The sequence below is a fragment of the Campylobacter blaseri genome, from assembly GCF_013201895.1.
Lineage (GTDB): Bacteria > Campylobacterota > Campylobacteria > Campylobacterales > Campylobacteraceae > Campylobacter_B > Campylobacter_B blaseri.
In genome coordinates this window covers 1730146-1843328 of sequence record NZ_CP053841.1, presented here as the reverse complement: position 1 = coordinate 1843328, position 113183 = coordinate 1730146, and the positions used below count along the sequence as shown (strand labels likewise).

127 protein-coding genes, 6 tRNA genes and 2 pseudogenes (2 of these 135 only partly in view) are annotated in these 113183 nt (G+C 30.0%); 83 read left to right on the top strand and 52 right to left on the bottom strand.

Annotation, left to right across the window (positions count from 1 at the left end; all coding sequences use genetic code 11):
* A protein-coding gene (locus tag CBLAS_RS09130; RefSeq protein ID WP_106869567.1) for an SLC13 family permease crosses the window boundary here: on the top strand, positions 1-1021 show its 3' portion. The gene continues 389 nt to the left of window position 1, outside the view; 1021 of the gene's 1410 nt are visible here — the last part of the coding sequence; its start codon lies beyond the left edge, outside the window; the stop codon is at positions 1019-1021.
* A gap of 338 nt (positions 1022-1359) precedes the next feature.
* Here CBLAS_RS09130 and CBLAS_RS09125 read toward each other — a convergent pair whose 3' ends face one another.
* Positions 1360-3225 (bottom strand): aryl-sulfate sulfotransferase, encoded by a 1866-nt coding sequence (locus CBLAS_RS09125; RefSeq protein ID WP_106869569.1) that lies wholly within the window; start codon positions 3223-3225, stop codon positions 1360-1362.
* Positions 3226-3439: 214 nt separating this feature from the next.
* On the opposite strand from CBLAS_RS09125, the gene CBLAS_RS09120 reads away from it, so the two are divergent.
* From CBLAS_RS09120 to CBLAS_RS09105, 4 genes are read left to right on the top strand one after another with little or no spacing between them, the layout of a single operon-like run.
* Positions 3440-4099 carry a thiol:disulfide interchange protein DsbA/DsbL gene (locus tag CBLAS_RS09120; protein ID WP_106869571.1) on the top strand — a complete coding sequence of 220 codons (660 nt, stop codon included), beginning with the start codon at positions 3440-3442 and terminating at the stop codon, positions 4097-4099.
* Positions 4100-4108: 9 nt separating this feature from the next.
* Entirely contained in the window at positions 4109-4735 is a 627-nt protein-coding gene (dsbI, locus tag CBLAS_RS09115) for a protein-disulfide oxidoreductase DsbI (RefSeq protein ID WP_106869573.1), read from the top strand.
* Positions 4736-4794: 59 nt separating this feature from the next.
* Entirely contained in the window at positions 4795-6447 is a 1653-nt protein-coding gene (locus CBLAS_RS09110; RefSeq protein ID WP_106869575.1) for a sensor histidine kinase, read from the top strand.
* Positions 6440-7126, top strand: a complete 687-nt coding sequence (locus CBLAS_RS09105) for a response regulator transcription factor (protein WP_106869577.1) — start codon at positions 6440-6442, stop codon at positions 7124-7126. The genes CBLAS_RS09110 and CBLAS_RS09105 overlap by 8 nt, the downstream gene beginning before the upstream one ends.
* Positions 7127-7411: 285 nt before the next feature.
* On the opposite strand, the gene pepT is transcribed toward CBLAS_RS09105, so the two are convergent.
* Genes pepT through CBLAS_RS09080 form a run of 5 tightly spaced genes read right to left on the bottom strand, consistent with a single transcriptional unit; the run spans position 7412 to position 13247 of the window.
* Positions 7412-8641: a peptidase T gene (pepT, locus tag CBLAS_RS09100; protein ID WP_106869579.1), complete on the bottom strand. Its 1230-nt coding sequence runs from the start codon at positions 8639-8641 to the stop codon at positions 7412-7414.
* Between the two features lie 12 nt (positions 8642-8653).
* Entirely contained in the window at positions 8654-9961 is a 1308-nt protein-coding gene (gene dcuC / locus CBLAS_RS09095) for a C4-dicarboxylate transporter DcuC (RefSeq protein WP_106869581.1), read from the bottom strand.
* Positions 9962-9970: 9 nt separating this feature from the next.
* The gene (gene pepE / locus CBLAS_RS09090; protein WP_106869583.1) at positions 9971-10669 is read right to left on the bottom strand and encodes a dipeptidase PepE; all 699 of its coding nucleotides are present in this window, start codon (positions 10667-10669) and stop codon (positions 9971-9973) included.
* A gap of 9 nt (positions 10670-10678) precedes the next feature.
* Positions 10679-11998, bottom strand: a complete 1320-nt coding sequence (locus tag CBLAS_RS09085; protein WP_106869585.1) for an amidohydrolase — start codon at positions 11996-11998, stop codon at positions 10679-10681.
* A 13-nt stretch (positions 11999-12011) separates the two neighbouring features.
* Positions 12012-13247 (bottom strand): M20 family metallo-hydrolase, encoded by a 1236-nt coding sequence (locus CBLAS_RS09080; protein ID WP_106869587.1) that lies wholly within the window; start codon positions 13245-13247, stop codon positions 12012-12014.
* 213 nt (positions 13248-13460) lie between these two features.
* Between CBLAS_RS09080 and CBLAS_RS09075 the strand changes: the two genes are divergently transcribed.
* Positions 13461-14606 (top strand): iron-containing alcohol dehydrogenase, encoded by a 1146-nt coding sequence (locus CBLAS_RS09075; RefSeq protein WP_106869589.1) that lies wholly within the window; start codon positions 13461-13463, stop codon positions 14604-14606.
* A 230-nt stretch (positions 14607-14836) separates the two neighbouring features.
* Here the strand turns inward: CBLAS_RS09075 and CBLAS_RS09720 are convergent, their stop codons facing one another.
* Positions 14837-14965 (bottom strand): hypothetical protein, encoded by a 129-nt coding sequence (locus CBLAS_RS09720; RefSeq protein WP_277620685.1) that lies wholly within the window; start codon positions 14963-14965, stop codon positions 14837-14839.
* Between the two features lie 295 nt (positions 14966-15260).
* On the opposite strand from CBLAS_RS09720, the gene CBLAS_RS09070 reads away from it, so the two are divergent.
* Entirely contained in the window at positions 15261-15710 is a 450-nt protein-coding gene (locus CBLAS_RS09070; RefSeq protein WP_106869591.1) for a hypothetical protein, read from the top strand.
* A 21-nt stretch (positions 15711-15731) separates the two neighbouring features.
* On the opposite strand, the pseudogene CBLAS_RS09065 reads toward CBLAS_RS09070, so the two are convergent.
* The 11 genes and pseudogenes from CBLAS_RS09065 to CBLAS_RS09020 all read right to left on the bottom strand — a co-directional run bounded on the left by CBLAS_RS09065 (position 15732) and on the right by CBLAS_RS09020 (position 24967).
* Positions 15732-16256: pseudogene (locus CBLAS_RS09065) on the bottom strand (DUF4197 family protein).
* 35 nt (positions 16257-16291) lie between these two features.
* Positions 16292-16477: a hypothetical protein gene (locus CBLAS_RS09635; protein WP_106869598.1), complete on the bottom strand. Its 186-nt coding sequence runs from the start codon at positions 16475-16477 to the stop codon at positions 16292-16294.
* 92 nt (positions 16478-16569) lie between these two features.
* Positions 16570-17871, bottom strand: coding sequence for a sensor histidine kinase (locus CBLAS_RS09060; RefSeq protein WP_162296611.1), 1302 nt, complete (start codon positions 17869-17871; stop codon positions 16570-16572).
* Between the two features lie 83 nt (positions 17872-17954).
* Positions 17955-18638 carry a response regulator transcription factor gene (locus CBLAS_RS09055; protein WP_106869602.1) on the bottom strand — a complete coding sequence of 228 codons (684 nt, stop codon included), beginning with the start codon at positions 18636-18638 and terminating at the stop codon, positions 17955-17957.
* Between the two features lies 1 nt (position 18639).
* The gene (locus CBLAS_RS09050; protein WP_106869604.1) at positions 18640-19308 is read right to left on the bottom strand and encodes a PhoU domain-containing protein; all 669 of its coding nucleotides are present in this window, start codon (positions 19306-19308) and stop codon (positions 18640-18642) included.
* A gap of 72 nt (positions 19309-19380) precedes the next feature.
* The gene (gene pstB / locus CBLAS_RS09045) at positions 19381-20142 is read right to left on the bottom strand and encodes a phosphate ABC transporter ATP-binding protein PstB (protein WP_206603277.1); all 762 of its coding nucleotides are present in this window, start codon (positions 20140-20142) and stop codon (positions 19381-19383) included.
* Between the two features lie 4 nt (positions 20143-20146).
* Positions 20147-21310 carry a phosphate ABC transporter permease PstA gene (gene pstA / locus CBLAS_RS09040; protein ID WP_241517557.1) on the bottom strand — a complete coding sequence of 388 codons (1164 nt, stop codon included), beginning with the start codon at positions 21308-21310 and terminating at the stop codon, positions 20147-20149.
* 11 nt (positions 21311-21321) lie between these two features.
* On the bottom strand, positions 21322-22248 hold the full coding sequence (gene pstC, locus CBLAS_RS09035) for a phosphate ABC transporter permease subunit PstC (RefSeq protein WP_206603280.1): 927 nt from the start codon (positions 22246-22248) through the stop codon (positions 21322-21324).
* Positions 22249-22510: 262 nt separating this feature from the next.
* Positions 22511-23011, bottom strand: a complete 501-nt coding sequence (locus tag CBLAS_RS09030; protein WP_106869612.1) for a tetratricopeptide repeat protein — start codon at positions 23009-23011, stop codon at positions 22511-22513.
* Between the two features lie 11 nt (positions 23012-23022).
* Positions 23023-23769, bottom strand: a complete 747-nt coding sequence (locus CBLAS_RS09025) for a DUF4197 domain-containing protein (RefSeq protein WP_106869614.1) — start codon at positions 23767-23769, stop codon at positions 23023-23025.
* Between the two features lie 148 nt (positions 23770-23917).
* A complete protein-coding gene (locus tag CBLAS_RS09020; protein WP_106869617.1) occupies positions 23918-24967 on the bottom strand; it encodes a PstS family phosphate ABC transporter substrate-binding protein in 1050 nt (349 codons plus the stop codon).
* A gap of 122 nt (positions 24968-25089) precedes the next feature.
* Between CBLAS_RS09020 and CBLAS_RS09015 the strand changes: the two genes are divergently transcribed.
* Positions 25090-25761, top strand: a complete 672-nt coding sequence (locus CBLAS_RS09015) for a DNA alkylation repair protein (RefSeq protein ID WP_106869619.1) — start codon at positions 25090-25092, stop codon at positions 25759-25761.
* Positions 25762-25806: 45 nt separating this feature from the next.
* On the opposite strand, the gene CBLAS_RS09010 is transcribed toward CBLAS_RS09015, so the two are convergent.
* The 3 genes from CBLAS_RS09010 to CBLAS_RS09000 form a co-directional block, all read right to left on the bottom strand.
* Positions 25807-26109, bottom strand: a complete 303-nt coding sequence (locus tag CBLAS_RS09010; RefSeq protein ID WP_106869621.1) for a hypothetical protein — start codon at positions 26107-26109, stop codon at positions 25807-25809.
* Between the two features lie 518 nt (positions 26110-26627).
* Entirely contained in the window at positions 26628-26774 is a 147-nt protein-coding gene (locus CBLAS_RS09005) for a hypothetical protein (RefSeq protein WP_157940002.1), read from the bottom strand.
* A 641-nt stretch (positions 26775-27415) separates the two neighbouring features.
* A complete protein-coding gene (locus CBLAS_RS09000; RefSeq protein ID WP_106869623.1) occupies positions 27416-28363 on the bottom strand; it encodes a helix-turn-helix transcriptional regulator in 948 nt (315 codons plus the stop codon).
* 111 nt (positions 28364-28474) lie between these two features.
* On the opposite strand from CBLAS_RS09000, the gene CBLAS_RS08995 reads away from it, so the two are divergent.
* The 7 genes from CBLAS_RS08995 to CBLAS_RS08970 all read left to right on the top strand — a co-directional run bounded on the left by CBLAS_RS08995 (position 28475) and on the right by CBLAS_RS08970 (position 38776).
* Complete coding sequence (locus CBLAS_RS08995; protein WP_106869625.1) at positions 28475-30553, top strand: TonB-dependent receptor; 2079 nt, start codon at positions 28475-28477, stop codon at positions 30551-30553.
* Between the two features lie 35 nt (positions 30554-30588).
* Positions 30589-32352, top strand: coding sequence for an ABC transporter ATP-binding protein (locus tag CBLAS_RS08990; protein ID WP_106869627.1), 1764 nt, complete (start codon positions 30589-30591; stop codon positions 32350-32352).
* Positions 32336-34108, top strand: coding sequence for an ABC transporter ATP-binding protein (locus tag CBLAS_RS08985; RefSeq protein WP_106869629.1), 1773 nt, complete (start codon positions 32336-32338; stop codon positions 34106-34108). The genes CBLAS_RS08990 and CBLAS_RS08985 overlap by 17 nt, the downstream gene beginning before the upstream one ends.
* Before the next feature lie 363 nt (positions 34109-34471).
* Positions 34472-34813, top strand: a complete 342-nt coding sequence (locus CBLAS_RS09780; RefSeq protein WP_420913012.1) for a hypothetical protein — start codon at positions 34472-34474, stop codon at positions 34811-34813.
* A 456-nt stretch (positions 34814-35269) separates the two neighbouring features.
* Positions 35270-36610: an adenosylmethionine--8-amino-7-oxononanoate transaminase gene (gene bioA, locus CBLAS_RS08980; RefSeq protein ID WP_106869633.1), complete on the top strand. Its 1341-nt coding sequence runs from the start codon at positions 35270-35272 to the stop codon at positions 36608-36610.
* Positions 36610-38184 (top strand): peptide MFS transporter, encoded by a 1575-nt coding sequence (locus CBLAS_RS08975; protein ID WP_106869636.1) that lies wholly within the window; start codon positions 36610-36612, stop codon positions 38182-38184. The genes bioA and CBLAS_RS08975 overlap by 1 nt, the downstream gene beginning before the upstream one ends.
* A 298-nt stretch (positions 38185-38482) precedes the next feature.
* Complete coding sequence (locus CBLAS_RS08970; protein WP_133169604.1) at positions 38483-38776, top strand: hypothetical protein; 294 nt, start codon at positions 38483-38485, stop codon at positions 38774-38776.
* 124 nt (positions 38777-38900) lie between these two features.
* Here the strand turns inward: CBLAS_RS08970 and bioD are convergent, their stop codons facing one another.
* Positions 38901-39557: a dethiobiotin synthase gene (gene bioD / locus CBLAS_RS08965; RefSeq protein WP_106869640.1), complete on the bottom strand. Its 657-nt coding sequence runs from the start codon at positions 39555-39557 to the stop codon at positions 38901-38903.
* A 224-nt stretch (positions 39558-39781) separates the two neighbouring features.
* Here bioD and nfsB point away from each other — a divergent pair, with 224 nt between their 5' ends.
* Complete coding sequence (gene nfsB, locus CBLAS_RS08960; protein ID WP_106869642.1) at positions 39782-40441, top strand: oxygen-insensitive NAD(P)H nitroreductase; 660 nt, start codon at positions 39782-39784, stop codon at positions 40439-40441.
* A gap of 105 nt (positions 40442-40546) precedes the next feature.
* Here nfsB and CBLAS_RS08955 read toward each other — a convergent pair whose 3' ends face one another.
* The 5 genes from CBLAS_RS08955 to CBLAS_RS08940 all read right to left on the bottom strand — a co-directional run bounded on the left by CBLAS_RS08955 (position 40547) and on the right by CBLAS_RS08940 (position 43325).
* On the bottom strand, positions 40547-41137 hold the full coding sequence (locus CBLAS_RS08955; protein ID WP_241517558.1) for a PAS domain-containing protein: 591 nt from the start codon (positions 41135-41137) through the stop codon (positions 40547-40549).
* Between the two features lie 149 nt (positions 41138-41286).
* On the bottom strand, positions 41287-42330 hold the full coding sequence (locus tag CBLAS_RS08950; protein WP_106869644.1) for a cytochrome-c peroxidase: 1044 nt from the start codon (positions 42328-42330) through the stop codon (positions 41287-41289).
* A gap of 192 nt (positions 42331-42522) precedes the next feature.
* The gene (locus CBLAS_RS08945; RefSeq protein ID WP_157940003.1) at positions 42523-43203 is read right to left on the bottom strand and encodes an MOSC domain-containing protein; all 681 of its coding nucleotides are present in this window, start codon (positions 43201-43203) and stop codon (positions 42523-42525) included.
* Positions 43157-43282 (bottom strand): hypothetical protein, encoded by a 126-nt coding sequence (locus CBLAS_RS09715; RefSeq protein WP_277620686.1) that lies wholly within the window; start codon positions 43280-43282, stop codon positions 43157-43159. The genes CBLAS_RS08945 and CBLAS_RS09715 overlap by 47 nt, the downstream gene beginning before the upstream one ends.
* Positions 43250-43325, bottom strand: a tRNA-Ala gene (locus CBLAS_RS08940). The genes CBLAS_RS09715 and CBLAS_RS08940 overlap by 33 nt, the downstream gene beginning before the upstream one ends.
* A 135-nt stretch (positions 43326-43460) precedes the next feature.
* Between CBLAS_RS08940 and CBLAS_RS08935 the strand changes: the two genes are divergently transcribed.
* From CBLAS_RS08935 to CBLAS_RS08915, 5 genes are all read left to right on the top strand, one after another.
* Positions 43461-43535: transfer RNA gene (locus CBLAS_RS08935), tRNA-Gly, on the top strand.
* Positions 43536-43543: 8 nt separating this feature from the next.
* Positions 43544-43631 (top strand) — tRNA-Leu (locus CBLAS_RS08930).
* Between the two features lie 13 nt (positions 43632-43644).
* Positions 43645-43719 (top strand) — tRNA-Cys (locus CBLAS_RS08925).
* A 21-nt stretch (positions 43720-43740) separates the two neighbouring features.
* Complete coding sequence (locus CBLAS_RS08920; RefSeq protein WP_172658220.1) at positions 43741-43899, top strand: hypothetical protein; 159 nt, start codon at positions 43741-43743, stop codon at positions 43897-43899.
* A gap of 19 nt (positions 43900-43918) precedes the next feature.
* Positions 43919-44006 (top strand) — tRNA-Ser (locus CBLAS_RS08915).
* A gap of 22 nt (positions 44007-44028) precedes the next feature.
* Here the strand turns inward: CBLAS_RS08915 and CBLAS_RS08910 are convergent.
* On the bottom strand, positions 44029-44190 hold the full coding sequence (locus CBLAS_RS08910; RefSeq protein ID WP_157940004.1) for a hypothetical protein: 162 nt from the start codon (positions 44188-44190) through the stop codon (positions 44029-44031).
* A gap of 288 nt (positions 44191-44478) precedes the next feature.
* Between CBLAS_RS08910 and CBLAS_RS08905 the strand changes: the two genes are divergently transcribed.
* Both CBLAS_RS08905 and CBLAS_RS08900 read left to right on the top strand, forming a co-directional pair.
* The gene (locus tag CBLAS_RS08905; protein WP_106869648.1) at positions 44479-45084 is read left to right on the top strand and encodes a hypothetical protein; all 606 of its coding nucleotides are present in this window, start codon (positions 44479-44481) and stop codon (positions 45082-45084) included.
* Positions 45085-45093: 9 nt separating this feature from the next.
* Entirely contained in the window at positions 45094-47550 is a 2457-nt protein-coding gene (locus CBLAS_RS08900; protein ID WP_106869650.1) for a molybdopterin-dependent oxidoreductase, read from the top strand.
* Positions 47551-47589: 39 nt separating this feature from the next.
* Here CBLAS_RS08900 and msrB read toward each other — a convergent pair whose 3' ends face one another.
* A complete protein-coding gene (gene msrB / locus CBLAS_RS08895) occupies positions 47590-48609 on the bottom strand; it encodes a peptide-methionine (R)-S-oxide reductase MsrB (protein ID WP_106869652.1) in 1020 nt (339 codons plus the stop codon).
* Positions 48610-48722: 113 nt separating this feature from the next.
* Between msrB and CBLAS_RS08890 the strand changes: the two genes are divergently transcribed.
* Positions 48723-49697 (top strand): DUF475 domain-containing protein, encoded by a 975-nt coding sequence (locus tag CBLAS_RS08890; protein WP_106869654.1) that lies wholly within the window; start codon positions 48723-48725, stop codon positions 49695-49697.
* Between the two features lie 245 nt (positions 49698-49942).
* The gene (locus tag CBLAS_RS08885; protein ID WP_172658219.1) at positions 49943-52462 is read left to right on the top strand and encodes a TonB-dependent receptor domain-containing protein; all 2520 of its coding nucleotides are present in this window, start codon (positions 49943-49945) and stop codon (positions 52460-52462) included.
* Positions 52463-52751: 289 nt separating this feature from the next.
* Here the strand turns inward: CBLAS_RS08885 and CBLAS_RS08880 are convergent, their stop codons facing one another.
* From CBLAS_RS08880 to CBLAS_RS08860, 5 genes are all read right to left on the bottom strand, one after another.
* Positions 52752-52904, bottom strand: coding sequence for a hypothetical protein (locus CBLAS_RS08880; protein ID WP_157940005.1), 153 nt, complete (start codon positions 52902-52904; stop codon positions 52752-52754).
* The gene (locus CBLAS_RS08875) at positions 52894-53214 is read right to left on the bottom strand and encodes a hypothetical protein (protein ID WP_106869656.1); all 321 of its coding nucleotides are present in this window, start codon (positions 53212-53214) and stop codon (positions 52894-52896) included. The genes CBLAS_RS08880 and CBLAS_RS08875 overlap by 11 nt, the downstream gene beginning before the upstream one ends.
* A gap of 298 nt (positions 53215-53512) precedes the next feature.
* On the bottom strand, positions 53513-54049 hold the full coding sequence (locus CBLAS_RS08870) for a GNAT family N-acetyltransferase (protein WP_106869658.1): 537 nt from the start codon (positions 54047-54049) through the stop codon (positions 53513-53515).
* A 14-nt stretch (positions 54050-54063) separates the two neighbouring features.
* Complete coding sequence (locus tag CBLAS_RS08865; protein WP_106869659.1) at positions 54064-54630, bottom strand: ribonuclease HII; 567 nt, start codon at positions 54628-54630, stop codon at positions 54064-54066.
* A gap of 1 nt (position 54631) precedes the next feature.
* Positions 54632-55717: an ATP-binding protein gene (locus tag CBLAS_RS08860; protein WP_106869661.1), complete on the bottom strand. Its 1086-nt coding sequence runs from the start codon at positions 55715-55717 to the stop codon at positions 54632-54634.
* Positions 55718-55949: 232 nt separating this feature from the next.
* Between CBLAS_RS08860 and rpsJ the strand changes: the two genes are divergently transcribed.
* From rpsJ to CBLAS_RS08635, 45 genes are all read left to right on the top strand, one after another.
* Entirely contained in the window at positions 55950-56261 is a 312-nt protein-coding gene (rpsJ, locus tag CBLAS_RS08855; RefSeq protein ID WP_106869663.1) for a 30S ribosomal protein S10, read from the top strand.
* 11 nt (positions 56262-56272) lie between these two features.
* Positions 56273-56851: a 50S ribosomal protein L3 gene (gene rplC, locus CBLAS_RS08850; RefSeq protein WP_106869665.1), complete on the top strand. Its 579-nt coding sequence runs from the start codon at positions 56273-56275 to the stop codon at positions 56849-56851.
* Positions 56848-57462: a 50S ribosomal protein L4 gene (gene rplD / locus CBLAS_RS08845; protein ID WP_106869667.1), complete on the top strand. Its 615-nt coding sequence runs from the start codon at positions 56848-56850 to the stop codon at positions 57460-57462. The genes rplC and rplD overlap by 4 nt, the downstream gene beginning before the upstream one ends.
* A gap of 1 nt (position 57463) precedes the next feature.
* On the top strand, positions 57464-57745 hold the full coding sequence (locus CBLAS_RS08840; protein WP_106869669.1) for a 50S ribosomal protein L23: 282 nt from the start codon (positions 57464-57466) through the stop codon (positions 57743-57745).
* Position 57746: 1 nt separating this feature from the next.
* Positions 57747-58577 carry a 50S ribosomal protein L2 gene (gene rplB / locus CBLAS_RS08835; RefSeq protein WP_106869671.1) on the top strand — a complete coding sequence of 277 codons (831 nt, stop codon included), beginning with the start codon at positions 57747-57749 and terminating at the stop codon, positions 58575-58577.
* 2 nt (positions 58578-58579) lie between these two features.
* Positions 58580-58861, top strand: a complete 282-nt coding sequence (rpsS, locus tag CBLAS_RS08830; protein ID WP_106869673.1) for a 30S ribosomal protein S19 — start codon at positions 58580-58582, stop codon at positions 58859-58861.
* A gap of 10 nt (positions 58862-58871) precedes the next feature.
* Positions 58872-59204, top strand: coding sequence for a 50S ribosomal protein L22 (rplV, locus tag CBLAS_RS08825; protein ID WP_106869675.1), 333 nt, complete (start codon positions 58872-58874; stop codon positions 59202-59204).
* Between the two features lies 1 nt (position 59205).
* Complete coding sequence (rpsC, locus tag CBLAS_RS08820; RefSeq protein ID WP_106869677.1) at positions 59206-59901, top strand: 30S ribosomal protein S3; 696 nt, start codon at positions 59206-59208, stop codon at positions 59899-59901.
* 2 nt (positions 59902-59903) lie between these two features.
* Positions 59904-60329 (top strand): 50S ribosomal protein L16, encoded by a 426-nt coding sequence (gene rplP, locus CBLAS_RS08815; RefSeq protein ID WP_106869679.1) that lies wholly within the window; start codon positions 59904-59906, stop codon positions 60327-60329.
* Positions 60316-60501, top strand: a complete 186-nt coding sequence (gene rpmC / locus CBLAS_RS08810; protein ID WP_106869681.1) for a 50S ribosomal protein L29 — start codon at positions 60316-60318, stop codon at positions 60499-60501. The genes rplP and rpmC overlap by 14 nt, the downstream gene beginning before the upstream one ends.
* Positions 60502-60511: 10 nt before the next feature.
* Positions 60512-60763: a 30S ribosomal protein S17 gene (rpsQ, locus tag CBLAS_RS08805; RefSeq protein WP_106869683.1), complete on the top strand. Its 252-nt coding sequence runs from the start codon at positions 60512-60514 to the stop codon at positions 60761-60763.
* Positions 60763-61131 carry a 50S ribosomal protein L14 gene (gene rplN, locus CBLAS_RS08800; RefSeq protein ID WP_106869685.1) on the top strand — a complete coding sequence of 123 codons (369 nt, stop codon included), beginning with the start codon at positions 60763-60765 and terminating at the stop codon, positions 61129-61131. Before rpsQ ends, rplN begins: the two co-directional genes overlap by 1 nt.
* Positions 61131-61364 carry a 50S ribosomal protein L24 gene (gene rplX / locus CBLAS_RS08795; RefSeq protein WP_106869688.1) on the top strand — a complete coding sequence of 78 codons (234 nt, stop codon included), beginning with the start codon at positions 61131-61133 and terminating at the stop codon, positions 61362-61364. The genes rplN and rplX overlap by 1 nt, the downstream gene beginning before the upstream one ends.
* Positions 61365-61367: 3 nt before the next feature.
* The gene (gene rplE, locus CBLAS_RS08790) at positions 61368-61913 is read left to right on the top strand and encodes a 50S ribosomal protein L5 (RefSeq protein ID WP_106869690.1); all 546 of its coding nucleotides are present in this window, start codon (positions 61368-61370) and stop codon (positions 61911-61913) included.
* A gap of 1 nt (position 61914) precedes the next feature.
* The gene (locus CBLAS_RS08785; protein WP_106869692.1) at positions 61915-62100 is read left to right on the top strand and encodes a type Z 30S ribosomal protein S14; all 186 of its coding nucleotides are present in this window, start codon (positions 61915-61917) and stop codon (positions 62098-62100) included.
* Positions 62101-62109: 9 nt separating this feature from the next.
* The gene (gene rpsH, locus CBLAS_RS08780) at positions 62110-62505 is read left to right on the top strand and encodes a 30S ribosomal protein S8 (protein WP_106869694.1); all 396 of its coding nucleotides are present in this window, start codon (positions 62110-62112) and stop codon (positions 62503-62505) included.
* 86 nt (positions 62506-62591) lie between these two features.
* Positions 62592-63128: a 50S ribosomal protein L6 gene (gene rplF / locus CBLAS_RS08775; RefSeq protein ID WP_106869696.1), complete on the top strand. Its 537-nt coding sequence runs from the start codon at positions 62592-62594 to the stop codon at positions 63126-63128.
* Between the two features lie 9 nt (positions 63129-63137).
* Positions 63138-63494, top strand: a complete 357-nt coding sequence (gene rplR / locus CBLAS_RS08770; RefSeq protein ID WP_106869698.1) for a 50S ribosomal protein L18 — start codon at positions 63138-63140, stop codon at positions 63492-63494.
* 15 nt (positions 63495-63509) lie between these two features.
* A complete protein-coding gene (rpsE, locus tag CBLAS_RS08765) occupies positions 63510-63953 on the top strand; it encodes a 30S ribosomal protein S5 (protein WP_106869700.1) in 444 nt (147 codons plus the stop codon).
* 3 nt (positions 63954-63956) lie between these two features.
* Positions 63957-64358, top strand: a complete 402-nt coding sequence (gene rplO, locus CBLAS_RS08760; RefSeq protein WP_106869702.1) for a 50S ribosomal protein L15 — start codon at positions 63957-63959, stop codon at positions 64356-64358.
* The gene (gene secY, locus CBLAS_RS08755) at positions 64358-65620 is read left to right on the top strand and encodes a preprotein translocase subunit SecY (protein WP_106869704.1); all 1263 of its coding nucleotides are present in this window, start codon (positions 64358-64360) and stop codon (positions 65618-65620) included. The genes rplO and secY overlap by 1 nt, the downstream gene beginning before the upstream one ends.
* A gap of 1 nt (position 65621) precedes the next feature.
* The gene (gene map, locus CBLAS_RS08750) at positions 65622-66380 is read left to right on the top strand and encodes a type I methionyl aminopeptidase (RefSeq protein WP_106869706.1); all 759 of its coding nucleotides are present in this window, start codon (positions 65622-65624) and stop codon (positions 66378-66380) included.
* A gap of 77 nt (positions 66381-66457) precedes the next feature.
* Positions 66458-67363, top strand: coding sequence for an EexN family lipoprotein (locus CBLAS_RS08745; protein ID WP_106869708.1), 906 nt, complete (start codon positions 66458-66460; stop codon positions 67361-67363).
* Positions 67364-67390: 27 nt separating this feature from the next.
* Positions 67391-67609, top strand: coding sequence for a translation initiation factor IF-1 (gene infA, locus CBLAS_RS08740; protein ID WP_106869710.1), 219 nt, complete (start codon positions 67391-67393; stop codon positions 67607-67609).
* Between the two features lie 167 nt (positions 67610-67776).
* Complete coding sequence (gene rpmJ / locus CBLAS_RS08735) at positions 67777-67890, top strand: 50S ribosomal protein L36 (protein WP_106869712.1); 114 nt, start codon at positions 67777-67779, stop codon at positions 67888-67890.
* A 3-nt stretch (positions 67891-67893) separates the two neighbouring features.
* On the top strand, positions 67894-68262 hold the full coding sequence (rpsM, locus tag CBLAS_RS08730) for a 30S ribosomal protein S13 (RefSeq protein WP_106869714.1): 369 nt from the start codon (positions 67894-67896) through the stop codon (positions 68260-68262).
* Between the two features lie 9 nt (positions 68263-68271).
* Positions 68272-68664, top strand: a complete 393-nt coding sequence (gene rpsK, locus CBLAS_RS08725) for a 30S ribosomal protein S11 (protein ID WP_106869716.1) — start codon at positions 68272-68274, stop codon at positions 68662-68664.
* A gap of 20 nt (positions 68665-68684) precedes the next feature.
* Positions 68685-69311 carry a 30S ribosomal protein S4 gene (rpsD, locus tag CBLAS_RS08720; RefSeq protein WP_106869718.1) on the top strand — a complete coding sequence of 209 codons (627 nt, stop codon included), beginning with the start codon at positions 68685-68687 and terminating at the stop codon, positions 69309-69311.
* Between the two features lie 12 nt (positions 69312-69323).
* On the top strand, positions 69324-70337 hold the full coding sequence (locus CBLAS_RS08715) for a DNA-directed RNA polymerase subunit alpha (protein WP_106869720.1): 1014 nt from the start codon (positions 69324-69326) through the stop codon (positions 70335-70337).
* A gap of 3 nt (positions 70338-70340) precedes the next feature.
* Positions 70341-70697, top strand: a complete 357-nt coding sequence (rplQ, locus tag CBLAS_RS08710) for a 50S ribosomal protein L17 (protein ID WP_106869722.1) — start codon at positions 70341-70343, stop codon at positions 70695-70697.
* A gap of 109 nt (positions 70698-70806) precedes the next feature.
* Entirely contained in the window at positions 70807-71082 is a 276-nt protein-coding gene (locus CBLAS_RS08705; RefSeq protein ID WP_106869724.1) for a NifU family protein, read from the top strand.
* Positions 71069-71638, top strand: a complete 570-nt coding sequence (locus CBLAS_RS08700) for a hypothetical protein (RefSeq protein WP_106869726.1) — start codon at positions 71069-71071, stop codon at positions 71636-71638. The genes CBLAS_RS08705 and CBLAS_RS08700 overlap by 14 nt, the downstream gene beginning before the upstream one ends.
* The gene (locus CBLAS_RS08695) at positions 71616-72905 is read left to right on the top strand and encodes a UDP-N-acetylmuramoyl-L-alanyl-D-glutamate--2,6-diaminopimelate ligase (protein WP_106869728.1); all 1290 of its coding nucleotides are present in this window, start codon (positions 71616-71618) and stop codon (positions 72903-72905) included. Before CBLAS_RS08700 ends, CBLAS_RS08695 begins: the two co-directional genes overlap by 23 nt.
* Before the next feature lie 2 nt (positions 72906-72907).
* Entirely contained in the window at positions 72908-73252 is a 345-nt protein-coding gene (gene panD, locus CBLAS_RS08690; RefSeq protein ID WP_106869730.1) for an aspartate 1-decarboxylase, read from the top strand.
* A gap of 8 nt (positions 73253-73260) precedes the next feature.
* Positions 73261-73569 carry a YbaB/EbfC family nucleoid-associated protein gene (locus CBLAS_RS08685; protein WP_106869732.1) on the top strand — a complete coding sequence of 103 codons (309 nt, stop codon included), beginning with the start codon at positions 73261-73263 and terminating at the stop codon, positions 73567-73569.
* Positions 73569-74420 carry a polyprenyl synthetase family protein gene (locus tag CBLAS_RS08680; protein WP_106869735.1) on the top strand — a complete coding sequence of 284 codons (852 nt, stop codon included), beginning with the start codon at positions 73569-73571 and terminating at the stop codon, positions 74418-74420. The genes CBLAS_RS08685 and CBLAS_RS08680 overlap by 1 nt, the downstream gene beginning before the upstream one ends.
* 2 nt (positions 74421-74422) lie before the next feature.
* On the top strand, positions 74423-76336 hold the full coding sequence (gene tkt / locus CBLAS_RS08675) for a transketolase (protein ID WP_106869737.1): 1914 nt from the start codon (positions 74423-74425) through the stop codon (positions 76334-76336).
* Between the two features lie 50 nt (positions 76337-76386).
* Positions 76387-76474 (top strand) — tRNA-Ser (locus CBLAS_RS08670).
* Positions 76475-76795: 321 nt separating this feature from the next.
* Positions 76796-77164: a YegP family protein gene (locus tag CBLAS_RS08665; RefSeq protein ID WP_106869739.1), complete on the top strand. Its 369-nt coding sequence runs from the start codon at positions 76796-76798 to the stop codon at positions 77162-77164.
* 200 nt (positions 77165-77364) lie between these two features.
* Positions 77365-77838: a cyclic pyranopterin monophosphate synthase MoaC gene (moaC, locus tag CBLAS_RS08660; RefSeq protein WP_106869740.1), complete on the top strand. Its 474-nt coding sequence runs from the start codon at positions 77365-77367 to the stop codon at positions 77836-77838.
* Entirely contained in the window at positions 77816-78079 is a 264-nt protein-coding gene (locus tag CBLAS_RS08655) for an HP0495 family protein (RefSeq protein WP_106869742.1), read from the top strand. Before moaC ends, CBLAS_RS08655 begins: the two co-directional genes overlap by 23 nt.
* 11 nt (positions 78080-78090) lie before the next feature.
* On the top strand, positions 78091-79341 hold the full coding sequence (locus CBLAS_RS08650) for a hypothetical protein (protein WP_106869744.1): 1251 nt from the start codon (positions 78091-78093) through the stop codon (positions 79339-79341).
* 25 nt (positions 79342-79366) lie between these two features.
* Positions 79367-80335 (top strand): putative transporter, encoded by a 969-nt coding sequence (locus CBLAS_RS08645; RefSeq protein WP_106869746.1) that lies wholly within the window; start codon positions 79367-79369, stop codon positions 80333-80335.
* Between the two features lie 18 nt (positions 80336-80353).
* Positions 80354-81154, top strand: a complete 801-nt coding sequence (locus CBLAS_RS08640) for a M48 family metallopeptidase (protein ID WP_106869748.1) — start codon at positions 80354-80356, stop codon at positions 81152-81154.
* Between the two features lie 102 nt (positions 81155-81256).
* Positions 81257-82564, top strand: coding sequence for a hemolysin family protein (locus CBLAS_RS08635; protein WP_106869750.1), 1308 nt, complete (start codon positions 81257-81259; stop codon positions 82562-82564).
* Between the two features lie 27 nt (positions 82565-82591).
* On the opposite strand, the gene CBLAS_RS08630 is transcribed toward CBLAS_RS08635, so the two are convergent.
* Genes CBLAS_RS08630 through leuC form a run of 3 tightly spaced genes read right to left on the bottom strand, consistent with a single transcriptional unit; the run spans position 82592 to position 85382 of the window.
* Complete coding sequence (locus CBLAS_RS08630; RefSeq protein ID WP_106869752.1) at positions 82592-83572, bottom strand: phospholipase A; 981 nt, start codon at positions 83570-83572, stop codon at positions 82592-82594.
* Positions 83569-84117: a molybdenum cofactor guanylyltransferase gene (gene mobA, locus CBLAS_RS08625; RefSeq protein ID WP_106869754.1), complete on the bottom strand. Its 549-nt coding sequence runs from the start codon at positions 84115-84117 to the stop codon at positions 83569-83571. Before mobA ends, CBLAS_RS08630 begins: the two co-directional genes overlap by 4 nt.
* A complete protein-coding gene (gene leuC / locus CBLAS_RS08620) occupies positions 84117-85382 on the bottom strand; it encodes a 3-isopropylmalate dehydratase large subunit (RefSeq protein ID WP_106869757.1) in 1266 nt (421 codons plus the stop codon). Before leuC ends, mobA begins: the two co-directional genes overlap by 1 nt.
* Before the next feature lie 70 nt (positions 85383-85452).
* Here leuC and CBLAS_RS08615 point away from each other — a divergent pair, with 70 nt between their 5' ends.
* The 7 genes from CBLAS_RS08615 (at position 85453) to tsaD (ending at position 92883) form a co-directional block, all read left to right on the top strand.
* Positions 85453-86769 (top strand): NFACT RNA binding domain-containing protein, encoded by a 1317-nt coding sequence (locus CBLAS_RS08615; protein ID WP_106869759.1) that lies wholly within the window; start codon positions 85453-85455, stop codon positions 86767-86769.
* An 11-nt stretch (positions 86770-86780) separates the two neighbouring features.
* Positions 86781-87527, top strand: a complete 747-nt coding sequence (locus tag CBLAS_RS08610; RefSeq protein ID WP_106869761.1) for a phosphatidate cytidylyltransferase — start codon at positions 86781-86783, stop codon at positions 87525-87527.
* Positions 87521-88594, top strand: coding sequence for a 1-deoxy-D-xylulose-5-phosphate reductoisomerase (gene dxr / locus CBLAS_RS08605; RefSeq protein ID WP_106869763.1), 1074 nt, complete (start codon positions 87521-87523; stop codon positions 88592-88594). The genes CBLAS_RS08610 and dxr overlap by 7 nt, the downstream gene beginning before the upstream one ends.
* Positions 88595-88662: 68 nt before the next feature.
* On the top strand, positions 88663-89544 hold the full coding sequence (locus CBLAS_RS08600; protein WP_106869765.1) for a restriction endonuclease: 882 nt from the start codon (positions 88663-88665) through the stop codon (positions 89542-89544).
* Between the two features lie 222 nt (positions 89545-89766).
* On the top strand, positions 89767-91008 hold the full coding sequence (locus tag CBLAS_RS08595; RefSeq protein WP_106869767.1) for a uracil-xanthine permease family protein: 1242 nt from the start codon (positions 89767-89769) through the stop codon (positions 91006-91008).
* A complete protein-coding gene (locus CBLAS_RS08590) occupies positions 90986-91891 on the top strand; it encodes an alpha/beta hydrolase fold domain-containing protein (RefSeq protein ID WP_106869769.1) in 906 nt (301 codons plus the stop codon). The genes CBLAS_RS08595 and CBLAS_RS08590 overlap by 23 nt, the downstream gene beginning before the upstream one ends.
* Positions 91888-92883 carry a tRNA (adenosine(37)-N6)-threonylcarbamoyltransferase complex transferase subunit TsaD gene (tsaD, locus tag CBLAS_RS08585; RefSeq protein WP_106869771.1) on the top strand — a complete coding sequence of 332 codons (996 nt, stop codon included), beginning with the start codon at positions 91888-91890 and terminating at the stop codon, positions 92881-92883. Before CBLAS_RS08590 ends, tsaD begins: the two co-directional genes overlap by 4 nt.
* Before the next feature lie 40 nt (positions 92884-92923).
* On the opposite strand, the gene CBLAS_RS08580 is transcribed toward tsaD, so the two are convergent.
* From CBLAS_RS08580 to CBLAS_RS09630, 4 genes are all read right to left on the bottom strand, one after another.
* Positions 92924-93376, bottom strand: coding sequence for an ecotin family protein (locus CBLAS_RS08580; RefSeq protein WP_106869773.1), 453 nt, complete (start codon positions 93374-93376; stop codon positions 92924-92926).
* Between the two features lie 59 nt (positions 93377-93435).
* Positions 93436-94284: a universal stress protein gene (locus CBLAS_RS08575; protein ID WP_106869775.1), complete on the bottom strand. Its 849-nt coding sequence runs from the start codon at positions 94282-94284 to the stop codon at positions 93436-93438.
* Positions 94285-94539: 255 nt separating this feature from the next.
* Positions 94540-95268, bottom strand: a complete 729-nt coding sequence (locus tag CBLAS_RS08570; RefSeq protein WP_106869777.1) for a c-type cytochrome — start codon at positions 95266-95268, stop codon at positions 94540-94542.
* A gap of 135 nt (positions 95269-95403) precedes the next feature.
* Positions 95404-96159, bottom strand: coding sequence for an OmpA family protein (locus tag CBLAS_RS09630; protein WP_106869779.1), 756 nt, complete (start codon positions 96157-96159; stop codon positions 95404-95406).
* A 403-nt stretch (positions 96160-96562) separates the two neighbouring features.
* Here CBLAS_RS09630 and CBLAS_RS08560 point away from each other — a divergent pair, with 403 nt between their 5' ends.
* Complete coding sequence (locus CBLAS_RS08560) at positions 96563-97381, top strand: tetratricopeptide repeat protein (RefSeq protein WP_106869781.1); 819 nt, start codon at positions 96563-96565, stop codon at positions 97379-97381.
* A gap of 416 nt (positions 97382-97797) precedes the next feature.
* On the opposite strand, the gene CBLAS_RS09775 is transcribed toward CBLAS_RS08560, so the two are convergent.
* Positions 97798-98460 (bottom strand): type II secretion system protein, encoded by a 663-nt coding sequence (locus CBLAS_RS09775; protein ID WP_425321097.1) that lies wholly within the window; start codon positions 98458-98460, stop codon positions 97798-97800.
* Positions 98461-98728: 268 nt separating this feature from the next.
* Here CBLAS_RS09775 and CBLAS_RS08550 point away from each other — a divergent pair, with 268 nt between their 5' ends.
* Positions 98729-99802, top strand: a complete 1074-nt coding sequence (locus tag CBLAS_RS08550) for a tyrosine-type recombinase/integrase (RefSeq protein WP_106869783.1) — start codon at positions 98729-98731, stop codon at positions 99800-99802.
* Positions 99803-99865: 63 nt separating this feature from the next.
* Positions 99866-100021, top strand: a pseudogene (locus CBLAS_RS09800) (type II secretion system protein); the annotation flags it as partial.
* 1166 nt (positions 100022-101187) lie between these two features.
* Here CBLAS_RS09800 and CBLAS_RS08540 read toward each other — a convergent pair.
* On the bottom strand, positions 101188-101874 hold the full coding sequence (locus CBLAS_RS08540; RefSeq protein ID WP_106869785.1) for a RipA family octameric membrane protein: 687 nt from the start codon (positions 101872-101874) through the stop codon (positions 101188-101190).
* 157 nt (positions 101875-102031) lie between these two features.
* The gene (locus tag CBLAS_RS09620) at positions 102032-102691 is read right to left on the bottom strand and encodes a type II secretion system protein (protein ID WP_244948129.1); all 660 of its coding nucleotides are present in this window, start codon (positions 102689-102691) and stop codon (positions 102032-102034) included.
* Positions 102692-102997: 306 nt separating this feature from the next.
* Between CBLAS_RS09620 and CBLAS_RS08530 the strand changes: the two genes are divergently transcribed.
* Entirely contained in the window at positions 102998-103540 is a 543-nt protein-coding gene (locus CBLAS_RS08530) for a cysteine hydrolase family protein (RefSeq protein WP_106869788.1), read from the top strand.
* Positions 103541-103844: 304 nt separating this feature from the next.
* On the opposite strand, the gene thiD is transcribed toward CBLAS_RS08530, so the two are convergent.
* The 4 genes from thiD to recA are packed head-to-tail and all read right to left on the bottom strand — an operon-like array spanning position 103845 to position 107134.
* Positions 103845-104585: a bifunctional hydroxymethylpyrimidine kinase/phosphomethylpyrimidine kinase gene (gene thiD / locus CBLAS_RS08525; RefSeq protein ID WP_106869790.1), complete on the bottom strand. Its 741-nt coding sequence runs from the start codon at positions 104583-104585 to the stop codon at positions 103845-103847.
* A gap of 8 nt (positions 104586-104593) precedes the next feature.
* Entirely contained in the window at positions 104594-104866 is a 273-nt protein-coding gene (locus tag CBLAS_RS08520; protein ID WP_241517561.1) for a hypothetical protein, read from the bottom strand.
* Positions 104863-106113: a phosphopyruvate hydratase gene (gene eno / locus CBLAS_RS08515; protein WP_106869792.1), complete on the bottom strand. Its 1251-nt coding sequence runs from the start codon at positions 106111-106113 to the stop codon at positions 104863-104865. Before eno ends, CBLAS_RS08520 begins: the two co-directional genes overlap by 4 nt.
* Positions 106106-107134, bottom strand: coding sequence for a recombinase RecA (gene recA / locus CBLAS_RS08510; RefSeq protein ID WP_106869794.1), 1029 nt, complete (start codon positions 107132-107134; stop codon positions 106106-106108). The genes eno and recA overlap by 8 nt, the downstream gene beginning before the upstream one ends.
* Before the next feature lie 98 nt (positions 107135-107232).
* Between recA and CBLAS_RS08505 the strand changes: the two genes are divergently transcribed.
* Both CBLAS_RS08505 and CBLAS_RS08500 read left to right on the top strand, forming a co-directional pair.
* Complete coding sequence (locus tag CBLAS_RS08505; protein WP_106869796.1) at positions 107233-107955, top strand: MqnA/MqnD/SBP family protein; 723 nt, start codon at positions 107233-107235, stop codon at positions 107953-107955.
* Entirely contained in the window at positions 107955-108722 is a 768-nt protein-coding gene (locus CBLAS_RS08500) for a UDP-N-acetylmuramate dehydrogenase (protein WP_106869798.1), read from the top strand. The genes CBLAS_RS08505 and CBLAS_RS08500 overlap by 1 nt, the downstream gene beginning before the upstream one ends.
* Positions 108723-108773: 51 nt before the next feature.
* Here the strand turns inward: CBLAS_RS08500 and CBLAS_RS08495 are convergent, their stop codons facing one another.
* From CBLAS_RS08495 to CBLAS_RS08480, 4 genes are all read right to left on the bottom strand, one after another.
* On the bottom strand, positions 108774-110738 hold the full coding sequence (locus tag CBLAS_RS08495; RefSeq protein ID WP_106869800.1) for an LTA synthase family protein: 1965 nt from the start codon (positions 110736-110738) through the stop codon (positions 108774-108776).
* 268 nt (positions 110739-111006) lie between these two features.
* Entirely contained in the window at positions 111007-111795 is a 789-nt protein-coding gene (locus tag CBLAS_RS08490) for a 3'(2'),5'-bisphosphate nucleotidase CysQ family protein (protein WP_241517562.1), read from the bottom strand.
* Entirely contained in the window at positions 111779-113062 is a 1284-nt protein-coding gene (locus tag CBLAS_RS08485) for a citrate synthase (RefSeq protein WP_106869802.1), read from the bottom strand. The genes CBLAS_RS08490 and CBLAS_RS08485 overlap by 17 nt, the downstream gene beginning before the upstream one ends.
* 66 nt (positions 113063-113128) lie before the next feature.
* A protein-coding gene (locus tag CBLAS_RS08480) for a cation:proton antiporter (RefSeq protein WP_106869804.1) crosses the window boundary here: on the bottom strand, positions 113129-113183 show its end. Its footprint extends 1103 nt past the window's final position; only the last 55 of its 1158 coding nucleotides appear in the window; the start codon falls outside the window, past its right edge; its stop codon occupies positions 113129-113131.

Below are 113183 nucleotides of genomic sequence, written 5' to 3'. Positions count from 1 at the left end.
TCCTAAACATATTTTAACAGCAATTCTTTTTATTACTTTTATTTTTTCTATGTTTATGTCAAATACAGCAACTACTGCTATGATGTTTACAGCTGTTATGCCTATTATTCACTCACTTAAAAAAGATGATAAGTTTGCAAAAGGTCTTTTGCTTTCTATCGCAGTTGGTGCTAATATAGGTGGAATGGGAACTATCATTGGAACACCACCAAATGCAATAGCAGTTGGCCTTTTAGGTGAAACCGCACCAAATTTCCTAGAGTGGATGCTTTATGGAGCTATTCCAGCTTTAATAATCACATTTTTACTCAGATTTTATCTAATCAAATTTTATCCTACTTCACAAAAACATATAGATATTTCCTGCATAGCAGATATCGCACAATTTGACGACTCTATAGCAAAGATAAAACATAGCAAAATTATACCAACTTGGAAAAAAATTATGACGGTTGTAACTTTTTTCATTACTGTTTTGCTTTGGCTTACTGGAAGTATACATAATATCCCAACATCAGTTGTGGCCTTTGTTCCTGTTATTGTATTTACAATTTTTGGAATTATAGATATGGATGATATAAGACTTGTTAGATGGGATGTTATTATACTCATAGTTGGAGGACTTTCACTAGGTATAGCAGTATCAAAAAGTGGTCTTGCTTTATGGTTTGCTAATCTTTTTAACTTTAAGGATTTAAGCGTCATAATTTTTATGCTAATTTTTTCATATATAATCATCTTAATTTCAAATTTCATGAGCAATACAGCTGCTGCAAATATTATTTTACCATTAGTATTAGCGTTTAGTATTACTTTTGAACAATTTGACTTTATAATAATAGCAGTTGCACTTAGTGCATCTTTAGCTATGGTTTTACCAATATCAACCCCACCAAATGCCATAATATTTTCTACAGGAATAGTAAAAACTAAAGACTTTATAAAGCTTGGAGTTATAGTTGCTTTATTTGCACCTATTATAGTTATTTTGTGGGTTTATTTCTTAAATACTCTTATTTAATATTAAAAATTAAACTATTTCAATATTGCAAATAAAGATATTTTACACATTAAAATTCTTTAAGCTTAACCGTGATATTTAACTGTTGTTCTATGTTTTTAATGAAATTTAATGCCTAAGTTGCTATTAAAATAAAAGACTTAATTGGCTATTTTTGCTTCTATGGCACCTAAGTTATTTAAATACTTTATATATTTAATAATTTCTTATTTTTATAAAAGTCATTTTATGTATATATAATTGAGCTTTAGTAAAAAATAAAAGAAAGTTTTGTAAATAAATAGAAATTAAAATAAGATATAACCCCCCCCCGATTAAAGAGGGGGGTTAATTATGGTTTATTTTTTATGGTTAAAAGCTTTTTCAAGGCTAATTGGCATTGCTTGATAGCCTATACCTGTTCCTTCAAATCTTATTTGAAGGGATGGTTCTTTTGCACCCCATTTAAACTCTAAAAGTTCAGGAGCTGGATCTCCAACAGGAACACCTTTTGCAATGTCAAATTGCATTCCAGCTGTGGCTGAGTATACAACAACTGAATCTTTGTCATCATGGTATTCTGTTAGGCTTGTAACAGCACTAAACCAATCTGAACCTCTTTGTTTTCCATATTCCCAAACTTGTTCTATTGTCATTTTGTTTTGATCAATTTTATAAATAACTGCACGTGAGTATTTCATATCAGCTAATGCTGGTTGTTCTACACCTCTTGCATCGCCGTTGTCAAATGCTGCTAAGTAAAGAATATCTTTATTTGTTTTAGAATCAATTATGAATGCTGTATGTTGTGTCCATGTCCAGTCAAATCCACCTTCATCATTTAAGTATCCAGGACATTTTGAATACTCATCATCACAAACTATTTTATTACCTTTGCTATCAACTGGTTGAAGTAGCTTATCTTTGAATTTTTCTCCCCAACCTTTGTGAGCTCCTGCTATCCATTTAACTTGTTTATCTCTACCAATTTTTATCATAGCACTTTGGTGACGGCTTGATATAACAATAGAGTCATCATTTGGATCATAGTCAACACTATTTACGTGAGCCCAGTTTCTACCAGGTCCAGTGCTAGCTATATCTCCAAATTGATCATTCTTATCCATTTCTGCTAGCTCGGCTTCGCTTAGAGTATGTCCTGCTGCACTTGCGTCAATGTTTAGACAAACTGCACCTTGGTCAAGTGTCATTATGATATCTTTTCTATATGGATCTAAAATTTCAAATAGTCTCCAATCATCTACAACATATCCATTTTCATCAACTTCAACTATAACATCACGAACAGTTCTTACATTTTTACCATCTGGTCTTTTTGTATTAGATGAAGCTGCTCTCAATAGATAGTGTCCATTTTGCATATTATCTAATGAGTGTGAGAAGTCATTGTATGCAAGTGGTAATTGGCGGTTAAATATCTCTCTGCCCATTAAGTCATATTTAACATATCTTTGACCATAACCCCAAGTTAAAGCACCATCTTTGTTTTGTCTAAAGCCCATTTGAATACCTGTTTTATAAATATTGCCTGGATCTAAAAGTTTATCTTTGTCAAAATACCATCTAACTTCACCTTGAGTATCAACTATAAAAGCAAAAGAATCATCATTCCATTCTAAAGCACCACCTGACGGGTTATTCCATGTAGCTTGTGAGCTTCTTCCTGGCATTTTACCTGGAAGGTTATTTACAAGATATAGCCTATCTGCAAATTCCTTATCTACCTTTTTAACTGTAACCTTGCCAAAAGGAACGCCTTCTTGGAATAATAGCCCAGATGGAGTAAGGCCAACACCACTTGTTGTAATTGTATATTTTTCTGTTACAGTTTCATCCTTAAAGCCTACTGCACTTTTAGTATAACTTACCTCTACTGTATTTTTATAAGCTGGATACAACCCAAATACAGGTATACCAGCATAAGTTTTAGCCATTTGATCATCTACTGCATAGCTTATAGTTTGACCACCTTCTTTTGGAACTATTGTAACCTTAATGTCTTTTAAAACATAACCACCATTCATAATAATGGCTGTTAAAGGAGAAAATCCGTAAGGATTTAATTTTACTGCACCTATTTTACCTTGTGTTTGATAATCAACTTTTGGACCACTTGGACCACCCATTGCAAGAGCTGAAGTTGCTCCTATCCCAACTAATAAAGAAGCTGAAAGAACAGCTGAGAGAAGTGTTTTTTTCTTCATAGAAATCTCCTTAAGTATTTTAAAATCAAAATTTTATATATTTATGATTTGTTAGAATAGTATTAAGAATTACTGCTATAAAACTATCACAAAAATAAAAATAATATTAATTTATTTAATAATTATAAATATTAATTTTATTTTTATTTTCGTGTGATTGATAAGGAGTTTATCTTTCATAGAATTAAAATATAAATTTTAAAAAGGAGTTTAAATGAAATCTTTAATGATTAAAACGACTAAGATGCTATCTGCTATCTTACTTTTTGGTGCTTTAAATGCAAATGCTTTTACAGAGGGAAAAGACTACATGGTGTTAGAAAAACCACTTTCTGTAGAAAACAATACACTAACTAAGGTATTTAGCTATGCTTGCCCATTTTGCTACAAATATGATAAAGCAGTTACACCAAAAGTAGTTGCTGAAATTGATGGATTAAAATATGTTCCATTTCACTTAAAAACAAAAGGCGATTATGGTGAGCCAGCAAGTAAATTGCTTGCAGTTCTTGTTATAAAAGATATGGAAAATGGTGTTGATTTATTAGATGAAAAATCAATGTTCAAAAAAGCAAAATTTGCTTACTATAAAGCATATCATGACAAAAAAGAGAGATGGTCTGATGGTAAGGATGAAGTAGCATTTTTAAAAACTGGACTTGATGCTGTTGGTATGAGTATGGATGAATATCAAAAAGAACTTGAAAATCCAAAAGTTACTGAACTACTTAAAAAATGGGATGAATCTTATGACGTAGCTAAAATTCAAGGTGTTCCAGCTTTTGTTGTTAATGGTAAATATCTAGTATATACAGCTTCTATAAAATCAGTTAATGGTTTTAAAGATCTTATAGAAGAACTACTTAAAAAATAGGTTTTAAAAATGGGTATCGTAAATAAAATATCATCTTTTCAAGATAGTAGATTCCCATGGATTTTAATGATTATAGTAAGCGCAGGACTTGTCCTTCTTGCTCACTCATTTTTCCAACACTATCTTTATATGCCACCTTGCGAACAATGTGTTTACATAAGATTTGCATTTTTATGCATGACACTTGGTGGTTTGATAGCTGTTATAAATCCTAAGAATTTAGTATTAGCATTTATAGGTTATGTATTAGCATTTTGGGGGGCTATACAAGGTATTTTATATAGTGTAAAGCTTGCTAAAATACATGCTGCAGTTCATAGCGATGACCCTTTTGGAGTTCAAGGATGCTCAACGGAGCCTACTTATCCTTTTGGATTACCGCTGGATAAATGGGCACCTGATTGGTTTTTACCAACTGGCGATTGTGGTTATGATAATCCTATGGTTCCTGACGGAGTTGAACTAAGTAGCATACAAAGCTTTTTTATAAATATGTATCAAGATGGTTGGTATCTAATACCTTCAAAACAATTTATGTCAATGGCTGATGGTACTCTTATAGGTTTTGGAGTATGTTTCTTAGTATTACTAGCAATGTTTGTTTGTAAAGTTATCACATTAGTTAAAAAATCTTAAATAAAAAGGTCTGATTTACAGACCTTTTACACTATAATCTAAAACAAAAAAGGTTTGTTATGAAGATTATTAGCGAATATAACTTCAAATTTTATATAGCAATAGTCTTATTTAGTATATTCATTATCGCTTTTGGCATAAATATATATTCAAATGCAAAAAATCAAATAGTAAATATCTTAGATAAAGATAAAATCACGACTAGCCAAAATATAGTTGAGATGTTTCAATTTTGGATTGATGAGAAGATATTATCTTTAATTTCAGCGTCAAAATTGATAGAAAATGAAGACATATTAGAAGATGATGGGAAAATAAAAAAGTTTATGCGCACTTTTTTGGATGCTTCAACTAATTTTGATTTAGTCCAGCTTTTAACAGAAGATGGCAAGGTATATATAAATGGGAACCCATATCATGATAAGTCTCCAGAAGCAAATTTTAATTTAATATGGTATTTAGATACAAAAGCTACTAAAAAGCCAACTGTAAATTTTATGCCAAATCATAAAATTTTAAAAGAGGAAACATTAAATTTATGTGTTCCAAGCTATAGAAATAAAGAGTTTGTTGCAGTTTTTTGTGGTGTTGTTAAGGTTAAAAGTATTTTTGATAAAGTAAGTGACTTCAAACTGCTTCCAAACTCTTATTCGTTTATAGTGACTCATAGTGGCGAAGTTTTAACTCAAATGAAAGATGAGAAGTTAAAAAATAAAATTCAAAAGAAATTCAAAGAGATATTTTTAATTGATGAAGATATAACTAGCATGACAATAGGTTCAAACTATATTTCCATAGCTGAAATACCATCACTTAGCTGGTTTATAGGGGCAGGAACTGATGATACAAAAGAATTGGATAAATTTTTTAAAAATGTTGCCAAAGATGGGTTTATATTACTTTTTTTATTTATATTATTAGCCTTTATGGCAAATTTAATGCATAATTTAATGTATAAAAGAGTGAAAAAAAGAAAAGACGAGTATGAGATTCTTCTTACTCATAGAACAAAAATGGCAGAAGCAGGAGAGCTTATAAGTGGAATAAATCACCAATTTATCCAACCTGTAAACTCTTTAAATTTAATGATATCTACTCTTTTAATGTTAAAAAAGGAAAACAGACTAAGTGAAGATATGTTAGAGAATATGCTAGAGAAAGGGGAAAAATCAATCTCTTTATTAAGTAGTACTATTGAAATTTTTAGAAATTTTTATAAAACTAGCGAAAATATTCAAGATTTTAGCATAAGAGAATGTATACTAAACTTAATAACATTGATGCATACAGAGTTAAGTGGAGTAAATGTTCAGGTTGTTTTGAGTGATTTTGAAGATAAAAATGTTTATCAGATAGAAAATATAGTTCAGCAAATTTTACTAATTTTAATACATAATTCAAAAGACGCATTAGTAGAAAAATTTAAAGATGATATTCAAAAAAGAAAGATAACTATATTTGTAAGATTTGATGATGAAAAGTGCTATATTCAGATTAGTGAGTTTGGAGTTGGTATTAGCGATGCCATGAGCAGAAAAATTTTTTCTCAGCCAAAAACCACTAAGGAATTTGGAAATGGTATAGGGCTTTATTTTGGAAAAAGATTAGCAAATTCAAAGATAAGTGGTGATATTAGACTTTTAAATAGCGTCAATCCAACCATATTTGAACTAAGTTTTGATAGAAAATTAAAGGATAAAAAAGATGAGTGAATCTATAAATTCATTAAAAAAACTTTCAATTTTAATAGTAGAAGATGATGAAATTTCAAGAGATCTTTTAGTAGAAGGGTTAAAGCCATATTGCAATAGCATCTATGGGGCAAAAAACGGACTTGATGGATTAGAAAAATTTAATAAATATAAAATTGATATTATCATAACAGATATTCACATGCCTAATATGAATGGCTTTGAGATGATGAAGGAAATTTCTAATATAAAACCACATCAGAAATTTATAGTATTAACATCGTATGATAGTGATTTAAATTTGATGAAAAGCATAGAGCAAGGGGCTATTTTGTTTTTAAAAAAACCCATTGATATAAAAGAGCTTAGATCCATGCTCATTACTCTAACTTATGAAAAAGATGAAAAACTAACAAAAATTTCAGATTCTATAAGCATCAACATCAAAAAAGAAAAAATCTACAAAGATGGAGAAGAAATTTATTTAACATACCTTCAAAATAAAATTTTTTGGCTCTTTGCTTATAACTTAAATCAATTAGTTAGTTATGATATGATTGAAGAATTTGTTTATGAAAACGAGTATGCTAGTAAAGGTGCCATACAAAATGTAATACTTAGATTAAGGAGAGAACTTGGTATTCAGATTAAAAATATTCCTGAACTAGGATATATTTTAGCTGCTAAAAAAATGGAGTAAATTTAGAAGTTTATGGTTTAATTATTTGCTAAAATAGAAATTTTATAGTGCTAAAAGTATTGCTATTTAACAATTTAATTTTTGTTTATCACTTTAATGTTTTAATATAAGAACTTATATTAACACCAAAAGCGTTTTAAAGTAACATAAAGCCAAAAATTTAGTTAACTGTAGAAATTAAGATTGTTAGTAGAAAATTAAATTAACCAAGAAAGACTTAAAAATTTAAGTGAATATTTGAAATAAATGTAATTATAATCTAAGTGTTGGGAAAATCCCAACACCTTAATCTTTGGCAACTAGCTTTACTATCTCTTTAGTAACTTCACTTGCCGCTCTTAATGATTTTACAGGTAGGTATTCATAGATTGAATGAAAGTTATGAGCTCCTGTAAATATATTTGGACAAGGAATGCCTTTTGCTGAGATTACAGCACCATCATATCCACCACGCATAGGTTTGATTATAGGTTTTATGCCTAAATTTTTAAATGCTGTTTTTGCATAAACTATAGCAGGTGCATTGTCATTTTTTAGGTAGTTATAGACATTTTCATATCTATCGTTTAATTTTATATCAACTTTACCATTCCAAACTTTATTAAGCCCATCAGCTAAATCTTGCAAGAACTGCATTCTCTTTTTATATTTTTGATCATCAAATTCTCTAACATCAATCTTTAAAACAGTTTTTGCACTATTTCCACTTAACTCTTTTACCCAAAAGTAACCCTCTTTATTTTCTGTATATTCAGGTGCTTCACCATTTGGAAGAAGAGAGATGAATTTGTGAGCCATTAAAAGTGAGTTTATAAGTTTTCCTTTTGCATTCATAGGATGAGCCGAAGCCCCTGTAAAAGTAACTACACAATCCCCAGCATTCCAGTTTTCATATATAAACTCACCAATTCCGCAACAATCCAAACAATATCCAAAATCAGTTCCAACTTTACTAGCATCTAAAGCCTTAGCACCTCTTAGCCCTTGCTCTTCATCAGGAACAAAGCAAGCTACTATTTCACCATGTTTCACATCTGTATTTTCAGTAAAATATTTAAGCATATTTACAATACTTGCAATAGCAGCTTTATCATCAGCACCAAGTAAACTAGTTCCATCAGTTACTATGATATCATCACCTATATAGTTTTCAAGCTCTTTAAATTCACTCTTTTTTAAGTAAATTTCAAGTTCTTCATTTAGGCATATATCACCACCTTCATATTTTACTATCTGAGCTTTTGTATCATTTGTTTGCTCTGCGCTTGTATCAAGGTGTGCAAAAAACGCAACAGATGGTACTTTTTTATCTAAATTTGATGGTAGTTTAGCTATTAAGATAGCTTTTTCACTTAGGCTTATATCTTTTATGCCTAAATCCTCAAGTTCTTTTTTAATTAACTTTGCTAATTCCATTTGATTTGGGGAAGATGGCATAATGCCATTTGCCCCATTTTCTCTATTTGTGGTTGTGTTAATTTTAGTATAACCTATAAACCTATCAACTATATCCATTTTATCTCCTTTTTAAAGAATGAAAAATGCAATTGCAGCAACAGATAAAAGCATACCAAAGAATGTTCTTTTAGCTATTTGAAGCGGATTAGCTCCTGCAATCCCAGCACAAACTATGCAAGCTCCTGCTATTGGAGAAGCTGTCCTTCCTAATGCCCCTGTAATAGCTGCTGCCATTCCTAGTTTTGCCTGATCAAATCCAAGTTCAGCTGCTTTTGTTGTAATAGCTTCATTAAATGCAAATGCTGCAGCGTCGCCTGAACCTGTAACAGTTCCCATTAAAAATGGTATAAATGTTCCACCAAATTTTACATAGTGCTGTTCTGCTTTTAAGAAATCCACAATTGCATCTATAGCACCACAAGCTTTAAGTCCTGCAACAAATACACCTGCTGCTATTATGATACCTATAATATTAGCATATGAGTTACCCATACCATTGAAAAACTCTTTTGTTATATTTTGCGGATTTGTCATGGTTACTGCCATTGCAACTAAAGCACCAAGTATCATTGCTTCAGCAACTCCCATTTTTGTCCAAGTAAGAAAGCTAAGTTCTGATAAATTAGTGGCACCTACTATCAAAATAACTAATGGTACTAATGGCATTAAAGCGTATAAGAAATTTACATTTTGAACGCCAAGATCTTTTGCACCTTCTTCTTGTGGAAGTGAGAAATTTTTACCTTTTTGATAGTCTTTGAATATTATAGCTGCTGCTGTAACAACTATCAAAACTATAACCAAAGCTAACATAGCACTTGAAAATTGAACCTTGATAACATCTTGAACAGTAAAAGTTGGATCTGTTTTTCTAACTAGATCGGTTACAAAAATATTGTGTGCTGAACCTGGGCTTAAAACACCACCAAAAGTTCCAGCAAGTACTGAAGCTGCAGCCATTTCAGGTCTAATTCCTGCAGCCATTAAAAGCGGTATTAAAGTAGCACCAACAGCAGCCGCGCAACCTGAAGCCGAAGGGATAGCTATGTTAATCATATATGTAACTGCTATGGTAATCGGTATTAGAAAAATACCAACATTTTTCAATGGACTTGTTAAGAGTCTAACTAAATGCTGGTCGCATTTTGTAAATTTCATAACAAAAGCAAACCCCATACTAGCACAAATTGCTTTTATAAGACCTGCCTTTGTCATACTTGCAGTAAAAGCCTCAAAACCATTCATTGGCTTAAGTGAGATCACACAAAGAATTAGACCAACTCCTATTAACACCGTCTTTGTGTCATATTTCATGATTAATAGCAAAACAACTGCTATTACGCCTAAAACCGCAAAAATTAAATTTAGCGTTTCCATAAATTTCCTTTATATTTTAATTTTACTACCATTTTTAATAGTAGCAATAGGTTTTTTATACTCAAATTTTAACATATCATCATGCCCTATGATCTCAGCCTCATCTCCATTTATAACAAATGCTGTTCCTTCAGGCATGGCATAAACTATACTTTTTTGATTGATAGTTAAAAACTCCTCAATCCTTTGTTCTCTACTTTCTCCATTATGCCCTGGAATTTTACCACTTATGAAGTGTGGGTTTATCTGATAATGGAATATGTTTAAACTATCAAATGATTTTGGCATAATAATTGGCATATCATTTGTTGTCATCATAGTAGCACCTGCTATATTTGCTCCTGCTGACCAACCAAAGTATAATGTGCCATTTTCAACTGCCTCTTTAATAGTATCAACCAAATCATATTTATAAAGATAGTGCATTAAAACGAATGTATTTCCACCACCAACGCTAATAATTTTTGCATTTTTAATAGCTGCTTTTTTGTCTTCATATCTATGAATAGACTTAATATTATCCATGCCTAGACAATCTTTTACTCTAATCTCATACTCTTCATTTGTCCTACTAACTCCTGCATATGGTATAAATAAAATTTCTTCATTCACCAAATCGCCCAAAAATTCTTTAATCCAGTCTTTGCTGTGATTGAGATAGCCTGTATCTTTATAGCTTGAGGCACTTAAAAGCAATGCTTTTTTCATATTCTCTCCTTATTGTTTGTTTCCGTTTAGTTTATACGCAGATCTTAAAAATATATCAATTCCAGCTAGTAATGAATTTTCATCAAAATCAAAAGTTGAGCTATGATGACTTGATTTTAGAGTTGTTCCTATCATTAAGTAACCACTTTTGCCACCACTTTTTTGAACACTTTGCATAAAGTGAGCAAAATCTTCACAAGCTCCAAAGTCAAATTCTTTAATAATCTTGTCATTATCTATAAATGGTGATTCTTTAGCTGTACTTTCGTAAAGCTCAGTTACTTCTATATCGCTATCTCCGCCAGCTGTTCCACCTGTAACTTTTACATCATATTTTACATCGTAAATTGTACTAACACCTTTTATGATTTTCATACACTCTTCAAACATAAAGTTGTTAAGTTCTGTCGTTTCACCTCTTGTTTCACAAGCTAGATATCCATTTGGCGCTATAACATTTCTTCCCTCCCCAGCTCTTAAAACTCCTACATTTATTCTAGTAACTCCATCGCTATGGCGAGTAATTCCGTGCATATTGAGCGCTATTTGTGCTGCCGCTAAAAGTGCATTAGCACCTTTTTGAGGAGCACCTGCTGCATGAGAAGCTTTACCTTTTAAAGTAACATCAAACTTAGTTGTTGCTAAAAGTTTGTTTGTTCCACAAATTATACCTCCCATAGTTGTAGCTTGAAAACCGATATGCCCACCAAGTAAATAATCAACACTATCTAAAACCCCAGCTTTTTCCATTCCAACTGCACCTCTTGTACCTTCTTCTGCGGTTTGGAAGATAAATCTAAATTTGCCATTAAAATCATTTAAGTTTTCAGCTATAAGCCTTGCCAAAAACAGCCCCATTGTGATATGACCATCATGTCCACAAGCGTGAGTAATTCCATCAATATCAGCTCTAAATCCATCTTTAAAAGGTCTATGGGTTTCATCTTTACTTTCAGTTACATCAACCCCATCAATATCAAATCTAAAAGCTATGGTTTTACCAGCTCTTTTTGTGTCAATCTCAGCAACAACTCCTGTTAATCCATCTTCCATAAAATCAAGATATTTAATTTGATCTTCATTTAACAGGGTTTTAGCCCTTTTAATTGCGTTTTCGCAAGCCTCTTTTGAGCCTAATCCTTGTCTAGAATCAGCTTTAACAATATCTTTACCTAGCTTTAAGTCATATCCTAATTTTTTCATCTTATCTGCAATTACAGCTGATGTGAAAAATGTAAACCAACCTGTTTCAGGGTGTGAATGAAAAAATCTCCTAGTTTCTATAATCTCATCTTTTAAAGATAAGATTTGATTTGAAATTTTATCCATAATCTATCCTTTTTTATTTAATTGCTAATTCTAGCATAGTATGTGTTAAAACCTCACAAGCCTTAAAGGCATCATCAAAGTTGATTTCCTCTTTTATATTATGACTAATCCCATCCTTGCAAGGTATAAAAATCATCCCAACTTGTTTTGCTATACCTTTCATATGCATAGCATCATGACCTGCGCCGCTTGGCAAGATCATGCTAGGTATTTTAAGTTCATTTGCCTTGCTTAGCATTATAGAAATTAGTTCATCATCTAGCTTTACAGGCGTGTCTTTTGTAAGTTGCTTTAGTTCAAATTCACAATCTTGTTCTTTGCAAATACTTTCTGTCATATCACAAATTCTTTTATCAAGCTCTAGCAGGCTATTCTTGTCTATATCTCTTATATCTATGCCTAATACACACTCTCCTGGAATTACATTTAAAACTCCTGGTTTTGTTTTAGCATACCCAACAGTTGCAACCGCTGTTTTGTACTCTTTTGCAAATTTTTCTATATTTAAGATAATTTTACTTGCGCAAACTAAGGCATCTTTTCTCATATTCATAGGTGTTGCCCCACTATGATCGGCACTTCCTTTTATATTAAACTCATATCTAATTGGTGCAGCTATCCCACTTACAAAACCAACAGGAGTTTTTTTATGCTCTAAAACAGGGCCTTGTTCAATGTGTAATTCAAGATATGCTAGATAAGTTCCATCTTTTAAGATACAAGTTTCTAAAATTTCAGGACTTAAATCAAAGCTTTTCATAACATCAAACAAGCTTATACCATCTTCATCTTTTAGCTCTTTTAAATTTTGTAAGTTTAGTTTTTTACTTACAATCTTACTGCCAACTGTAGCCATTTTAAACCTACTTGACTCCTCACAAACAAAGACTATAAGCTCCAAAGGTCTTTTTAGTTTTTTGCCACTTTCTTTAATACTTCTAATTGCTTCAAGCCCAGCCATAACACCCAAAGTTCCATCATAAAATCCACCATTTGGAACGCTATCAATGTGAGATCCAACACTAACTGCAGGTAAATTTGGATCTTCTACATCACTATATCTTGCATAAATATTGCCTACATTGTCAATTTTAAGCTCTAAATTTGCCTCTTTTATGAGGGCTTTTAAATACTTTCTTGCCTCTTTATCTTCTTTGCTAAAGGCTAGACGAGTAATGCCGCCTCCCTCAAGTGCCCCAAATTTTGAAATATTTTCAAAATCTTGTTTAAATCTTTTGGTATTTATCATGACTATTCCTTTATTTGATAATAATAAATATAATAGGATTGTTAATTTTATTTTATCTTGATAACAATTATATTAAACTTAATTCTTCATTAAATATATTTTTTTCATTTTTTATTAAAATATCTTTAAAATAATCAATATAATAAATCTAGAAATTACTTTTATATTTAATGTAAAGAGTTAGAATTTACTAAATGCATATTAGGAGAAAAAATGGAAAATTTTAGTTTTTGCAATCCTGTAAGAGTTGAATTTGGAAAAGATAAAGAGAAAAATATTGGCAAGTATATGAGTGAATTTGAAGCTAAAAAAGCTTTGATCATATATGGAAGTAACCGTATAAAAAACTCAGGTTTGTTTGATGTGGTTATAAGTAGCTTAAAAGAAAATGGTATAGAATTTACTGTGTGTGGCGGGGTTAAAAGTAACCCTGTTTTAAGTAAAGTAAAAGAGGGTATTGAGATAGCTAAAAAGTATGGTGCTGATAGCATTTTAGCTGTTGGTGGTGGGTCTGTTTTAGACTCAGCCAAAGCTATTAGTGTGGGGGCTTGTTATGATGGTGATGTTTGGGACTTCTTCTTAGGCAAAAAGCCAGTTAAAGCTCTTAAAATATTTGACATTATAACTCTTGCTGCAACAGGAAGTGAGATGAATAGCGGTGCGGTTATAACAAATGAAGATACTTTACAAAAATACTCTTGCATTTCACCTGTAATGTTTCCAAAGGTTTCAGTTATAAATCCAGAACTTCAAAAAAGTGTTAGTAGAGAGTATTTAGTTTATTCAGCAAGTGATGTTATAGCCCACTCAATTGAAGCATATTTTACAGCTAAAAATAGACCAAATTTGATAAATTTGCAAGTTGAAGCAAATATAAAAACTATTATGAGAACAACTGAAATTTTACTTGATAAACCAGATGATTATAATGCAAGAGCTGAGTTTGCATGGGCTGCTACTATGGCATTAAATGGTCTAACACATCTTGGGCTTGGTGGGTATAGTTTTCCAAATCATATGATAGAACATGCTATGAGTGCAGTTAGTGATTGCCCTCATGGTGCAGGGCTTTCTGTGATAATGCCTGCGTGGATGATGTGGTATAGAGATAATAATATAGAACAATTTAAAAGATTTGCTTATGAAATTTTTGGTCTTAATGAAGCTAAGGATGGAATACTAGCTTTAAAAAAATGGTTTGAAAAAATTGGTACACCAACTAAATTATCAGAGCTTAAAATAGAGGGTGAAATTTTAGATGAGGTTAAAAATGTTGCTATAAATAGCACTAAAAAGTATGGAGTTACTGAGTTTTATTCTAAAAAAGTAATAGATGAAATTTTTGAATTAGCAAAATAGTAGAGCTTATTTAAATTTTATATTTAGGTGTTAAATTTAAATCATTGCGAAATTTAATATTTTTGTTTAATTAATTGTTTATGTATATCACAGCCTTGCTTATCACTTAAATCATAAGTTTTTTAGTATACTCTTTTGCTTTTTTTATAATCTTGCTTTACACCTTCACCTTTAAAATATAAACTAGCAAGATTTAGGCACCCACCAGTAATTGTTGCCACACAAGCTTTTTAAAAATATTGTTTTGCCTTTTTGCCATCCTTTTTTACCCTGCTTCTGCATAATATAAAAAAAGCAAGGTCATAACAATCACCATATATCTTTTCATTATTGCAAGCTTTTTTATATAATTCTTTCATTTTTTGTAATTTTCATCGATATAAGCTTTTTTAATTTCATCTATCAAATTTACAAAACAAAAGCCAGCTAATAGCATACAAAATAAAATAATTTTTTAATATTTTTTCCTTTAATGCATTTTTGTAATTAGAAAAAATTTTATATATTTTTAATACAAATTTGAATTATAAATACTATTATCAATGCATAATTGCAAAATTAACTATAATTAAAAATTTATACAAATTAACATTATATTAAGATAAATATAAAGCATAGTTCAATAAAATATAAAAAAGAAAAGAAGGCGATAAAATGATTTTTTTAGACTTTGTTATAAATTTTTACATGTCTTATATATATTTACCTTTAATAAAAGTCATTGCTTATACTGTGTCTATTTTTGGTTTTTCTGTTTATACAGAATATTTTCTTTCATTCTTTTTGTTATTTTATTTGACATTAACCTTTTTGATTTGGATTTTTTACAGAAAAGATGCAAGAATTTTTACATATTGGTATCATTATTTTATAAGTTTAGTTCCAACTTTAATTTGTGTATTTTCATACGAAGCATTTTTTATGGAAGAATACCCTCTTTGTAGAGTCATTGATTTTATTTCTAGCTCAGTTTTCCAACAAACAAAGCCAGAAGTATTTAATTTGCCTTCTATTATATTATTTGCTTGGATAATATGTATATTGCTTATCATTGGCGATAATGGTAGAGGTAGTTTTACAAAATTAAAAAAAGCTAGAGATTAGTGTTATTTCATTAAAATTTCATTAAAATTTATTTAATATATCCATTCCTTTGCCAATAGCTCCTGATTTTAATCCTTTTTCTTTTTCGCCCATTAAAGCAAAAAGACCATCAAGAGTTTTTCTTGTGATATAGTCGTTTAAATCTTCATCAGTGTTTGGAATGTATTTATCTCCTCCAAAATTTCCAGCTAAACTTTTCAAGTTTGAAGCAGTTTCGCCTTTTAAAAGCGAACTACTTTTAACATAAGAGTTTAAGCCATTGTAAGCAGTTGCAAATTTATTTTAACTCATCATGTCTTCTATAATAGGTTTAAAAACAGATGAAAGTTTATCGCTTGCATGTTTTTGAAGATAGTCTGTGAAACCATTTTCTTTGCTTGTAAATAGGGTTTTTACCTCATCTTCTTTCATATTTGAAACTACATCATAAAAAACTTTTGACGCACCACCAACAGCTTTGGTTGCACTTTCGTTTATGGATTTGCTAAGATCATCTGCCCATTTTTCACCACCAATTTTTTTAGCTAAATTTGCAGTAATTTGAATGTGAACTGGAAGTGGAATCCTTGCTACTTCGCTATTTATATAATCTTTTTGCTCAACTCTTGTACAGATAAATTAAGAGCTTTTTCAATTAAGCTTTTATAATTGCCATTTGTATTTTTGTTAGTTGCTACGCTTTTTGCACTATTTAAAACATTTGTAAAATCAAATGCGCTTAAAGAAACTGCCAAAGAGATAGCTAAGCATATAAAAATCTTTTTCATATTAATCCTTTTTTAAAAGCCTAAGTATAGGTAAGAAAATTTAATCAATGATTAATTATAGAGCTATATGTTCATAAATAACCATATAACTACTAGCTTGGTAAAAGTTCAAAGCTAAATGTCGATCCTTCGTCTAGTTTTGATTCAATTACTAGCTTAGAATCATTTAGCTTTAACAAATAGTTTACAATGTAAAGCCCAAGCCCTAAAGAGTTGTTCCAAGAAAAGTTATCACAGCGGTAAAATTTCTTAGTAATTTTTGAAAGCTCATTCTCATCTATGCCAGCTCCATAGTCTATTATGCTACATTTTGAACTAGTTTGTTTTATTAAAATATCATCTTGTGAGTATTTTATAGCATTGTCTAAAAGGTTGCAAATTACCATTTCTATCATAGTTTTATCAGCATTTATAAATTTGCTTTTGGTCTCTAGTATAAAATTTCTATCGCTATATTTTTCTTTGTAAACTACTACTATATCAGCAAGCAACAAGGCTATATCAAAATTTGTTTTATGAGTTTTTAAATTACCATTTTCTATCTTTGTAGTAAGGGCTAATCTATCTATCATTTTAGATAATTTGCTTGCATTTGTTTTGATTTTTTCTAAAAATTTATTTCTTATTTCTTGATTTTCTAAATCTTCTTGCAATGAGCTTGCATAGCCAAGTATGATTGTGATAGGATTTTTAAACTCATGACTTATGGCTGAGATTATGTCATCTTTTTGTCTATTTGCAAGTCTTAATTTTGCAGCATGTTTTCTTTTTTGTTTATCTCTTTTTGCCAATTTATCAGCAAGAGCATGAATTTTTTCAGAAATTTCTACAAATTCAGTTGCAAATTTTGAATTAATTCTTGTTTTATATGATTTTTCAGATATCTCATTTAAACCAGCTAAAATTTTGTTGATTTCAAATGAAATTTTCTTATTTAAAAGATAAGAAAGTATAAAACTTATAAGCAAAGCAAATGCAAAAATAATGCCAATTTTTAGCCAAATTGCAAAAAAGCCATCTTCTATTTTTTTAATGCTTACAGCAAGTCTTATATATAAATCTTCGCCATTGTATGTAATATCTTTTGCTAAATATAAAAAATCAACATTCAAAGTTTTTGAATACCTAATGTCTGAGCCAATGCCTTTTTCTTTTGCATCTAAAATTTCATTTCTAAATGAGTGATTCTCCATCTGTTTGATATCAATATCATTGCTTTCAGCTAGCACTACCCCATCTTTATCTATTATAGTTAAGCGGTATGAGTTTGCTTTTTTAACTTGTTTTGCTAATTTTTGCAAATCCTTTAAATTTGAACTATTAAGAGTTATTTCTATAAGATTTGCTTGTGATTGTAAAGTATTTTTAAGTTGTGAAATTTGATTGTGTTTCATAGCAAAGTAGCTTACTAGAAAACTACATAAAATGGCTATAAAAAAAACAAAAATAAGTCGTAAAGAGAAGTGCTGATGAAGCTTTAGCATAGTATATAACCAACGCCCCAAATGGATTTTATATAATTTTTTGTTTTATTTGGATCTATTTTTTTAGTAAGTCTATTTATAGCTACATTTACTGTTTTATCTTGTAGTATTTCATCCTCTTCCCAAACATTTTCAAGAAGATATTCACGCTTTAAAACTATATTTTTATTTTGTATGAGTGTTTTTAAAAGATCAAATTCAAGTTTAGTTAAAACCACTTCATCTTTGTCGATAAAAAGCTTTCTTTTTGTTAAATCAAGTGTTAAATCTTTATATTTTAAAATTTCACTGACAGATGGACTTGTGCGTGTTAAAATGGCTTTTATTCTTAAAATTAACTCATTCATATTAAAAGGTTTTGTCATATAATCATCCCCACCACGCAAAAAACCCTCTTCAATATCTTTATCTTTATCTTTTGCAGTTAAAAAAATGACAGGAATTTCATAACCTTTTTTTCTCAAACTAACAACAAATTCACTACCTTCACAATTTGGCAAATTTCTATCTACTATCATTAAATCCCCACCTTCTTCTTGCAAAAAAGATTCAACATATTTATGATTTAAAAAACCAATAGTTTCAAAATTTGCCTTTTGCAAATTATACTCTATAAGCTCTAGCAAATCCTCTTCGTCTTCAAGTATTAAAATTTGTGCTTTTTTATTTTCGCTCATTTTAGTATATATCCATTTTACCACCAAATTTTGCAAATAGCATAAGTTTTACAATGCTTGCAGATCTATCTGCTATTTTTTCAAATTTTCTCATCGCACTTAAAAAATGTAAAGCTTCAGCCGTTAATTCGTGCTTTGCATATAAATCTGATAAAATATTTTTTTGAAGCACACTGTAAAAATCGTCAGTTTTGCTCTCTTCAATTTCCACTTTTGTATAAATATTTTTTAACTCATCATTGTCTTTTGAATCTATAGCTTGTGCTATATATTGAGTTGCCTTTAAAGCACTTAGACACAAATAAGATGGCTCTTGGTCTGATTTTATAAGCTCTTTATTGTAGTTTTCAGATAGAATTATTTTTTTGCAAAAACTATTTATATTATCCATAATTCTAGCTAACTCATTTGTAGTTTTAAGATAGGCAACAAGTTCTCTTAAATCACCAGCTTCTGCACCAAAAAGTGCTAAAGTAGTTAAAATTTCATTGTCTATTTTGTTTGCAAGTTTGCTTGAGTTTTTTAAACTATCTTTTGCTTTTATAAAATAACTCATATCACTATTTTTAAATCCATCATAGCAAGTTTTTAAACTATCATTTAAAGTATTACTAAACTCTAGTAAAAGAGTTTTTATGGTAGAAAGTTTTTCTTCATGGTTTGGTAACATTTTTAACCTTTATAAATTATATAACAAAACCGATAAATCATAAGATTAATATTATGAAAGTATATCAAAATATTATCCAAATTTACCAGTTATGTATTGTTCTGTTTTATCCTCTTTTGGATTTATGAAAATTTGTTCAGTTTGGCCGTATTCTATCAAATCTCCCATATGAAAAAACGCCGTATAATCAGCAACTCTTGAGGCTTGTTGCATATTATGAGTTACAACTATGATAGTATAATCTTTTTTAAGCTCTAGCATTAAAGCTTCAATAACTTGAGTAGAAATAGGATCAAGTGCTGAAGTTGGTTCGTCCATAAGTATAACTTCTGGAGAAACTGCGATTGCTCTTGCTATACAAAGTCTTTGTTGTTGTCCGCCTGAAAGTGCAGTTCCTGGCTCTTTTAATTTATCTTTTACTTCATTCCAAAGTCCAGCTCTTTTTAAGGATTTTTCTACAAGCTCATCACACTCTTTGCCTTTTCTTACAAGGTCATGCATAAGAGGTGCATAAGCTACATTGTCATATATGCTTTTTGGAAAAGGATTTGGTTGTTGAAAAACCATACCAACTTTTTTTCTAACTGAAACTTCATCTACATCTGGTGCGTATATATCGTGCCCATCTAAGGTAACTTTTCCTTTTATTAAAACGGAATCAATCAAATCATTCATTCTATTTAAACACCTTAAAAATGTTGATTTTCCACAACCTGATGGTCCTATGAAAGCTGTTATTTGATTTTTATAAATATCCATACTTATAGATTTTAAAGCTTGTTTTTCGCCATACCATAGACTTAAATTTTTTGTTTGTATTTTTAAATTTTCCATCATTTTACCATTTCACACTATATTTTTTTCTAAGATAAATTGCTAGTGCATTTAAGATTATTAAAACACTAAGCAATACCAAAATTCCAGCTGCAGTTTTTTCTATGTAAATTCTCTCAGGCATTCCACCCCATACAAAAATTTGTGCGGGCATAACTGTTGTAGCTTGTGTAAAAGAAAAAGTTGCATCAGGTATAAAGGCTATCATTCCTATCATTATAAGCGGTGCTGTTTCTCCCATCGCTTGAGCTAAAGCTATGATTGAGCCTGTTAAAATTGTAGGCATTGCCAAAGGAAGTGTATGATCTCTTGTAATCTGCCATTTTGTAAGCCCAAGTCCAAAACCAGCTTGTCTAATGGAATCAGGAACAGCTTTTAATGCTGCTTTTGAGCTTACTATTATAACAGGCAAAGACATAAGAGCCAAAACAAGCCCACCGGCGATTGGCGTTGATCTTGGGACACCAAAAAAGTTTATAAAAACAGCAAGACCTAGCATTCCAAACAAAATGGAAGGAATGGCTGCAAGATTGTTTATATTTATATCTATAAAATCTGTAAATTTGCTAGGTTTTGCAAACTCTTCAAGATAAATTGCACTCATAATTCCAATTGGAACTGCTATAAACATTGTAATTAACATCGTCATAACTGAACCCACCATAGAAGCTAAGAAACCTGCGTATTCAGGAATTTTTGAATCTCCTTTTGTGAAAAACAAAGAGTTAAACTCAAGCTTTATCTCATTATTTTTTTTCATATTTTCTATGACATTTTTTTGCTTATCGTTTAAGGTGTTGTATTTTCCTTTAAAGTATTGATCAACATTATCATCAGCCAAAACCCATCTTTTTTCAAAAGTATCCATAACATCAGGATTTTGTTTTATATAATTTGGCAAATCCCTAAGCCAAGCTCTACTGACCAAAAATCCATACTCTTTTCTATCAACTGCTAAGTGAGTGTAAGATTTTGTTTTTTCTGTGATATTTACAGGAACTAAAACATAAGTTTGCCTAAATGCACTATGGCCTTTTCCTATCATATCTGCTATAAAAATTAACAAAAAAATTATAGAAGTTAATAAAGAAAGCAAGGCTATAAACTTAAATCTCTTTGCTTTTTTATTTCTTTTTGCAAGTAATGGTGAATAAAAATAATCGTTCATTTTCTCTCTTTTCATAAATTTGAAACTTTATATTTTTTATGGAACTTTTTAATTGTTATAACAGAGATTAAATTTATCCCAAATGTTACAACAAATAAAATAAGCCCCAAAGCAAAAGCTGAGAGTGTCTCAGGTGAGTCAAATGCTTGATCGCCAGTCATTGCATCTACTATTCTTACTGTTATAGTTGTCATAGAATCTAGCGGATTTGCACTTAAATTTGCTCTTAATCCTGCTGCCATAACAACTATCATAGTCTCACCCAAAGCACGAGATACTCCAAGTAAAGCTGCGGCTATCATTCCAGGAAGAGCAGAAGGAAGCACTACAAATTTAATAGTCTCAGCCTTTGTCATACCAAGAGCTAAAGAGCCATGTTTTAAACGCACAGGAATGGAGCTTATAACATCATCTGATAGAGAAGCGATTATTGGAATTATCATAATTCCCATAACAATCCCAGGAGCTAGGGCATTTTGAAATGAGACATCTAGTGAAAAAATACTAAATATTTTTACTATAAAAGGTGCGACTGTAACAGCTGCAAAAAATCCATAAACAACAGTTGGGATTCCTGCTAGTATTTCAAGCATTGGTTTTACATAGTTTTTAACTTTTTTACTAGCATATTCAGATAGATAAATAGCTGAAAAAACTCCAATAGGAAGAGCGGTTAGCATGGCTATTAAAGTTATGTATAAAGTTCCCCAAATTAGTGGTAAAGCACCAAATTTAACAGGTTCTCCCTCAGGAAACCACTGCGTTCCAAAAAGAAAATACCAAAAGCTTTGAAGTTTAAAAAAGCTTATTGCCTCAAAAACTATGGATAGTAAAATTCCAAAAGTAGTAAATATAGATATTAAAGCTGCAAATATCAAAAGTGCTTTAATGTAACTTTCTTTTAAATTTCTTCTTTTTACTCTTTTATTTTTAGTTATTAAATCCACCTATGCCCTTTAAATAAGATGTGCAATATTAGCTATAAAATATTACAAAATGGATACAAAAAATTTAGTTTGGTTTTAACTTAGATAAATAAAATGTGCATTTAAATAAAATATACTGTATAGCTGGTTAGATTAATATTTTCATATAGTATAGTTTTGTATTTTAAGAAATATTTATTTTGATATTATATAACAAATTTAAATTCCTTGTAAAGACAAGGAATTTATAGCTCTACCTCATTTAGTAACTTTGTTAGTTAAGTTTTATATCAATATTGCAACTTCGTTGATATCCTAAATCACAAGCTTTATTAAAATATTCTTTTGCTAAAGATTTGTTTTGACTTACACCTTCTCCAGTATTATATAAAAGACCAAAGTCATAACAGCTTTCAGCTATTTTACCATCACAACCCTTTTTATAAAACTTACTTGCTTTATTATAATCCCTTTTTACACCTTTTCCATAGTTGTATAAAACACCAAGAGCAGTGCAACTTTCAGCATCTCCACCATCACAACCTTTTTTAAATAACTTAATTGCTTTTTTATAATCTTGTTTCACACCTTGCCCATTAAAATATAAAAAGCCAAGAAAACTACAACTCAAAGCATACCCGCTATCACAACCTTGTTTAAATAACTCGCTTGCTTTTTTATATTCACCATTTTGATAAGCTTTATGCCCATTCTTAAATGAATTTTCAAAACAAAAACTAGTTAAAAAGATAAAAATCAAAACAATTTTTTCCATAAAGATGTCTTCTAAAATTTATTTAATAAGTCTAGTCCTTTGCCAACAGCTCTAGATTTTAAACCACTTTCTTTTTCGCCCATTAAAGCAAAAAGTCCATCAAGAGTTTTTCTTGTTATGTAGTCGTTTAAGTCTTCATCTGTGTTTGGAATATATTTGTCTCCACCAAAATTTCCAGCTAAATTTTTTAGGTTTGAGGCAGTTTTGCCATTCAAAAGTGAACTATTTTTAGCAAATGAATTTAGTCCATTGTAAGCAGTTGCGAACTTATTTTCGCTCATCATATCTTCAATGATAGGTTTAAAAACAGCTGATAGCTTGTCGCTGGAATTTTTTTGAAGATATTTTGTAAAGCCATTGTCTTTGCTTGTAAATAGAGTTTTTATCTCATCTTCTTTCATATTTTTAATCACATCATAAAATACTTTTGAAGCACCACCAACAGCTTTTGTTGCACTTTGATTTATAGAGATAGTTAAATCATTTGCCCATTTTTCACCGCCTACTTTTTTAGCTAAATTTGCCGCAGTTTGCAAGTGAGCTGGGAGTGGAATTTTTGCTACTTGGTTATTTATAAAACCATTTTTACTAAGTTCTTGCACCGATAAATTCAAAGCCTTTTCTACCATACTTTTGTAATTATCATTTGAATTTGCACCATTAACCACATCTTTTGTTGTATTTAAAACATTTGAGAAATCAAATGCGCTTAAATAAACAGCTACAAGCACAGCAAAACTAATAAAAATCTTTTTCATTTATATCCTTTAAAATTTGGACTTAGTATAGCGAAAAAAATTAATCAAAAGGCAATTTAAGTTTTCAAAAATTGTAAAATAAATTTAAAGAATGATTGTTTTAAGTGGTTTTTGCAAGCATTAAATTTAATGCTTGCTTTTTGATATGTTATTTTATAACTTTTTTAGTTTTTACCATTTCAGAGGTTAAAAGTGTATATGAAAGAACACTTTTTTGAACATTTTGTCTAAGCTCATCACTCATAGGGATAAGTCCAATAGTTTTTAAAACTCCTTCATTACCTATCATTTTATCACTCATAAAAAGATCCATATAGGCTTTGATAGCTGGAATTTTTTCCATATGGGATTTTTTAACATAAAAATACAGACTTCTTGAAATTGGATAACTTCCATCGCCTATAGTTTTGGGAGTTGGAAGAGCTCCTTCTATTTTACTAGCTTTGATTTTATCTTGATTTTCAGCTAAAAAGCTATAGCCAAAAATTCCAAATGCAACTTTGTTTTTTTCAAGTTTTTGAACTATTAAGTTATCATTTTCACCTGAAGGAACATATACACCATCATTTCTTATAACTTTATAACCTTTAAATTTACCTTCTTTTTGAGCTGCTTTGTAAACTGGATCATTTTTTGAAGCTGCTTGCATAACTAACTCTTCAAAAGCATCTCTTGTGCCTGAAGATGTTGGAGGTCCATAAATTATAATCTCTCTATCTGGCAAGCTTGAGTCAATTTGAGACCATTTTGTATAAGGATTTGCTACAAGTTTTCCGTTTACAGGAATCTCTTTTGCAACTGCTAAAAATAGTTGTTTTTTTGTTAAGTCTAAATCTTCGTTATCGCTTGATTGAGCAAAAGCTATGCCATCATAACCAATCATAGCACCTATGATTTCTTTAACTCCGTTTTCATTACAAAGTGCGAACTCTTTTTCTTTCATAGGTCTTGAAGCATTTGAGATATCAGGAGTGTTTAAATCTTCACCTTGACAAAATAGTTTAAAACCACCACCTGAACCTGTTGATTCAACCACAGGAGTTTTAAATTTAGTAGTAACTCCTAATTCTTCAGCAACATAGCTAGAAAATGGATAAACGGTTGAGCTTCCAACTATTCTAATTTGATCTCTTGCGTTTGCAATACTACAAGTTCCTAAAACTAACATTGCACTAAGTGCAATTTTTGATAACTTCATCTCATATCCTTTTAAATAAGATGAGAAATATTAACTATAAAATATTACAAAACGGATACAACAAATTTTAGTTGAATTTTTGTATAATTTAAAAAATTAAAAATCATCATTAGAGTTGTTTTATGGTAGATAGTATTTTAAAAGAGCTAAATTTACAAAAAGATGAAAAGTATAAAAAGTTTAACCAAAAGCTTATTTTCACAAAACAAGAAATTTTAGGCGTTAGACTTCCCGCTCTTAGAAAAATTGCAAAAAATATCTCTAAAGACAGAGCTTTAAAGTTTATAAAACTTAAAAAACCAAATATTTATGAGATTATTTTACTTGAAGGGCTAGTTATAGGATATGCAAAATTTGATTTTAAAACTAAAATTATGTTATATGAAAAATATATACAAAAAGTTGATAATTGGGCTGGAATTGATTGTGTAAATTTAAATCCAAAAAATTTACAAGATAGAGAAATTTTAATAACTCACATCAAAATTTGGCTAGATGATGAAAGTGAGTTTATAGCACGAGCTGGACTTATAAATTTATTGCAACACTATGTGCAAAAGGAGTATTTGGACTATATTTTTAGTATAAAAGTTAAAAACAATAAGTATTATTCTATGATGGCACATGCCTGGCTTATAAGTGTGTGTGTAGTTAAATTTCCAGACGAAACTATAAACTTTTTAAGACAAAAGATTTTAGACAAAACAACTCATAACAAAGCCATTTCAAAATGCATTGACAGCTATAGAGTTTCAAAAGAAAATAAAGATATTTTAAGAGAACTAAGGAAATAGTTAAAATGTAAAAGTATAGTCAAATCAATACTAAATTTAGACTATTTAGACTTTTATCAATATAATCTTTGAAATTATTTCCAGAGAGAAAACCATAGGTTGAGTAGTATAAAGATTTCTTACTCTATTATACATATCATCTATGCATATAGGCACTTGATTGTCAAATAACTCTTTTCTCATTCTTGTTGCCACATCAACTCTTTCTTTATAACTCATAGGTTGAGGTATATCTATAGCTACTCTTGAATTATATTTTTTATGAAAATATTTCATTAGCTTAGTTTGACCAAGCCACCAATGGTCTGTTGGGTGTGGTTCTTGATTGTAGACAAATATAAATTGCACTTTTTCTCCGTATTTTTCTGCTAATTCGTTGAGACTAACTGTGTTCTTGCTATACGGAGGTCAAGTATATGAGCCAAATACCATTGCTACAGGCTTTTTACCTCTAAAATTAGAAAGAGTTATGCTATTCCTCTGTATCTTTTATAGTAAAATTAGGTACCATTTGTCCAACTTTAGGAAAATTTGATCACTTTTAGCTTGCTATTCTAGCTCTAAATCCTAGTTTGTTTTCATTTTAGTTACTATGTCTTTGCCTTCTGCAAGTATATCAGCTCCAGCCCAAGTTGTATAGGAAAAACTAATTGCAGAAATTATCATTATTGCATATCTAAAGATAAGTTCTTTAAATTTGTATGTTGTTAGAATTTTTTCTTGGAATATAAAAAAGCTATTGTAGCTAGTAAAAATAATAAGGTTACGATATGTATTAAACCAAACAATACAGGCAAAATTAGTCCTATTTTAAGAAAATACTTTGATTATATCAACCTTTTTTTATTTATCTTCAGGTAAGTCCATCAAAAGCCAAGATTTCTTGTTATGATATTATTTAGTTTATAATCAAATATATTCATCAAACTTGAGATAACAAGATAGGCAACAAGAGTGATTTGCATTATGATTAAAATACGATGCCAACTATACGCAGTTCTTACAAATATCATCGTAGTTTTATCCCGCAGATACTCATACTCAGCATGTTTTTTCCATCTCTTTTTCCTTCCAAGAAAATTGATGTAAGCTTATTTAAGCAACAATATTTTTAAATTCATCCTTATAGTTTAAATTTATATTAATATCGTAGCATAGTCTATAACACAAGCAACGCCAGTCTAAAATATGGTAAAATTCATTATATAAACTATCAAGTTTGATTGCAAATTTTAATTAATAGTAAAAATAGTATTGAAATTTACTTCTAAATTTCACCCTAATATCTTTCAACGAACAGATGTTTTTCAAATTTGTAATGGCAACTTTTAGATACTGCAGCGCCTATATCTTCTCCAAAAAGTTCTATTACTTTACTAAAATTATTTCCCTTTGCATTCCCATTAAAAACATAAAGAATGATTTTTATATATCTAAAATAGAAGACTCTAATAAAGTTCGCATTTTTCTTTGAGTTAACTTATCTTTCCACTTACTTTATCTTGTTATCTAGCTGTGTTATTAAACTACAATAATATATCGTTTTTCTGTCATTAATATGCATTGTTTTTAATTTCATTTTCTTTATCAAAAAATTCTTAATATTATATAATATTAAGAATCATATTTGTTTTTCTACCTATATTATTGTAGTTCAAATATAGTATTTTTTCTCTTTTATTAGTTCAATTGGTAATACATCAAACCGCTCTTTAAAAATTTTACTAAAATGCGACAGACTTTTATAACCTGCTATTCTAGCAGCCTCAGTCACATTCACATCTTGATTTGTTAGTAGCTCTTTAGCATTTTTTAATCTCTCTTCTTGAAGCATTTTATAAATGGTGGTTTTATAGATATGTTTAAACCCTTTTTTTAGCTTAAACTCATTTATAGCACAAATTCTTGCAAGCTTTTTTATAGAAGGTGGATTTGACATATTTTTAAGCATAATTTCTCTTGCTTTTTTGATAGATTTTATATCATATTCACATAATTTTATATCGCAATACTCTTTAGAAAAATTGTAATCATATAAACTCTTATAAACCATCTCTAAAATTTTAGATTCTATAAAAATTTCTCTCATCTTACCTTCATATAAATGTGAATTTTCAAGCTCTTTTAAAATAATTTTTTGAGTTAAATTTGTGCTCCCAACTCTTATATAAAAATCTTGCTTATTGGCTAGTTCGTCAAACATGGGAAAGTCTTTTATGCGTTGTTTGTTTATTAAGATACATTGTGTTTTAACATGCTTTTTAGCTTGAAAAATATTTTGACCACCAAATGGCTCGTTAATAGCTCCTACCCAGACATCATTTGGATTAAAATAAAACTCATTTGCGTCTTTTTTCATTCTCATTATAGAGCTACCTGTATTAAAATACATAAAAAAATAGTTTGACTCATGAATGGAATCTAAAATTTTAAAATCCTCAAAATACATATCAAATTTTCCATATCCAAGCCCATTTGAGTTGTTAAAAAATTCAGCACTTAGTCTAATATCATCACTGTTTATTGAAATATTTTTTAAACACCTATCTTCACTGCCCCAAATATCATTAAAAAATTTTTCAAATTCCATAAGTCTGCTCATAAAATTCCTCCATCATCAAAGTTAATCCCTTAAACATTAATTAGATATTGATAATAATTTTCATATTTTAGTATAATTTCTCTTAATACTATATTTAACAGAAGGGATAAAATGCAATCTAGTTATTTTAAATGTTTGACAATACTATCGCTTGTAGCTACTACATCTATATTTGCAAATGAGAGCATATCATTAGAGCAAATTACAGTTTCGGCAAACAAAATGGAGGAAAACATTAAGGATATTCCTCAAAGTATAAGTGTTATAGATGAAAATGAAGCAGAAGAAAAGAGGATTAGAACTGTAAATGAGATTGTAAGAGAAATTCCTAACTTAACCTCTTCTGTATTTATAAATAAAACTCGTATGAATTTTCGTGGTATAAATCACTCAGATTTTACAAATTCAAATCCAGTTACTGTATACATAGATGGTATCCCAAATAGTAATCAGATGAGCAATTATGATGCTATTTTGACAAATATAGAAAGGATTGAGGTTTTAAGAGGTCCACAAAGCACGATTTATGGAAAAGACTCAATTGGTGGAGTTATAAATATCATTACAAAAACTCCGCAAAATGAGTGGAGTGGTAATTTAGGCACAGAATATGGTTCAAATAACTATATGATGGGAAGCTTTAATGCCAATGGTGCATTAGTTGAAGATAAATTATTTTTAAATTTAGGTGGGTTTGGCTCTAAAGATGATGGTTGGATAACAAATGATTATAATAATGACAAAAAAGCAAATAAGTATAATAAATATAAATTTGATGGGACTATCACATTTAAACCTACTGATAGATTAACCGCTAGACTTACTTTAGCAAAAGAGAGGGTAAAGGACTATTTTTACAAAGGTGGCACAGGAAATTTTGGTCAAATTGATAGAAATGACGCAAAACATGCTAAATTTGAAGTTCCTACACATACAACGATAAGCTCATTTGCACAATCTTTAGGTATTGATTATGAATTTGACAAGGCGAAATTTTCATCTATTACTGCGCATAAAAAGTCAAATACTAAAGGAGTATATGATGGAGATTTTAAATATGATGAGATAGTTACTAATAATAATGGACTTAATCAATTTCAACATGTAGTTATAGACATGATATCTCAAGAGCTTAGACTATCAAGCCTAAATACAGATAAATTTAAATGGATAACTGGGCTATATTTTGAACGAGAAAAAACTAACAATAAAAGAATGGGGCAACAGTTTGTGCAGGGTGGTTTTAAAATGGAGCTAGACGCACCAGCAAAAATGAAAGCTGATACTATGGCTATTTTTGCACAAGGAAACTATAATCTTACAGATAGTTTGGCTTTAACGCTTGGTGGACGTTATCAAAAGATTAAAAAAGATATTGATTTGAAATTTTACATAACTCCACTTGGTATGCCTAAAGGTACTCCAGTAAATGCATTAAATGACAACACATCGTGGAGCAAATTTCTACCAAAAGCTGGTTTAACATACAAAATAAATGATGATTTAAGTGCATTTATTTCATATTCTCAAGGCTATTTAGCAGGAGGATACAACTACTATGCCATGATAAAAGAGCAAAATTTTGATCCTCAAATAAGTAATAATTATGAGATAGGACTAAGGGGAAATGCACTAGATAATAGTTTAAGATTTAGTGTATCAGCATTTCATATGGATATAAAAGATATTCATATGTATAAAATGTTTCCAGGGGGATTATTTACAACAAGTAATGGTGGTAAAGCAAAGAGTGATGGCATAGAGTTAGAAGCACTTTATAGAGTAACTAATGAGCTTGATATAAGTGGCTCTTTAGGTATCATAAAAACAAAATATAAAGAGAACATTACAGATTCAAGAGCTATTGGAAAACGCATAGAAAATACACCAAATTACACTGCAAATTTAGGAATTTCATATACTATGCCAAATGGAATTTATGCTAGAGCTGATCTAAGAGCAGAAGGTAGTAAATATTTTGATGCAGCAAATACTCTTAAACAAAAGTCTTGGATAAGTGCTGATGTAAGAGCTGGGTATAGATTTAAAGATTTTGACATCTATGGATATGTTACAAATATTACAAATGAAGAGCATATAGAGACCTTTTTAAACCATGGTGGAATGGGTGGAATGAACCATTTTAACGACCCTAGAAGGTTTGGTATAGGTTTAAAATATTCGTTTTAAATTTAAGGTCAATAACTATTTTAGAGGAATTTAAGATGAAAGATAAACAAAAAAGTGTTTTAATAAAAATAATGCAACCTGTTATGTCAAATATCAAATTTGCAGCTATTTTGGCAGGATTTGCTGCGCTTTGTTATGTGCTTGCATTTGGTAGTTTTGCATTTATAATATCTGATTTAACAAAAGGAGAAGTAAACTATACTCTCATATCATTTGCTTTGATTTTTATATTTGTTGAATTTTTTACACGCTCAAATTCCTTCAAAATTTCCCATGTTGCAGCATTTAAGTTAGAGCAAATTTTAAGAACTCAAATTTCAACACATTTAGCACAAATTCCTTTTGGAAAAATTATCACAAGAGGTAGCGGAAAACTTAAAAAAATAATGCTTGACGATGTAAAAAATTTGCATGCATTTGTAGCTGATACAACGCCAATGATTGGGCGGATTATTGTAGTGCCAATAGCCTCTTTTATAGCAATAGCTATTCTTGATATGAGGCTTTTAGGAGTTATTATAGCTATGTTTGCAATAAGTATTATAGTAATGAGTTTTGCTTTTAAAGATAATGCAAAATATAGAAATGAGTATGATGAAAATCAAAATAAAATCAACACCTCAATAATTGAGTTTATTCAAGCTATGCCAGTTGTAAGAACTTTTAGTGATGGCAAAACATCTTTTAAACGCTATAATGAGTCCCTTGATGCATATTCAAAAAGCCTTAAAGAGTGGATAAAACTTACAACAATAGCTTCAAGAATTGGCTTTATAGTTATTAGTCCTATTCTAACACTTGTTGTATTGGCTATATCTGGTAGCTATTTTTATCTTAATGATAGCTTGGAATTTGGAAGATTCATAGCTATTTTAGTCTTAGGAGTGGGCATAGCAGAATCTATGATGCCACTTATGTTTTTGAATAATTTCATTCAAAAATCTCGTGCTGCAGCAAGTAGTATTTTAGAGATTTTAGAAATTGAGCCACTTAAAATTTCAAATTCCACAAAAACTCCTTTGGATTCATCTATTGAGTTTAAAAATGTTAGTTTTAAGTATGAAAACAGAGATGAATTCGCACTTTGTGATATAAATTTTAAAGTTGAAAGTAAAACAGTTACAGCACTCGTTGGTCCAAGTGGAGCAGGCAAAAGCACTGCTGCTCAACTTATTCCAAGATTTTGGGATGTTGATAAGGGTAAAATTTTAATAGGTGGCATAGATATTAAAGATATGGATTATAATGTTTTAAATGATACAGTATCTTTTGTATTTCAAGATACATTTTTATTTAATGAAAGCATTTATGAAAACATAGCTATGGCAAAGCCTCAAGCCAGTAAAGATGAGGTCATTAAAGCTGCAAAAGCTGCTCAAATTCATGATTTTATAACAAGCTTACCAAAGCAGTATGATACTCTTGCAGGAGATAGAGGAGCTAGTTTAAGTGGTGGACAAAGGCAACGAATAACTATAGCAAGGGCTATTTTAAGAGATGCTCCTATAATAATTCTTGATGAAGCAACAGCATTTGCAGATCCTGAAAATGAAGAAGAAATTATAAAAGCAATATCAAATTTAATAACAAACAAAACAGTTATAATCATAGCTCATAGACTACTAAGCATACAAGGCGCTGATCAAATAATAGTTTTTGATAAGGGAAAAATTGTAGAGATTGGAATTCATAATGAGTTGTTAAAAAATAAAAATTTATATTCAAAACTTTGGGAAAACTATACTCAAACACAAATTTGGAATATTTACCGAGGTAAAAAAGATGAAAAACAAAACTAAATTTTCTTCACTCTATGAGCTTTATAATATGTTTTTAGAAGTTTCTGGAAAATATAAAAAAGAGTATAAAGTTAGTCTTTACTCAGGAATAATAGCAATTGTAGTCCAAGCTTTACTGCTTTGTACTTTTTACTTTTTACTAGAGTTTGTATATATAAAAGATAAAGAGAGTGTATCAGTAGTTATTTGTGCCATGCTCACTCTTATTGTAATATTTGCAATATTTAAATTTAAAAGTTCTTATTACGATCATGGTGGGATTTTTGTAGATGTTGGGTATGATTTAAGAATAAAACTTGGTAAAAAACTGACCAATATACCACTTCAGAGTTTAGGAAAATATAAGACGGGGGATTTAAATTCTGTTTTTGCAAGTAATGTCGATGAGTCGGTTATGTTTATGGTTATGATTCCAATTATGTTTTTAGAACCGATAATAACTTGCTTTATTATTATACTTGTTACCTTATTTATAAACTATAAAATAGCAATGCTTTTGATGGTTATTTTGCCTATTACTATTCCACTTTATATATTAAAAAGAAAATTTTCAACAGAGGAAAAGAGAGAATTTACAACCGCAAATGCTAATTTGGAGTCTAGTATAATTGAATATATACAAGGTATAGGCGTTTTACGCTCTATAAATAGGGTTGGGAAAAATTCAAAAAAACTCCAAAGCGAGATAGAAAATGTAAAAAAAGTGCAGATGAAAACACTAGGTATCTCAGCATTACCTGCGGTTTTACTTGGAACTTTAATTATTTTTACTACTATTTTAACCCTATTTTTAGCCATTTATTTAAATTTACAAAATGAAATTTCAATAGCTTTAGTAGCTGCACTACTTGTTATCTTATCAAGACTAAACGAACCATTTTCTATCTTGTTATCAGTTGCAACTATTTTTGATTTAGCTCAAAATGGTTTTGCTAGAACAAAAGAAATTTTAAATATGCAAGAGCTTAAATTTAATGAACCTTTGCAAACTCCAAATGGCTTTGATATAGAGTTTGAAAATGTAAATTTTGCCTATGATGGTAGTGATAAAAATGCATTAACAGATATAAATTTTAAAATTTCACAAAACACTATGACTGCTATTGTAGGAACATCAGGAAGTGGCAAAACAACAGTTATAAAAATGCTAATGAGATATGGTGATCCACAGTTTGGAGCTGTAAAAATAGGTGGAGTAGATATAAAAAATATTACTCAAAATGAACTTATGAAACATCTATCAGTGGTATTTCAAGATGTGTATTTATTTAATGATACTATTTTTAATAATATAAAAATGGGGCGTGATAGTGCGAGTGATGAGGACATTTTTAAAGCTGCAAAAATGGCATTTTGTGACGAATTTATAAAAAGGCTACCACAAGGATATCAAACTCAAATTGGAGATATAGGGGGTAATCTTTCAGGAGGAGAAAAACAAAGAATTTCAATTGCAAGAGCAATCTTAAAAGACTCGCCTATTGTTATACTTGATGAGCCAACTGCTGCACTTGATACAAGTAGTGAGTTAGCAGTGCAAAAAGCCATTGATGAACTTGTAAAAAATAAAACTATTATTGTAATAGCTCACCGCCTTTCAACAATATCAAGAGCAGAACAAATTTTAGTTTTTGATGATTCAAACCTTGTTGAAAAAGGCACTCATGACGAGCTTTTAAGTAAAAAAACAAAATACTATAAGATGTGGCAAGCTCAGCAAAATACCAAAACTTGGCAAGCTAGAAATAAACTTTAGTATGAAGATATTTAAATTTCAATTACAAGTAGTTTTTTAATCATCTAGCTTACTATATTCCAATATATCGGAGTTGGATTTTTTCTGAAAGCTTGGTTTCTATCCTAAGACAAGATGGAATGAGTTTAGAAAAATTGGTTTTATTTACTTTATGGGCTATTTTGAGGATTTAGATTTTTATGGTCGCATTTTGTGAAATTTGCAGTTGCTAAACTTGGTGGAATTTATAAAAATTTTATAATTATAGTCCAAATTTTAATACTAATAGCTCTTTTGCTTGTTGGCTTTTTAAATATTTAAGATAGCCTTAGTGTTATCATATTTTTTGGTGCTATTATTGGATTTTTATCAGCAACACAAAGTATCGCTGCAAGTGCATTAGTCATAAAAATTTCAGATGATAATACTCTGCCTTATGCCAATTCAATAATTGTTACTGGAAATTTTATAGGACATATTCTTAGGGTGAGAGTAGCACTTATAATTTATGATAAATTTAGTTGGTTTGGCTCAATTGGTTTTTTGATACTGCTTATTTTATTAGCCAATCTACAGCTGTTATTTTTTAAAGAAGATGCTAGGCAATTGGAAATAAAAAACAATAAGATAAATTTTAAAGATATGGGTATATTTTCTAAAAAAATAAAATTTGGCTTACTATTATTATGCTTCAAGGGATTGGATTGTGTATCTTTTTTAGGGTAATCGCTCCAATACTAGTTGATAATAGTTGGAGTAAATTTTAAGTTTTATCACTTACAATATGCACTCTTTTATTGGTCAGTAAAAGCGGCATTTTAGCTTTTCAAGATATTAAATAAAAGTTTTAAGTATGAAATTTATAGTCTAATAAAATAAACAAACCTTATCAAGCTCCTAAAATAATACAGTTTAAAGATTAAGCTGTTTGATTTTGTGCTAAGTTTGTGCCAATTGGTATGATTTTAATATGCAAAATATATAAATTTATAGAAATAAACAGGTGCAAACAAAGATACTCTTGTGTTGAAAACTCCATTATAATCGGAGTTTAGACTAATTTTGATTTATGATTATAGTCTAAAAAATTCTAGCTAAAAATTAAAAAGATAGTTAAATTTCATATAAATTAACTTTTTTTGTTACAATTTGCTTAAAAGTTTTAACATTGAAAGGCAAAATATGAATTTATCCCAAACAGATTTAAAATATATTTGGCACCCCTGTTCTCAAATGAAAGATTACGAAGAGTTACCGCCTATTGTTATAAAAAGGGCAAAAGGAGTCTATTTATATGATGAAAATGACAAATCATATATGGACATTATAAGTTCTTGGTGGTGCAACCTTTTAGGGCATTGCAATGAAACTATAAATGAGAGTATAAAAGCACAACTTGATAAATTAGAGCATGTAATTTTTGCAAATTTTACCCATGAAGGAGCTATAAAATTAGCTCATAATTTAAGCCAGATTGTTCCAAAAGGGCTTTGTAAATTTAACTTTTCTGACAATGGAAGTTCATCAGTTGAGAGTGCTTTAAAGATGAGTTTTCAGTATCATTATCAAACAAACAATCCGCAAAAAACCCGTTTTATGTGTTTAGATGATGGCTATCATGGTGAAACTATAGGGGCATTATCTGTTGGTGCTATGGATTTGTATGCAAAAATTTATAAACCTATGCTTCTTGATAGTATTAGGATTGAATCTCCTGATTGTTATAGGTGCAAATATGGCAAAACCCGTCAAACTTGTGATGCCCAGTGTTTTGAAAGTGCAAAAGTAGCCTTTGAAAAATATGCAAAAACCACAGCTGCCATCATAGTTGAACCTTTGGTGCAAGGAGCAGCTGGTATGAAAATTTATCCGTCCATTTATCTTAAAAAACTTCGCAAAATTTGTGATGAAACAAATGTGATTTTGATAGCCGATGAGATTGCAACTGGTTTTGGACGAACTGGCAAGATGTTTGCATTTAATCATGCTAATGTTAGCCCCGATATAATGGTGGTTTCTAAAGGGCTTACTGGTGGATATATGCCAATGTCAATTACCATAACAACTCAAAAAATTTATGATGCTTTTTATGCCCCTTACAATGAAGGTAAGGCATTTATGCACTCTCATACTTATAGTGGAAATCCTTTGGGTTGTGCTGCTGCACTTGGAGTTTTGAAGGTTTTAAAAGAGCAAGATATACTTAAAAATGCAAATGTTACAGCAAAATATTTAAATGAAAATCTAAATTTAGCTTTGAAAAATCATAAAAATGTTGGGGAGATTAGAAGTATTGGGCTTATAAATGCCATTGAGTTAGTAGCAAACAAGGATAAAAAAATAGATTTTAATCCAAAAGATAGAGTAGGGTATCAAATTTACAAAAAAGCACTTAAAAATGGGCTTTTGCTAAGACCACTTGGTAATGTTTTGTATTTTAATCCACCACTAAATATAACAAAAGATGAGATTGATGAGGCGATAAAACTTTGTGTTAAAAGTATGAAAGAGATATTAGAATAATGAAAAGAGTTTGGACACTATTTAGTATAGAGATGTGGGAGAAGTTTAATTTCTATGGAATGAGAGCTATTTTTTCGCTTTTTATGGTGCATTTTTTGGGTTTAAGCGAAGCAAATGCTGCTATTTATTATGGTGCATTTTTAGCCCTTAGCTATCTCACTCCTATGGTTGGTGGGGCTTTGGCTGATAGATATATAGGTTATCATAAAAGTGTAATTATAGGTGCTATATTGTTGTCAGTTGCTCAAATTTTATTTTTTGCTTCTGCTAGTAATATTGCTAGTTTTGTAACTGCAATTTTAGGTGCTATTTTAGTGATATGTGGAAATGGGTTTTTTAAGCCTAGCATAACTGCACTTTTAAGTATTAGAACAAGCAAAGACACGAATATCGACGCTGTTTTTAGCACATACTATTTTTTCTTAAATTTAGGGGTTTTACTTGGGCTTTTTATAGTTCCATTTTTTGGAGATAAGGTAGTTGATGGGGTTAGAGATTTAAGTGCTTTTAAATGGGGATTTTTATCAGCATTTATAGCTATGGTTTTTGGGCTAATTTTATATTTAATTTTTACAAAAGATAGCAAAGATGAGGTTAAAAAATCAAATGAAAGTATGAAATTTAATCCTAAAAATGCAAAGGTTTGTTTTATAATATTTGTTTGCTTGTTTTGTGTGATATCATATTTTAGCAGTGGGCTAAATTTAGTAAAAACCTTTCTTTATCCTGCAATTTATGCATTTGGTATAAGTTTGGCAAGCTATGTTTTAATGGATAAAAGCCTAAGTAAAGATGAAAGAGCAAATATAAAAACTATTTTTATAAGTGCGATTTTTATAGTATTTTTTTGGGCGACATTTGAACAAGCAGGGTCGTCTTTAACTTTTATAGCAAATAACCAAATGGATAGAAGTATTTTTGGCTATGAAATGCCAGCTTCTATGATAATGATGTTTAACCCCTTATTTGTGCTTATTTTATCCATTCCTTTTTCTGTTTTTTATTTAAAACTTGAACAAAAAGGCATAGAGCCTAAAAATTTAAACAAGCAGGCATTTGGACTTTTTATTATGGGACTTAGCTATCTAATAATAGCTTATAATGTTAAAAATTTGGGTATGAATTTGCTTAGTATTAAATGGTTTATTTTAATGTATTTTTTGCAAACTTGTGCAGAAATGTTAATTTCTCCAATAGGTTTTGCCCTTGTTGCAAAACTTGCTCCAAAAAGGCTTTTAGGGCTTATATTTGGTATCTTTTACTTAGCAAATGCAGCAGGATATGCACTTTCAGGAACACTTGCAGCACTTATGCCACCAACTACAGATAAGTTTATAAAGGCAAAGGAACTTGGTATAAATTTACAAGAAATTTTAGATAAAACCACAGAGCCTACTTTGCAAGTTATACAAACTTTAAAATTAAACAATATCCCGTTTTCATATCCTGAAATTTTAGGCTATGAGATAAGAGATTTATTTTCATTTTTTATGATATTTTTTGTGCTTTGTTGTATAAGTGGAGTTTTGCTTTTTATAATATCAAAGCTTAGAGATAATGAGTTTAAAATATAAATTAATTAATTTTAAATAAAATCACAAGGAGAATATTTATGGATTTAGCACAAAAACAAAATAAAGCCATATTTGAACAAGCCTTAGCAATGACTAATTATTATTTGAATTAGTATAGAAAGAAATTTTTAAAAATTGTTTTATAGATTAAAATGTTTTAAAGAAAAAATATAAATAATCAAAATTTTAAAAAATATTAGAAAGAGATGGGTTGGGAAATGTTGTAACAATGCAAATGTTTTTATATATTTTATTAGTAATGTCAAAAGAAATTATCAAAAATAATGATAAAATATATTTGAATAAAGTCGACGAGATATTTAAAAATATTAGATGGAAGAAAATAGAAACGACTTATAAAGATGAATGTAAAACCGATAATCATTCTATAAATTTTGGTAAACATATAAGAAATGCGGTTTCACATTTAAGATGTTATTATGAATTTATTGACAATGAAAGATGTGTAACATTTAAAGATGATACGATGACAGATAAAACACAAAAATGTAGTCTACAATGCAAAACAGCCGATATTGGTAATTCTATTTCAGAATTACAAAAAGCATTAATGCTATTTTTGAATAAGTAAAATAAGATATTATAAATTAAAATCTTATAAATAATTTTTAATTTAGAGCGCTTAAATAAATTAGCACTCTAATATTTAACATTTTAGATAAGTTTAAATTTGTCTAAAATGGCTTAAAGCTAAGTTAAGGTCTAAAATCTATATTTTTTTGCTCTTTTTGAACAGTAAATAAAACATTTAAGCCACTAAGCATTTCTATCATAGTTTTATTGTCTTTGTGTATCGGATTTGTCTCATCATAATTATTTAAAGCAAAGCCTTTGATTTTTATATTGTGATTTTTAAGATACTCCGTTGTTAAAATAGCACTATTTATTCCACCAAGCCCAGAATCAGCAACTATCAGCACCTCATAATTTAAAGCTTTTATAATATCTAGTTGCATAATCTTTTGCTCATCCCACCTAAAAGGGCAAATTACTCCACCACTTCCTTCAACTACTAAAAAATCACATTTTTTCTTTAAATTTTCAATATCTTTTAAAATTTTATCCTTAACTGGCGGATTGCCTTCAAATTTAGTCGCTAAATGCGGAGAATAGGCTCTTTCATAAGCGTAAGAGTGCATATCTTTTACTTCAAAACTCAAATTTGCAAACTCTTTTACAAAGCTAACATCACCAACTCTTAAATTCCCGTTTTCATCTTTAATATTTCCACTTGCAACAGGTTTAAAATAGCCAACATTTAAACCACTTTGCATTAAATTTTTACAAATTAAAGCGCTTACATAGGTTTTTCCAACATCAGTTCCTGTTGCTGTTATAAATAATTCTTTCATTTAATCTCCTTGTTTATCAATATTTATTTTATTATTTTTTATAAAAATTATATTTGAATTTAGATTAATATAAAAGTATTTTCAAGAATACTCTAAATACTTTTTGAAATTTAATTTATTAAAATATGTTTTAAATGATGTTTAATAAAAGCTTTAGAGAATATTTAAAATATATATAATTCAAAATAGTATAATTAATATAAATTATGAATAAAAGGAAAAAGATGAAAACTATTACAGAAGCTTTAAAATGGAGATATGCTACAAAAGCATATGATGCAACAAAGAGAATTTCAGATGAAGATTTTGCAGAAATTGAAAATATTTTACAATACATTCCAACAAGTACCAATTTTCAACCTTCTCATTTTATTATTGCAAGTGATGAGGCGGGCAAAGAACGAGTTGCCAAAGGAGCTAAAGGGGCATACATTTTTAACTATGATAAGATAAAAAATGCATCACATGTAATTGTATTTTGTAGTAAAGTTTATGTAGATGATAATCATCTCAAAGAAATTCTTGAACAAGAAGAAAAGGATAATCGCTTCATAAAACCACATCATAAAGAAAAAATGCACAATGGTCGTAAAGTTTTTTTAGATGTGCATAGATATAATTTAAAAGACGAGGCACATTGGCATGCTAAGCAAACTTACATTGCTGTAGGAGCTGTTTTACTAGGAGCTGCAGAGCTTGGTATAGATGCAACCCCAATGGAGGGTTTTGATCAAGCCTTACTTGATGAAGAATTTAATTTAAGAGAAAATGGTTACACTGCTCAAGTCATTGTTGCACTTGGATATAGAGATGAGTCAAAAGATTTTAATTTAAATGTTCCTAAATCACGCCTTTCAAAAAACAGGGTAATCACAAAAGCATAAAACTAACATATTCAGATAAAACACCTAAATATAGGTGTTTTATGAATTAATAATTTAAACATTAAAATTTCAAATAGCTATCAAGTTAGTTTACAATTAAATATACTATTTACCAAAAAATTTACCCCAAGCACTTTTCATAGCACCTTTAAAAGCATCAGCTAAACCGCTCTTTTTTAACTCATTATTAATAAAATCATCATAACTCATGCCCATATTTTTCAAAATTCTCTGCAAATGTTTTTCACTTGCTTCCATTCCGCCTATTTTTTCTGCTTCAATAAGTTCTTTATATATTGGAATTACAGTTTCAATAGTCTCTCTAGAGGGCGCTCTTCTATATGCTGTGTATTCTATTATTTCACCTGTATTAGGATCTTTGTTTATTTCAAAATCTGTTACAACCCAGTAATATTTGCCATCTTTTGCAAGATTTTTACAAATTGCTGCTATGTTTTGACCGCTTTGAATTTTATCCCATAGAATTTTATATATTATTTTAGGCATATCAGGGTGTCTTATTATGCTATGTGGTTTTCCTATTAATTCTTCTCTGGTGTAACCTGCTATTTTCATGAAATACTCGTTTACAGAAGTTATAATACCTTTTGTATCTGTTTTGGATATAAAATATCTATTTGGATCAAGAGCTAGTTCGATGTTTACTGGGGTTGGTCTATGTATATTTAATTCCATAGAAATTCCTTTATATTTATTTTAGCAAAATACACTAATTTTGCTACTTAATAAAATAACATAATAGAAATTTAAATGTCAATGATTTAAATCAATTTTATAGCTTAATATAAATTCAATCCTCTTAAAAATAAGAGGATTGAATAGAATTAGTATTCTAAGTCAGGTTTTGGTGTTTTTTCTGTTGAAGCTGGCAACATTGGGTAGACAATAGTTGGCATTCTTCCTGTTAGAGAATTAAAAAATGTTTCAATTTTTTTAGCATCTTCATCAGAAATATCTATGCCAAGTTGGATACTTCCCATTCCTTTTATAGCGTCTTTTAGTGACCAGATAGCACCATTGTGATAGTAAGGTGCTGTTAGGTGAATGTTTCTTAGGATTGGAGTTTTAACCATTCCATTTTCATCGCCTTTAAAATCACCTACATTAGAGAATTCATACTGAGATGCAACTTCCCAAGGTTGCATTGTTCCGCCAAGATTAATTCCGTTATGACAAGATACACAACCATTGTTTAAAAATAGCTCTAGACCTTCTTTTTCTTCTTTACTTAAAGCATTATCATCGCCATTTAAAAAGTCATCAAATCTCGAAGGTGTTACTAGGGTTCTTTCAAATATTCCAATAGTAGTTGTAATAAGGTCAAAATTAACTTTTACATCTTTGCCATATGCATCTTTAAACATTCTTACATATGCAGGGATTGAGTTTATAATCTCTTCAACACGCTCTGGAGTAGAAGCCATTTCAGGTGCTGCAGTCATAGGTCCTGCTGCTTGTTCTGCTAAGTGTGAAGCTCTACCATCCCAAAATTGAACAGAGTTAAATACTGAGTTATAAACAGTAGGTGCATTTATATGGTGTGGGTTTGGTGTCCATTTGTGACCAGTTGAAGCAGGAATGTTATCCCCGCCACCATAACCTAAGTTATGACAGGTATTACAAGATATTATTCCACTTTTTGATAGTCTTGGATCAAAATATAATTTTTTACCAAGTTCTACTCTTTTTTCAGTTGTAGGGAATGCTTTTGAATCAGGCGAAGATTCTTCAATTAACTTTGTCAACTCAGCTTTATCCGCCGGAATTGCGATGAGCCCAAAATCTTTAGCACTTTGTGCTAAATTAGAATTTGCAAATAAAGAACCAGCCAAAACAGCTGAACTAAGTAAGATAGTTGTTAGTTTCATAAATAACTCCTTTATATTAAATTTGTATATTTGATATTTATATTATCAAAATATGAATTAAAATGAAATTAAATTGTAATTAAAATTGCGTAGTTTAATGCACTTCAAAAATTTAATAAAAATTTCATTTTAAATTTATTATTTTATGTTTGGATTAATTGTGTTGTATGTTAAATACTCTTTAAATTTTAACTAATCAAGTTGAAATTCTTCTAGTCCAAAACTTCTATTCTCTAGTCTTTTTTTAAGTGAAATTCTAAAAGCATCTGCTAGTTTTGGAGATTTTAAAATTTCAATTATATTATCTGCATTATCTCTTGCGTTATAAATAGAGTCGTTTATAAACTCAATTGTAAGTTTTGGATATTTTCGTGAAATAAGAATCAAATCGTCTCTAGCTTTTAATTTACCCGGCTTAATAACCCTAAAATAAAACCCAGTTTTACTCTCTTTTGCTACTATAGCTGTTAAATTTGGAATATTTAAAATAGAAGAAATTTTCCAGCAAGGTCTTCTTGGCTGAGAAACTTCAAAAACAACTTCGCCACATTTAAATTGATCGCCTAAGCAAATTTCAGAATCATCTAAATCTAAGATTGTAAAGTTTTCACCAAATGCACACTCAGGTAGATTAAAATCATATTTTTCTTTAAAAAAGGAGTAATATTTTTGACTATATATACAAACTGCCTTATCTATACCACCATGGTGCTCTTTTTCACTTTGTGTATCATTTAAAAAGCCAAATTTATCAACTTCTAAAATTTCACCATTTTTAATGGGTTTTTTTCTATAAGATGTTTTATATATCTCTCTTTTATAATCATTAAAGTTCTCTTCTTTTCCACAATAAATTTGTTTGACTTTTGCCATCAATTGCATTTTTACCTTTGCAAATTTGAGTAGTTATGTTGTTAAATGGTGGAGTGTAGGGGACTTGAACCCCTGACATCAACACTGCCAGCGTTGCGCTCTCCCAACTGAGCTAACACCCCTAGTAGGATTTAGAATATTAATTTTACTAAAATATCCTTGTATTTAAACTTAAAAAAGAAATTATAAAAATTTATATTTTCAAATCTTTTTTTAAGTTTAAATTTGATATTATTCTCATTCAGTTTAATAATTTTGCGGGAATAGCTCAGTGGTAGAGCACAACCTTGCCAAGGTTGGGGTCGCGAGTTCGAACCTCGTTTCCCGCTCCATAGTATTTGCCCGGGTGGCGGAATAGGTAGACGCAAGGGACTTAAAATCCCTCGGTAGTTTTTACCGTGCCGGTTCAAGTCCGGCTCCGGGCACCATTTTAGGTTTGCTGGCGACATAGCCAAGTGGTAAGGCAAGAGCCTGCAAAGCTTTGATTCCTCGGTTCGAATCCGAGTGTCGCCTCCAAGATATTATTAAGGGGTTAGGATGCGTTCTATACTTATTGGTGTTGTGAGTGTAATTTTTTTATTTGTTGGTTGTTCTAACACAGCACAAGGCGTTAAGGAAGATACCAAAGAAACCGTTAAATGGACTAAAGAAAAAGTTAACAAAGGTGCTACTTTTGTAAAGGAAAAGACAGAGTAGTAACTTACAAAATTTTTGTCGGGAGATGGCTGAGTGGTCGAAAGCGGCGGTCTTGAAAACCGTTGAGGTGAGAGCCTCCGGGGGTTCGAATCCCTCTCTCCCGGCCACTACATTTATAACCTAAATATCTTAGTTAAAAAAGTCTATAATTATAATAAAAATAAATACAAAAATTACTATTGCAATAAATTCAAAAACCATCTCAAAAAAGAATCCAATGATTTTTTCAAACATTCTAAACAAAAATGATTTGTTTTGTTCTTTAGTGTCATTGGCTTTTTTGTTCCTCATTTATCTCCTTTGGCACATAAATTACAAAATTTAATGATTATTATACCTAATAATTTGATAAAAAATATTAATTTTTTTAATTTTATATAACTTAAGGTTTAATTCTACAAGTATTTTTATACAAAATAAATAATATTTTAAGTAACAAATACGTAATAAAATTAGCAAATTCAATGTAAATACTAAATATTTTATAAAATTTAACTTGAAATATATTTTTTAAGTTTATATTAATATTTAATATTTTATCATAATATGCATGTATCTAATAGTCATAGAAGGATTAATATGAAAAATAAAATTTTAATTTTAACGATTATGAGTTCTTTTGCTTTTGCTGAAAGTAATATTGGGTTTTTAAACAATAGTAAGCAAATAACTCTTAATGGTAAAATGATTGGAGATGTTAGTGTTTTAACACCTGTTGAAATCTTGAAAACAGAAAATGAAAAAACAGATGTCTTGTTAACTGGGTATATTCAGGAATACTATCAAGCTAAAATAGTCAAGAGTCCACAGATTGATGAAGAGTATATGAATTTTGAAATAAAAGAAGATATAAATAGCTATGATGGAGATGTAAATCCTTATGTAAAAGTTGTGGATAAAGTTGAAGATGATTATGGAGAAATATGGTTTAAAACTCAGATTAAATTGACAGTTCCAACTTCTTATATCGATATTGATCCAAGTATGATTTATAATCAAGCAAAAGGTTTATATGAGCAAACCTGTTCGGCTTGCCATTTGTTGCATGAACCAAATCAATATACAGCAAACCAGTGGCCATCAAACATTGACAGTATGATTGGCTTAGGCTTTGTAGCTTTAGAGGATCTAGATAAAAATATGATTATAAAATATTTACAACATAATGCTAAAGATGTAAAATAGGAGAAAAATATGAAAAGAAGAGATTTTTTAAAATTAAGTGCATTAGCAGGGGTTGGATTACAGGCAAATAAAATAGAGGGTATTAAACAAACTATTTTTGATCAAAAAAAAGTATTTTGTGCTAATAGGTTTGGTCCTTATTATAATAAAGTAGTTAGTGGTCAAATAGTAGGTGTAGAACCATTTTTCGCTGATAAATTTCCAACTACATTAAATAATGCTGTTCCAGATAAAATTCAAAACGAAAGTAGGGTTTTGTATCCTTGTGTTAGGAAAAGTTATTTAAAAAACAAAGGACCTAAAAATCCAGAACTTAGAGGAGAGGAAGAATTTGTTAGAGTTGATTGGGATACTGCTCTTGATTTAGCGGCTAAAGCATTAAAAGATAATTTTGATAAATATGGAGCCCAGTCTATCTATGGAGAGTGTTATTGGTGGGGTGGAATAGGCAAAGTTAGCTGGGGAAGAGCAACTGCAAGAAGAATGCTTACTATTCTTGGCGGTTTTGTCTCTGAAGATGGGAACTATTCATATGGTGCAGGACATGTTTTAATGCCCCATATCATAGGAACTATAGAGCCAAACGAAGCTCCGACAAGATGGGAAGCAATAGTAAAATCTGCAAAAACTATTGTTTTTTGGGGAACAGATCCGCTTGTTACAAATGAGATAGGAATAGGCTCTCCAACACACGATGGATATAAATATTACACAAAACTTAAAAAGATGAATGAAAATGGTGAAAAAAAGATTTACGCAGTAGATACCTATAGAAACAATACAATTAGATATTTAAATTCTGATTTTATAGGAGTAATTCCTGGCACTGATACTGCTATGATGATTGGAATGTGCCACTACTTATACGAAAATAAACTTTATGATGAAGATTTTATCAAAAAATGCACAGTTGGATTTAATAAATTTAAAGAGTATCTTTTGGGTGAAAAAGATAATATTGTTAAAAATTTAGAATGGGCTAGTAAAATTTGTGGAGTTGATGTTAAAAAACTTGAAGAACTTTGCATATCCTTAGCTAAAAATGAATCAATAATTATGAGTGGATTTGCTATACAAAGACAAGATCACGGAGAGCAATCATATTGGGCATTAATAACACTTGCCTCTATGTTAGGACACATTGGTAAAGAGGGTTGTGGATTTATGACTTGTGATCAAGGGCATAAGACAAGTGATGGCACTTTTATTTCTCCTGTATTAAAAGGATTAAGCTCTATTCCTAGTGATGAATATACTGATGAAAATAGTCCTTGGGTTAAAAATAAAAACTATGTAATACCAAATAGTAGAATGACAGATGCATTGTTAAATCCTGGTTCAAAGATGTTGAGAAATGGACAAGAGTTTATACTTCCTCATATGAGAGTTGCATTTAGTGCTTGCGGTTCTATCTTTACAAGACATCAAGAGATAAACAAAACTATTGAAGCTTGGAAAAAACTAGATACTGTTATAACTGCAGAGCCTTATTGGACAAGTGGGGCAAAGTTAAGTGATATTGTATTTCCAGTAGCCATTGAAGGCGAAAGAGATGATATAGATCAATCAAATGGAACAGGAGAATATATTTTTGCTATTAAAAAAGCTGTTGAACCTATGGGAGAAAGCAGAAGCGACTTTGAAATTTGCAGAGAAATATGTAAAAGATGGGGAATGGAAGAAGTTTTCACAGAGGGTAAAACTGAAATGGAGTGGATAAAAGAAATTTTTAAAGACGCCATGGAACAAGCAAAATATTTAGGCTATAAGGATATGCCTACATTTGAAGAATTTTGGGAAAATGGTTATATTAAATTTGATAAACCTGAAGAAGAGAAAAAATATTTTACAAGATTTTCAAATTTTAGGAAAAATCCTAGAAAGCATAGACTTGGCACTCCATCAGGCAGAATAGAGATATATTCTCCAGTAATTGCAAAAATGGGATATGATGATTGCTATGGACATCCTACTTGGTTTGAACCAATTGAATGGTTAGGAAATAAAGAGATGACAAAAAAATATCCTTTAGCACTAAATACTCCACATCCGCGCCTTAGATTGCATTCACAGCTAAATAATTCTTTAGTTAGAAACTATGCAGAAGTTAATGGCAGAGAACCTATAATCATAAGTGAAAGTGCAGCTAAAAAACGAAATATAAAAACAGGAGATATTGTTAGGGTTTTTAATGATCGTGGCGAGATTTTATGTGGTGCTATGGTTAGTGACATTACTCAAGATGATGTTGTGATTGTGTGTGAAGGTGCTTGGTATGATCCTGAAATTTGGGGCAAAAAGAGTCTTTGTCAACATGGTTGTGTGAATGTTCTAACAAAAGACAAAGGAACTAGCAAGCTAGCACAAAGCAATATAGCTCACACTAACCTTGTAGAGGTAGAAAAGTATAAAGGTGTTATAAGAGCAATAAAAGCATTTTCTAAACCAAAAATATTAAATGCTTAATTAAAAAATAGCGAGATTTTTCTCGCTATTTAATTTCATTTATTTTACAAGTTCTATATAATCTCCATATCCCTCTTTTTCCATATCTTCAAGTGGTATAAATTTTAAAGCAGCTCCATTTATGCAGTATCTCATACCGCCTTTTTCTTTTGGACCATCGTTAAAAACATGTCCTAAATGGCTATTTGCATTTGTTGAGCGAATTTCAACTCTTTTCATACCGATGCTATAATCTGTCTTTTCTTTTACAAAATCTTTTGATATGGGTTTAGAAAAACTTGGCCAGCCAGATCCTGAGTTAAATTTATCAGTTGAACTAAACAAAGGCTCCCCACTTACAACATCTACATAAATTCCTTTTTCATAAAATTTATCATACTTGCTACTAAATGGGCGTTCTGTTTTATCTTTTTGTGTAACAGCATATGCAAGTGGATCTAATTTTTGTTTTAACTCTTCTTTTGGAGGGGCTTTGAATTTTTTATTCTCTTTTTTAGTTTTTTCTAGTGGAACTTTTGCAAGACTTAAATCAACATGGCAGTATCCATTTGGATTTTTCCCAAGATAGTTTTGATGGTATTCTTCAGCTAAAATATAGTTTTTTAGTGGTTCAACTTCTACGGCTATCTTTTTTGTAAACTCTTTTTGTTTTTCTTTTATAAATTCTTTTGCTATATTGCCACTTTCATCATCAGTATAGTAAATTCCACTTCTATATTGTTTACCAACATCGTTTCCTTGCTTGTTTACAGAAGTAGGGTCAATTATTCTAAAAAAATGTTCTAAAATTTCATTTAGTGTAATTTTGCTTTCATCATATTTTAAATGCATAGCCTCTGCATGATTTGTAAATTTTAGCTCATAATAGCTTGTTTTATTACTGCTTCCATTTGCATAACCAACATTAGTTTCTATAACTCCATCAAGTTGTTTGAAGTATCCTTCAACTCCCCAAAAACAACCACCTGCTAAATATATTTCATTCATTTTTTCACCTTTTAAGTTTTGTGCATTTAAACATATTGCAAAAAACATCATTAATTTTATTAAAATTTTCATAATTCTCCTTGTTTAAATTTATAAAATTTATCATATTTTTATTAAGAAAATTAAAATAAAATCCAAATGATTAAATGATATAATTTTAATTTTAAAATTTAAAAAGGTTGACATTGAAATATTTTTATTCATCTTTTATAATTACTATAATAGGTCTTGTTGTAGCGTTTTATTTGGGCGGTATAAGTGCTGTTTATATCTGCTTTTTACTCTGCGTTTTAGAAGTTAGTCTTAGTTTTGATAATGCCGTTGTAAATGCAAAAGTTTTAAATGGTATGAGTAAAATTTGGCAAGATAGATTTATCATTTTTGGGATTCCAATTGCTGTTTTTGGAATGAGATTTATATTTCCTTTGCTTATCGTCTCTATTGCTTCAGGGTATGGAATGCTTCAAACTTTAAATTTTGCAATTACAGAGCCAGAAAAATATCATGCTGTATTAGATGCTCATAAAAATGAAATTTACATCTTTGGTGGTGCTTTTTTAATTATGGTATTTTTTGACTTCTTTTTTAACAAAGATAAAGATGTGTATTGGATTAAAATAATTGAAAACAATGTTCTAATAAATTTTTTAAAAAACATACCAAATATAAGCACTATCCTAGCTCTCATCTTAGGACTTTATATAATTTCTCTAACAAAAAATACAACCTATACCACCGCCTATTTTAGTGCTATTTTAGTTCATATAATAATCTCATCTTTAAATGAAAGATTTAGTGCAAACGGAGTTAGAAGCGGGCTAATGGGCTTTTTATATCTTGAAGTGCTTGATGCAAGTTTTAGTTTTGATGGGGTGATTGGTGCATTTGCTTTAAGTGAAAATATTTTTATCATAATGATAGGACTTGGCATAGGAGCTATGTTTGTAAGAAGTATAACCATATATTTAGTTGAGAAAAAAACCCTAACTCAGTTTGCCTATTTAGAGCATGGGGCACACTATGCTATACTTGCTTTGGCTATTATTATGTTTATAAAAGTATTTTATGAAGTTAGTGAAATTTTAACAGGAACCATAGGATTTGGGTTTATATTTTTAGCATTTTTATGCTCTGTTTATAAAAATAAAAAAACTAGCTAATTTTGCATTTTGAAATTTAAGCTTTTTAGCTTAAATTTTTTTGCTATCTTTACATATACTTCATCATAAAATTTAATTCGAAGCTAAATTTTTAATTTCAATATAAATAATACCATAACCAATTAAGTTTTTACCGCTTTAAAAGACAAGTTTTTTATATTTATAATGAGAACAATTCTTATTATTATTTAAGTTACTTATTGTAAAATGTTTATTCATCAAAAATTTACTAAAAGGTGTGTCCAATGATTAAAAAAAGTAGCTATTTAAATATTATCATACTTTATAATTTGTTTTTTAGCGGTTATTTATTTGCTTATTCTGAAGTATTATTAGAACAAGTTAGCGTGGTTGCTGAGCCAAATTTGGAAACCACTACACTTAAAAGTTATCAAAAAACAGGTTCTTATAATTATTTAGATAGTAAAGAGATTACTAAATTTCGTGGTAGTTCAGTTGGTGATTTTTTAAGTGGAATTCCAGGCGTTATAATAGGAAATAAACGTAATAGTGGTGGTATATCTGTAAACATTAGAGGTATTCAAAATGAAAATAGAGTTCCTGTTGTGGTAGATAATTCCATTCAGTCCATTCCAACATGGCAAGGATATGCAGGTTCTAGCACTAGAACATACTTAGATCCTGATTTTATCTCAAATGTTGAAATTGAAAAAGGTCCAGCTTTGGGTGTTGATGGTGTTGGTGCAACTGGTGGTGTTATAAGAATGAATACAATAGGATATCAAGATATAATTCCTAATAACTCCAAAAAAGATTGGGGACTTAGAGTTCAAATTGGAACTATGTCAAATACCGTAAAAAGACCTAGACTTTATACAAGGGGGGGGTATCAAAGAAAATGGATAAATGAGTGCTTGACAAATAATTCAGGAATTTGTGAAAAACAAACTCAGACACCAGATGCAAGATATTCATCATCAAATCCATTTGCAAATTTAGGAAATAGCTATAATTACAGCATTGCATTTGCTAAAAAATGGGAAAATGCTGATATCGTGCTTGGATATGCTAGAAAAAAACAAGGCAACTATTTTGTAGGTAAACATGGATCTATTCCAGAGGTTGAAAGTATTGATTATAAGCGAGAAGACTATATAGAAATGGGTGATGAATATGATTCAATTATAGAAGGAAGCACGAATTTTAAAAACAAACAAGGCTATACATATTATAGAGCTGGTGAAGAGGTTTTAAATACATCTCAAGACAATAAATCATATTTAGCAAAGTTAAATTTATATAATGATAACCATAGAATCAACTTTACATATCGTGGTTATAGAAGTAAATTCGGAGAACTTATGCCGTCTATTATGGTTCGTGGATATGGTTCTTTAGAAGGAGAAGGCTCAGAAGTTGAAGTTGATAGCTATAGCACTAAATATACATATTCTCCACAAAATCCATATATTCATTTAAATATCAGTGCCTATCTTACAAAAAGTGATTCATCAAATTTTACCCCTTTATCTCAGGAATATGGATATGATTTTGGCTCAGACGGCGATAGTAGACATGCTCATTTTACACTTTCAACACAAAAAGGAGTAAGTGTGGATAATACTTCAAAATTTAAAGTGTTAAATAGAGATTTAAAATTAAATTATGGAATTTCTTATGCCATAGAGAGAATAAAACCACCAAAAGATGCACTAGATAGAGTAAGGGCAAAAGGTTATCCTGAAGATGCCATAGCCCCACTTTATATAAGAAATGCAAAAAAGAGAGAGTTTAGTGCATTTGTGTCAGCTAATTATAAACTTACAAAAGAGCTTACTTTTGATACAGGACTTAGATATATAAATAGTAAAATTACAGACTATCAACCCCTTGAAAAATTTAAAGGATATGAACAAGACCCTATAACTGGTAAATGGGTTTCTATAATTGAAAGGTCATATAATAATCCTAATAAAGCTCATGCTATCTCTCCAATTGTAATGCTTAGTTATGAGCCAATTTTAGGGTATCAATTTTATATAAAATATGCACAAGCTGTTAGGTCTGCAAGTTTATTTCAGGCTTCAAAAGGCTGGTCTCAACAAAATGCAGATAATAGTATGGCTGATTTAAAGCCAGAAAGACAAAGAAACTGGGAAATAGGAACTAATCTATTATTTGATGATGTTTTATATGATGATAGTATATTAGGGTTAAAATTTGCATTTTTTAACAACTATACCAAAGATTACCTTACTAGAACTAACACAATAGATAATTCAGGAGCTATAGTAATGCAAACAATGAACATAGATAGTGCTCTTTATAGAGGTTTTGAGGCTTCAGCTTATTATGATATGGGAGTATTTTATACAAAATTAGGACTGACAAAATATATAAAAACTGAATTTTGCAATACAGAAAAAGGTGGTAAAGTTTGCTATAAGGGCGGTATAATAAATAGTAATATTGCAAATACTTTGCCTCCAAAAACAACATTTAACGCAACTATTGGAACAAGACTTTTTAACAATAAATTAGATTTAGGTGCTAGATATAGCTATTATGGAAAGAGGATAGTTTCAGTTTTTTCACATGATGAAAAAGGTGGAAATACAAAAAGCGAAGAGTGGAAACCATATAATTTGGTAGACATATACGCAAATTATAAAGTAAATGATAATTTTACTATTTCTGCAACTTTAGATAATGTAACTAATCGTTATTATTTAGATGCAAATAATATGGGCTTAACTCCAGCTCCGGGAAGAACTTTGCATATAAATTTTGACTATAAATTTTAATTTATGTTATTTTTGCTTTAAATTTGAAATAAATAATTTGAAGCAAATACAAGATTTTTCGTTTAAAACCTAAAAATTACAAACCAACAAAGCTATTTTTAACAAAACGAAAAATCTTGTTTTTATATATAATTTCAAGGATTCTAAGTTTCACTAAAAGATTTATTATAATCTTTTAATTAGTTTAAATGAATGTAAGGCTCATTATTTTAATTTTAATTTGTAATTGATAAAAGTTGTCTCAATTCTCGTTTTTAATGGATTTAAAAATCAAGTTAGCTTTTTTCTGTTAATTTTGTGTTGTTGGTTTTAATCCATTTTCAGACATAAATTTTTTTATAATTTCATATGCCTTTGAAGTATTAGCATTAAAAATTTTCTCTAGCTCTTTTGTGTCTAAATCAAAATTAATAGCTTTTAAAGTTTCTTCTTCATCTTGCATACCAACCAACCTTTTTCTTTTCTGTGCAATATTTAATCATATCTTTATAATAATTTTCTTCTTCCCAAAACCAAGTCCATTCTTTTATATTATCAGGTAGCCATTCTAATTTTGCTAAATAATCATAAACATAATTTCCTAAGTATGCTAAATCGTGTTGAGTTCCAGGACAAACAAAAGTATTTTTATCTTTTACTATAAGATGATTTCTTTCAGCATATTTCGCTAAAACACTATACAATTTATCTATATCATATTTATTTTCTCTTTTGATTTTTTCTTCATCTAGTATAATTTTAACTCCGTGCATATTTTATCCTTTTATTGATTTATTTTTCTATTAAAAATTCTATACAACTTTTTATTTTTTCTCTATCTTTTTCATCTACTAATTGTAAAAATCTTTCCAAAAATTCCTTATCATTTTCTATTATTTTCAAAAATGATTTTACAATCTTATCTTTATTATCATTTATAATATTTTGTTTTTTCTCTTCAAGCTTTGCAATTTTTTCTTTTAATGATTCTATATCATTTTCAACTTTTTTATAACTATCTAATATGAAAATCCTTTTTATTTATAAATTTGCAACATAACAAATTTCTAATTAAATATTTTTTACCATCTTCGCATATACTTCACCATAAAAATCTAAGTTTTTAATAAAATCAAAGCCCAGCCTTTCGTAAATTTCAGGGGTTTGTGTGATTAAACTTACTTTTGAATGTCCTAATTCTTTTGCTATTTTTATTGCTTCTTGCATAAGTTGTTTAAAGTAACCCTTGCCCCTAAAGCTCTCTTTAACCGCTACGCTATCTATGTAAAATTCATCATTCTTGCACTCTTTTAAAATATCAACTTTAGAGCCTATATTTTTTAATCTCTCTATAAATGGAGAATCTAAAAAATCACTCAACCAGCCTTCATAAAAACATATTGTGGCTACAATTTCGTTTTGTTCTTCATAAACAAGAATGTTCTCATAAGACAGTCTATTGTTTTTTGCTTTGAAATATTTTTCAAGTAGTTTCATTTTTTTATTTTTATCTTTAGTATCAAGTATAAAATCTGTAAAATCAGACATAGCAAGTTCTAAAATTTCTATTGTATCTTTAAAATCCTCTTTTCTAGCCAATCTAATCATCTTTAAAGTCCTTTTTATAAATTTGTAAATAGTGATTTTTCTAAAGCCTTGACTTTATAGCTTTTTCTATGAAACTCAGTATAGCCATATTTTTTTATAAGCTCAATATGATTTTTTGTAGCATAGCCTTTATGCTTTAAAAACTCAAAATTTGGATATAACTCATCAGCTATTTTTAAATTCTCATCTCTTGTAACTTTTGCCAAAATACTAGCTGCGCTAACTTCTTTTATTTTGCTATCGGCTTTAATCATGGTTTCTAACTCACTTACTCCAAATTTAGAATTTCCATCAAATATAAACTCTACATCACCAAACTCTTTTTTAAAATACTCAACTATTTGTGTAAGCCCTTTATTTATGCAAGATGAAAGCCCAAGCTCATCAACTTGTATGCTTGTAAAAGTTGCTATTTTATAAAATGAGTTCTCTTTTGTGGTTCTAAACAGCTCATTTCTTCTTTTTTGACTTAGTTTTTTGCTATCATTTAGACCTTTAATATCACTTTTTAAAACGCAACCAACTATACATAAATCACCAGCCAAACAGCCTCTTCCAGCCTCATCAATACCACAAATCAAATTACATTCCTAAAGCAAACTGCCAAAATGGTAAAATTTCGCATTTAATTCCTTCTTTACTCATCTCTCCAGAGTTTGCCATACTTATAACATATAGTTTTTGCACCTCTAACTCTTTAAGTTTTTCAAATATTTTTTTAAATTTAAGAAATATCAAATCGCTACTTGTAAAAGGTATAACCAAAAAACCATAACCAAGCTCTGGCATATAAAAATCCAAATCATCGGTAAAATATACCTGTTTATCTAATCTTAAAAGCTCGCACAAGAGCGCATTGGTAAGTTTTTTTTGAAAGTCTTTTTTAAAACTTAGATTATCAGGCAAGCAAAAGTCTAAAAAATATAGCCGTTTTAGGTTGGAATTTGGAGCAAATTTTGGAACAAAAAATATCAAATTTTCATCTTCAAATTTATCAATTGTTTTATAAACACTATCTTTTGAAATTTTCATTATATCTTTTAAACCTTTATAAATTTGCAAAGCGCTGAAATTTAAATTTACAAACTCCACACACTCTTTTAATACTGAAATTTCAATATCACTATATTTGGCTTTTAAAATTTTTTGCATATATATAATTAGCTCAAAAGGGTTTAAAAATGAGTTTTTTGCACCATTTCCTTCTGTTAAAAAACTACCTAAAATAGCACCAAGTTCATTGGTTCTTTTGTTAAAAGCGATGTATTCTTCAAAATCTAAGTTTAAAAGTTTTATTGTTTGAAATGTCTTTAAATTTAGAGAGTTTGATGTTGTAGAGAGTAAAATTTTTTCACAATTTAAGTTTTTTAATATGTTTAAATTTTTATCATCTACATTATCTATGGCTATACACTTTATATCTTTATGCTCTTTAATAAACTCTTTTAAGTCTAGTAAACCATTTTCTTTTTTAACTCTTAGATCATCCATATTGATATATAAAAACTCATCTTTTTTAAATTTTAAAAGTTCACTTATTAAGATATATGTTTTACCCGAGTTTAAAGCCCCACTTATCAAAACCCTACCACCAGTTATTTTTAGTTTTCTATCAATGAATTTATTAATCAATGGTGGATTGTTATAAAAATATTCTAAATTTTCCATCTGTTAATTATATAAAATTTCCTTTTAAAAAGGAATAAAATTTTAAAAAACTAATTATATTTTTTTAACTTTCAGCATCTTATTTTAATATTTATTTCCTTATTATAAGGATAAAAATTTAATAAATTGTATGAAATTCTTGACATCAAAAGCCTATTTTTATATAATCACAATCTTTTATGTTAAAAGTAAGAGGTCACGCGTTGTGACAAGTTCTTTATAAGGAAAACACATGGAAAGAATTAGGTTAAAGCTAAAAGCTTACGACCATAGAGTTCTAGATAGAACAGTTGCAGCAATTGTAGAAGCTGTCAAAAGAACAGGTGCGGATGTCCGTGGGCCAGTACCATTGCCTACAAAAATTAAACGCTACACAGTCTTAAAATCTCCACACGTAAATAAAGATTCAAGAGAGCAGTTTGAAATTAGAATTCATACTAGAATGCTTGATATTGTAGCGGCGACTCCAGATACAGTTGATTCGTTAACAAAACTTGACTTGGCACCAGAGGTTAATGTCGAAGTTCGTGCGATGGGTAAATAAGGGGTAGATAGATGGAATATATTGTAGAAAAAGTAGGTATGAGTAGAACTATCGGTAGAGATAGCACTCCGGTTACTCTTCTTAAACTTATAAATGTAAAAGTTTGTGAAGTAGATGAAAATGGCAGAGCAATAGTTGCTTATGCTAAAGGAAAAGCAAATAATAAAGCGATTGCTGGACAGCAGAAAAAATATAACTTAAGCAGTGAATTTAATAAATTTGCAACTATAGAGGTGGCAAATAGTGAAGCTGGCGATCAAGATATAGAACCATTAAGCAATGCTAAGACTTTAAAAGTTAGTTTCAATACAAAAGGAAAAGGTTTCCAAGGCGTTATGAAAAGACATGGTTTTGCAGGTGGTCCAGGAGCTCATGGTAGTAGATTTCATAGAAGACCAGGTTCGATTGGAAATGCTGAATGGCCAGGTAGAGTTCAACCAGGTAAGAAAATGCCAGGACAGACAGGAAATGTAAAAATTACTGTTAAAAATGAAGTTATAAGCTTTGATAGTAATAGCGGAATTTTAGTAGTAAAAGGCTCTGTTCCAGGATTTAATGGTGCTATGGGTAGAGTAAGGATAGTGAAATGAGTAAAATAACAGTTCTTAATGATAAATTGGAAAAAGCAAGCGAAATTGAACTTCCTTCGGAGTTTAAAGAGGCTAATCCACATAACCTATATTTATATGTTAAATCATATCTTGCAAGTTGTAGATCAAATACAGCTAAAACTAAAAGTCGCTCAGAAGTAAGCGGTGGCGGTAAAAAACCATGGAGACAAAAAGGTCGTGGTGGTGCAAGAGCTGGTTCAATAAGAAGTAATGTATGGGTTGGCGGTGGAGTTGCATTTGGTCCAACAAATAATAGAAATTATGTTCAAAAAGTTAATAAAAAACAAAAAAGATTAGCTTTAGAATTTGCTTTAAACGAAAAAGCAAATAATGGCAAGCTTTTTGCCATAGATAGCTTAGAGATAAGTTCAGGTAAGACAAAAGATGCGGCTGACTTCATCAAAAAACTTGGCGTTAGAGATGCTTTGATAGTAAAAAATGAGTTAGATGCAAAAACAATTCTTGCATATAGAAACTTAGCAAATTGTTATGTTGTTGAAGCAAGTGAGATAAATGCATACCTAGTTGCGGTTTATAATTCAGTTATCATAGAAAATAAAGCGCTTGAAGCTATAATAAAAGAGGGCTAATATGGCAGATATAACAGATATAAAAACAATTCTTTATACAGAAAAAACTTTAGGCCTCGGCGAAGATGATGTAGTTGTTATACAAACATCGCCAAGCATGACTAAAAATAGGCTAAAAGAGATATTAAAAGAATATTTTGGAATCAATCCTTTAAGAGTTAACTCTTTAAGAATGAGTGGTAAGGTTAAACGCTTTAAAGGAAAAGTTGGAAGTAGAAATGATTATAAAAAATTCTATGTAAAACTTCCTGAGGGTGCAAGCCTAGAAAATGTAGGAGCGTAAGATGGCAGTAAAAACATATAAACCATATACTCCAAGTAGAAGATTTATGACAGCTCTTAGCAGTGAAGATATCACAGCTAAAGCTAGTATTAGAAGCCTACTTGTTAAACTTCCAGCAACTGCAGGAAGAAATAATAACGGTAGAATAACTTCAAGACATAAAGAAGCAGGTGCTAAAAAACTTTATAGAATTATAGATTTTAAAAGAAGAAAATTTGGTATTACAGGAACAGTTGAAGCTATAGAGTATGATCCAAACAGGAATTGTAGAATTGCACTAATTAGCTATGCTGATGGTGAAAAAAGATATATAATTAAACCAAATGGCTTAAATGTAGGTGATAAAATCTCATCTGCTGAAGCTGGTCTTGATATAAAACCAGGTAATGCTATGAAGATGAAAAGCATTCCTATTGGTACAGTTATTCATAACATAGAGCTAAAACCAGGCAAGGGTGCTCAAATAGTACGTTCAGCTGGTGGACACGCTCAACTTATGGGTAAAGAAGAAAAATATGTTATTGTAAGACTTCCTAGTGGAGAGATGAGAAGAATACTTGCTGAGTGTATGGCTACAATTGGAACAGTTGGAAATGAAGATTGGGCTAATGTTACTATCGGCAAAGCTGGTAGAAACAGACATAGAGGAATAAGACCTCAAACTAGAGGTTCTGCTATGAACCCAATTGATCACCCGCACGGTGGTGGTGAAGGTAAGAAAAACTCTGGTCGTCATCCAGTTACACCTTGGGGCAAACCAACTAAGGGCGCAAAAACAAGACGCAAAAAAGCAAGTAATAAACTTATAATTTCAAGAAGGAAAGGAAGATAGAGATGGCTAGATCGCTCAAAAAAGGTCCTTTCGTAGATGATCATGTTATGAAAAAAGTTGTAGAAGCTAAAAAAACAAATAGCAACAAACCAATCAAAACTTGGTCAAGACGTAGCACGATTATACCTGATATGATTGGACTAACATTTAATGTTCATAACGGTAAGAGTTTTATTCCTGTGTATGTTACAGAACATCACATTGGTTATAAATTAGGTGAGTTTTCTCCAACAAGAACTTATAGAGGCCATAAAGGCTCAGTTCAGAAAAAAATTGGCAAATAAGGGTTAGAATATGAGTAAGACAACTATAAAATTCATTCGCCTTTCTCCAACAAAAGCTCGTTTGATTGCAAAGGAAGTTCAAGGCATGAATGCTGAATTTGCTCTTGCTACACTAGAGTTTACACCAAATAAAGCTGCAAAATATATAGCTAATGCTATTTCAACAGCTGTTGCTAATGGTGGGTTTGAGCCAGAAGAGGTTGTAGTAAGTTCATGCCGTGTTGACGCAGGTCCAGTTCTTAAAAGATTTAGACCTAGAGCTAGAGGAAGCGCAAGTAGAATTAGAAAACCAACTTCTCACATAATGGTAGAAGTAAGTAAGCCAGCAAAGAAGGAAGCATAATATGGGACAAAAAGTTAATCCAATAGGTCTTAGATTAGGTATCAATAAAAACTGGGAATCAAGATGGTTTCCTTCTAAAAGCACTCTGCCAGAAAATATAGCAGAAGACTATAAAATAAGAAAGTTTTTAAAAACTAAACTTTATTATGCTGGTATATCTCAGATTATAATTGAGAGAACAGCTAAAAAAATTCGTGTAACAATTGTTGCTGCTAGACCTGGAGTTATTATAGGTAAAAAAGGTAGTGAAATTGAGAATTTAAAAAATGAAGTTACTAAACTTATAAATAAAGATGTTAATATAAATATCCAAGAAGAGAGAAGACAAGGCGCTTCAGCTCAGCTTGCTGCTGAAAATGTTGCTATGCAATTAGAACGAAGAGTTGCATTTAGAAGAGCTATGAAAAAAGTTATTCAAAATGCACAAAAAGCAGGAGCTAAGGGTATTAAAATTTCTGTTTCTGGAAGACTTGGTGGAGCTGAAATGGCAAGAACTGAATGGTATTTAGAAGGAAGAGTTCCATTGCATACTTTTAGAGCAAAAATTGATTATGGTGTTGCGCAAGCACATACTACCTATGGAAATATAGGTGTAAAAGTGTGGATTTTTAAAGGTGAAGTTCTTCAAAAAGGCATCCAGCCTGAAAAAAATGAAGAAGCTCCTAGAAAACAACGCAGAGCAAGAAGGAGTAGATAATTATGTTAATGCCAAAAAGAACAAAATATAGAAAAATGATGAAGGGCAGAAACCGAGGTTATGCTACTCGTGGAACACAGTTAGCATATGGTACAATCGGTTTAAAAGCAACTGAAGCAGGTCGTATAAACTCACGTCAAATTGAAGCAGCTAGGGTTGCTATGACTCGTCATGTTAAAAGACAAGCAAAAGTTTGGATATGTGTATTTCCTGATAAACCTCTTACAAAAAAACCTTTAGAAACTCGTATGGGTAAAGGTAAAGGTAGCGTTGAAGAGTGGGTGATGAATATAAAGCCAGGTAGAATTATTTTTGAAATGGCTGGACCATCAGAAGAGCTTGCAAGAGAGGCTTTAACTCTATCAATTCATAAGTTGCCATTTAAGACTAAAATAGTAACAAGGGAAAATGAAAATGAAATATACTGAGTTAAAAGATAAAAGCTTACAAGAGCTAAATACCATGCTAAAAGAAAAAAAGTTGCTTTTGTTTTCGCTAAGACAAAAGCTTAAAACTATGCAGTTAACAAACCCTAAAGAGATTGGCGAAGTTAAAAAAGATATCGCTAGAATCAATACTGCAATTAATGCAAATAAGTAAAGGGTAGAATATGTCATTAAAAAGAGAAGTTCAAGGCGTAGTTATACAAAAAGCTGGAGAAAAAACTTTGACTGTTTTAGTTGAAAGAAGAGTTATGCATCCAAGATATAGAAAATTTGTAAGACGCTTTAAAAAATATTTAGTACATGATGAAAAAGGTGTGGCAAATATAGGAGATACTATAACTGCTATTGAATGTAGACCACTTAGCAAAAGAAAATCTTTTCGTATAAATAAAGTAGTGGAAAGAGGAGTTGAGTAATGATTCAAAGCTTTACAAGACTTACTGTTGCTGACAATAGTGGTGCAAAAGAGATAATGTGTATAAAAGTTATTGGTGGAAGCAAAAGAAGATATGCAACTGTAGGTGATATCATTGTTTGCTCTGTTAAAAAAGCTTTACCAAATGGTAAAATTAAAAAAGGTCAAGTGGTAAAAGCGGTAATTGTTAGAACTAAAAAAGAGATTCAAAGAGAAAATGGATCTTTGATTAGATTTGATGAGAATGCTGCTGTTATACTTGATGCTAAAAAAGAGCCTGTTGGAACTCGTATTTTCGGTCCTGTAGGTAGAGAAGTAAGATATAGTGGATTTATGAAAATTGTTTCACTAGCTCCGGAGGTTTTATAATGGCTATAAAGTACAAAATAAAAAAAGGCGATGAAGTAAAAGTTATCGCAGGTAATGACAAAGGTAAAACTGGCGTTGTTAAAGCTGTTTTACCAAAAAAAGGACAAGTTATAGTTGAAGGATGTAAAATAGTTAAAAAAGCTATTAAGCCAAGCGATAAAAATCCAAAAGGTGGATTCATTAATGAAGAAAAACCTATGGATATTTCAAATGTTGCGAAAGTTGAGGGATAATCTATGAATAGACTTAGAGCAAAATATGCAGAAACAGTAAAAGACGCTCTTGCAAAAGAATTTGATATAAAAAATCCTATGCTTATTCCTGCACTTGAAAAAATTGTAATTAGTGTCGGTGTTGGTGAAATTGCTAAAGATCAAAAAGTATTACAAAATGTAGTTGATACTATATCTTTGATATCTGGACAAAAAGCGATGACTGTTAATGCTAAAAAATCAGTAGCTGGATTTAAAGTTAGAGAAGGTTTTCCTGTAGGCATTAAAGTAACTTTAAGAAAAGAAAATATGTATGTATTTTTAGATAAATTAATTTCAGTTGCACTTCCAAGAGTTAAAGACTTTAGAGGTGTTCCAAGAAATGGATTTGATGGTAGAGGAAACTATAGCTTTGGTTTAGATGAGCAATTAATGTTCCCAGAGATAGTTTATGATCAAATTTTAAGAACACATGGTATGAATATCAATATAGTTACAACAACAAATAGTGATAAAAAGGCATTTAAACTACTTGAGTTAATCGGTATGCCTTTCGCAAAAGGAAAGTAATATGGCAAAAAAATCTATGATAGCTAAGGCTAAAAGAAAGGCAAAGTTCAGTTCACGTGCATACACAAGATGTGAAATTTGCGGAAGACCACACTCTGTTTATAGAGATTTTGGAATTTGCAGAATTTGCCTTAGAAAAATGGGAAATGAAGGTCTTATCCCAGGCCTAAAAAAAGCAAGTTGGTAAGGAAAGAATATGTTAAATGATTTAATATCAGACGGATTAACAAGAATAAGAAATGCTGCTACAAGAAAACTTGAAACTACAACACTTCTTTATTCAAAATCTGTTGAAGCAACTTTAAAGATTTTGGTAGAAAAAGAGTATATCGAAAGCTATAATGTTGTAGAAGACGGCAACAAAAAATTTATCAATGTTGTGCTTAAATACAATGATAAGGGCAAAAGCGTTATAAATGAGTTAAAAAGAGTTTCAAAGCCAGGTAGAAGAGTTTATCAAGGTAGTGATGAAATAAGAAGATTTAAAAATGGCTATGGAACTGTTATCGTTTCAACAAGCAAAGGCGTTATGAGCGGGATTGAAGCGAACAAATTAGGAATTGGTGGCGAAGTTCTTTGTACCGTTTGGTAAAAAGAACTTTAAATTCTGCTTTTTATGGCATTGTGGTATCCATTCTGTAAAAGTAGACATACCCTAGACAAATAAAAAGGAAAAAAATGTCAAGAATAGGTAAACAACCAGTATCTATCCCAAGCGGTGTAGATGTAAGTGTTGATAATGGTGTTTTAAAATTTAAAAAAGGCAATCTTGTACAAGAGATTGACACAAAAAACCATGTAAATGTTAAGGTTGAAAACAGAGAAATCGTTTTTTCACCTTTAAATGAAGATAGGCAAAGTAGAGCTTATTGGGGAACATATAGATCTCTAACAAACAATGTTATTGTAGGGCTTACTGAAGGCTTTGTTAAAAAACTTGAAATAAATGGTGTTGGTTACAAAGCTGCACTTAAAGGAAATATTTTAGAACTTATTTTAGGATTTTCACACCCTATTAACTTTGAAATACCAGAAGGTATTGAAATAAATGTAGAAAAAAATATTATTACAATTAAAGGTCATGATAAGCAAGTTGTCGGACAAGTTGCTGCTAAAATTAGAGAGTTTAGATTACCAGAACCATATAAAGGTAAAGGTATTAAGTATGTTGATGAACGCATTATCCGTAAAGCCGGAAAAACATCTAAGAAGTAAGGGTAGATTATGACAGAGAATGTATTAAAAAGAAAACTTTCTTTAAGATTAAAAAGAAAAAAAAGAATTAGAGCTAAAATTTCAGGCTCAGCAGACTGCCCAAGAGTTTCTATTTTTAAGTCAAATAGAACTATTTATGCCCAAGCTATAGAAGATGTAAATAGTACTACATTATGTACAAGTGATGGAAAAGTTTTAGGCATAAAATCAAACAAAGATGGAGCAGTTGTTTTAGCAAAAGACTTGGCTGCTAAGTTGAAAGAAAAAGGTATAGAAAAAGTAGTATTTGATAGAAATGGCTATATATACCATGGCGTTGTTGCATCTTTTGCAGATGCTTTAAAAGAAAATGGAATTAAGTTATAACCCAAAGGAATGATGATGGAAAAATACAATAGAGAAGAATTTGAAGAAGTAGTCGTCAATATCGGCAGGGTTACAAAAGTTGTAAAAGGTGGTCGTAGATTTAGATTTACTGCTTTGGTTGTAATTGGAAACAAAAATGGCTTAATCGGATATGGTTTTGGTAAGTCAAAAGAGGTTCCAGACGCCATTAAAAAAGCAGTAGACGATGCGTTTAAAAATATAATTGAAGTAAAATTAAACGGCTCAACTATAACTCATGATATAGAAGTTAAATATAATGCAAGCAAAGTTTTACTTAAGCCTGCAAGCGAAGGTACTGGTGTTATTGCCGGTGGTTCTGTTCGTCCAGTTTTAGAATTAGCTGGCATTAAAGATATTTTAACTAAATCATTGGGCTCAAACAATGCGTCAAACGTAGTAAGAGCTACAGTTAAAGCTCTTAGTATGTTGAAAGGATAAGGTATGGGATTAGAAAATTTACAAAAAGCACCAGGTTCTACACACTACTCTAAAAGAGTTGGTAGAGGACAAGGTAGTGGAAATGGCAAAACAGCTGGAAAAGGCAATAAAGGTCAAAGAGCTAGAACAGGTTATAATGAAAAAAGAGGTTTTGAAGGTGGACAACAACCACTTCAAAGAAGACTTCCAAAAATTGGGTTTACTTCTAGAGTTGAAAAACCATACATTATAAACGTAGAAAAAATAACATCTATAAAAGAGCTTGAAGAAATTACAGTTGAAAGCGTAAAAAGTGTTCATAAAATTTCTAACAATGTTAAAAAAATAAAATTAATTGGCTCAAGCGCAAAAGATCTTGTGTCAAAAATTAAAGATGAAAACATAAAAGTAAGTGGAATAAAATAATGAATAAATCACTACGAAACAAAATCTTTATTACTTTAGGGTTTTTGTTCGTTTATAGAATATTAGCGTATGTACCAGTTCCTGGTGTTAATGCTGATGTTATTAAAGATTTCTTCACATCAAACAGCGATAATGCACTTGGTATGTTTAATATGTTCAGCGGTAATGCTGCTGAACGTTTAAGCATAATCTCTTTAGGAATTATGCCTTACATTACAGCTTCTATTATTATGGAGCTTTTATCAGCAACTTTTCCAAATTTAGCTAAGTTAAAAAAAGAGAGAGACGGTATGCAAAAATATATGCAAATCATTAGATATGCTACCATTTTAATTACCGTAGTTCAGGCAATAGGCGTTAGTATTGGTCTTCATAGTATGACAGGTAGAGGCGGAGAGATGGCAATAATGATAGATCAAACAACATTTATCGCAATTGCTTGTGTTTCAATGCTCGCAGGAACAATGCTTTTGATGTGGATAGGTGAACAAATTACTCAAAAAGGTATTGGAAACGGAATTAGTTTAATTATATTTGCAGGTATTGTAAGTGGAATTCCTTCTGCTATTACAGGTTCTGTAAATTTAGTAAATACAGGCGAGATGAATTTCTTAGTACTTTTATTTATTATTGGTATTGTTTTAGCAACTGTAGGATTTGTTATATATGTTGAGCTTGGAGAAAGAAGAGTTCCGATCTCTTATTCAAGAAAAGTGATGATGCAAAATCAGCACAAAAGAATAATGAACTACATTCCTATAAAAGTTAACTTAAGTGGTGTTATACCTCCAATTTTTGCAAGCGCAATTTTAATGTTTCCTGCAACTATATTTCAAGCAAGTACGAATAAATACATACTTAAAATAAATGATTTTTTAAGTCCAAGTGGATATTTCTTCCATGTTTTAACTTTTTTGTTAGTTGTATTCTTTGCTTATTTTTATGCCTCAATTGCATTTAATTCAAAAGACATTAGTGAAAACTTAAAAAAACAAGGTGGTTTTATACCTGGCGTTAGGCCTGGCGGAAGTACAGCAAGTTATTTAAATGATGTTGCAAGTAGACTTACATTTTGGGGTGCTATTTATTTAGGGTTAATATCAACTCTTCCATGGTTACTTGTTAAATTTACAGGAGTATCATTTCCATTTGGTGGAACATCAGTGCTGATTGTTGTTTCAGTTGCTCTTGATACTATGAGAAAGATAGAAGCACAAATTTATATGAATAAATACCAAACTTTAAGTGCTGTAGGATTATAATATGGCCATATCTTTAAAAAGCGCGAAAGATATAGAGGGTTTAAGGGTTGCAAATAAAATTGTAGCCCAAACCCTTGATTACATTGATAGCGTCTTAAAACCTGGTATGAGTTTAATTGAAATCGATAAAAAGATAGAAGATTTTATAGTTAATAAAGGTGCGTACCCTGCATTTAAAGGACTTTATGGCTTCCCGGGGGCTGCTTGCCTTTCTTTAAATGAAGTTGTGATTCATGGAATTCCTGATAAGACTATTATAAAAGAAGGGGACATTCTAGGCGTAGATATTGGCAGTAAAATCAATGGATATTATGGTGATAGTGCTAGAACATTCGGTGTTGGTAAAATCTCAAAAGAAGATCAAGATTTAATTGATTGTAGTAAAGATGCCCTGTATTATGCAATTGATAATATAAAAGTTGGAATGCATTTTAAAGAGCTAAGTTATAAAATTGAACAGTTTATTTTAAAAAGAGGATATGTTCCACTGCGTGGATTTTGTGGACATGGAATTGGGAAAAGACCACATGAAGAGCCAGAAATTCCAAACTATTTAGAAGGAAATAATCCAAAAGCAGGACCAAAGATCAAAAATGGTATGGTTTTTTGTATAGAGCCTATGATATGTCAAAAAGATCCAAATCCCATTGTAGCTGATGATGATTGGGCAGTAACTAGTGCCGATGGACTTAGAACAAGTCACTACGAACATTGCTTAGCTATTGTCAATAATAAAGTTGAAATTTTAAGTATAGTCTAGATATGGTAAAAACTAATTTAGATAGGAATTGACGCAGAGAATAAAATTTTAATTAGCTATAATAAGGAGAAAATATAATGAAAAAGAATATTGTTTTATTTGGAGTGATTTTATTTCTCATTGGTTGCGGAGAGCCAAAAAGTGTTGATTATTTTGTAAAAAATAAAAAATCTTTTGAAGAGACTTATGAAAAATGTAATTTAGCAAAAAAATATAATACCTTTTCAAAATTTAGCGAAAAAGAGCTTGTTGAATGCGAAAATGTTTCAAAAGCTAAAATACAATTAGATAAAATGAGAAAAATTGAATTAAAGAAAAAAACAGAAGAAAGAAAAAAAATATTTTTAGAAAATTATGATAAATTTAAAGAGTATTCAGCTAAATGTGAGTTTAAATATTATAACTTAGAAGAAGCTGAAAAAAATATAGATTGCTATGCCCTGCAAAGCAATAAGCTAAAAATAAAAGAATTTTATAAAGATAAAAAATTAGTTTTTTTTGAAAAAAATATAGATAAAATTTATCCAGAAATAGAGCGTTGTGAGAAACTTAATAGTGGAATTAGTTTTGGAAATTATAAAAATATTGATGATCAAATAAATTGTTCAGCGGCATATGCAGCTAAAAATAAAATTTTACCAGAATTAAAAGCAAAATATTCTAATGAATTAGAAAATAATTTAAATGAAATATTTCCTTCCGCAGATGAATGTGCAAAAATTAGAGGAGAATTTGGGATAGCTAATTATTCAAGTATTGACCAAGAAGCTAAATGTCAGGCGGCTAGAGATGCTAGTATATATTTCGTATCACAAAAAATAGATGAGAAAAAGAATTATTATAGAGAACATCTTGATGAAATAGCTTCAGAAATTAAGAGATGTAAAGAAATTGTAGGTGGCAAATCTTTAAGAACAATTTTGAGATTTGATGATATAAATGACCATATTAGTTGTATGGCTGCACAAAGAGCTGATTATTAATAAATTTTTAAAGAAAGGAGATAGCTAGTGTCAAAAGATGATGTTATAGAAATTGATGGAAATGTCATAGAAGCATTACCAAACGCAACTTTTAAAGTTGAACTTGATAATAAGCATGTAATTTTATGCCATATTGCTGGAAAAATGAGAATGCATTATATTAAGATTCTTCCTGGCGATAAAGTTAAAGTTGAATTAACACCTTATAGTCTTGATAAAGGTAGAATTACCTATAGATATAAGTAGAAATTTAGCAAAATTTCTGTATAATTAAAGTTTTGCAACTAACTGTGTGAAGAATTATTTTCAAAATTACCACTATTTTGAAAATAGTTGGTCTAGCTTTCCTAAGAATTCAATAGACCTAAGTGCAGTATGCATTAAATAAGTGGAATAAAATTTAGGAGATTGAGATGAAAGTTCGTCCTTCTGTAAAGAAGATTTGTGAAAAATGTAAAATCATTAAGCGTAAGGGTGCAGTTCGTGTAATCTGCGAAAACCCAAGACATAAACAAAGACAAGGATAAAATATGGCTCGTATTGCAGGTGTAGATTTACCGAAAAAAAAGAGAATTGAGTATGCCCTTACTTATATATACGGCATAGGTATTCATACTTCAAGACAAATTCTTGATGCTACAGGCGTCTCTTATGACAAAAGAGTTCATGAATTAAGCGAAGATGAAGCTGCTACAATAAGAAAAGAGATTCAAGAGCACTATACAGTTGAAGGTGATCTTAGAAAAAGTCATGCTATGGATATTAAGGCCTTAATGGACTTAGGTAACTATAGAGGCTTAAGGCATAGAAGAGGTCTTCCAGTTCGTGGTCAAAAAACTAAAACAAACGCTAGAACCAGAAAAGGTAAGCGTAAAACTGTTGGCGCAGCAGCTAAATAAGGATAGGGTATGGCAAAAAGAAAAGTAACTAGAAAGAAAGTAGCTAAAAAAAGTATTGCTAAAGGCATTGTTTTTATAAGTGCTTCATTTAATAATACAATGGTTTCTGTAACTGATGAGATGGGAAATGCTATTGCATGGAGCAGTGCTGGAGCACTTGGCTTTAAAGGTAGTAAAAAATCAACTCCATATGCCGCTCAACAAGCAGTTGAAGATGCGTTGGCAAAAGCTAAAGAGCATGGTATAAAAGAAGTTGGCATTAAGGTTCAAGGACCAGGTAGTGGTAGAGAAACAGCAGTTAAAAGCGTTGGAGCTATAGAAGGAATTAGAGTAACATACTTAAAAGATGTAACCCCATTACCACATAATGGTTGTCGTCCACCAAAAAGACGTCGTGTTTAAGATAGATTAGGAGAATTATAATGGCAAGATATACAGGACCTGTTGAAAAATTAGAAAGACGCCTTGGAGTAGATCTATTTTTAAAGGGCGAAAGAAGATTGGCTGGTAAAAGTTCACTTTTAAAAAGAGCTTATGGACCAGGACAACATGGACAAAGAAGAGGTAAAATTAGTGAGTATGGACTTCAATTAAGAGAAAAACAAAAAGCTAGATTTATGTATGGTGTTAGTGAAAAACAATTTAGAAGATTGTTTAAAGAAGCAGCTAGAAAAGAAGGAAATACTGGGGCAATCTTAGTTCAACTTCTTGAGCAAAGACTTGATAACGTAGTTTATAGAATGGGATTTGCAACAACTAGAAGATTTGCTAGACAACTTGTAACACATGGACATATTTTAGTTGATGGTAAAAGACTTGATATCCCTTCATATACAGTAAGAGCTGGTCAAAAAATTGAAGTTATAGAAAAAAGTAAAAACAATCCACAAATTTCAAGAGCTATTGATTTAACATCTCAAACTGGAATGGTTGATTGGGTAGATGTTGAAAAAGACAAAAGATATGGCATCTTTACTAGAATCCCAGAGAGAGAAGAAGTTGTCATTCCTGTAGAGGAAAGATTTATAGTAGAGCTTTATTCAAAATAATAGGGGGCAAAGATGAGAAAAGTTACAACATCAGCTTATATGCCATCTGAGATAAAAGTTGAGAATATAAGTGAAAATGTTGCAAAAGTTATAGCATATCCTTTTGAAACAGGCTATGCAGTGACAGTTGCGCACCCATTAAGAAGATTACTATATACAAGCACTGTTGGTTTTGCACCAACAGCTATAAAAATTGATGGTGTTACCCATGAGTTTGATAGCATAAGAGGAATGCTTGAGGATGTTGCTGTTTTTATAATAAATTTAAAAAATCTAAGGTTTAAGATAAAAAGCGATTCCAAAAGAGAGGTAATAGAGTATAATTTTGAAGGCCCTAAAGAGATCAAAGGGGAAGATCTTGTTAATGATATAGTAGATATTGTTAATCCTGATCACTATATAGCAACTATCAATGAAGATGCTAATATCAAATTTAGCATTGTTATTGAAAAAGGTATAGGCTATGTTCCAAGCGAAGAACTAACTGATTATATAGATAAAGAATATATGCCAGTGGATGCATTTTTTACACCAGTAAAAAGAGCTATCTATGATATAGAAAATGTACTAGTAGAAGATAATCCAGATTATGAAAAAATCATTTTTACTATTACAACTAATGGTCAAATTAGCCCAATAGAAGCTTTTAAAAATGCATTAGAGGCTATGTATAAGCAGCTATCAGTTTTTAGCAAAATTGTAGATGTAGATGTTCCTGCTGCTGCAGTTAGCACAACTAAACAAAACGAACATGCAAAACTTTTTGAGAGTGTTGAGAATTTAAATTTAAGTGCTAGAAGCTTTAATTGTCTAGATAAGGCTAATATAAAATATATTGGTGAACTTGCCTTAATGGAAGAGAGCGAGCTTAAAGATATAAAAAATCTCGGTAAAAAATCTCTTGAAGAGATAAAAGCCATAATGGAAGAAATTGGATATCCTGTAGGGTGCCCTGAGTTAGCAGAGCAAAAAGATGCATTGCTTAAAAAAATAAAAGAATTTGATAGAGAAAATAGTGAAGGATAATAAATGAGACATGGACATGGATATAGAAAGCTCGGAAGAACTTCATCTCATCGTTCCGCATTGCTTAAAAATTTAACAATAGCAATAATTAAAAATGAAAAGATTGAAACTACACTTCCAAAAGCAAAAGAGCTTAGATCTTATGTTGAAAAGTTAATAACAAAAGCAAGAGTAGGCGATTTTAATGCTCACCGTGTTGTATTTTCAAAATTACAAGATAAAGAAGCAACTAAAAAACTTGTAGAAGATATAGCTCCTAGATATACAGATAGAAATGGTGGATATACAAGGATAGTAAAAACTAGACTTCGCCGTGGTGATGCCGCTGAAATGGCATTTATAGAACTAATAAAAGACTAATACAAAATATTCAACTTGCTTAGCTTGCTAAGTAAGTTGAAGCCTACTTGCAATAAATTTATAAACTTTCGGTAAAATAACTAAATATATTATGATTTAGGAATTAAGAATGTTACCATTTAGTGATGAAGATTTAATAGAACCCGTAAAAACAAGCCTAGAAGCTGTATTGCCAATGCTTAAAAGCGATGGCGGAGGGATGGAATTTCTTGGTGTAAAAAATGGAGTTGTTTATGTTAGACTTATTGGAGCTTGTCATGGTTGTCCTTCTAGTGGTCAAACATTAAAATATGGAATAGAAAAGCAGTTAAAGATAGATATTCACCCAGAGCTTACTTTAGTAAATGTTCCAATGGGTGAGGAGTTTGATATTGATAAATTATAAAAATTTAGGATATAAAGCTTTTAAAAATAATCAGTTTGAAGAGGCAAAATCTTTTTTTTCTCTAGCTTTCACAGAAGATGAGAAAGAAGAAATCCTATTTTTAATAAGTTTGAGTGAAGCAGCTAAAAACAATAAAGAAGATGCAAAGCTTATATTTGAATTTTATCTTGTTAATAAAGATTTAAAAGAAAATGATAATTTTGATGATTTAAATAAATTAGTATCAGCACTTGAAACAAACGATAAAAATGCAGACAAGTATGAGATAGATGAGAATGCTATAAGCTATAAAGAATTTAAAGATGCGATAACAAATAGTAAAAATAACAATAAAAAATTTAAAGAAAATTTAGAATCTATTATGATGTCAACCAGACTAGTTATAAAAAGCAAAGATAGCTTTTTAAATTTCATAGAGGATCTTTTTGATAATGGAATGTATCAAATAGGCGCAAGATATTTTGAAATGTTTGTTGAAATTCACGGCTCTTGGGATAAAAAAGTAAAAGATATAGCACAGAAAATTAAAAAATATGAAAATAAAATTAATAAATAACTACATTACTGATAACTCTAATGAGTGCACTAAAAATTGCTATTTTTTAAAAAGTGACTTTAATGCAAAATATGAAAAAGATGCACTAGAAAATGGTGCTAATATAGTTGATCTGAATGAAGCTAAGAACCTTTTAGGTGTTAGTAAGGATATAAAAATAGTTGGTATAACAGGCACAAATGGTAAAACTACAACAGCTGCGGCCATCTATTCTACTCTTTTAGATTTAGGATACAATGTATTTTTATGTGGGACAAGAGGTGCTTTTGTTAATGAGGAAAAAGTAGATGAAAAGGGACTTACCACTAGTTCTCCTATAAAAATTCTTTCATACCTTGACATTGCCACAAAAAATAAATGCGATTTTTTTATAATGGAAGTAAGCTCTCATGCTATTGCCCAAAATAGGGTTGAGGGTATAGATTTTTCACTTAAAATTTTCACAAATTTAACCCAAGATCATCTTGATTATCATAAAACATTTAGCGAATACGCTAGAGTTAAAAGTAGTTTTTTTATGGATGATAAAACTACTAAAATTATAAATAGTGATGATGAAAATATAAAATACAGCTTTAAAAATACTCTAACTTATAGTATAAAAAAGGTTGCAACTTACAGTCTTGTAGCCTACTCAATAAAAGATGGAATTAATGCCATAGTAAAAACACCTGATGGTGAAATTATGATTGATAGTGACTTGGTGGGTGAGTTTAATCTTTACAATCTTCTTGCGGCGTTTGTAGCCGTTAAGGTTTTGACAAAAAAGACAAACGAAGAGATAAAAAAGGCGCTATCAAATTTTGGTGGGGTTGAAGGAAGAGTTGAAGTTGTTAATGAAAATCCAAAAGTTATAGTGGATTTTGCTCATACACCAGATGGAATAGAAAAAGTTTTAAATGCATTAAAGGCTAATGATATGATAGTTGTCTTTGGTGCAGGTGGCGATAGAGATAGAACTAAAAGACCTTTAATGGGCGCAATGGTTGAAAGATTTGCTAGAACTCCAATCATAACTAGTGATAATCCACGAAGTGAAGATCCAAATTTAATTATAAAAGATATTTTAGAAGGCTTTAAATTTAAAGAAAAAGCAATTATAATAAGCGATAGAAAAGAGGCGATAAAAAAAGCACTAAGCTTAGTAAAGGGAAAAGAGATTATCGTTATATTAGGCAAGGGTGATGAAAATTATCAAGAAATAAAAGGTGTGAAATATCCATTTTCTGACAAAGAAGTGGTTAAAGAAATTTTAAAGGAAATATAATTATGCAAATAGAAATGTTGCAAAGTAAAATTCACAGAGCCACAGTTACAGACGCAAATTTAAACTATGTTGGTTCTATATCAATTGATGAAAAGCTTATAAAAGCGGCTAAATTAAAAGAATTTCAAAAAGTTGAGATACTTGATGTAAATAATGGAGAGAGATTTCAAACATATGTTATAAAAGGTAAAAAAGGTGAAATTTGTCTAAATGGAGCCGCAGCTAGAAAAGTAGCAAAAGGCGATATCGTGATAATAGTTAGCTATGCTTCAATGAGTGAGAAAAAGGCAAGAAAATTTAAACCTACAATTGTGCATGTAGATAAAAAAAATAAAATTATAAAATAGGAGAAAATATGCTTGATGGATTTGATTTTTCTAAAATGGGCTCAATGTTTGAAGAGATTCAAAAGAAAGCAAAAGAATTGGAACAAGAGAGTGAAAGCAAAGAGTACAGCGTTAAAAGTGGCGCTGGAATGGTTGAGATAAAGATCAATGGAAAAGGCGAAGTTTTGGATCTAAACATAGATGAAAGTCTTTTTGAAGATAGAGAAAGTCTTCAAATTTTACTAATATCTGCTATGAATGATGCTATAAAACTAGTTGAAACTCAAAAGAAAGATTTAGCCGCAAAAATGCTTGGTGGTTTAGGGGGACTGAATTAGTGTCTATATTAGAAAAATTTGAAATTTTCTTAAAAGATAACTATATAGAGTGCAAAAGTTTTCACCCATATTTTGAAGAAGCTTTAAACTATATGTTAAGAAGTGGTGGAAAGCATTTTAGAGCTCAGCTTCTTTTAGGTGTAGTTGAAGAGCTAAATCCATCTTATTTTGATAATGCATTAAGAGTAGCTTTAGCACTTGAAATGATACATACATACTCTTTAATACATGATGATCTTCCTATTATGGATAATGCCGATTTAAGAAGAGGAAATGTAACAACGCATAAAAAATTTGATGAGGTTACAGCGCTTTTAGTAGGAGATGCTTTAAATACTAGAGCATTTTATGAGATAACACAAGCAAATTTAGACAGTGATATAAAATTAAAATGTATTGAGTCTTTATCTTTTAGTGCAGGTTGCAATGGTATGGTTTTAGGTCAAGCAATTGACTGTTTTTTTGAGGATAAAAAGCTAGATATTGAAGAGATTACCTTTATACATAACAACAAAACAGGCGCACTAATAGCTTCTAGTTTGCAAATGGGTGCAATCATTTCAAAACTCAGCGATAAAAAAGTAAAAGAAATTTATGATATAGGTATAAAGTTAGGACTTGCTTTTCAAATTCAAGATGATATTATAGATGCTACAAATACTCAAGAAGAAGCAGGTAAGCCAACAAATAATGATAAAAGTAAAAATTCATTTACAAATTTAATAGGCGTAGAAAAATCTATAAAGATTAAAAACCAATTAATAGAAGAGATATCTAAAGATATTCAAAGTTCTGAACCGCAACTAGTAAAAATGATAGAAAATTTAACAAAAAAATATTTAAAAGGGTAAGCATGCAAACCAAAATTTCCAACACAATTAAGTTTTTAAGCGCAGATATGATACAAAAAGCTAACTCAGGACACCCAGGTGCGCCTATGGGGCTTAGCGATATAATGACTGTGCTGATGAAAAAAATAAAACATCATCCTAAAAATCCTAATTGGCTAAATAGGGATAGGATAGTATTTTCAGGTGGGCATGCAAGTGCTTTAGTTTATAGTTATCTTTACTTAAGTGGGTATGATTTAAGTATGGACGAGCTTAAAAATTTTCGCCAACTTCACTCTAAAACACCAGGACATCCAGAAATCACAACAGAGGGTGTAGAAATTGCAACAGGACCACTTGGTCAAGGCGTGGCAAATGCAGTTGGGTTCGCTATGGCGGCAAAATATGCACAAAATTTACTAAACGAAGAAGATAACAGCATTATTGATCATAAGGTTTATTGTTTATGTGGCGATGGTGATTTGCAAGAGGGCATTAGCTATGAGGCTTGTGCATTAGCAGGAAAGCACAATTTAAACAATTTAGTTATCATCTATGACTCAAACAGCATTACCATTGAAGGTAGCACCGCTCTAGCTTGGGATGAAGATATTAAAGTAAGATTTGAGGCACAAGGCTTTGAGGTCGCAAGAATTGATGGGCATAATTTTGATCAAATTGAATTTGTTTTAGATGAGGCAAAAAACAAAACTAAGCCATATTTGATTATAGCTAAAACTACAATTGCAAAAGGTGCTTTAGAACTTGAAGGAAGTGCCTCTAGTCATGGCTCTCCACTTGGAGAAGAAGTTATAAAAAAAGCAAAGCAAGAGGCTGGATTTGATCCAGAAAAGTCTTTTTTTGTTGATGAGGATGTTTTGTTTGAAACAAGAGCAGCTATTGAAAAAGGGGATTTAGAAGAGGCTTTATGGAATGATAAGGTAAAAAAACTATCTAATGAAAAAAAAGAGCTGTTAAACTCACTTTTAAATCCTGATTTTTCAAAGGTTGAATTTCCTGTTTTTAGTGGTAAGAAACTTGCAACACGAGATTCAAATGGACAAATTTTAAATGCCATTAGCGAACAAATTTCAGGCTTTTTAGGTGGAAGTGCCGATCTAGCTCCTTCAAATAAAACAACTTTAAAAAACTCACAAGATTTTCCACTTGGTAAAAATATCCATTATGGAATTAGAGAACACGCTATGGCAGCTATTGGAAACTCATTTGCTAGATATGGCCTTTTTGTGCCATTTTCAGCGACATTTTTTATATTTAGTGATTATCTAAAAACAGGAGCTAGACTTGCTGCACTTATGGGACTTAGACACTATTTTGTTTTTACTCACGATAGTATCGGTGTTGGTGAAGATGGTCCAACTCACGAGCCTATAGAGCAACTTAGCACATTTAGAGCAATGCCAAATTTCTATACATTTAGACCAGCTGATGGCGATGAAAATGTTAAGTGTTGGCAAGCTGCCCTTGATTTTGCATACCCATCTGCTTTTGTATGTTCAAGACAAGGCTTAAACCCACTTCCAAAACCTGTTTTTGGTGATGTTATAAACGGTGCTTATCTTCTTAAGGAGAGTAATGGTGCAAAGATTACTCTAGTTGCAAGCGGTAGCGAGGTTGATCTTTGTTTAAAAGCTGCTGCTATTTTAGAGAGTGAAGATATTAAAACTAATGTTGTAAGTGCACCTTGCTTTGAGTTATTATGCAAGCAAGACAAAGACTATATAGCAAAAATATTTGATAAAAATACAAAAGTTTTAGCAGTTGAGGCAGCTAGTGCTTTAGAGTGGTATAAATTTGCTGATGATGTTGTTTGCATGGAAAGCTTTGGCGAGAGTGGAAATGCAAATGAGTTGTTTAAACATTTTGGATTTAGTGATATCAATATAGCACAAAGAGCAAAAGAACTTATAAAATAATGATTTAAGGCTAAATTTCAAAAACTAAGATATAATTTAGCCTTTACTTTGGGTAGATGTCCGAGTGGCTGAAGGAGCACGCCTGGAACGCGTGTGTAGGGCAACTTACCGGGGGTTCAAATCCCTCTCTACCCGCCAAAAATAAACCTAATACAACTTCTAAAAAATCACTAAAGCCTAGTAGAACTGATACTTCAAATACTCTCATAGGTTAATGTAAATTATTTAAAATAAGTACAAATTAAAAGATTATTGTGTAATAATTGTGGACAAATAGTAATATTTGTAAAAGGAGTCCACAATAGTTTATGCTTTATTGAAAAATATACATTTATAAAATTAATTACTTCTAAATTTCTAAAACTGATTTTTGTTTAAATATCTGATAAAAATATTATTAAGTTCCTATATTGTTAAAATAATGTGATAAAATATAACATAATTTTTAAAGGAGAAATAATGGCAAAATTCATTATAAAAGAGACAAAAACAGGGATTAAATTTGATTTAGATATCAATTCACACATAGTTTGTACATCTGAGGTTTATACAACTTTAAGTGCTTGCAAAAATGGAATTGAAAGCGTTAAGAAAAACTCGGCTTTAAATAAGATTGAAGATTTAACTATTGAAGATAGCGAAAAGCTTACTAATCCTAAATTTGAGATATACGAAGACAAAAAAGGTCATTTTAGATTTAGATTAAAAGCTAGCAATGGTCAAATAATAGCTGTTAGTGAAGATTTCAAAGACAAAAAAGATTGCTTAAAAGTAATTGATTTAATCGTCAAAGAAGCACCAAACGCAGAAGTAGTAGAAGTTAAATAATAAAATTTATTATTTAATATTTAAAAAGGGTTAATATCTGGTTTAGCCATAACGGTTAGAATAAGACTATTCAATTAAGATAAAACCTCCTTTTTGTTAAGCCCAGCTAAAACTGGGCTTTTTTATTCAACCCCTATTTAAAAATATATTATTAAATTTTTGATAAAATAAAGCTATAATAATACCTAAAAAGGATTTTAATGCTTACACATTTAGATGAAAAAAATAGACCTAAAATGGTTGATGTAGGCTCAAAAGAGATAACTACAAGAGTAGCAATGGCAAGTGGAGTTATAAAGATGAGCAAAGAGGCTTTTTTAGCTATTAAAGAAAATAGTGCAAAAAAAGGACCTGTTTTACAAACTGCTGTGGTTGCAGCCATTATGGGCACTAAAAAAACAAGTGAGTTAATCCCTATGTGTCATCCACTTCTTATAAACTCAGTAGATGTGGACATTACAGAGCTTCCAGAAATTTATGCTTATAAACTAGATGTAACAGTTAAGATAGATGGAAAAACAGGAGTTGAGATGGAGGCTTTAACAGGGGTTAGTGTTGGACTTTTAACTATATATGATATGGTTAAAGCCATAGATAAAACTATGGTGATTGAAGATATAAAACTTATTAAAAAAAGCGGAGGTAAAAGCGGTGAATATATGCGATCTGAGTAATAAAAAGCCAAATATAGACTATCCAGTGCATTGGAGTTATAAGGTATTAGTTGATGCTAGCGAGGATATAAACTTAAAAGTAGAAAATATATTAAATGATTTAAAATATGAGATAAATCCCTCTAAAGATAGTTCAAGTGGCAAATATAAAAGTTATAATATAAAAGTGTTAGTAAGTAGTGAAAAAGAGAGATTAGATATTTTTAATAAATTTAAAAATATAAGTAAGTTTGTATTATAAGGGGACAGAAAGTGAATAGTTTTAATGCAGAGCTAAAAAGCAAGATAGGCGAGCCAAATTTAGATCAAATAGTAGAAGATTTGGCATACAAAGAGAGTAAAAAGAAATTTAAAGATTTAGATATAAATTCTAGAAAAGAGTTTTCAAGCGAACTTTTTATTATGTTTTATAGCTCTTTGAATGAATTAGGGTTGCTTACTAATGAAAATATTAAAGTAATTTTATCTAGTATAAAAAAAGCATTAATACAAGATGAAGAAAACTACCTTTATGAGCTTTTATATAAAAGTGAAAGAATTAAAAAAGATTTAGAAAAACAGGTAATTCAAATTAGAAAAATTGTTTTTCAATCCTATAAAGGCATAGAAGACAATATTAAAAATAGTGAGATTAAAGATAAAGATAAAATTTTATCTATCATAAATAGCCAGACAGTTGATACTGTTCTTTTAGAAAATATCATTAGCGAAATTAGTGAAAGTGTATTTGTAACAATACTAGAATCAAATGAAGATGTAGAAGAAACAACTAGAGAATTTAGTAAAAGCTTAACATATAAAAGTATTTTTGAAGGAAGTTTTAAAAAGAGTAGAATTCTTGAAATTGCTAGAATAATCATATCGCAAGCAATAAGTGTTTCAAATTTAAGTCAAGCATATACTAAAGAGATTATAAGCGGAGCTGTATATGGTGTAAATGAAGGTATCATTAGAGCAATGGAAAAAGTAAAAAATGATTTCAAATTTGCACCTGAAGAGGTTAGTATAAACTATAAAAATACTCAAAAAGATTTTGAAAATATGGATAAAGAGTATATTGAGCTTTTGCAAATGTTATCATCTTTAAGTGATGAACCAGCTAAAAGCGATCTTGAAGATATCATTAAAAAAGATTATACAGGGTATTTTGCAATACTCAAAAAAGCTTCATCTGATTTATCTCAGCAGATAAAAGAGACACTTGAGGATATGAATGTTCAAGAAAACTATAAAGAGCTTAGCAAATTTACATCAGAAAAATTTGAAGATTTAAAGAAAGATTTTAGCGAAAAAAAAGAAAAATTTGTAGATGAGTTTGAGTTAGATAAAAAATTTGATAAATTTAAAAATGAGATAGAAAAGATAGAAAAAAAGATCTTAGCTAAATTTTCAGAATTTAAAGAAAAAGACTCAAAGGTTAGTAGTGAAGAGCTTGCAAAAAGAACATATGAAGCTACAAAGCATAAGATGAAAGAAGAGAAAGACTTGGATGAAAATTCTTAAAACAGTTTGCTTTTTTAATTAACCTATGTTTAAATCTTATTTTAAAAGCCGAAAATGGGCATTGTGGGCATATGGAGGACTAGCATTTTTGCTTTTATCTCTATTTTATCAAACCCATATAAATGTAGCAATAAATGAGTGGTATAAAACTTTTTATGATTTAATGCAAAATGCACAAAAGAATACGGTTGATGATTTTTGGGCAAGCATTAGGCGTTTTTTCTATCTTGCTATGCCATATGTAATAGTCTATTCTCTTACAACCTATTTTGCAAGTCACTGGGTTTTTAGATGGCGTGAAGCTATGACATTTGATTATATAGAAAGATGGAGGCACTGCCATAAAGATATAGAAGGTAGTTCGCAAAGAATTCAAGAAGATATATATAGATTTGCTAAAATTATAGAAGATTTAGGAGTTAAGACGGTTAGAGCATTTATGACATTAATTGCCTTTATTCCTATCTTGTGGACACTTAGTAATAGCATTGGAACAGGGTTTTTAAAAGAAATTCCAGGAAGTTTAGTATGGGTTGCCATAACTGTTAGTTTAGGCGGGCTTTTAATATCTTGGTTTGTAGGTATTAAGCTTCCAGGTCTTGAATATAATAATCAAAAAGTTGAAGCAGCTTTTAGAAAAGAGCTTGTGTATGCAGAGGATGATAAGGTAAATTATGCTGATTTAGGAGTTTTAATAAATCTTTTTACAGGAATTAAGGTAAATTACTATAGGTTATTTTTACATTATGGATATTTTAATATTTGGCTTGTATCGTTTTCTCAATTTATGGTTTTAGTTCCATATATGATAGCAGGGCCAAGTTTGTTTATAGGACTTGTAACTATTGGAACTCTTATACAGATTGGAAATGCTTTTGGTCAAGTAAGAGAGAGTTTTAGTATATTTATAAATAATTGGACAACAGTAACAGAGCTTAGAAGTATTCATAAAAGATTAAAAGAATTTGAAGAAAACATAGGATATATAAAATAACAATTTAAAGGGGTTATTATGAAAAAGTATTTATTGTCTTGTTTGGCATTGGTTGTTTTTTTAGTAGGATGTGCTACTAGCACTAAGCCAGGACAGGTAGGGATTAGTAGGTCACAGATGTTTTTAGTTAGTCAAGCAGAAATGGACAAAGGTGCAGCACTTGCCTATACACAAGTTTTAAAAAAGGCAAGTAGTAAAAGAAAGCTGAACACAGACCCAGTAGCAACCAAAAGAGTGCAAAGAATTTCTAGAAGTTTAATTCCTCAAGTAGTAACTTTTAGAGAAGATGCTCTTAAGTGGGATTGGCAAGTAAATGTTATAGATGATAAGACTATAAACGCTTGGTGTATGCCTGGTGGAAAAATTGTATTTTATACAGGAATTATAGATACTTTAAAACTAACAGATGCTGAGATAGCTGCTATTATGGGACATGAAATGGCACATGCTTTAAGAGAGCATAGTAGAGAAAAAGCAAGTAGAGATCAACTTAAAAATATAGGAATTTTAGCTGTAAGCGTAGCTACGGGTAGTAATGAACTTGCGAATTTAGCAAATATGGCAGCAACTTATACCATAGCTCTACCTTTTTCAAGAGCACAAGAGATAGAAGCTGATATTATGGGTGCTGAGCTTATGGCAAGAGGGGGATATAACCCAGAAGCCGCTATAAATGTTTGGAAAAAAATGAGCAAAGCTAGTAAAAATCAACCAGCTGAGTTTATGTCAACTCACCCATCTCATGAAAACAGAATAGCCAAACTAACAGAGGTGTCAAGAAAAGTTATGCCTTTATATGAAAAATCAAAAAAGATTTAAATAGTTAAAAAATCCATTATATTAAAATTTAATGAAAATTTTGATATAATGGAGTACTATAATTAAAAGGATAATTTATTGGATACGGATCATTCGGCCTTGATGATATTTTTAGCTTTCGTTTTTGTATTTTTAAATGCTTTTTTCGTTCTTTCTGAATTTGCAATTGTTAAAATAAGAAAAAGTAGACTAGAGGAGCTTGTTAGAGACAAGGTTCCAAACGCAAAACTAGCTTATGAGATTACAAATTCTCTTGACACATACTTAAGTGCTACACAGCTTGGGATTACTTTAAGCTCTCTTGCGCTTGGTTGGATAGGTGAACCAGCTGTAGCAACAATCATAGAAAAACCATTGCAAGCAATTGTAGGTGAAAATAGTATTTTAATACACACTATTTCTTTTGCTATTTCTTTTTCAATAATTACACTCTTGCATGTTGTTTTGGGCGAGCTTGTTCCAAAATCAATAGCAATTGTAAAGCCTGAACAAGCAACCCTTCTTGTGGCTAAACCTTTGCATGCATTCTGGGTTATATTTTCTCCATTTATTAAAACATTTGATTTTTTAGCAAGAAGCGTTTTAAAGCTTTTAAACATAAAACCTGCTGGGGAAAGTGAGATAGCACACTCTGAAGAAGAGATTAAAATAATAGTTTCTGAGAGTTTAAAGGGTGGTGTTTTAGACTCTGTTGAGAGTGAAATCATCAAAAATGCAGTTGATTTTGGTGAAACTGTCGCTAAAGAGATAATGACGCCAAGAAAAAATATGATTTGTCTAAATAAACAAAAAAGTTATGAAGAGAATTACAAAACAGTAATTGATGCTAAATATACGAGATTTCCATATATAGATGGAAGTAAAGATAATGTTCTTGGTATGATACATATTAGAGATATTATGCAACAAGGCGAAAATAAAAATTTTGATGATATAGTTAGAAAGCCTATCATTGTGCCTGAGAATTTTTCAATAGCTAAAATACTTCCTAAGATGAATAAAGAGGGAATTTCTGCTGCTCTTGTTATAGATGAGTGGGGAGGAACTGCTGGTCTTTTAACAATGGAAGATATCATTGAAGAAGTATTTGGCGATATAAATGATGAGCATGATGACAAATCTCCTAATTATAAAAAGATAAAAGACAATGTTTATGAGTTTATGGGTAGATTTGACATTGAAGATGTTGAAGAGCTTATGGACATTAGGTTTGATGAGGAAACTGAAGAGGTTACCATAGGTGGATATGTATTTAATCTTCTTGGAAGATTGCCTGTTGTTGGCGATAAGATTGAGGATAAAATTTGTATTTATGAAATTATGAAGATGGACGGAAATACCATCGAAAAAGTAAAAGTTGAGAAAAAACCTTTAATCCTTTATGAAGAAGAAATAGAGGAAGAAAAGTAGATATTGGTGGTATATTGCCACTAATATCTAATCATTAAATATAGATATTCCTAAGCTAAATTTATTAACATGTCTGTTATAGTCAATTAAGCTTTCTCCATATCCTGTGAAATACTGGAAAAATCCTTGAAATTTTCCGCTAAAAATAGGAAAAAAGTAATTAAATTCTAAAGAGCCTTTATTATCACTAAAATTTAGATTATTTCTTAAAACTGCTAAAATTTGAGAGTTTGTAAAATTATATTTAAACTCAATATCCCCATATCCTAAATAATCTTTTATGTCCTTATTAGTATCGTCTAACCCAAAAGTAGCCCAAACTCTAGGTGATATTTCTAAATTTCCAATATTGAAATTTGTTCCAACATAAAACCTATTCCAAGATCTAGAATCTTTACCATCTTCTCCATTTGATTGATGGTTTAGTCCAAATCTAAGATAGTCAAAGTTTAAAAACTCAACTGGAATAGTTACAAATATCTCAGGCTCGTAGCTAGTAGTTCTAAAAGGTGCAGAATCTTCCCAAATTTGCCAAAAAGATTGCTGTGTGTATGCAAAAGTTATAGTTTCATCTAAGCCAAAAAAATTGTCTATGATTGGCTTTTGAATACTTAATTGAAATTTAAGCTCATCTTTTTTTCTATCGCCTTTATTTGTAGTATCATGAGCGTATGCTATATAATTAGGTTTAAATTTATGTATTATAATCCCATCACTCTCATCAGCAGTTTTATACTTTTTAGTTAGATCAATAACTTGCACTTTAACTTCATTTTGTGCTTTATTAATCTTTTTAGCAGATGCTACAATTTCTTCTTTTTGAAGTTCTTTTGTATTGTTGATATCGATAGATATCTCTTTGATATTAGGTTTTTCTACAAGCTTTTTATAATAAAGCATAGCATTTTTATAATCCCCTATGCTCTCATAGTATTGTGCTTTTTTTAAAATATCATCATTTGCTAAAGCAAAAATCGCACAAAAAGAGAGAAAAATAACCTTTTTCATAAATTTGCCTTTTCATAGTCTTTGGGGTAATTTATATTAAAAAATTGTTCATTGTTATTAAATTTAATCTCTTTAAATTTAACCTCTTTAAACAAAAGTCCTATTTTATGCTCTTTTTTCTCATATAGAGTTTTTGTTAAATTTGCTAAATTACTATCAAAAAAGCCACACAGACTATGTCTAAATTCACTATCACCAGCCACGCAAATTTCATAACCTATTGATTCGTTATATAGTTTTCTTATAGTATCAATTTCCACAAAAGGCATATCAGCAGGTATTATAAAAATTTTTTCATTTTTAAAATATGATAAGATAGAATAAAGAGCAAGCATTGGAGAATAGTCATTAATTCTATCTTCAATTATGGGTAAAGGCGGATTAAATTTTTGATTTTTAGCACTTACAAAAACATTATCAAAAACAACTTTAAGCTTATTGTATTGATAGTGTGTTAAACTAGGTTGTCCCTTAAATGGTAAAAGTGTTTTATCTTTGCCCATTCTAGAGCTTTTTCCACCACCTAATATTACACAAGATTTCACTACAAATCTCTTGGATCCGTTATTTTGCCTGTAATTGCACTTGCAGCAGCAACTGCAGAGTTTGACAAGTAAATTTCACTGCTTCTATCGCCCATTCTTCCAATAAAATTTCTATTTGTAGTTGATATACATCTCTCACCAGCACCTAAAATTCCCATATACCCACCAAGACAAGCACCACAAGTTGGATTACTTACAACTGCTCCTGCTTCTATAAATATATCTACAAGTCCTTCTTTTTGAGCTTGCATTAAAATCTTTTGTGTTGCTGGAGTTATGATAAGTCTTGTTTTTCTTGCAACTCTTTTGCCTTTTAGAATTTTTGCTGCTATTCTTAAATCACTAATTCTTCCATTAGTGCAACTTCCGATAAATGCTTGGTCAATCGCTATATCATCTTTGACAGCTTGAGTTATACTTTTTCCATTGCTAGGTAAAAATGGATATGCAACTAAAGGCTCAAGTCTACTAACATCAATTTCCAAAATTCTTTCATAATTTGCACCTTCGTCTGAATAGTGATATTTTGGTTTATCTCTTAAGTTTTTATCTTTTAAAAATTCTTTTGTAATTTCATCAACTGCAATTATCCCACTTTTTGCACCTGCTTCTATTGACATGTTGCAAAGTGAAAATCTATCATCCATTTCAAGATAGTTTATAGTATCACCTGTAAATTCTAACGCTTTATATAAAGCGCCATCAACGCCTATTTGTCTAATAATTTCTAAAATCAAATCTTTTCCATAGACATGCTCCTCTGGCTTTCCATTAAAAGCCACTTTTATACTTTGCGGAACTTTAAACCAGTTATTTCCAGTTATCATAGCGTAAGCTAAATCAGTTGAGCCCATACCGGTTGAAAAAGCTCCTAAAGCACCATGTGTACAGGTGTGAGAATCAGCTCCGATTATAACATCTCCTGGTATCACAAGCCCTTTTTCAGGAAGCAAAGCATGTTCAATTCCTAAATCTTTTTCATCAAAAAAATATGGTAAATCATGCTCATAAGCAAAATCTCTTGAAATTTTAGCTTGATTGGCACTCATTATATCTTTTGCTGGAATGTAGTGGTCCATAACTAGTGCAAAGCCATATGGATTTGCAAGTTTTTTAGCTCCACTTTCTCTAAAAGCTTTTATTGAAATAGGCGTAGTTATATCATTTCCTATTATCATATCAATATTGCTTTGAGTTATCTGCCCAGCCAAAACCTCTTTACCAGCATGTTCACTAAATATTTTTTCTGTTATTGTTAATTTCATAATAGCCTCTAATTTATCTAAATTGATATCATTTTATCTAAAATTGTATAAATTTGAATATAATTAAAGAATGAAATATAAAATTTTAATACAAATAGGACAATATTTACAAAAATATAATAAAATTAATACCATTAAAAGAGCTAATGATAGGGTATTAGTCATAGACTTTAACAGCAAAGAAAAGCTTTTTTTTGATATGAGCAAAGGAAATTCTTCCATATATAAAAATGATGAATTTCAGAGCTCCAAACACTATAACGCTCCTTTTGATGTTACTTTGGCAAAAAGATTTAACTCATCTTATATAGAAAAAATAGAAGTTTTGGATGGGAATAGAATTTTGCACATAAAAGCTGTTCAAAAAGGAAGCTATAAAAAAGTAGAATCTAATATATATTTTGAGTTCACAGGTCGGTTTACAAATGTTGTTATAGCAGATGAAAAAAATATGATATTAGATGCATTAAGCCACTATGAAAACCAAAACAGAACTATAAAACCTGGAAAAGAACTTATCCATTTAGATCCAATAAACATTAAAGAAAAAGAGAGTGAAGACATCTTAAATTTCAATGAGTTTTTTAAAAATGAGTTTGAAAAGATAAATTTAAAACAGATGGAAAATGTGAAATTTTCTAAGTTATCTCAAGTTGAAAAAAAGCTTTCAGGTGTACAAAAAAACTTAAACTCACTACAAAGCAAAGAGGAGCTTTTAAATCAAAGTGAGGTTCTTAATAATAAAGCTAGAATCATAACTGCAAATCTGCATAATTTAAAAGATTTTGATAGAGAGTTAAAACTTGTTGATTTTGAGGGAAAAGATATATTTATAAAGCTAGAAGAAAGTCCTAAAAATAGCACTAAGCAGATGTTTGAAGAGAGTAAAAAGTTAAAGCAAAAAGCACTAGGAATATCTATAGAAGAGAAAAATTTAAATGAAAAAATCAAGTTTTTAGAAAATTTAAAATATATGCTAAAAAATGCAAAAACTATTGAAGAGCTTGAAATTTTGTTACCTAGAAAAAGTCAGAAAAAAAAGTATGAAAAAGAGCATGACAATATTGAAAATTTCTATATAAATGAGTTTAAAATTTCAGTTGGTAAAAATGAAAAAGGTAATATTTTGCTTTTAAAAAATGCAAAAAAGAATGACTTTTGGTTTCATATCAAAGATATTCCATCTGCTCATGTAATAGTAAAAACTAATAAGCAAAAGCTTAGCGAAGATATTATAGAATTTGCTGCAAATTTATGTGTTAATATGAGCGTAAAAGAGAGCGGTAAGTATTTAGTTGATTTTACAAAAAAAGAGAATGTTAAGGTCATAAATGGAGCTTTTGTGAATTACGTAAATTACGATACAATAGAAATTTTAAAAGTATAAAAGGAGAATTTATGGAAGCGCGTTTAAAGACGGCAGGTATTATGATTTTAGCACTACTTGTGCTTGTTTTTTTGGATATTTGGTTGTTGAATGTCTTAGTTTTTGCTGCTATCTTAGCCATTGCTTTTTCAGAGAGTTTGTTGCTATTTAAGGTTGAAAAATGGGAGCTTATCATTGTAGCTATGGTTTCTTTTGTATTGTTTCTTCCTTTTGCAGGCAGTTTTGAGGGCACATATAAATTTATAATGTTTTTAATTCTTTTTATAGCCTCATATTTAGCACTTATGAATAGGCAAAATTGGGAATCAATTTTACCATTTTTATACCCTGTTGCACCTATTTTTATAATGTTTAGTATATATAATACTCTTGGTATATCCTGTTTAGTGTTTGTGATTGCTATAGTTGTGGCAACTGATAGCGGGGCATATTTTATAGGAAAGATGTTTGGAAGATATAGATTTACCCCAACATCTCCTAATAAAACTATAGAGGGCGTTTTAGGCGGTATACTTTGTGGTGTTGTTTTGGGATTTTTATATAATAAAAATTTTATAGATGGTAATGTGTTTAGCATTTGGTCTATAATCTTAATATCAATTTCTAGCGTATTTGGTGATCTTTTTGAGAGTTATTTAAAAAGAAAAGCAGGTGTAAAAGATAGTGGTACACTTTTTCCTGGACATGGTGGCGTTTTAGATAGAGTTGATGGACTTCTTTTTGCCTCTATGGTACTTAGTTTAGTTGTAACATGGTAGTTTTAGGTTCAACTGGAAGCATTGGGGTTAATAGCTTAGAGATAGCTAAGAGATTTAACCTTGAAATAGAAGCATTAAGCTGTAATAAAAACTATAAATTACTAAATGAACAAATTTCCAAATTTAGTCCTAAATTTGTTTGTATTGGAGATAAATTTTTAAAAGACAAAGTAAATCATAACAAAGTATTTATCGGTGAAAATGGACTTTTAGATATGTTAAAAGAGTGCCAAAGCTCCAAAGTGGTAAATGCTTTAGTTGGATTTGCAGGGCTTAAACCAAGTATTTTGGTGCAAAAATTAGGTAAAACCCTATGTCTTGCAAACAAAGAAAGTCTTGTGGCTGGAGGTAAATTTTTAGATAGTAAAAAAATTAAAGCTATTGATAGTGAGCATTTTGGTTTGAAATTTTTACTAAAAGATAGTTTGAAGATTAAAAAGATGATTATAACTGCAAGTGGCGGAGCTTTTAGGGATACTCCTTTAGGAGAGCTTAAAAATGCAACTCCACAAATGGCACTTAAACATCCAAATTGGAAAATGGGATCTAAGATTACAATTGATAGTGCAACTATGACAAACAAGCTTTTTGAGATAATGGAAGCTTATTGGCTTTATGGTGTTAAAAATCTCGATGCGATTATTGAAAAAAGCTCAACGATTCACGCTTTAATTGATTTTATAGATGGCTCAACTACTGCACATATTAGTATAGCTGATATGAAACTTGCAATTTCTCATGCCATAATTGATGATTTAAATGAAGAAATAGTTTCAAACTTTGACCTTTTAAATTTGAAAAAAATGGAATTTCAAAAAATTGACCTAGAAAAATTTCCAATATTTAGTCTAAAAGATGAGGTTGTTAAAAACCCAGATTTAGGAACCATAATAAATGCAGCAAATGAAATTTATGTAAAGAAATTTCTAAATAATGAGTGTAAATTTTTAGATAATAAAAAAATAGTTTTTGAAAGCTTGGATAAATTTGGTTCAACAAAAATTACTGATATAGATGATTTGTTTGAATTAGATTTTAAAGTAAAAGAATTTGCTTTGCATATTTAATTATTAACTTTTAAATATGCAAAACCGTATTTATGAATTTTATAAATATAAATTAATTAAGGACAAATATGCAACTACCTAAATTTCACGAAACATTTATACCTATCTTAAAAGTTTTAGTTGATGAAGATGAAATTTACAACAAAGACTTAAAGAAAAAAGTTTATAAAAAGTTCTACAGCAATATACCAGAAAATTTATTACAGCAAAAAACAAAAAGTGGTATTAATATTTTAGAAGATAGAATAGGATGGGGATATTCATATTTAAAAATGGGAAAGTTTGTTATTTATCCAAAGCGTGGTTTTATAAAAATAACCAAAAAAGGTAGGGAAATTGCTAAAAAAGGAAACTTTACTATTTTTGATTTAAAAAATGATGCTGAATTTCAAAATTATCAAAATAATAAATTACAAACCAGTGATAAAAAAGACAATGATATACTAGATGAAAGTCCTTTAGAGCTTATAGAAAATGGTATTTCAAATATTGAAACTCAAACGAAAATTGAACTATTAGAAAGATTAAAAGATAGTGATCCGTATTTTTTTGAAAAAATTGTTTTAAAATTACTAGAAAAAATGGGTTATGGAGAATTCTTTGAAACTTCAAAATCAAAAGATGGCGGGATTGATGGCATTATAAATGAAGATAAACTTGGACTTGAAAAAATTTATATACAAGCTAAAAGATACACAGAAAATAAAGTTCGTGAACTAGACATTAGAAATTTCATAGGTGCTATGAGTGGTGATACCAAAAAAGGTGTTTTCATAACTACTTCAACTTTTGATAACTTAGCCATACAAAAAGCAAACAACGCACATCATAAGATTATTTTAATAGATGGAAGTAAATTAGTTGATTTAATGTATGAATATAATGTTGGAATTCAAGTAAAAACTACTTATGAGATAAAAGAGCTTGATAATGACTTTTTTGAAGAGTAACTTTAGTAAATTTTAAATCATACTTTTTTTTAAGTTAAATTTCTATATAATTATTTTTTGGGAAATTACGAAAGATAAATTTAACTATAGGTTTAATTTTCTGCAAATACTCTTTGTTACCTGTTGAATTTGGCTTTAAGAATTTTTTGAAAAATATGCGAAATACTCAAACTATTATCAAAAATTTTCTTTCTACACACAATTAATCTACGAAAGGAAAAAATGAATCCAACCGATTATGATTTTAGAGTTAAAGATGCTGTGCTTGGTGCTCAGTTTTTATTTGTTGCTTTTGGTGCTTTGGTGCTTATGCCAATTCTTACAGGACTTGATGTAAATGTAGCTTTATTTACCGCAGGTATTGGAACTTTGATATTCCAAATTTGCACAAGAAAAAAAGTTGTTCCAATATTTTTAGCAAGTAGTTTTGCTTTTATAGCTCCTATTGCATTTAGTGTTAAAGAGTGGGGCATAAGTGCAACTATGGGTGGACTTGTCTTTGCTGGACTTTTTTATGTTGCTCTTAGTTTTTTAGTTAGACTAAAGGGTGAAGAGTTTTTACATAAACTTTTGCCACCTGTTGTAGTTGGTCCTGTTATCATTACAATAGGTCTTATTTTAAGTCCAAGTGCCGTTGGAATGGCTATGGGAAAAGATGCTTCTTACTCGCAAGAGTTATCTATAATAATTGCAATGATTACACTAATTTCTACTATAATTGTTATAATGTTTGGAAAAGGAATTTTTAAATTAATTCCTATAATTTGTGGTGTAAGCGTTGGTTATGGTGTCAGCTTATTGGCTGGAATTATTGATTTTTCGCCAGTGGCAAGTGCTTCTTGGCTTGCTCTACCAAATTTCAAAACTCCAACTTTTGAACTAAATGCAATTTTATATATGATTCCAGTTGCGATTGCCCCAACGATAGAACATATTGGAAATATAATTGCTATTGGAAATGTTACAAAGCATGATTATTTAAAAGAGCCTGGACTTAAAAATACTCTTTTAGGAGATGGTTTAGCAACTTCAGTGGCTGCATTTTTTGGAGGTCCACCAAATACAACCTATTCAGAAGTTACAGGAGCTGTAAGAATTACAAAGTCTTTTAATCCTGCTATTATGACTTGGACAGCATTTACTGCTATTATACTGGCATTTGTAGGAAAACTTGGAGCTTTTATAGCAACTGTTCCTGCTTGCGTAATTGGTGGTATAATGCTGCTTTTATTTGGGATTATAGCCTCAGTTGGTATGGAAACTTTAATCAAAAATCAAGTTGATGTAAATAACCCCAAAAATATAATCATAATCTCGCTTATCTTAGTTTTTGCAATTGGTGGTATGATGTTTGATTTTGGTTTTGCTAGTTTTAGCGGAATTGGTCTTGGCGCTTTAATAGGGGTTATTTTAAATTTTGTATTACCTGATATAAAGATAGATGAAAAAGATAAAATACTTTGATAAAATAGAAGATAGCCTTAAAAAAGCTATCTTAAGTTCTGATTTTATGTTAAAACTTGATCATAGTGTCCTTGCAAATAATCCAAAGGAAATTATAGAAAAAAGAAAACACATAGCTTTATCAAAAAAAGTAGAAATTCCTAAAGATATCATTATAGAAAATAGATATATTAAAGACATTAGAGTAATTATCTGTAAAAATAAAAACGCTACAAATACAAATGTTGTTTTACATTTTCATGGTGGTGGATATATTTTTGGATTGCCTGAACAGGATTTAGAAATTTTATGTAAATTAGCAGATAATTTAAATATTACTATTATTGGAATTGATTACTCTTTAAAGCCTTATCCTAGTCCACTTAATGATGCTTTTACTATATATAAAGAGTGTCTAAAAGTATATAAAAATATAATCTTATACGGTATAAGCGCAGGAGCACATCTTTGCTTAGCACTTCAATATAAACTTATAGATAGTATGGAAAAACTACCTAAATTTAGCTTTTTATTTTGCCCTATGATATCAGATATAAACACTAACTCTTTAGAGGAATTTGAAGATTTTATTGTTTGGGATAAAAAATGTGCAGAAATTTCTTGGAATTTTATCAGAAAAAATGGATATAAAAAGTATATTAATTTATTAAATTTTGGTAAATTAAATAAATTAAATAATTTAAAATTTGTTATTTGCGAATTAGATATTTTAAGAGATGAAGCACTTGAGTATATAGAAAAGTTAAAGCAAGCAAATGTAAAGCATACTTTTACATTGGTAAGAGGTGCAATTCATGCATTTAGTGCATTTAAATGCAAATTAAGTGACGAATTTTATAGCGAGTTAGAAAAAGACATATATGAAAATTTGGAGAAAAAATGATTTTAGGAATTGAAAGTAGTTGTGATGATAGCTCTCTTGCTTTAATGGAAAAAGATAATTTTAAACTTTTGTTTTATGAAAAAATTTCACAAGAGCTAGAACATAGTAAATATGGCGGTGTTGTCCCAGAGCTTGCTGCTAGGCTTCATACGGCTGCACTTCCTAATATACTTGAAAAAATCAAACCATATTTTAAAGAGATTTTAGCCATAGCTGTTACAAATGAGCCAGGTCTTAGTGTGAGTTTAATAAGTGGGGTTAGTATGGCCAAATCTTTAAGCGTTGCTTTAAACATTCCACTAATCTCAGTAAATCACTTGATAGGACATATATATTCACTTTTTTTAGATAGAGAAATTGAGCTACCTCTTGGCGTTTTGCTTGTAAGTGGAGGGCATACTATGATTTTAGAAATTGATGAAGATAAAAACATAGAGATACTAGCTATAACAAGCGATGATAGTTTTGGCGAGAGTTTTGATAAGGTTGCTAAGATGATGGGCGAGGGCTATCCAGGCGGTTTGGTTATTGAAAATTTAGCTAAAAACAGCAATGAAGATAGATTTAAATTTACCATTCCTTTAAAAGGAGATAAAAGAGTAGAATATAGTTTTTCAGGACTTAAAAATCAAGTTAGAGTTGCAATAGAAAAGCTTGGAAACTTAAGCTTACAAGATAAAAGCGATATAGCATATTCATTTCAAAAAGCGGCTTGTTTGCATATAATGGATAAGCTAAAAATTGTTTTCAAAAATAAAAAATTTAGCAAATTTGGTGTTGTTGGCGGGGCAAGTGCAAATTTATACTTAAGACAAAATTTGCAAAATTTGTGTGATGAGTATGGTTGTGAGTTAATGCTTGCACCTTTGAAATTTTGCTCTGATAATGCAGCTATGATTGCAAGGGTTGGGGTTGATAAGTATAAAAAAAGTGAGTTTATAGACTATCAAAATTTAGCTATCCGCCCGCGCTCAAATTTAGAAAAACTATAATTTTAGTTTTTCTAAATTATTTTAATTGTTTATAAGATCTCTACTTTATAAATTTATCTATCTCTTTAAAAATTCTAACTTCCACATTAACATCTTTTGGTGTGTATATTACAAGTGGTAGGCGTGAGTTATAACTTTTTTCTATTTTGCTAGGATAGTATATAAATTTTTCCATTCTAGCACCGTCACAAAACATCATAGTGCTTCTCATATCATCTGAGCTTTTATCAAATTCATAGTAGTTATAACCATAGCCATCTAGGGTTTTTGTGGTTAGGCTTGAGTCTAAAAATTGATGTAAATTACAATCTACTAATTTTTCTTTACCAAATGCAACTTCAATTTTAAATTTACTCTCATCTTCTTTCTCTTCTAGCTCTATAACATGCTTAACATAGCCTTTTTTTGCCTTTGGAAACATTGTAGTATCACTTGCATTTAAACTTAATCCGCCCATAACTACCACTATAAAAAATATAATTAATTTTTTCATTTAACGCTCCTTTGTATCCGTATAAGTTTATATGTAATTTTACATAAAAATATATAAGATTATCTAAACAAAAGCAATGGTTTTTTAGAATTTAAAAGCATTTTACTCGTAAAACTTCCAAGAAAAAAGTTTTTAATCCTATTTTTACTATAAGCTCCCATTGCGATAGCATCTGCTTTTATCTCATCTTCATATTTTAAAATTTCAATTACAGGGTCACCATTTAAGTGTTTTAACTCAAACTCAAAGCCTTTATCTTTAAAAACATCTCCAGCCTCTTTAAGAAGTGTGTTTGAAAGAGCTTCATCACTATTTACATTTACTATATACCGCTTTGTATTTGGAAAAATTGGATTAGAAAGTGCAACCTCAAAAGCTTTTTTTGAAAACTCACTACTATCATAAGCCATAAGCAAAGAGTTTATAGGGCTATATTCGCTGTTTGGAACAACTAAAATAGGCAAATCAGAAGATCTGATGAGCTCTTCTATATGATATCCAAGTTTATCATCATCCTCATTACTTCCTCTTATGCCAACTACTACAACTCTAATTTCTTCATGAAAATCTTCCAAAGCACCACTTAATGTTCCATGTCTTTGAAGGGTTTGACACTCTTTAACTCCGCTATTTATTGCAAATTCTTTTAAAGTGCTTAAAATTTCTCTATTTTGTCTTATATCTTCTTTAGCTTTTGCGTGTTCTTGTGCGGCTAGCTTATCAAGAAGTCTATCTTTAGTACCAATGCTAAGACTTCCTGATAGGTTTGTCTCATCTATGCTAGTTGGTTGTTCTGCTATGCTTAAAAGCAAAAGTGGTAAGTTTAAGGCTTTAGCTAAACCTATACCATATTCGCAAACTGACTTAGAAAGCGCTAAGCCATCTATAAAAACTAGAACCTTTTTCATGAATTATCCTTTTAAAATTCTCTCTATCTCTTCTGGTTTATTATAAACACCAAATTTATCTATCATAGTTTTGCTTGCTTCATTTTCTTCTAAGTCTCAACTTCTATTTTTGTCTTTTAAACCTTACTACTAAGCCACTCATCTTTTCTAAAAAAGATTATTAAGCTTCATAATTTTACTAGCCAAGACAAACAAGCTAGTAGAGCTTGCTGTATCTAAATATGCTTAAAAGCGGTAAAAATTTACGGTCTTGTTTTAAAATGTGCTTATATATTCAGCAAGTTGTTCTATCTCTTCATCATTCAACGCTTTAGTATATGCAAACATTGTTTTTTTCATAGTGCCACCATATGTTTGAGCTTTATAACCATGAAGTGCATGTGAGATATCTTTAGCTTCCCAAGTGCCAATAATTGCACTTTTATTTAGAGCTTTTCTCTCGCCATAGTTTCCATGGCACGACGAACATCTTAAATCATAGTATTTAGCTACTGACATTTTGTTAAAATTATCTGGGTTGTATTTTTTCTCAGTGCTATCTTTGAGCATATTGTTTAGACTTGAACTTGCATTTGATTCTGCTGCAGATGAACTTAAACTAGCTAAAGCTTTTGTGCTTTCATTTACTGTTTTTTCTAAAGATTTTCCAGCCTCTTTTGCAAAATTCTCTGTTGCTTGCTGAAGTTCTTTCATGCTTTCTTGTGCAGTTTGCATAATTTTAGCACCTTGCTCTTTAGTTTTTTCTATAGCACTGTCTATATCCTCTTTGTTATTTTCATAAACCTTACTTAGCTCTTTTTTTGTTGTATCCATGATGATATCCATGGCTTTTTTACCATCTTCTACAACATTTTTTGCAGTATCTTCTACTGATTTTGGAGCACTTGAAGATTTGTCTACTTTTGTATCGCCACTTTGGGTTGAATCACCACAGCCTACTAAAAATAGAATTGATAAAGTAATCATAGTTAATATTTTTTTCATTAATTTCCTTTTAAGAGTTTTATAAATTTTATCATTTATGGGTAAATAAAAGGCGTTATACTATTAAATAGAAACAAATTATTATACTAAAGACTACTTTGCAAGAATTAGTCTTACAAAGTAGTTTAAGGAGTGTTATTTTTTGTTATAAGCTGTTGCTGTTACGCGTCTGTTTTGCTTACGACCTTCATCTGTGCTATTTGTAGCTATAGGTTTTGTTTCGCCATAGCCAACTGCTTTAATTTTATTAGGATTTACACCATAATCTTTTATCATAAGTTCCCTAACCGCATTAGCTCTTTTTTGAGATAATTTTAAATTATAGTTATCATTTCCTATACTATCAGTGTGACCTTCTATTAAAAGATTTGCACCTGTTTTGTTAGCAAATTTTGCCATTTTAGCAATTTTGTCATAGTATTTAGAAACTACAATAGCACTATCAAATTCAAAAAGCGTTTCAAGATCTATAGGTTTATCCATAACTACATCATCGCTAAGACAATTTTTTGGTTGCCAAAAAAAGCTTTGAGCTGTATAGTTTTCATCAAAAACCACTTTATATTGACATATTTTATCAGGATCTCCTGCTTTTTCTTTTAAATTAAACAGATAGTCCCATTCAACTACAGCATATAAACCTTCTGCAAAGTGAGGGTGTCCGATTAGCATTCTTATCTGATCTTTACTCATACCTTTTTCAATTTTTGCCAAATTTTCTTTAGATGGAAATGCTGGACCATCAAGCCAAATTTTATCAATATCTGGGAAAGTAACCTCATCTTTGGTTAAAATACCATCTTTTGGAACGCTTTGGCTTGTTTTGGTTGTACAACCTTGGATTAGCAAAGCAGTAAATGCAAAAGCTAGAAGTAATTTAATTTTTTTCATTTTTATCCTTTTAAAATTTTTATATTTAATGAATATGAAAGACGAATAACGCCACCTAATTTTCTTTTTTGATAGACTAGATAGCCCATATTTTGACTGCTCTTTGATTGCAATCACAACTAAATTTATAAAATCTAATTATAATTATATCAAAAATAACCCAATAATTAAATTTTCATTTAACTTAATAGTGGAAAATACTTTATATAGGTAATTTATAACTCAAGAAATTTTATTAAGCAAGAACATATTTGCAAATATTTTAAAGCAAAGTTATTAATTAAAATCTTATTATAGGTAAAATAAATTATTTATAAATATGTTATGAAAAGGTTTAATTAAAAAATTAACATTTAATTAAGTCTATAAAGTATAGAATTTTAGAAATATTAGCAGGAAAGAAATGAAAAAGATTATATTGTTAACAACTATTTTTATATCTATTTGCTTTGGAGATTTGATATCACAAAGTCATGAGTTATATAAAAAAGGCGATTATAAAAACGCTATCAAAAATTTACAAAAAGTTTGTGAAAAAGGAGTTGTAGAGGGTTGCCATAATCTATCTTTGATTTATTTAGATAAAAAGATAAACAATTCAACTAAAGCTAAAGAGTATCTGCAAAAAGCATGCAATGCTAATTTAAACATTAGTTGTCTTTCTTTAGGCGAACTATATGAAGTTGGAGTAGGTAGTAAAAAAGATCCTTTTAAAGCATTTGAGCTTTATGAAAAGTCTTGTAAGCTAAAGAGTGTTGATGGGTGCTTTAAGCTTGGATATTTTTATGAAAAAGGCTTAGCAACTAGGCAAAATTTTGATAAAGCTGAGGAAATTTATAAAAAAAATTGTGATAAAAAAGATATAAAAAGTTGTTTAGCGCTTGGGGGGATGTATGAAAAAGGGGTTAAGAAAAACTTAGAAAAATCTAATCAGTATTTTAAAAAAGCTTGTGAAAATGGAGGAGTTGAAGGTTGTTTAAAAATGGTTGTTTTTAGTTTAAATACAACACCGCCAAATGCAAAAAATATTATTTTTTATCTAGATAAAGCTTGTAATTTAGGAAATGATAGCTCTTGTATGGACATCGGAGTTTACTATACAAAAGGAGAGTTGGTGGAGCAAAATTTAAGCAAAGCCAAGGAGTATTTTGGTTTAGCTTGTGATATGAAAAACTTAAAAGGGTGTGAGAGTTATAGGGTTTTAAACGAAGAGGGATTTTAGCTTATACTGTCTACTGCCAAATTTCGCAACTTACAATTTATTAGGCTAACACAATATATTTGAGTACATTTTATTTATACATCTTAGGTATCTTAAAGATTGATAATTTTAAATCATCTATTAATTAGAATTTCATTTTACAATTAGGAGCAAGATGAAATTTATTTAAAGTATTCATAGTGATTGCATGCTTTAGCTTATGGGTGTAGCTATTTTTGATGGTATAAATATTAAAATACATAGAGTAAGATGTGGTTAAATTTGTCTATCCATTGCAAGATTTTATATAATTAAATAATATCAATGTAAATTAATTAAGTTTTTAATATTAGAGAGAGCAGAAAATAGAAATTTTAGGCATAAAAAAAGCTCGGACTTTTGTCCGAGCTTTAAAGTTTTAACTATGGGTTAAAGAGTTAGAATCTTACTCTTGAACCTGATAGTCTATAGCTTTTAGCAGCCATATCTTGGAAAGAGCTAGCTCTTACAAAAGATCTGCATGAACTATCTGCTCCATCTGGAATTAAGCTATCTCCCTTTGAAGATAATGCACTCTTTAGATTTTCTTTAGCTTTGGTAACTGCTTCTTCTGCTTCAGTAACTGCTTTTTGTTTAGCTGCTTCATCTGTATATCCGCCCGAGCCAACAGTTTTATCTTTTGCTTCAACAACTTTTGCTTCGGCTTCAGAAATTGCTTCTTGCAAAGCAATTGTCTTAGAAGTACCTATAAAGATAGAAATTTCATTTTCTGTATTTTTTATAAGACTAATTGCAGCACAATCAGTAGTTTTACCTGCTTTATAGTTAAGAGTAACTGTTTGAGCTCCTGCAGATTTTAATGCTGTTAATTTTTTGTTATCATCTTTGTAAGTGATACCTTCAACATTTGTGAAAGCAGATATCTCATCAGTATCAAAACTACCTTGAGCTGTGTAGTTAGCTGTGATATCGCTTACTGCTGTTCCTAAGTTACTAAGTGATTTTGCAACTTCTGCGTCATCTCTTGTTGCTGCTAATCTTGGGATAGCAACTGCTGCCAAGATACCTAAAATTACGATTACGAAAATTAATTCGATCATTGTGAAACCTTTTTTCATGGTTTCCTCCTATTTAATAAATTCCACCTTACATACGCTTATGTAAAATGCTAAAGTAATTATATATCATTTTAAGTAGATTGTCAAATTTAAATTAAAATTTATTTAACTTATAAGTTTAATTAAAATATATAAATTGATATAAGATTTGTAGGCATTTTTCAATATTTCAAAACTTTTTAATATGTTATAAATATATGGAAAGTAGTTTTTGTAAAATCAATGTTTAAATTTTACAAAAAGGAAAAAAATGAATTTAATAAATCATAAAAACAAAATCTATTTAGAGTATTACACATCGTCAAAACTTGTGAAAAGGTCATTAAATCTTGAGTATAATCAAAAGAATTTAAAATATGCAAAAACTACACTTCTACCCCTGTTTTTAAAAATATCAGCACAGAAAAATAGTAAAAAACTGCTACCTAAAAGAGCCATTTCAAGAAGTATTAAAAATGTAAAATATGCTAAAACTTTGAAGGAATTTTGTGATGAAATTTTGCTAAATTTAACTTATACAGCAAAAAAAGGAACGATAAATTCAGCAAAATACTCTATAAGAAGATTTTTTGATTTTATAGACAACAAGGAGATAACAGCTTATAGCATTAAAGATATGCAAATGGCAGTGTTTCGTATGAAAAAAGAAAGTCTTAGTGCAAAAACTATAAATTTACTTTTGACCTATCCGAATTTAGCATTTAAAAAGGCAAAACAGCAAAATATCATAAAAGAAAATCCTTTTTTATTTGTAAAAAAACCAAAAGAGACAACTAAGCCAAAAGTAGTTTTTAGTAAAAAACAGATAAGCAATATCTTGGAAAATGCAAAAGGGGAGTTGAAAACATTTTTATATATAGCATTTTATACGGGAGCTAGGTGCGGTGAAATTTTAGCTTTAAATGGTGATGATATAGATATTTTAAATGCAACCATATATATAGAAAAAAATCAAGCAAGATATGAACTAACTACACCAAAAAATGGCAAAACAAGGCAGATAGTAGCACCAAAAGAGCTTGTAGTTTATTTAAAAAATGCGTTAGGGGGATTTATGGGTTCATCAAACAAGTTATTTTATAGTGATTACTTTCAAATTTACTATGAGTTTAAAAAGCTTTTAAAGGCTTTGGACTATCCATTATGTGGGCTTCATACTACTAGGCATACATATACCACTCATTTGATGAAAAATTGCATTTCGCCAATGTTTATAGCAAATAACCTGGGGCATTCGAATTTGGATTTGGTAAATAGGATATATTCTCATTATTTGTTTGATAAAAAAGAGATTAAAAAGATAAATGAAAAAATTAAATTTTAAACCTATTTTTCAACATTTCACATAAGCGTATGTAAGGTGGAATTTATTAAATAGGAGGAAACCATGAAAAAAGGTTTCACAATGATCGAATTAATTTTCGTAATCGTAATTTTAGGTATCTTGGCAGCAGTTGCTATCCCAAGATTAGCAGCTACAAGAGATGACGCAGAAGTCGCAAAATCACTTAGTAACTTAGGAACAGCAGTAAGCGATATCACAGCTAACTATACAGCACAAGGTAGTTTTGATACTGATGATATATCTGCTTTTACAAATGTTGAAGGAATTAGCTACAGTGACGCTACTAAATTGACAGCATTAAAATCTGCAGGAGCTCAAACAGTTACTCTTAACTATCCTGTAAATAAAAAGAATTGTGCTACAATTAGTCTTATGAAAAATAATTTTGATGAAATTACAATTTTTATAGGAACATCTAAATTGCTTACTCTTCAAAAAGCTATCTCTACTGCAAAAGAAAAAGTTAAAGAAGCAGAGGCTAAAGACTATTCAAGCGAAAGTGATCCAGCAACTGCAAAAACTACAGCAGTTACTGAAGCAAAAGAAGGAGTTACCACAGCTAAAAAAGCTCTAACAGATGCATTGGCTAAAACAGATTCAACTGCACCAGCTGGAGCTGATAGCTCATGCAGATCTTTAGTATCAGCTAGCTCATTTAGAGATATGGCAGGTAAAGAATACCAACTATCAGGTTCAAGAGTAAGATTCTAATTCTTTAACCCATAGTTAAATAGTTTAAGCTCGGACTTCGGTTCGAGCTTTTTTTATGCCTAAAATTTATATAATTAGTAATTTTAAGATTAACCACTCTAAATATTTCATCATCATTTTAAAACTTTTCTATTTTAAGCTAGTTACTTCACTTCACTTAGGATAGTAAAATTCCTATTTTAACCTAGAATAACAAAATTTCTTTTTTCTTTAGGAAACAAAACCCTTTTTAACTTAGAATAACAAAATTTCTTTTTTACTTAAAATAACAAACCCCTAGTCATTTAGCCAAATAGTCTTGACTTTTGTCTTAAATCTCATAAATAGTATTAAAATAAATTTTGTTTTTAATTTGTTAGGTAAAGGTTATTATAAATAAAACTTAGCTTTAAAATATTTGGTTAAGTTTTTATATTAAAGTATTATTTTTGATACGGAAATTTGTCAATTACCCAATTAGTTGCTTCTTCAAATTCTTTATTTTCCATTAATTTAGTTGTAAAAGTGTTTTGTTAGTCTAAATTTTTATAAATATCTTTAATTTTATATGGTTTGCTTTTACTAGAATCTTAGAGCAGTAATTAAGAATATTAATGATGATAAACTAGGATATTAAAAAATAAAAATTCATATTAATCTCACTAATTTTTATTTTACTTTTTTTGTCTAAAATTCCTAGATATTATAAAAGGCAAATAACATAAAAAACCAATAAATATTACTATACAGACAAATGCAGTGCATTTAAAAATATCACAATTATAAAATATATTATTAATAAAATTTAAAATATTTTTTATAAATTTTGGTATTGCAAGTAAGTGAAAGATACTCAAAACAAAAAATATAAACATACTAAAGTATCCTAAAGATATATTTATTTTACTAAGCGAATATCTATATTCTTTTAGTGAGAAAAAATTATCTTTGCTGTTATTTAAATCTAAATTAGCAGGAAGGAAAAATTCTTTTTTTATGTTTTTACTTGAATTGCATTTATTATTAAAAATCATTTGAGCTTCTACAAAATCATCTAGCATTTTTTCATATGCTTCGTAGCTATTTTTTGAACCTTTAAACATCAATACCCAAAAAATAGATAAAACATAACCACAAAAACATATAAAAATAGATATTAAATTTGTAATGTCTGTTCCTAAGTATGAGATTTGATTGCTAGATATAAAAAAGAGTTTCATCTGAAAAGTGCCATAAGCAGTGTATGCAATAAAAAGAAAAGCACTTAGAAAAACAGCTCTTTGCCAAAAAAATTGTAGCTCTAAATCTCTGCTTTGATAAATTCTTTTATAAATTTCAAATTTAATTTCTTGTTCATTCATTTATAATCCTTTAAGTTAAATTTTATTTTTATTAAAAAAGCTATGAGAGTATCTTCATATAATCTAAAAAATATTAATGAAGATTAAGAAGAAAATGAGGCGTAAAAAAAGCTCGAACCGAAGTCCGAGCTTAAACTATTTAGCTATAAGTTAAGAGTTAGAATTTTACTCTTGAACCTGATAGTTGGTATTCTTTACCTGCCATATCTTTAAATGAGCTAGCTGTTAATAAAGATCTGCATGAGCTATCAGCTCCATCTGGAGCATAGCTAGTAAGTTTTGATAATGTATCTGTTAGAGCTTTTTTAGCTTCGTCAACTTTGGTTTGTGCTGCTTCAACTGCTACTTTTTTAGCATCATCATCTGCATATCCATCAGTGCCACCAACAGCTTTATCTTTTGCTTTTTTAAGTTCTGCATTTTCTTCTGAAATTTTTTCTTGTAAAGCTGCTAATTTAGGTGTTCCTATAAAGATAGAAATTTCATTTTCTGTATTTTTTATAAGACTAATTGTAGCACAATCTTTAGTTTTGCTTACTTTGTAGTTAAGGGTAACTGTAATTGGGTCATTGCCATCTAATGCTGTCAATTGATCACTACCGCTATAGTCAATCCCTTCCACATTTGTATATGTAGCTATTGTATTTGAATTAAAACCACCTTGTGCTGTATAGTTAGCTGTGATATCGCTTACTGCTGTTCCTAAGTTACTAAGTGATTTTGCGACTTCTGCGTCATCTCTTGTAGCTGCTAATCTTGGGATAGCAACTGCTGCCAAGATACCTAAAATTACGATTACGAAAATTAATTCGATCATTGTGAAACCTTTTTTCATGGTTTCCTCCTTGTATAAATTCCACCTTACATACGCTTATGTGAAATGTTGAAAAATAGGTTTAAAATTTGGTAAATATTTTTATTGAATTTATTTGTAAATTTTGTATAATTAAGTTTTTACGATAGTTATAATTACAAGTGGTAGACTGGAAAAATTTTAACTAGATATCCAACAAGACAAAAACCTAAATGGTAAAAAGCTTATTTAAATTTTTTAATAGTATAATTTAGTAAAAGGTTTTAATAAATTCAATGCTATGAGATATTTATAGAAAGGTTTAGATATATGAGTAAGAAAAAAAATCTTTTAGTTGTTGTGGATTTTCAAAATGATTTCGTTGATGGTTCGTTAGGTTTTGATAATGCTAACAGGCTAGAAAGTGTAATAGAGAGTAAAATTCTAAGTTATAGAAAAAATGGTGATGATGTGGTTTTTACACTTGACACTCACGAAGAAGATTACCTAGAAACTATAGAAGGTAGAAATTTGCCTATAAAGCACTGTATAAAAGGCACTAACGGTTGGGAAATATATGGGAAAATTAAAAATTTGGTTAAAGATAGTGTGGTTTTTGAAAAAGGTGGCTTTGGCTCAGATAAGTTGTATCAATTTTTAAAAGAAAATTTTTATGTAAGCATTGAATTTGTAGGTCTTGTAAGTAATATTTGCGTAGTTACAAATGCAATTTTAGCAAAAACAGCAAGTCCAAAAAGTGAAATTATAGTTAATGCAAAAGCTACTGATTCATACGATAAAAACATAGAGGAAAAAACTTTTGATGTGTTAGAAAATTTACATATAAAGGTTATAAACAGGGAAGTGATTTAAATTTATAATGTGAATGTCTATATTAAGGTAGAATTTTAAAGTTTAGTGTATTATAAAATATTTAAGAATTGGAGAATTTCATTTAAGTATATACAAGGCGTAATAAATTTGTGCTTTTATTTAGAATGGTTTAATCTATAAGTTTTTATCTCTCAATATCCTAGTTTTATCATTAATGTATCAATTGCTATTTTAAGATTTTAGTAAAAAATAAACCATAGAAAATTAAAGATAAAATATTTATAGTCTTTTTTTATTTTAGAATTTTAACAACAAGTAATAATATAAGCCACGAAGATATAGACTATAAATCATTTAAATTATGTAAAATAGGACCTTTTCCATGTCCTAAATTTGGTGCATTTTTTATAGCTTTTGTTATAAATTCTTTTGAGATTTTAACTGAGTTTTCTAAAGAATTACCTAAAGCTAGGTTGCATGCAATTGCGGTGCTAAATGAGCAACCTGTTCCGTGAAGGTTTTCTGTATTTATAAATTCATTTTTAAACTCTTTTATATTGCCATTTTTATAAAATAGCCTATCAATACTAAAATCATTCTCTTTTATATTTTTAATGACTACATTGCAAGGTGCAATAACATTTAAATCATCTCCAAAAAGCACCTTTGCTTCATATAAATTTGGTGTTAAAATGGTTGCGTATTTAAAAAGATTTTTCATATATTTTATATTTTCATCACTCATTAAAGTAGAGCCAGCTTTTGAGATAAATACAGGATCAATCACAATGGGAATATCTAAATATTTGATAAAATCCTCCACTACATCTATAATCTCTTTATTAAAGAGCATTCCTATCTTAACAGCAGATATTTGAAAGTCTTCTTTAACTGTGTCTATTTGTGCTTTTACAAAACTCGGAGATATATTTACAATCTCCTTAACGCCCATTGTATTTTGGGCTGTTAGAGCTGTTAGAGCTGTTGTTGAAAAGATTTTAAAATATTCAGCAGTTTTTATATCCGCTTGAATCCCAGCTCCACCACTTGAATCGCTTCCTGCTATACTTAATAATACTTTCATTTTTTATCCTATGGTTTAAAATCAGGATCTAGAGATGTTCTTTCTAGATATAATTTGTGTAGTTTTGAGTTCTCTTTTTGTAAATTTTGTATATCTTTGATTAGGTAAATTTTCTCTTTTTGTAACTCTTTTAAAACTACGTAGGAACGCTCTCCAAAAAGAACATTTCCTACATATATTCCAAAGATTACAACAAATATAACAGCCAAGCAAAATAACATTATCAACTTTAAAGATGATGATTTTGATTTTACTTTATACTCATCTAAAATTTCACTCAAATACCATTTCCTAAATACTCATCTGTTTCAAGTTCAATCTCAAGTAAGCGGTTATATTTTGCATTTCTTTCACTTCTTGAAGTTGCACCTGTTTTAATTTGCCCAGCATTTGTAGCTACTGCAAGATCTACTATAAATGTATCTTCGCTTTCGCCACTTCTATGGCTTATAATAGTTTTATATCCATTTCTTTGTGCAAGTCTTATAGTCGCAAGAGTTTGGCTTAGTGAGCCTATTTGATTTGGTTTTATTAAGATTGCATTTGCTGTGTTTGTCTTAATACCTTCTCTTAAAATTTTCTCATTTGTAACAAATAAATCATCACCAACTAACTGAACACTATCTCCAAGTTTTTTTGTTAATTTTGCCCAGCCATCCCAGTCATCTTCGCCAAGACCATCTTCTATAGAGTAAATTGGATATTTTTCACAAAGCGTAGAGTAATACTCAATCAACTCATCGCTTGAAAACTCTTTTCCTTCTATATGATATTTGCCATTTTTATAAAGCTCGCTTGCTGCAACATCTAAAGCTAGTTTTATCTCTTCACCCACTTTATACCCAGCTTTTTTTATAGCTTCAATTATAACTTTTATCGGCTCTTCATTGTTTTCTAAATTTGGTGCAAAACCACCTTCATCTCCAACTGCAGTGCTATGACCTGATTCATTTAAAATAGTTTTTAAGCTTTGGTAAATTTCAGCAACAGCTCTTAATGCGTCACTAAATTTGGTAAAGCCAAAAGGCATTATCATATATTCTTGAAAATCAACACTATTGTTTGCATGTGCTCCACCATTTATAATGTTAAACATAGGAACAGGTAAAACGCTTGCATTTTCTCCACCAATGTATCTAAAAAGTGGCATATTTAGACTTTTTGCAGCAGCTCTTGCAACTGCCATTGAAACACCTAAAACTGCATTAGCTCCTAAATTTGAGTAGTTATCTGTGCCATCAAGTTTTAACATAGCTTTATCAATGAGTTTTTGATCATACGGGCTCATACCTACAATTGTTTCAGCTATAATCTCTTCAGTGTTTTGCACAGCTTTTAAAACACCTTTTCCGTAAAATCTACCATCGCCATCTCTAAGTTCTAAAGCCTCTTTTTTACCTGTGCTTGCACCACTTGGAACAATAGCACTAGCTTCAGTACCGTCTGTTAAAACAATGGTTGTTTTTATGGTTGGGTTTCCCCTGCTATCAAGCACCTCTTGTGCGAAAATATCTGCAATGCTAATCATTATCCACATCTCCTGTTATAATTTTATTTTCTAAAACTCCAAGTTGTTCTTTAATCCGTTCTTCAATCTCTTTTGCAATTTCTGGATTTTCTTTTAAGAAATTTTTAGCATTTTCTCTTCCTTGACCTATTTTGGTAGTTTTATAACTAAACCAAGCACCACTTTTATCGACTATATCAAGTTTTACACCATAGTCTATTAATTCACCTAATTTACTAACTCCTTCGCCAAACATTATGTCAAATTCAGCCAGTCTAAATGGAGGTGCTACTTTATTCTTAACAATTTTAACTTTGACCCTATTTCCAATTGACTCTTCATTTTGTTTTAAAGTTGCTATTCTTCTTATATCGATTCTAACAGAGGCATAAAACTTAAGTGCATTTCCACCCGTTGTAGTTTCAGGTGAGCCATATCCTATTTGTCCTATTTTCATACGAATTTGATTTATAAATATAACAGTAGTTCCCATTTTATGGACAACACTAGCTAGTTTTCTAAGTGCTTGACTCATAAGTCTTGCTTGAAGTCCAACGTGAGTATCACCCATATCTCCTTCAATCTCAGTTTTTGGAGTAAGTGCTGCAACTGAGTCAACTACTATTAGATCAATAGCTCCGCTTCTAGCAAGAGTTTCAACGATATCTAGAGCTTGCTCGCCAAAATCAGGTTGTGAAACATATAAATTTTCAACATCAACACCTAAATTTGAGGCATATTTTACATCAAGAGCATGCTCAGCATCGACAAAAGCACAAATTCCATCTTTTTTTTGAGCTTCTGCTATAACTTGTAAGGCTAATGTAGTTTTACCAGAGCTTTCTGGTCCATAAATTTCTATGATTCTTCCCTTTGGAATTCCGCCTATTCCAAGAGCTATATCTAGCCCAATAGAGCCTGTTGAGATTGAGTCAATTGGTTCAATCTCTTTATCGCCAAGTCTTACTAAGGTTCCTTTTCCAAAAGCCTTGTCAATCTGCTTAAGTGCTAAATCAAGAGTTTTTTGCTTTTTTTCATCCATTTTATACCTTTAAAAGTGTTTTTTAGATTCTAATATATTTTTACTTCAAGATAAGTAAAGATATATTATACTTATTTAAATCTAATAAAGGTATAAAGTTGAAAATTGTAGAGATTGCAAGCAATTTTTATATGAAATTTGATTCTAGTGATAGTGAAATTTTAGAATTTAAACATATTGAAAAAAATATAAAATATCTAAATAAAAAGATATTTGATTTTGCATACGATATAAGTTTGATTGATTTTTCATTATATCCTTTAGTTTTTGAAGAATATGCACTTATATATAGTGGTGTAAAGTTTGAAAAAGAGGCTAGTGGAAAATTGATTAGAAAAAAAGAAAAAAGATTAAAGCCAAATTTTAAATTAGCATTAGAGGATGAAAATTCAATATATGCAATGCTTTTAAGGATTAAATACTCTGAAGCTAGGATAATTACTATGGATGAAAAAGAGATTAAAAAAGCTATTTTAGAAGATGAGGTTCATGCTGGGCTTGTTTTTAATGGCGAATTTTTTAATGATTTTTGTGTTGAAAATGATATAAATCAAATTTGGAATAGTTTAAATAAAAAGAATTTACCATTTCCTGTAAGTTGCTTTGTCGTTAGAAGAAGCTTGCCTTTGGTTGATGCTATTGAGTCTCAAAGAGTGTTAGAAAATAAATTTCAAGATGGTAAGTTTTATGAAAATAAAGATAAAAGTAGTGCAATTGAGTTTTTGTTTGAATTAGGGTACAAATATGGTTTTTACCCTCAAAAAATCAATATTTATGATAATTTAATTCCAGTTGAATATTTGGATTTTAGGTTTAGTTAATGATAGTTGATTTTAGTAAATTTAGCTCTGTTGGAGTTGGTGGAAAGCATGAAGTTGCCATTTTAGATGAAGGTAGTGTAGAGCATTTTGATGGTGTTGTAATAGGCGGTGGATATAATATCTTAATATCGCCAAATCCGCCAAAGCTTGGTATGTTAGATAAGAAGTTTAAGTTTTTAAGTTTAAAAGATGATATTTTAACTATAGGAGCGGCAACTAAGAGCTCTTTTATATATAATTTTTCCAAAAAAAACAATATTTCAAATTTTGAGTTTTTACGTGGAATTCCTGGCACTTTAGGCGGACTTCTTACTATGAATGCAGGTTTAAAAGGCTATGAAATTTCTAATAATTTAATTAGTGTAAAAACTAGCAAAGGTGGATTTAAAAAAGAGGAATTAGTTTTTTCATATAGAAAAAGTGAAATTCCAGGTGTTATTTTGGAAGCTAAATTTAAAGTAAATTTAGGTTTTGATATAAGTTTAAGTGATCAAATCTTTAAACAAAGATCAAATCAGCCAAAAGGGGCAAGTTTTGGCTCTTGTTTTACAAATCCTAAGGGTGATTATGCAGCTAGACTTATAGAGAGTGTTGGACTAAAAGGCTATAAAATAGGCGGATGTGGATTTAGTCAAAAACATGCAAATTTTTTGATAAATTATGGTGGTGCAACTTATGATGATGTTACAAAACTTATAAAACTTGCTCAAAAAAGAGTTTTTGAAGAGTTTGGAGTTAGACTTAAAACAGAAGTTGTGGTTTTATAAATATAATTTGTATTTGTAAATTTTATAAGAGAAAAGGATTATAGCGCTAAACTATAATCCTTTATTTCCAAAATATTTTACTAGCCAATCAGCAATAGCTATACTTGCTTTATAGTTGCAAATCGCCTCATCTTTACACTCATCTTTTAGTGAGTTTAACTTAAAAGTTTGATTTTTATCACGAACTATTAAAGAGCGGTTAAAGCCAATGTGTTTTGCATTTGGATCAAAAAGATTGGCTCCAATAGAGATATATTCCTCATCTTTTAATGTTAGATTATATAAAGTTGGAAAGATATCTTTTTGTGAACCAGGAACTTTTGAATCGATATTTAATTTTTTCATTAATTTTGGAGGAAGGTAGAAATATATAGGGATATTTTTTGCTGTAAAATACGGGTCTTCTTTATATTTCATTATACCTTCAGCTGTGTTGTTATCAGCAGTTACTACTATGATTGTGTTATCTTTAAGTTTGCTTTGTTTGAACTTATCTAAAAATCCACCTAAGCTATCAAGAGCATAAGCATATGATGTAAATCTTTTATTTGCATATTCTAATGATGAGGTTAAGTTCTCTTGAAGCTCTTTTGAAAACTCTAAATTTTTAGTATAGTTTTTAGGTATCTCAAAAGGAGGGTGGTTGTTAGTGCTAAGTGCGACTATCATAGTTTTTTCTTTTGTTTTTAGTAGAGTTTGGAAAATATACTCATAAAGATACTCATCATACACGCCCCATTCATGAAAATACTCATCTTTTGGAAGTGTTTGCTCAAGACCATTAAAGATATTTATTTTACCAAGAACCTCATCATATCCTTGATGATTTAAAAATATACCAATATCTCTCCAGGTGAGATCTCCGCCATATATAAATTTAGTATTATAATTTTGCTTATTAAACAAAAAAGCAGGTGTAAACTCAAAACTAACTTGAGCATATTTTGACTGAGCTAGTGGGAAGCTATCAGGCCTAGATGGGATGTTTACAACTAAGGATTCTAAAGAGGCTATAGTTCCATCTCCTTCTGAAACTATATTGGTAAAAACTAAATCCTTATCAAAGTGTTTTTTAAGTTTGCCAAGGATATCAAATTTTTCACTTTGATACTTAAGTATAGGCATACCAAAACTTTCAACCATGATAACGACAACATTATAATCCTCATCATCCACTTTGTTTGTTTTAAAAGTTATTGAGCTAAGATTATCTTTATTTTTATCTATATTATTAATATCTTTATATATTTTAAAAGCCTCATCAATATCTTTAAATCCTGCTAGATTTACATAATCTAGTTTATCTTCAGTATCTCTTTTTTTAATTTTTATTGCTTCAATTAGAGTTCTTATTCCATTATGTGACATTTTATTTATATAGTGGTGCTTAGATACATTTGGAAGGTACTTTCCTAAAGGAAACATTCCAAAACTACCGCGAATTATTATGAAATTTAAGGCTAATAACACAAAGGCAAAAATGAAAGGATTTATTGAGCGCTTACTTTGAAATTTTTTAGAAAATATGTATTTTCCAAATTTATAGAGTAGATATAGATATATTGAAAAGAAAATTAAAATTAATAAAACTGGATAATCTTTCCAAAGTGTTACAAGCAGGGCTTTAGTGTCATCTTCATAAAGACCAAAAAACATTATATTTAAATGCTCTTTAAAAAATGAGTAAAATCCAAAATCAGTAGCTAGGATAATTGAAGCAATGACAAATAGAGCAAAAAGCACTATAAAGACAGCTTTTTCTGCATATTTTGTATATTTTGGAACGAAATAAGCAAAGATTATTAAAAGGGTGGGGATAACTTGTATATAGCCTATAACGGTTAAATCAAGCCTAAAGCCTAAAATAAACATATGCAAGATGTCTTTTATATAAAGACTTAGCTCATCTATCTCTTGAAAATGTATAAAAAAAACAAGGCGAAAAATACTCATTAAGATTAAGAATATACCTTGGTAAAGTAGTGTTTTTTTGAATAGATCAAAAGATTTGTTCATCAAATGCCTTTTTAGTATTAAGATAATAAATAGCTCAAATTATATCTTAAAAAGATATATAAAGTTGTAAATTTTATAAAATTTTTGAATCAATGAAAGGCATTAAATTTTAAAATATATATTTTGTTTTATCTAAGAAGCTTAAGTAGTAAATTTAATAAAATAACTATGTAGATTTGAGATTACTATACTATTTTGTCATTCAGAACATTTTTCCATTTCTTATTTTAATTGAAACAAAGAATTTTAATAAATTATATAGAAAATACTAAATAGCTATATATTTTTTAATATAATCAACCATTTTATCTTTTAAATGAATACTGTTTTTATTTAATGCTAAAAAGTGGTTATTTATTAAAGATTTTCCATTATAAATTGGATCTTGCTTTGTTTTTAAATCAATTACAAGTCCACCGCTTGCCTTTACTAAAAAATGCCCAGCTGCTATATCCCAAAGACTTGAATCGCCAAATCTAGCATAAGCACTAGCTTCATTGCTTGCTAGTTTGCAAAATTTTATAGCAGAGCCTAAATTGGTTTGAGTTAAATTAAAATAGTTTGCAAATTTACTTGATTTAGTTTTTTTACCATTTCTTCCTGTTAGGTGCAAATTTGGCGAGTTGCTTGAGAAATTTAGTAAGTTTTCATTTTTATAGACTTTTCCAATTTCATTACTATAATAAATTTCATCTTTAATTGGGATGTTTATAACACCTAAAATTGGTTTACCATTTTTAATGAGCGCTATACAAATACAAAATTCACCATTTTTAGCTATAAATTCTTTGGTGCCATCAAGTGGATCTATGAGCCAAAATTCCTCAAGTTTTTCTCTTTGCTCATAAGGCAATATACTCTCTTCTGAGCATATTGGAATATCTGTTTTTTCTAGCACCTTAAATATTTCATCATTTGCCGCTAGGTCTGCACTTGTAAGCGGAGATTTGTCATCTTTTGCATATAGGCTGTAATTACTATAGTGGTTTAAAATTTCCTTGCTAGCATTTTTACTAGCAAGGATAGCAGATTCTAAAAGTTCATTCATTATTTTCATTTAAACTATCTTTTGGCCCTATATATAGTTGTCTTGGACGAACTATTTTAATGGTATCTTGCTCTTTTAATTCCATCCATTGTGCCATCCAGCCAGGAACTCTTCCCATTACGAATAAAACGGCAAACATATCAGTTGGAATTTTTAAAGCTTTTAAGATAAGTCCCGAGTTAAAATCTACATTAGGATATAAATTTCTACTCACAAAATAATCATCATTTAAAGCTATTTCTTCAATCCTATTTGCTACTTTAAGCAAATTTTCATCGATGTCAATTTCACTTATAAGTTCATCTCTCATTTTTTTAAGAACCCTAGCTCTTGGATCATAGTTTTTATAAACCCTATGCCCAAAGCCCATTAGTCTAAATGGATCATTTTTATCTTTTGCTTTTTTAATGTATTTATCTACATTCTCAACTGTACCTATCATTTCAAGTTGTTTTATAACTCCTTCATTAGCTCCTCCGTGAGCATGCCCCCACAAAGCACCAATGCCAGCACTTATACAAGAATAAGGGTGAGAATGAGTTGAGCCAACTGTTCTAACTGTTGTAGTTGAAGCGTTTTGTTCATGGTCTGCATGAAGCATTAAAACACTATCAAGAGCTTTTACTTCAATGCGCTTTAAATCAACTCTTGAATGTGGAAAAGATCTCATCATATATAAAAAGTTTTCAGTAAATCCACGATCTAAATCAGGATAAATCAATGGATATCCCATACTATGTCTGTAATAAAACGCTGCAAGAGTTGGCATTTTAGCAACCAGTCTTTTTGCTAATTCCATATACTCAATAGGATTATCAAAATTCATATCTCTTGAGTAGTATGTACTAAGTGTTGCTACACAGGCTTGTAAAACAGCCATTGGATGAGCCTTATCAGGGAAAGCACTAAAAAGCCTTATCATTTTTTCATTTATAAATGAACGAGTTTTTAACTCCTGCTTGAAACTACCAAGTTCTTCTTTTGTCGGTAGCTTTTTATTTAAAAGAAGATATACAACATCTAAAAAATTCTTATTTTCAGCTAGCCATTCTATACTATAACCTCTATGTTTTAATATCCCTTTTTCTCCATCTATAAAGGTTATTTTTGATCTACACATTGCTGTTGAGGTATATCCTCTATCGAATGTAAACATTCCAGTTGTTGGATAGAAATTTGATATATCTATGACAGATGGACCCAAAGTAGAGTCAAGGATAGGAAATTCATACTGTTTTCCGTTTCTATTATCTGTAAGAGTAACGCTGTTAGACATTGCAAATCCTTTAAAGTTTTTTATATATTATCAAAAAAATTATTAAAATATATTATTAGAAAATTTTTAATTACTATTTTTATCTAATTTTAAGGCCGATACTATTTTTATAAATACCATG

Excerpts from the sequence above, each read along its gene's own strand:
- moaC (WP_106869740.1), top strand. The coding sequence starts at position 77,365 with ATGCTTACACATTTAGATGAAAAAAATAGACCTAAAATGGTTGATGTA.
- CBLAS_RS08920 (WP_172658220.1), top strand. The coding sequence starts at position 43,741 with ATGCGTTCTATACTTATTGGTGTTGTGAGTGTAATTTTTTTATTTGTT.
- CBLAS_RS08695 (WP_106869728.1), top strand. The coding sequence starts at position 71,616 with ATGAAAATAAAATTAATAAATAACTACATTACTGATAACTCTAATGAG.
- CBLAS_RS09050 (WP_106869604.1), bottom strand. The coding sequence starts at position 19,308 with ATGTTACCAAACCATGAAGAAAAACTTTCTACCATAAAAACTCTTTTA.
- CBLAS_RS09015 (WP_106869619.1), top strand. The coding sequence starts at position 25,090 with ATGGTAGATAGTATTTTAAAAGAGCTAAATTTACAAAAAGATGAAAAG.
- CBLAS_RS08580 (WP_106869773.1), bottom strand. The coding sequence starts at position 93,376 with ATGAAAAAATTAATTATATTTTTTATAGTGGTAGTTATGGGCGGATTA.
- CBLAS_RS08630 (WP_106869752.1), bottom strand. The coding sequence starts at position 83,572 with ATGAAAAAGGTTATTTTTCTCTCTTTTTGTGCGATTTTTGCTTTAGCA.
- CBLAS_RS09000 (WP_106869623.1), bottom strand. The coding sequence starts at position 28,363 with ATGAGCAGACTTATGGAATTTGAAAAATTTTTTAATGATATTTGGGGC.
- CBLAS_RS09070 (WP_106869591.1), top strand. The coding sequence starts at position 15,261 with ATGATTTTTTTAGACTTTGTTATAAATTTTTACATGTCTTATATATAT.
- leuC (WP_106869757.1), bottom strand. The coding sequence starts at position 85,382 with ATGAAATTAACAATAACAGAAAAAATATTTAGTGAACATGCTGGTAAA.
- CBLAS_RS09020 (WP_106869617.1), bottom strand. The coding sequence starts at position 24,967 with ATGAAGTTATCAAAAATTGCACTTAGTGCAATGTTAGTTTTAGGAACT.
- eno (WP_106869792.1), bottom strand. The coding sequence starts at position 106,113 with ATGATTAGCATTGCAGATATTTTCGCACAAGAGGTGCTTGATAGCAGG.
- rplE (WP_106869690.1), top strand. The coding sequence starts at position 61,368 with ATGAATAGACTTAGAGCAAAATATGCAGAAACAGTAAAAGACGCTCTT.
- panD (WP_106869730.1), top strand. The coding sequence starts at position 72,908 with ATGCAAATAGAAATGTTGCAAAGTAAAATTCACAGAGCCACAGTTACA.
- CBLAS_RS09075 (WP_106869589.1), top strand. The coding sequence starts at position 13,461 with ATGGAAAATTTTAGTTTTTGCAATCCTGTAAGAGTTGAATTTGGAAAA.
- pepT (WP_106869579.1), bottom strand. The coding sequence starts at position 8,641 with ATGGATATAGTTGATAGGTTTATAGGTTATACTAAAATTAACACAACC.
- thiD (WP_106869790.1), bottom strand. The coding sequence starts at position 104,585 with ATGAAAGTATTATTAAGTATAGCAGGAAGCGATTCAAGTGGTGGAGCT.
- rpsH (WP_106869694.1), top strand. The coding sequence starts at position 62,110 with ATGTTAAATGATTTAATATCAGACGGATTAACAAGAATAAGAAATGCT.
- rpsJ (WP_106869663.1), top strand. The coding sequence starts at position 55,950 with ATGGAAAGAATTAGGTTAAAGCTAAAAGCTTACGACCATAGAGTTCTA.
- rplX (WP_106869688.1), top strand. The coding sequence starts at position 61,131 with ATGGCTATAAAGTACAAAATAAAAAAAGGCGATGAAGTAAAAGTTATC.
- rplO (WP_106869702.1), top strand. The coding sequence starts at position 63,957 with ATGGGATTAGAAAATTTACAAAAAGCACCAGGTTCTACACACTACTCT.
- CBLAS_RS08975 (WP_106869636.1), top strand. The coding sequence starts at position 36,610 with ATGAAAAGAGTTTGGACACTATTTAGTATAGAGATGTGGGAGAAGTTT.
- dcuC (WP_106869581.1), bottom strand. The coding sequence starts at position 9,961 with ATGGAAACGCTAAATTTAATTTTTGCGGTTTTAGGCGTAATAGCAGTT.
- CBLAS_RS08500 (WP_106869798.1), top strand. The coding sequence starts at position 107,955 with ATGATAGTTGATTTTAGTAAATTTAGCTCTGTTGGAGTTGGTGGAAAG.
- CBLAS_RS08990 (WP_106869627.1), top strand. The coding sequence starts at position 30,589 with ATGAAAGATAAACAAAAAAGTGTTTTAATAAAAATAATGCAACCTGTT.
- CBLAS_RS08560 (WP_106869781.1), top strand. The coding sequence starts at position 96,563 with ATGAAAAAGATTATATTGTTAACAACTATTTTTATATCTATTTGCTTT.
- CBLAS_RS08640 (WP_106869748.1), top strand. The coding sequence starts at position 80,354 with ATGAAAAAGTATTTATTGTCTTGTTTGGCATTGGTTGTTTTTTTAGTA.
- dsbI (WP_106869573.1), top strand. The coding sequence starts at position 4,109 with ATGGGTATCGTAAATAAAATATCATCTTTTCAAGATAGTAGATTCCCA.
- CBLAS_RS08615 (WP_106869759.1), top strand. The coding sequence starts at position 85,453 with ATGAAATATAAAATTTTAATACAAATAGGACAATATTTACAAAAATAT.
- CBLAS_RS08870 (WP_106869658.1), bottom strand. The coding sequence starts at position 54,049 with ATGATTAGATTGGCTAGAAAAGAGGATTTTAAAGATACAATAGAAATT.
- rpmC (WP_106869681.1), top strand. The coding sequence starts at position 60,316 with ATGAAATATACTGAGTTAAAAGATAAAAGCTTACAAGAGCTAAATACC.
- rplR (WP_106869698.1), top strand. The coding sequence starts at position 63,138 with ATGACAGAGAATGTATTAAAAAGAAAACTTTCTTTAAGATTAAAAAGA.
- rplF (WP_106869696.1), top strand. The coding sequence starts at position 62,592 with ATGTCAAGAATAGGTAAACAACCAGTATCTATCCCAAGCGGTGTAGAT.
- rpsK (WP_106869716.1), top strand. The coding sequence starts at position 68,272 with ATGGCAAAAAGAAAAGTAACTAGAAAGAAAGTAGCTAAAAAAAGTATT.
- CBLAS_RS08860 (WP_106869661.1), bottom strand. The coding sequence starts at position 55,717 with ATGGAAAATTTAGAATATTTTTATAACAATCCACCATTGATTAATAAA.
- msrB (WP_106869652.1), bottom strand. The coding sequence starts at position 48,609 with ATGAAAATTTTAATAAAATTAATGATGTTTTTTGCAATATGTTTAAAT.
- CBLAS_RS08665 (WP_106869739.1), top strand. The coding sequence starts at position 76,796 with ATGGCAAAATTCATTATAAAAGAGACAAAAACAGGGATTAAATTTGAT.
- CBLAS_RS08840 (WP_106869669.1), top strand. The coding sequence starts at position 57,464 with ATGGCAGATATAACAGATATAAAAACAATTCTTTATACAGAAAAAACT.
- pepE (WP_106869583.1), bottom strand. The coding sequence starts at position 10,669 with ATGAAAAAAGCATTGCTTTTAAGTGCCTCAAGCTATAAAGATACAGGC.
- CBLAS_RS08875 (WP_106869656.1), bottom strand. The coding sequence starts at position 53,214 with ATGCACGGAGTTAAAATTATACTAGATGAAGAAAAAATCAAAAGAGAA.
- CBLAS_RS08905 (WP_106869648.1), top strand. The coding sequence starts at position 44,479 with ATGAAAAATAAAATTTTAATTTTAACGATTATGAGTTCTTTTGCTTTT.
- CBLAS_RS08595 (WP_106869767.1), top strand. The coding sequence starts at position 89,767 with ATGAATCCAACCGATTATGATTTTAGAGTTAAAGATGCTGTGCTTGGT.
- CBLAS_RS08635 (WP_106869750.1), top strand. The coding sequence starts at position 81,257 with ATGATATTTTTAGCTTTCGTTTTTGTATTTTTAAATGCTTTTTTCGTT.
- recA (WP_106869794.1), bottom strand. The coding sequence starts at position 107,134 with ATGGATGAAAAAAAGCAAAAAACTCTTGATTTAGCACTTAAGCAGATT.
- CBLAS_RS09105 (WP_106869577.1), top strand. The coding sequence starts at position 6,440 with ATGAGTGAATCTATAAATTCATTAAAAAAACTTTCAATTTTAATAGTA.
- CBLAS_RS08880 (WP_157940005.1), bottom strand. The coding sequence starts at position 52,904 with ATGCAAGATGAAGAAGAAACTTTAAAAGCTATTAATTTTGATTTAGAC.
- CBLAS_RS08955 (WP_241517558.1), bottom strand. The coding sequence starts at position 41,137 with ATGGAATTAAATATACATAGACCAACCCCAGTAAACATCGAACTAGCT.
- rplP (WP_106869679.1), top strand. The coding sequence starts at position 59,904 with ATGTTAATGCCAAAAAGAACAAAATATAGAAAAATGATGAAGGGCAGA.
- CBLAS_RS08900 (WP_106869650.1), top strand. The coding sequence starts at position 45,094 with ATGAAAAGAAGAGATTTTTTAAAATTAAGTGCATTAGCAGGGGTTGGA.
- CBLAS_RS08600 (WP_106869765.1), top strand. The coding sequence starts at position 88,663 with ATGCAACTACCTAAATTTCACGAAACATTTATACCTATCTTAAAAGTT.
- CBLAS_RS09630 (WP_106869779.1), bottom strand. The coding sequence starts at position 96,159 with ATGAAAAAAATTAAATTACTTCTAGCTTTTGCATTTACTGCTTTGCTA.
- bioA (WP_106869633.1), top strand. The coding sequence starts at position 35,270 with ATGAATTTATCCCAAACAGATTTAAAATATATTTGGCACCCCTGTTCT.
- rpsD (WP_106869718.1), top strand. The coding sequence starts at position 68,685 with ATGGCAAGATATACAGGACCTGTTGAAAAATTAGAAAGACGCCTTGGA.
- CBLAS_RS08705 (WP_106869724.1), top strand. The coding sequence starts at position 70,807 with ATGTTACCATTTAGTGATGAAGATTTAATAGAACCCGTAAAAACAAGC.
- CBLAS_RS09085 (WP_106869585.1), bottom strand. The coding sequence starts at position 11,998 with ATGGATAAAATTTCAAATCAAATCTTATCTTTAAAAGATGAGATTATA.
- CBLAS_RS08590 (WP_106869769.1), top strand. The coding sequence starts at position 90,986 with ATGAAAAAGATAAAATACTTTGATAAAATAGAAGATAGCCTTAAAAAA.
- pstB (WP_206603277.1), bottom strand. The coding sequence starts at position 20,142 with ATGGAAAATTTAAAAATACAAACAAAAAATTTAAGTCTATGGTATGGC.
- secY (WP_106869704.1), top strand. The coding sequence starts at position 64,358 with ATGAATAAATCACTACGAAACAAAATCTTTATTACTTTAGGGTTTTTG.
- rpmJ (WP_106869712.1), top strand. The coding sequence starts at position 67,777 with ATGAAAGTTCGTCCTTCTGTAAAGAAGATTTGTGAAAAATGTAAAATC.
- CBLAS_RS09635 (WP_106869598.1), bottom strand. The coding sequence starts at position 16,477 with ATGAAAAAGATTTTTATATGCTTAGCTATCTCTTTGGCAGTTTCTTTA.
- rpsC (WP_106869677.1), top strand. The coding sequence starts at position 59,206 with ATGGGACAAAAAGTTAATCCAATAGGTCTTAGATTAGGTATCAATAAA.
- CBLAS_RS09060 (WP_162296611.1), bottom strand. The coding sequence starts at position 17,871 with ATGAAACACAATCAAATTTCACAACTTAAAAATACTTTACAATCACAA.
- rplB (WP_106869671.1), top strand. The coding sequence starts at position 57,747 with ATGGCAGTAAAAACATATAAACCATATACTCCAAGTAGAAGATTTATG.
- CBLAS_RS08945 (WP_157940003.1), bottom strand. The coding sequence starts at position 43,203 with ATGGCAAAAGTCAAACAAATTTATTGTGGAAAAGAAGAGAACTTTAAT.
- CBLAS_RS09055 (WP_106869602.1), bottom strand. The coding sequence starts at position 18,638 with ATGAGCGAAAATAAAAAAGCACAAATTTTAATACTTGAAGACGAAGAG.
- CBLAS_RS08785 (WP_106869692.1), top strand. The coding sequence starts at position 61,915 with ATGGCAAAAAAATCTATGATAGCTAAGGCTAAAAGAAAGGCAAAGTTC.
- CBLAS_RS08575 (WP_106869775.1), bottom strand. The coding sequence starts at position 94,284 with ATGAAAAAGGTTCTAGTTTTTATAGATGGCTTAGCGCTTTCTAAGTCA.
- rpsE (WP_106869700.1), top strand. The coding sequence starts at position 63,510 with ATGGAAAAATACAATAGAGAAGAATTTGAAGAAGTAGTCGTCAATATC.
- CBLAS_RS08995 (WP_106869625.1), top strand. The coding sequence starts at position 28,475 with ATGCAATCTAGTTATTTTAAATGTTTGACAATACTATCGCTTGTAGCT.
- pstA (WP_241517557.1), bottom strand. The coding sequence starts at position 21,310 with ATGAACGATTATTTTTATTCACCATTACTTGCAAAAAGAAATAAAAAA.
- CBLAS_RS08610 (WP_106869761.1), top strand. The coding sequence starts at position 86,781 with ATGGAAGCGCGTTTAAAGACGGCAGGTATTATGATTTTAGCACTACTT.
- rplN (WP_106869685.1), top strand. The coding sequence starts at position 60,763 with ATGATTCAAAGCTTTACAAGACTTACTGTTGCTGACAATAGTGGTGCA.
- CBLAS_RS08950 (WP_106869644.1), bottom strand. The coding sequence starts at position 42,330 with ATGAAACTAACAACTATCTTACTTAGTTCAGCTGTTTTGGCTGGTTCT.
- rplQ (WP_106869722.1), top strand. The coding sequence starts at position 70,341 with ATGAGACATGGACATGGATATAGAAAGCTCGGAAGAACTTCATCTCAT.
- CBLAS_RS09080 (WP_106869587.1), bottom strand. The coding sequence starts at position 13,247 with ATGATAAATACCAAAAGATTTAAACAAGATTTTGAAAATATTTCAAAA.
- CBLAS_RS08570 (WP_106869777.1), bottom strand. The coding sequence starts at position 95,268 with ATGAAAAAAATATTAACTATGATTACTTTATCAATTCTATTTTTAGTA.
- CBLAS_RS09120 (WP_106869571.1), top strand. The coding sequence starts at position 3,440 with ATGAAATCTTTAATGATTAAAACGACTAAGATGCTATCTGCTATCTTA.
- tkt (WP_106869737.1), top strand. The coding sequence starts at position 74,423 with ATGCAAACCAAAATTTCCAACACAATTAAGTTTTTAAGCGCAGATATG.
- CBLAS_RS08910 (WP_157940004.1), bottom strand. The coding sequence starts at position 44,190 with ATGAGGAACAAAAAAGCCAATGACACTAAAGAACAAAACAAATCATTT.
- CBLAS_RS09125 (WP_106869569.1), bottom strand. The coding sequence starts at position 3,225 with ATGAAGAAAAAAACACTTCTCTCAGCTGTTCTTTCAGCTTCTTTATTA.
- CBLAS_RS08490 (WP_241517562.1), bottom strand. The coding sequence starts at position 111,795 with ATGAAAATAATGAATGAACTTTTAGAATCTGCTATCCTTGCTAGTAAA.
- rpsM (WP_106869714.1), top strand. The coding sequence starts at position 67,894 with ATGGCTCGTATTGCAGGTGTAGATTTACCGAAAAAAAAGAGAATTGAG.
- CBLAS_RS08745 (WP_106869708.1), top strand. The coding sequence starts at position 66,458 with ATGAAAAAGAATATTGTTTTATTTGGAGTGATTTTATTTCTCATTGGT.
- CBLAS_RS09110 (WP_106869575.1), top strand. The coding sequence starts at position 4,795 with ATGAAGATTATTAGCGAATATAACTTCAAATTTTATATAGCAATAGTC.
- bioD (WP_106869640.1), bottom strand. The coding sequence starts at position 39,557 with ATGAAAGAATTATTTATAACAGCAACAGGAACTGATGTTGGAAAAACC.
- CBLAS_RS08485 (WP_106869802.1), bottom strand. The coding sequence starts at position 113,062 with ATGTCTAACAGCGTTACTCTTACAGATAATAGAAACGGAAAACAGTAT.
- CBLAS_RS09025 (WP_106869614.1), bottom strand. The coding sequence starts at position 23,769 with ATGAAAAAGATTTTTATTAGTTTTGCTGTGCTTGTAGCTGTTTATTTA.
- CBLAS_RS09720 (WP_277620685.1), bottom strand. The coding sequence starts at position 14,965 with ATGAAAGAATTATATAAAAAAGCTTGCAATAATGAAAAGATATATGGT.
- rpsQ (WP_106869683.1), top strand. The coding sequence starts at position 60,512 with ATGTCATTAAAAAGAGAAGTTCAAGGCGTAGTTATACAAAAAGCTGGA.
- CBLAS_RS08495 (WP_106869800.1), bottom strand. The coding sequence starts at position 110,738 with ATGAACAAATCTTTTGATCTATTCAAAAAAACACTACTTTACCAAGGT.
- CBLAS_RS08685 (WP_106869732.1), top strand. The coding sequence starts at position 73,261 with ATGCTTGATGGATTTGATTTTTCTAAAATGGGCTCAATGTTTGAAGAG.
- CBLAS_RS09715 (WP_277620686.1), bottom strand. The coding sequence starts at position 43,282 with ATGTCAGGGGTTCAAGTCCCCTACACTCCACCATTTAACAACATAACT.
- rplV (WP_106869675.1), top strand. The coding sequence starts at position 58,872 with ATGAGTAAGACAACTATAAAATTCATTCGCCTTTCTCCAACAAAAGCT.
- dxr (WP_106869763.1), top strand. The coding sequence starts at position 87,521 with ATGGTAGTTTTAGGTTCAACTGGAAGCATTGGGGTTAATAGCTTAGAG.
- CBLAS_RS08530 (WP_106869788.1), top strand. The coding sequence starts at position 102,998 with ATGAGTAAGAAAAAAAATCTTTTAGTTGTTGTGGATTTTCAAAATGAT.
- CBLAS_RS09030 (WP_106869612.1), bottom strand. The coding sequence starts at position 23,011 with ATGGAAAAAATTGTTTTGATTTTTATCTTTTTAACTAGTTTTTGTTTT.
- CBLAS_RS08985 (WP_106869629.1), top strand. The coding sequence starts at position 32,336 with ATGAAAAACAAAACTAAATTTTCTTCACTCTATGAGCTTTATAATATG.
- map (WP_106869706.1), top strand. The coding sequence starts at position 65,622 with ATGGCCATATCTTTAAAAAGCGCGAAAGATATAGAGGGTTTAAGGGTT.
- tsaD (WP_106869771.1), top strand. The coding sequence starts at position 91,888 with ATGATTTTAGGAATTGAAAGTAGTTGTGATGATAGCTCTCTTGCTTTA.
- CBLAS_RS08550 (WP_106869783.1), top strand. The coding sequence starts at position 98,729 with ATGAATTTAATAAATCATAAAAACAAAATCTATTTAGAGTATTACACA.
- nfsB (WP_106869642.1), top strand. The coding sequence starts at position 39,782 with ATGAAAACTATTACAGAAGCTTTAAAATGGAGATATGCTACAAAAGCA.
- rpsS (WP_106869673.1), top strand. The coding sequence starts at position 58,580 with ATGGCTAGATCGCTCAAAAAAGGTCCTTTCGTAGATGATCATGTTATG.
- CBLAS_RS08645 (WP_106869746.1), top strand. The coding sequence starts at position 79,367 with ATGTTTAAATCTTATTTTAAAAGCCGAAAATGGGCATTGTGGGCATAT.
- CBLAS_RS09620 (WP_244948129.1), bottom strand. The coding sequence starts at position 102,691 with ATGATCGAATTAATTTTCGTAATCGTAATTTTAGGTATCTTGGCAGCA.
- rplC (WP_106869665.1), top strand. The coding sequence starts at position 56,273 with ATGGAATATATTGTAGAAAAAGTAGGTATGAGTAGAACTATCGGTAGA.
- rplD (WP_106869667.1), top strand. The coding sequence starts at position 56,848 with ATGAGTAAAATAACAGTTCTTAATGATAAATTGGAAAAAGCAAGCGAA.
- CBLAS_RS09005 (WP_157940002.1), bottom strand. The coding sequence starts at position 26,774 with ATGATATTTGTAAGAACTGCGTATAGTTGGCATCGTATTTTAATCATA.
- CBLAS_RS08885 (WP_172658219.1), top strand. The coding sequence starts at position 49,943 with ATGATTAAAAAAAGTAGCTATTTAAATATTATCATACTTTATAATTTG.
- CBLAS_RS09775 (WP_425321097.1), bottom strand. The coding sequence starts at position 98,460 with ATGATCGAATTAATTTTCGTAATCGTAATTTTAGGTATCTTGGCAGCA.
- CBLAS_RS08540 (WP_106869785.1), bottom strand. The coding sequence starts at position 101,874 with ATGAATGAACAAGAAATTAAATTTGAAATTTATAAAAGAATTTATCAA.
- CBLAS_RS08715 (WP_106869720.1), top strand. The coding sequence starts at position 69,324 with ATGAGAAAAGTTACAACATCAGCTTATATGCCATCTGAGATAAAAGTT.